Annotated in this window: 104 protein-coding genes, 3 tRNA genes, 3 rRNA genes and 2 pseudogenes (2 of these 112 only partly in view); 42 read left to right on the top strand and 70 right to left on the bottom strand. The window is 64.8% G+C overall.

The annotated features are described in order from the left end of the window. From DTA15_RS12065 to DTA15_RS12055, 4 genes and pseudogenes are all read right to left on the bottom strand, one after another. Positions 1–849: the beginning of a type I restriction endonuclease subunit R gene (locus DTA15_RS12065; protein ID WP_006490994.1), read on the bottom strand. It extends 2247 nt beyond the left edge of the window; the window shows 849 of its 3096 coding nt (coding positions 1–849); its start codon is at positions 847–849; the stop codon falls past the left edge of the window. Further along, complete coding sequence (locus DTA15_RS38255; protein WP_012492322.1) at positions 842–1972, bottom strand: hypothetical protein; 1131 nt, start codon at positions 1970–1972, stop codon at positions 842–844. The genes DTA15_RS12065 and DTA15_RS38255 overlap by 8 nt, the downstream gene beginning before the upstream one ends. After that, a complete protein-coding gene (locus tag DTA15_RS12060; protein WP_006490999.1) occupies positions 1969–3303 on the bottom strand; it encodes a restriction endonuclease subunit S in 1335 nt (444 codons plus the stop codon). The genes DTA15_RS38255 and DTA15_RS12060 overlap by 4 nt, the downstream gene beginning before the upstream one ends. Beyond that, positions 3304–4488, bottom strand: a pseudogene (locus DTA15_RS12055) (N-6 DNA methylase); the annotation flags it as partial. Between the two features lie 70 nt (positions 4489–4558). Between DTA15_RS12055 and DTA15_RS12050 the strand changes: the two are divergent. Further along, positions 4559–5679 (top strand): IS3-like element IS407 family transposase gene (locus DTA15_RS12050; protein ID WP_102896096.1). Its coding sequence is split into 2 segments (ribosomal slippage): positions 4559–4817 and positions 4817–5679, totalling 1122 coding nucleotides; the frame shifts between segments, so codons are not numbered across the junction. A gap of 10 nt (positions 5680–5689) precedes the next feature. Here the strand turns inward: DTA15_RS12050 and DTA15_RS12045 are convergent. From DTA15_RS12045 to DTA15_RS12030, 4 genes are all read right to left on the bottom strand, one after another. Further along, complete coding sequence (locus DTA15_RS12045) at positions 5690–6232, bottom strand: type I restriction-modification system subunit M N-terminal domain-containing protein (RefSeq protein WP_006493928.1); 543 nt, start codon at positions 6230–6232, stop codon at positions 5690–5692. A gap of 931 nt (positions 6233–7163) precedes the next feature. Continuing rightward, a complete protein-coding gene (locus DTA15_RS12040) occupies positions 7164–8534 on the bottom strand; it encodes a hypothetical protein (RefSeq protein WP_012492321.1) in 1371 nt (456 codons plus the stop codon). A 153-nt stretch (positions 8535–8687) separates the two neighbouring features. Further along, entirely contained in the window at positions 8688–9188 is a 501-nt protein-coding gene (locus tag DTA15_RS12035; protein WP_197535352.1) for a DUF8743 domain-containing protein, read from the bottom strand. An 88-nt stretch (positions 9189–9276) separates the two neighbouring features. After that, positions 9277–10397 (bottom strand): IS3-like element IS407 family transposase gene (locus DTA15_RS12030; protein WP_102896096.1). Its coding sequence is split into 2 segments (ribosomal slippage): positions 9277–10139 and positions 10139–10397, totalling 1122 coding nucleotides; the frame shifts between segments, so codons are not numbered across the junction. Between the two features lie 134 nt (positions 10398–10531). On the opposite strand from DTA15_RS12030, the gene DTA15_RS12025 reads away from it, so the two are divergent. Continuing rightward, positions 10532–10864, top strand: a complete 333-nt coding sequence (locus tag DTA15_RS12025) for a hypothetical protein (protein ID WP_012492320.1) — start codon at positions 10532–10534, stop codon at positions 10862–10864. A gap of 242 nt (positions 10865–11106) precedes the next feature. On the opposite strand, the gene rrf is transcribed toward DTA15_RS12025, so the two are convergent. From rrf to DTA15_RS11990, 6 genes are all read right to left on the bottom strand, one after another. Then, positions 11107–11219 (bottom strand): 5S ribosomal RNA (gene rrf, locus DTA15_RS12020). Between the two features lie 153 nt (positions 11220–11372). Then, positions 11373–14253 (bottom strand): 23S ribosomal RNA (locus tag DTA15_RS12015). A gap of 276 nt (positions 14254–14529) precedes the next feature. Next, positions 14530–14605: transfer RNA gene (locus DTA15_RS12005), tRNA-Ala, on the bottom strand. A 38-nt stretch (positions 14606–14643) separates the two neighbouring features. After that, a tRNA-Ile gene (locus DTA15_RS12000) sits at positions 14644–14720 on the bottom strand. A gap of 63 nt (positions 14721–14783) precedes the next feature. Continuing rightward, positions 14784–16316: ribosomal RNA gene (locus DTA15_RS11995) — 16S ribosomal RNA — on the bottom strand. Together the 16S, 23S and 5S rRNA genes with 2 tRNA genes alongside form the textbook arrangement of a ribosomal RNA operon. A gap of 567 nt (positions 16317–16883) precedes the next feature. After that, entirely contained in the window at positions 16884–17660 is a 777-nt protein-coding gene (locus DTA15_RS11990; protein WP_006491102.1) for an enoyl-CoA hydratase, read from the bottom strand. A 129-nt stretch (positions 17661–17789) separates the two neighbouring features. On the opposite strand from DTA15_RS11990, the gene paaN reads away from it, so the two are divergent. From paaN to paaK, 5 genes are all read left to right on the top strand, one after another. Next, positions 17790–19496, top strand: coding sequence for a phenylacetic acid degradation protein PaaN (gene paaN / locus DTA15_RS11985; protein ID WP_006491101.1), 1707 nt, complete (start codon positions 17790–17792; stop codon positions 19494–19496). A gap of 87 nt (positions 19497–19583) precedes the next feature. Continuing rightward, complete coding sequence (pcaF, locus tag DTA15_RS11980) at positions 19584–20786, top strand: 3-oxoadipyl-CoA thiolase (RefSeq protein WP_006491099.1); 1203 nt, start codon at positions 19584–19586, stop codon at positions 20784–20786. A 45-nt stretch (positions 20787–20831) separates the two neighbouring features. Continuing rightward, positions 20832–21623, top strand: coding sequence for a 2-(1,2-epoxy-1,2-dihydrophenyl)acetyl-CoA isomerase PaaG (gene paaG / locus DTA15_RS11975; protein WP_006491103.1), 792 nt, complete (start codon positions 20832–20834; stop codon positions 21621–21623). Position 21624: 1 nt separating this feature from the next. Beyond that, positions 21625–22077 (top strand): hydroxyphenylacetyl-CoA thioesterase PaaI, encoded by a 453-nt coding sequence (gene paaI, locus DTA15_RS11970; RefSeq protein ID WP_006491098.1) that lies wholly within the window; start codon positions 21625–21627, stop codon positions 22075–22077. 38 nt (positions 22078–22115) lie between these two features. Then, on the top strand, positions 22116–23414 hold the full coding sequence (paaK, locus tag DTA15_RS11965) for a phenylacetate--CoA ligase PaaK (RefSeq protein WP_006491104.1): 1299 nt from the start codon (positions 22116–22118) through the stop codon (positions 23412–23414). A gap of 255 nt (positions 23415–23669) precedes the next feature. On the opposite strand, the gene mltA is transcribed toward paaK, so the two are convergent. Further along, a complete protein-coding gene (gene mltA / locus DTA15_RS11960; RefSeq protein WP_049126219.1) occupies positions 23670–24794 on the bottom strand; it encodes a murein transglycosylase A in 1125 nt (374 codons plus the stop codon). Between the two features lie 28 nt (positions 24795–24822). Here mltA and DTA15_RS39010 point away from each other — a divergent pair, with 28 nt between their 5' ends. After that, entirely contained in the window at positions 24823–24966 is a 144-nt protein-coding gene (locus DTA15_RS39010; RefSeq protein WP_006482075.1) for a hypothetical protein, read from the top strand. A gap of 21 nt (positions 24967–24987) precedes the next feature. Here DTA15_RS39010 and apaG read toward each other — a convergent pair whose 3' ends face one another. Then, complete coding sequence (gene apaG, locus DTA15_RS11955; RefSeq protein WP_006477037.1) at positions 24988–25362, bottom strand: Co2+/Mg2+ efflux facilitator ApaG/CorD; 375 nt, start codon at positions 25360–25362, stop codon at positions 24988–24990. A gap of 178 nt (positions 25363–25540) precedes the next feature. Here apaG and rpe point away from each other — a divergent pair, with 178 nt between their 5' ends. From rpe to DTA15_RS11915, 8 genes are all read left to right on the top strand, one after another. Next, positions 25541–26227, top strand: a complete 687-nt coding sequence (rpe, locus tag DTA15_RS11950) for a ribulose-phosphate 3-epimerase (RefSeq protein ID WP_006482066.1) — start codon at positions 25541–25543, stop codon at positions 26225–26227. Between the two features lie 4 nt (positions 26228–26231). After that, positions 26232–26996, top strand: a complete 765-nt coding sequence (locus tag DTA15_RS11945; RefSeq protein WP_006482056.1) for a phosphoglycolate phosphatase — start codon at positions 26232–26234, stop codon at positions 26994–26996. Positions 26997–27353: 357 nt separating this feature from the next. Next, complete coding sequence (gene trpE, locus DTA15_RS11940) at positions 27354–28847, top strand: anthranilate synthase component I (protein ID WP_006482077.1); 1494 nt, start codon at positions 27354–27356, stop codon at positions 28845–28847. Between the two features lie 13 nt (positions 28848–28860). Continuing rightward, a complete protein-coding gene (locus DTA15_RS11935) occupies positions 28861–29460 on the top strand; it encodes an aminodeoxychorismate/anthranilate synthase component II (protein ID WP_006482053.1) in 600 nt (199 codons plus the stop codon). Positions 29461–29473: 13 nt separating this feature from the next. Continuing rightward, a complete protein-coding gene (trpD, locus tag DTA15_RS11930) occupies positions 29474–30505 on the top strand; it encodes an anthranilate phosphoribosyltransferase (protein WP_006482067.1) in 1032 nt (343 codons plus the stop codon). 28 nt (positions 30506–30533) lie between these two features. Next, positions 30534–31319 (top strand): indole-3-glycerol phosphate synthase TrpC, encoded by a 786-nt coding sequence (gene trpC / locus DTA15_RS11925; RefSeq protein ID WP_006482074.1) that lies wholly within the window; start codon positions 30534–30536, stop codon positions 31317–31319. Next, on the top strand, positions 31319–31945 hold the full coding sequence (locus DTA15_RS11920) for a CYTH domain-containing protein (RefSeq protein WP_006482076.1): 627 nt from the start codon (positions 31319–31321) through the stop codon (positions 31943–31945). The genes trpC and DTA15_RS11920 overlap by 1 nt, the downstream gene beginning before the upstream one ends. A gap of 13 nt (positions 31946–31958) precedes the next feature. Then, positions 31959–32876, top strand: a complete 918-nt coding sequence (locus DTA15_RS11915; protein WP_006482048.1) for a uracil-DNA glycosylase — start codon at positions 31959–31961, stop codon at positions 32874–32876. Between the two features lie 93 nt (positions 32877–32969). Here DTA15_RS11915 and DTA15_RS11910 read toward each other — a convergent pair. The 5 genes from DTA15_RS11910 to DTA15_RS11890 all read right to left on the bottom strand — a co-directional run bounded on the left by DTA15_RS11910 (position 32970) and on the right by DTA15_RS11890 (position 39091). Next, a protein-coding gene (locus tag DTA15_RS11910; protein ID WP_085964362.1) for an IS3-like element ISBcen9 family transposase occupies positions 32970–34330 on the bottom strand; the annotation gives its coding sequence in 2 pieces (ribosomal slippage) (positions 32970–33865 and positions 33865–34330; 1362 coding nt in all). A gap of 114 nt (positions 34331–34444) precedes the next feature. After that, positions 34445–35041, bottom strand: coding sequence for an FMN-dependent NADH-azoreductase (locus DTA15_RS11905; protein ID WP_006482079.1), 597 nt, complete (start codon positions 35039–35041; stop codon positions 34445–34447). 147 nt (positions 35042–35188) lie between these two features. After that, positions 35189–36988: a M61 family metallopeptidase gene (locus DTA15_RS11900; protein WP_006482073.1), complete on the bottom strand. Its 1800-nt coding sequence runs from the start codon at positions 36986–36988 to the stop codon at positions 35189–35191. A gap of 105 nt (positions 36989–37093) precedes the next feature. Beyond that, complete coding sequence (locus DTA15_RS11895; protein WP_006482072.1) at positions 37094–37822, bottom strand: DsbC family protein; 729 nt, start codon at positions 37820–37822, stop codon at positions 37094–37096. A 90-nt stretch (positions 37823–37912) separates the two neighbouring features. Next, on the bottom strand, positions 37913–39091 hold the full coding sequence (locus tag DTA15_RS11890) for a UbiH/UbiF family hydroxylase (protein WP_006494124.1): 1179 nt from the start codon (positions 39089–39091) through the stop codon (positions 37913–37915). 246 nt (positions 39092–39337) lie between these two features. Here DTA15_RS11890 and ychF point away from each other — a divergent pair, with 246 nt between their 5' ends. Beyond that, positions 39338–40432 carry a redox-regulated ATPase YchF gene (gene ychF / locus DTA15_RS11885; protein WP_006482062.1) on the top strand — a complete coding sequence of 365 codons (1095 nt, stop codon included), beginning with the start codon at positions 39338–39340 and terminating at the stop codon, positions 40430–40432. A 73-nt stretch (positions 40433–40505) separates the two neighbouring features. Here the strand turns inward: ychF and DTA15_RS11880 are convergent, their stop codons facing one another. The 4 genes from DTA15_RS11880 to DTA15_RS11860 all read right to left on the bottom strand — a co-directional run bounded on the left by DTA15_RS11880 (position 40506) and on the right by DTA15_RS11860 (position 45436). After that, positions 40506–41717 (bottom strand): MBL fold metallo-hydrolase, encoded by a 1212-nt coding sequence (locus DTA15_RS11880; RefSeq protein ID WP_006482081.1) that lies wholly within the window; start codon positions 41715–41717, stop codon positions 40506–40508. A 253-nt stretch (positions 41718–41970) separates the two neighbouring features. After that, a complete protein-coding gene (gene gabP, locus DTA15_RS11875) occupies positions 41971–43362 on the bottom strand; it encodes a GABA permease (RefSeq protein WP_006482059.1) in 1392 nt (463 codons plus the stop codon). 376 nt (positions 43363–43738) lie between these two features. Beyond that, positions 43739–44086, bottom strand: a complete 348-nt coding sequence (locus tag DTA15_RS11865) for an MmcQ/YjbR family DNA-binding protein (RefSeq protein ID WP_006482050.1) — start codon at positions 44084–44086, stop codon at positions 43739–43741. An 81-nt stretch (positions 44087–44167) separates the two neighbouring features. Then, complete coding sequence (locus DTA15_RS11860) at positions 44168–45436, bottom strand: MFS transporter (protein ID WP_006482055.1); 1269 nt, start codon at positions 45434–45436, stop codon at positions 44168–44170. Positions 45437–45629: 193 nt separating this feature from the next. Here DTA15_RS11860 and gcvA point away from each other — a divergent pair, with 193 nt between their 5' ends. From gcvA to ettA, 3 genes are all read left to right on the top strand, one after another. Beyond that, positions 45630–46547: a transcriptional regulator GcvA gene (gene gcvA, locus DTA15_RS11855; protein ID WP_006482065.1), complete on the top strand. Its 918-nt coding sequence runs from the start codon at positions 45630–45632 to the stop codon at positions 46545–46547. 89 nt (positions 46548–46636) lie between these two features. Further along, positions 46637–46945, top strand: a complete 309-nt coding sequence (locus DTA15_RS11850) for a DUF3761 domain-containing protein (protein WP_006482070.1) — start codon at positions 46637–46639, stop codon at positions 46943–46945. A gap of 168 nt (positions 46946–47113) precedes the next feature. Beyond that, on the top strand, positions 47114–48781 hold the full coding sequence (gene ettA, locus DTA15_RS11845) for an energy-dependent translational throttle protein EttA (RefSeq protein ID WP_006482045.1): 1668 nt from the start codon (positions 47114–47116) through the stop codon (positions 48779–48781). Positions 48782–48921: 140 nt separating this feature from the next. Here the strand turns inward: ettA and DTA15_RS11840 are convergent, their stop codons facing one another. The 4 genes from DTA15_RS11840 to DTA15_RS11825 all read right to left on the bottom strand — a co-directional run bounded on the left by DTA15_RS11840 (position 48922) and on the right by DTA15_RS11825 (position 52278). Next, positions 48922–49545, bottom strand: coding sequence for an HAD family hydrolase (locus tag DTA15_RS11840; RefSeq protein WP_006482054.1), 624 nt, complete (start codon positions 49543–49545; stop codon positions 48922–48924). Beyond that, positions 49542–50093, bottom strand: a complete 552-nt coding sequence (locus DTA15_RS11835; protein ID WP_006482082.1) for a cysteine hydrolase family protein — start codon at positions 50091–50093, stop codon at positions 49542–49544. The genes DTA15_RS11840 and DTA15_RS11835 overlap by 4 nt, the downstream gene beginning before the upstream one ends. 97 nt (positions 50094–50190) lie before the next feature. After that, on the bottom strand, positions 50191–52005 hold the full coding sequence (locus DTA15_RS11830; RefSeq protein ID WP_012492316.1) for an aminopeptidase P family protein: 1815 nt from the start codon (positions 52003–52005) through the stop codon (positions 50191–50193). 18 nt (positions 52006–52023) lie between these two features. Beyond that, positions 52024–52278 carry a DUF1129 domain-containing protein gene (locus DTA15_RS11825; RefSeq protein WP_006477062.1) on the bottom strand — a complete coding sequence of 85 codons (255 nt, stop codon included), beginning with the start codon at positions 52276–52278 and terminating at the stop codon, positions 52024–52026. Positions 52279–52449: 171 nt separating this feature from the next. On the opposite strand from DTA15_RS11825, the gene DTA15_RS11820 reads away from it, so the two are divergent. The 7 genes from DTA15_RS11820 (at position 52450) to DTA15_RS11790 (ending at position 58558) form a co-directional block, all read left to right on the top strand. Beyond that, complete coding sequence (locus DTA15_RS11820; RefSeq protein WP_006482057.1) at positions 52450–53214, top strand: response regulator transcription factor; 765 nt, start codon at positions 52450–52452, stop codon at positions 53212–53214. A 26-nt stretch (positions 53215–53240) separates the two neighbouring features. After that, on the top strand, positions 53241–54539 hold the full coding sequence (hemA, locus tag DTA15_RS11815; protein ID WP_006482047.1) for a glutamyl-tRNA reductase: 1299 nt from the start codon (positions 53241–53243) through the stop codon (positions 54537–54539). Positions 54540–54631: 92 nt separating this feature from the next. Continuing rightward, on the top strand, positions 54632–55714 hold the full coding sequence (gene prfA, locus DTA15_RS11810) for a peptide chain release factor 1 (RefSeq protein WP_006494405.1): 1083 nt from the start codon (positions 54632–54634) through the stop codon (positions 55712–55714). Between the two features lie 7 nt (positions 55715–55721). After that, complete coding sequence (gene prmC, locus DTA15_RS11805; protein WP_006482071.1) at positions 55722–56564, top strand: peptide chain release factor N(5)-glutamine methyltransferase; 843 nt, start codon at positions 55722–55724, stop codon at positions 56562–56564. A 67-nt stretch (positions 56565–56631) separates the two neighbouring features. Continuing rightward, on the top strand, positions 56632–56943 hold the full coding sequence (gene grxD / locus DTA15_RS11800) for a Grx4 family monothiol glutaredoxin (protein ID WP_006477066.1): 312 nt from the start codon (positions 56632–56634) through the stop codon (positions 56941–56943). 24 nt (positions 56944–56967) lie between these two features. Beyond that, positions 56968–57564, top strand: a complete 597-nt coding sequence (locus tag DTA15_RS11795) for a UbiX family flavin prenyltransferase (protein ID WP_006482052.1) — start codon at positions 56968–56970, stop codon at positions 57562–57564. A 202-nt stretch (positions 57565–57766) separates the two neighbouring features. Beyond that, positions 57767–58558: a DODA-type extradiol aromatic ring-opening family dioxygenase gene (locus DTA15_RS11790; RefSeq protein ID WP_006494408.1), complete on the top strand. Its 792-nt coding sequence runs from the start codon at positions 57767–57769 to the stop codon at positions 58556–58558. Positions 58559–58669: 111 nt separating this feature from the next. Here the strand turns inward: DTA15_RS11790 and DTA15_RS11785 are convergent, their stop codons facing one another. Next, on the bottom strand, positions 58670–60268 hold the full coding sequence (locus DTA15_RS11785; protein WP_006482046.1) for an APC family permease: 1599 nt from the start codon (positions 60266–60268) through the stop codon (positions 58670–58672). A 420-nt stretch (positions 60269–60688) separates the two neighbouring features. Between DTA15_RS11785 and DTA15_RS11775 the strand changes: the two genes are divergently transcribed. Continuing rightward, positions 60689–60892, top strand: coding sequence for a cold-shock protein (locus tag DTA15_RS11775; protein ID WP_006477070.1), 204 nt, complete (start codon positions 60689–60691; stop codon positions 60890–60892). Between the two features lie 101 nt (positions 60893–60993). Here DTA15_RS11775 and DTA15_RS11770 read toward each other — a convergent pair whose 3' ends face one another. The 3 genes from DTA15_RS11770 to DTA15_RS11760 form a co-directional block, all read right to left on the bottom strand. Then, entirely contained in the window at positions 60994–62244 is a 1251-nt protein-coding gene (locus DTA15_RS11770) for an Hsp70 family protein (protein ID WP_006482049.1), read from the bottom strand. 189 nt (positions 62245–62433) lie between these two features. Beyond that, on the bottom strand, positions 62434–63039 hold the full coding sequence (locus tag DTA15_RS11765; RefSeq protein ID WP_006482064.1) for a nitroreductase family protein: 606 nt from the start codon (positions 63037–63039) through the stop codon (positions 62434–62436). A gap of 155 nt (positions 63040–63194) precedes the next feature. Continuing rightward, positions 63195–64478: an MFS transporter gene (locus DTA15_RS11760; protein WP_012492315.1), complete on the bottom strand. Its 1284-nt coding sequence runs from the start codon at positions 64476–64478 to the stop codon at positions 63195–63197. A 219-nt stretch (positions 64479–64697) separates the two neighbouring features. Between DTA15_RS11760 and DTA15_RS11755 the strand changes: the two genes are divergently transcribed. Continuing rightward, positions 64698–65318 carry a TetR/AcrR family transcriptional regulator gene (locus tag DTA15_RS11755; protein WP_006481919.1) on the top strand — a complete coding sequence of 207 codons (621 nt, stop codon included), beginning with the start codon at positions 64698–64700 and terminating at the stop codon, positions 65316–65318. 76 nt (positions 65319–65394) lie between these two features. Further along, positions 65395–65967: a DUF1415 domain-containing protein gene (locus DTA15_RS11750; protein ID WP_006481922.1), complete on the top strand. Its 573-nt coding sequence runs from the start codon at positions 65395–65397 to the stop codon at positions 65965–65967. A 60-nt stretch (positions 65968–66027) separates the two neighbouring features. Here the strand turns inward: DTA15_RS11750 and DTA15_RS11745 are convergent, their stop codons facing one another. The 4 genes from DTA15_RS11745 to DTA15_RS11730 form a co-directional block, all read right to left on the bottom strand. Further along, positions 66028–66918: a class I SAM-dependent methyltransferase gene (locus tag DTA15_RS11745; protein ID WP_012492314.1), complete on the bottom strand. Its 891-nt coding sequence runs from the start codon at positions 66916–66918 to the stop codon at positions 66028–66030. An 89-nt stretch (positions 66919–67007) separates the two neighbouring features. Beyond that, positions 67008–68141, bottom strand: a complete 1134-nt coding sequence (locus tag DTA15_RS11740; RefSeq protein WP_006481918.1) for a methyltransferase — start codon at positions 68139–68141, stop codon at positions 67008–67010. A 137-nt stretch (positions 68142–68278) separates the two neighbouring features. Next, entirely contained in the window at positions 68279–68611 is a 333-nt protein-coding gene (locus DTA15_RS11735) for a YegP family protein (RefSeq protein WP_006481923.1), read from the bottom strand. Positions 68612–68765: 154 nt separating this feature from the next. Next, positions 68766–69260, bottom strand: coding sequence for an LEA/WHy family protein (locus DTA15_RS11730; RefSeq protein ID WP_006481921.1), 495 nt, complete (start codon positions 69258–69260; stop codon positions 68766–68768). A gap of 642 nt (positions 69261–69902) precedes the next feature. Between DTA15_RS11730 and DTA15_RS11720 the strand changes: the two genes are divergently transcribed. Beyond that, positions 69903–72071, top strand: a complete 2169-nt coding sequence (locus DTA15_RS11720) for a M1 family metallopeptidase (RefSeq protein ID WP_006481916.1) — start codon at positions 69903–69905, stop codon at positions 72069–72071. 122 nt (positions 72072–72193) lie between these two features. On the opposite strand, the gene DTA15_RS11715 is transcribed toward DTA15_RS11720, so the two are convergent. Further along, positions 72194–73114 (bottom strand): LysR family transcriptional regulator, encoded by a 921-nt coding sequence (locus tag DTA15_RS11715; protein WP_006481915.1) that lies wholly within the window; start codon positions 73112–73114, stop codon positions 72194–72196. 161 nt (positions 73115–73275) lie between these two features. On the opposite strand from DTA15_RS11715, the gene DTA15_RS11710 reads away from it, so the two are divergent. Together DTA15_RS11710 and DTA15_RS11705 are read left to right on the top strand one after the other, a co-directional pair. Next, positions 73276–74253 (top strand): quinone oxidoreductase family protein, encoded by a 978-nt coding sequence (locus DTA15_RS11710; protein ID WP_012492312.1) that lies wholly within the window; start codon positions 73276–73278, stop codon positions 74251–74253. A 27-nt stretch (positions 74254–74280) separates the two neighbouring features. Next, positions 74281–74427: pseudogene (locus tag DTA15_RS11705) on the top strand (DUF1427 family protein); the annotation flags it as partial. 30 nt (positions 74428–74457) lie between these two features. On the opposite strand, the gene DTA15_RS11700 reads toward DTA15_RS11705, so the two are convergent. Both DTA15_RS11700 and DTA15_RS11695 read right to left on the bottom strand, forming a co-directional pair. Continuing rightward, the gene (locus tag DTA15_RS11700) at positions 74458–75486 is read right to left on the bottom strand and encodes a transporter (protein WP_006481924.1); all 1029 of its coding nucleotides are present in this window, start codon (positions 75484–75486) and stop codon (positions 74458–74460) included. A gap of 211 nt (positions 75487–75697) precedes the next feature. Then, on the bottom strand, positions 75698–76690 hold the full coding sequence (locus tag DTA15_RS11695) for a hypothetical protein (protein ID WP_012492311.1): 993 nt from the start codon (positions 76688–76690) through the stop codon (positions 75698–75700). A 121-nt stretch (positions 76691–76811) separates the two neighbouring features. Here DTA15_RS11695 and DTA15_RS11690 point away from each other — a divergent pair, with 121 nt between their 5' ends. From DTA15_RS11690 to DTA15_RS11675, 4 genes are all read left to right on the top strand, one after another. Next, positions 76812–77657 carry a M15 family metallopeptidase gene (locus tag DTA15_RS11690; RefSeq protein WP_006488977.1) on the top strand — a complete coding sequence of 282 codons (846 nt, stop codon included), beginning with the start codon at positions 76812–76814 and terminating at the stop codon, positions 77655–77657. A gap of 301 nt (positions 77658–77958) precedes the next feature. Beyond that, positions 77959–81903 (top strand): type VI secretion system membrane subunit TssM, encoded by a 3945-nt coding sequence (gene tssM, locus DTA15_RS11685; RefSeq protein ID WP_012492310.1) that lies wholly within the window; start codon positions 77959–77961, stop codon positions 81901–81903. Next, on the top strand, positions 81900–82889 hold the full coding sequence (tagF, locus tag DTA15_RS11680) for a type VI secretion system-associated protein TagF (RefSeq protein WP_006483243.1): 990 nt from the start codon (positions 81900–81902) through the stop codon (positions 82887–82889). Before tssM ends, tagF begins: the two co-directional genes overlap by 4 nt. Before the next feature lie 4 nt (positions 82890–82893). Continuing rightward, positions 82894–83844 carry an OmpA family protein gene (locus DTA15_RS11675; RefSeq protein WP_006494417.1) on the top strand — a complete coding sequence of 317 codons (951 nt, stop codon included), beginning with the start codon at positions 82894–82896 and terminating at the stop codon, positions 83842–83844. Positions 83845–83937: 93 nt separating this feature from the next. Here DTA15_RS11675 and tssA read toward each other — a convergent pair whose 3' ends face one another. From tssA to DTA15_RS11630, 9 genes are all read right to left on the bottom strand, one after another. Then, positions 83938–85059: a type VI secretion system protein TssA gene (tssA, locus tag DTA15_RS11670; RefSeq protein WP_006484398.1), complete on the bottom strand. Its 1122-nt coding sequence runs from the start codon at positions 85057–85059 to the stop codon at positions 83938–83940. 44 nt (positions 85060–85103) lie between these two features. Continuing rightward, positions 85104–87773, bottom strand: coding sequence for a type VI secretion system ATPase TssH (gene tssH / locus DTA15_RS11665; RefSeq protein WP_006484392.1), 2670 nt, complete (start codon positions 87771–87773; stop codon positions 85104–85106). A gap of 41 nt (positions 87774–87814) precedes the next feature. Beyond that, positions 87815–88915: a type VI secretion system baseplate subunit TssG gene (tssG, locus tag DTA15_RS11660; protein ID WP_006484394.1), complete on the bottom strand. Its 1101-nt coding sequence runs from the start codon at positions 88913–88915 to the stop codon at positions 87815–87817. After that, entirely contained in the window at positions 88879–90714 is a 1836-nt protein-coding gene (gene tssF / locus DTA15_RS11655) for a type VI secretion system baseplate subunit TssF (RefSeq protein WP_006484396.1), read from the bottom strand. Before tssF ends, tssG begins: the two co-directional genes overlap by 37 nt. A 76-nt stretch (positions 90715–90790) precedes the next feature. Continuing rightward, positions 90791–91276, bottom strand: a complete 486-nt coding sequence (tssE, locus tag DTA15_RS11650; protein ID WP_006477092.1) for a type VI secretion system baseplate subunit TssE — start codon at positions 91274–91276, stop codon at positions 90791–90793. A gap of 62 nt (positions 91277–91338) precedes the next feature. Then, a complete protein-coding gene (locus tag DTA15_RS11645; protein WP_006477093.1) occupies positions 91339–91842 on the bottom strand; it encodes an Hcp family type VI secretion system effector in 504 nt (167 codons plus the stop codon). Between the two features lie 70 nt (positions 91843–91912). Further along, on the bottom strand, positions 91913–93403 hold the full coding sequence (gene tssC, locus DTA15_RS11640; protein WP_006484397.1) for a type VI secretion system contractile sheath large subunit: 1491 nt from the start codon (positions 93401–93403) through the stop codon (positions 91913–91915). A 15-nt stretch (positions 93404–93418) separates the two neighbouring features. Then, positions 93419–93934 carry a type VI secretion system contractile sheath small subunit gene (gene tssB, locus DTA15_RS11635; RefSeq protein WP_006484395.1) on the bottom strand — a complete coding sequence of 172 codons (516 nt, stop codon included), beginning with the start codon at positions 93932–93934 and terminating at the stop codon, positions 93419–93421. Between the two features lie 46 nt (positions 93935–93980). Next, positions 93981–94607: a tetratricopeptide repeat protein gene (locus DTA15_RS11630; protein ID WP_012492309.1), complete on the bottom strand. Its 627-nt coding sequence runs from the start codon at positions 94605–94607 to the stop codon at positions 93981–93983. Positions 94608–94993: 386 nt separating this feature from the next. Between DTA15_RS11630 and tssJ the strand changes: the two genes are divergently transcribed. From tssJ to icmH, 3 genes are all read left to right on the top strand, one after another. Further along, positions 94994–95593 (top strand): type VI secretion system lipoprotein TssJ, encoded by a 600-nt coding sequence (tssJ, locus tag DTA15_RS11625; protein WP_006485335.1) that lies wholly within the window; start codon positions 94994–94996, stop codon positions 95591–95593. Between the two features lie 105 nt (positions 95594–95698). Next, positions 95699–97045: a type VI secretion system baseplate subunit TssK gene (gene tssK, locus DTA15_RS11620; RefSeq protein ID WP_006477098.1), complete on the top strand. Its 1347-nt coding sequence runs from the start codon at positions 95699–95701 to the stop codon at positions 97043–97045. Next, positions 97042–97824 (top strand): type IVB secretion system protein IcmH/DotU, encoded by a 783-nt coding sequence (gene icmH, locus DTA15_RS11615; protein ID WP_006491869.1) that lies wholly within the window; start codon positions 97042–97044, stop codon positions 97822–97824. The genes tssK and icmH overlap by 4 nt, the downstream gene beginning before the upstream one ends. A gap of 113 nt (positions 97825–97937) precedes the next feature. On the opposite strand, the gene DTA15_RS11610 is transcribed toward icmH, so the two are convergent. Further along, positions 97938–98273 (bottom strand): immunity protein Imm33 domain-containing protein, encoded by a 336-nt coding sequence (locus DTA15_RS11610; RefSeq protein WP_006485334.1) that lies wholly within the window; start codon positions 98271–98273, stop codon positions 97938–97940. Between the two features lie 81 nt (positions 98274–98354). Next, positions 98355–98672: a DUF7716 domain-containing protein gene (locus DTA15_RS11605; RefSeq protein ID WP_006485338.1), complete on the bottom strand. Its 318-nt coding sequence runs from the start codon at positions 98670–98672 to the stop codon at positions 98355–98357. Between the two features lie 281 nt (positions 98673–98953). On the opposite strand from DTA15_RS11605, the gene DTA15_RS11600 reads away from it, so the two are divergent. Then, positions 98954–99754: a transporter substrate-binding domain-containing protein gene (locus tag DTA15_RS11600; protein ID WP_006485337.1), complete on the top strand. Its 801-nt coding sequence runs from the start codon at positions 98954–98956 to the stop codon at positions 99752–99754. Positions 99755–99863: 109 nt separating this feature from the next. Here DTA15_RS11600 and DTA15_RS11595 read toward each other — a convergent pair whose 3' ends face one another. The 8 genes from DTA15_RS11595 to DTA15_RS11560 form a co-directional block, all read right to left on the bottom strand. Then, positions 99864–100067 carry a hypothetical protein gene (locus tag DTA15_RS11595; RefSeq protein WP_006485326.1) on the bottom strand — a complete coding sequence of 68 codons (204 nt, stop codon included), beginning with the start codon at positions 100065–100067 and terminating at the stop codon, positions 99864–99866. Between the two features lie 354 nt (positions 100068–100421). Beyond that, a tRNA-Thr gene (locus tag DTA15_RS11590) sits at positions 100422–100497 on the bottom strand. A gap of 18 nt (positions 100498–100515) precedes the next feature. Next, positions 100516–101037, bottom strand: coding sequence for a ClpXP protease specificity-enhancing factor (locus DTA15_RS11585; protein WP_006485328.1), 522 nt, complete (start codon positions 101035–101037; stop codon positions 100516–100518). A 71-nt stretch (positions 101038–101108) separates the two neighbouring features. Next, positions 101109–101720, bottom strand: coding sequence for a glutathione S-transferase N-terminal domain-containing protein (locus DTA15_RS11580; RefSeq protein ID WP_006400565.1), 612 nt, complete (start codon positions 101718–101720; stop codon positions 101109–101111). A 94-nt stretch (positions 101721–101814) separates the two neighbouring features. After that, positions 101815–102573 carry a cytochrome c1 gene (locus DTA15_RS11575; RefSeq protein ID WP_006477108.1) on the bottom strand — a complete coding sequence of 253 codons (759 nt, stop codon included), beginning with the start codon at positions 102571–102573 and terminating at the stop codon, positions 101815–101817. Positions 102574–102594: 21 nt separating this feature from the next. Continuing rightward, entirely contained in the window at positions 102595–103977 is a 1383-nt protein-coding gene (locus DTA15_RS11570) for a cytochrome b (RefSeq protein WP_006485333.1), read from the bottom strand. Next, positions 103977–104597, bottom strand: a complete 621-nt coding sequence (petA, locus tag DTA15_RS11565) for a ubiquinol-cytochrome c reductase iron-sulfur subunit (protein WP_006491868.1) — start codon at positions 104595–104597, stop codon at positions 103977–103979. Before petA ends, DTA15_RS11570 begins: the two co-directional genes overlap by 1 nt. Before the next feature lie 218 nt (positions 104598–104815). Next, positions 104816–105562, bottom strand: a complete 747-nt coding sequence (locus DTA15_RS11560; protein WP_006485336.1) for a Nif3-like dinuclear metal center hexameric protein — start codon at positions 105560–105562, stop codon at positions 104816–104818. A gap of 21 nt (positions 105563–105583) precedes the next feature. On the opposite strand from DTA15_RS11560, the gene DTA15_RS11555 reads away from it, so the two are divergent. Continuing rightward, positions 105584–106789, top strand: a complete 1206-nt coding sequence (locus tag DTA15_RS11555; RefSeq protein ID WP_006485345.1) for a S1C family serine protease — start codon at positions 105584–105586, stop codon at positions 106787–106789. Between the two features lie 209 nt (positions 106790–106998). Here the strand turns inward: DTA15_RS11555 and tatC are convergent, their stop codons facing one another. From tatC to DTA15_RS11500, 11 genes are all read right to left on the bottom strand, one after another. Continuing rightward, on the bottom strand, positions 106999–107787 hold the full coding sequence (tatC, locus tag DTA15_RS11550; protein ID WP_006485341.1) for a twin-arginine translocase subunit TatC: 789 nt from the start codon (positions 107785–107787) through the stop codon (positions 106999–107001). A 41-nt stretch (positions 107788–107828) separates the two neighbouring features. Then, the gene (tatB, locus tag DTA15_RS11545; RefSeq protein ID WP_006485331.1) at positions 107829–108368 is read right to left on the bottom strand and encodes a Sec-independent protein translocase protein TatB; all 540 of its coding nucleotides are present in this window, start codon (positions 108366–108368) and stop codon (positions 107829–107831) included. A gap of 26 nt (positions 108369–108394) precedes the next feature. Then, on the bottom strand, positions 108395–108625 hold the full coding sequence (gene tatA / locus DTA15_RS11540; RefSeq protein WP_006477115.1) for a Sec-independent protein translocase subunit TatA: 231 nt from the start codon (positions 108623–108625) through the stop codon (positions 108395–108397). Positions 108626–108718: 93 nt separating this feature from the next. Beyond that, on the bottom strand, positions 108719–109084 hold the full coding sequence (locus DTA15_RS11535) for a histidine triad nucleotide-binding protein (protein WP_006485352.1): 366 nt from the start codon (positions 109082–109084) through the stop codon (positions 108719–108721). Positions 109085–109115: 31 nt separating this feature from the next. Further along, positions 109116–109508, bottom strand: a complete 393-nt coding sequence (locus DTA15_RS11530) for a DUF4870 family protein (RefSeq protein WP_006485332.1) — start codon at positions 109506–109508, stop codon at positions 109116–109118. 70 nt (positions 109509–109578) lie between these two features. Next, on the bottom strand, positions 109579–109944 hold the full coding sequence (locus DTA15_RS11525) for a phosphoribosyl-ATP diphosphatase (RefSeq protein ID WP_006485344.1): 366 nt from the start codon (positions 109942–109944) through the stop codon (positions 109579–109581). Next, the gene (hisI, locus tag DTA15_RS11520) at positions 109941–110357 is read right to left on the bottom strand and encodes a phosphoribosyl-AMP cyclohydrolase (protein ID WP_012492307.1); all 417 of its coding nucleotides are present in this window, start codon (positions 110355–110357) and stop codon (positions 109941–109943) included. The genes DTA15_RS11525 and hisI overlap by 4 nt, the downstream gene beginning before the upstream one ends. Next, positions 110357–111130 carry an imidazole glycerol phosphate synthase subunit HisF gene (gene hisF / locus DTA15_RS11515; RefSeq protein WP_006485327.1) on the bottom strand — a complete coding sequence of 258 codons (774 nt, stop codon included), beginning with the start codon at positions 111128–111130 and terminating at the stop codon, positions 110357–110359. The genes hisI and hisF overlap by 1 nt, the downstream gene beginning before the upstream one ends. A gap of 106 nt (positions 111131–111236) precedes the next feature. Continuing rightward, complete coding sequence (gene hisA / locus DTA15_RS11510; protein ID WP_006477123.1) at positions 111237–111992, bottom strand: 1-(5-phosphoribosyl)-5-[(5-phosphoribosylamino)methylideneamino]imidazole-4-carboxamide isomerase; 756 nt, start codon at positions 111990–111992, stop codon at positions 111237–111239. A gap of 163 nt (positions 111993–112155) precedes the next feature. Beyond that, positions 112156–112797, bottom strand: coding sequence for an imidazole glycerol phosphate synthase subunit HisH (hisH, locus tag DTA15_RS11505; RefSeq protein WP_012492306.1), 642 nt, complete (start codon positions 112795–112797; stop codon positions 112156–112158). Next, on the bottom strand, positions 112794–113007 hold the 3' portion of the coding sequence (locus tag DTA15_RS11500; protein WP_006485349.1) for a YchE family NAAT transporter. 407 nt of this gene lie beyond the right edge of the window; 214 of the gene's 621 nt are visible here — the last part of the coding sequence; its start codon lies off the right edge, out of view — the gene reads right to left on this strand; the stop codon is at positions 112794–112796. Before DTA15_RS11500 ends, hisH begins: the two co-directional genes overlap by 4 nt.

Below are 113007 nucleotides of genomic sequence, written 5' to 3'. Positions count from 1 at the left end.
CGTCTTGATCGCGCTGATTACACTGGCCCTCGCCTTGCGCACCGCCCGGAACTGGTGATATCCCGCCACCTTCTTGACGATATTCCCTCTCTCGTCCTCCTCAAAAGCAACGCAAGATAGTAGATAGTCCAGAAGCGCCGAGGGGTTCAGCAGTTCGCGAATCAACGCCTCCAACGTTGGCTCGCCGCCATGGGCGGGCCGCCATGGCGTGAAGCGCTGCAGGCCGCTGGTGATACTGCCAACTCGCGTCAGCAGCCCGTCACTAGCGACCAGCAGCAGACTCGGCACGAACAAGTCGGGCGCGACGGTCTTATATCGCCCGAGCTGGTCGATTGCGACTTCCAACGTCGCCGACGTGTTGGCCGGGTCCTTCAGCTCGATCACGACCAATGGCAGACCGTTGACGTAGAGAACCAGATCCGGCCGAATGGTCTTGCCGTTCGCTCCCGCGACTGTGAGCTGCCGTACAACGAGAAAGTCGTTGTTTGCCGGGTTGTCAAAGTCGATTAACCGCGCCCGCCCGCCACGCGTCTCTCCGGTGGCTGCGTCCTTGTACTCAACGGGCGCACCATTGATGAGCAAATCGTGGAACCAGCGATTGTTCTCTACGAGCGTCGGGTGGGGCGGTCGGCTAGCTTCCAACGCGACCTCCGCGCTGACTGAGTGCGGCAGGCTTGGATTGATTCCTTGCACGCGTTCAACGAGTCGACGTGGAAGAACTCCACTGCTAATATCCGGTCGCTCACGATTATCGAAGTCGAGGCCTGGCGTCAGTTCGCAGGGAATTCCTACCTCTGCAAACACTCGGGCAGATTCCTCCTCGATGAAACGTTCAGAAATACTACTCATCGCCAGCGCCTCCCTGGCTCCCGACAACTGCGACTTCGCAGCGGGCAAACTCGGGAGCATGTAAATTGGCCGCGGATGTCAATGGAAGAGATTCACCAACAACTTCCAGATGACACGTATCCGCCGCTCGCTTCTTAAAGAATGCGATACGGGTATGGTGTCCCGAGTCGTCATCGCAAGCATAGAAGTAGGGAGACAGATCAAGACACTGTGAACGAATTTTGGCGAGTACGCGGTCATATGATCCAACCTTACCCGACTGCATTACGACTTTCTGCGCATCCGCATCCAATTCGAGGTCTGTGACATGGCGTGCTGTCGAGTGGCCGTTTAATCTGTCCACTTCCGCATAAGGTGGAACTCCCGGCGTCACTTTGATTAGACGAACAAGTTGCGTATCCGCCAGGAAAAGGCAGTCCACGAGAACATCGTGCAATATGGGCCGACTCTCATCAATCAGGTGCGCCGCTTGCACGTCGGAGAGCGTGCCCAGATGCGAAAAACCATTGCGTACCGTATTTAGACGACGCAATTCAGCAGGAAGACCACTCGGAATCAAATCCGCCAAGACCGCACGCACGCCGGTGGCACGCCAGCTTTCGAGAATTCCCTCGATAATGCCAATCCGAACGGAAAGTTTGTCGCTCCGCAAGTCTTTGTGTTTAATGGCGCGCCTAGAGGCAGTTTCGATCACCTGCACGGGTAACTCACCGATTCCAACCAGGCCAGCCTCCGCAATTACCATGGCGAAGAGTAAATTGATTAACCCCTCCCACGTATCGCGCATACGCGTCAGCCGACGATTAGGATCGCGTGGTCCGTAAATGGTTTGTTGATATGGGATGGCGATGGGTGAAGGAAACTGAGCGCAGATCGTCTCGTCGTCCTGATCCAAGAGTTGAGACCTGCACTCAGAAATTGTTTTTTCGACCACATCCGGTTTCAGGCGCAGAACTTCGGCCGGATGAAACTCATGTTCGCCGACCCTGACGTATCCTTCAAACATATCTAAACACCATTGACGGTAACGATCCGCATCGCGCGTCTCACGCCACTGGAGTAAAGCTTCGGCTGGATTCTTGGAATCCAATTCGGCATGGTCCCGTGCGGTCGAATCGCTCATGAACGCACCTTCACCGCGCCGCTCAGCAATCGTGGGAGCAGGTAGTTTCTCATCTCTTCAAGTGAAAAACGCTGTCGTACATTCACTTCAATAAGATCGAACAAACACGCCGCGAAGCTCTCGAATGCTTGCACTACAACTGCAGAAGGCACAATCGCCAGTATCGGGCGGAACGCACCTTTACTTATTTCGGGAAAGGTGGTGCCGCTCGCTCGTGATTTAATTTCCCCGAGCATGGATCGCGTCCAGTGGAGCACATAATGCGGGGGGAGCGGTCCATCGCATGTCATAGCGATGAACCCCTGATTTACCGCCGTCGGCACTTTGGCAAGAGCCGTGTAGCCAACCGGCGCACGCGACGACAACAGCACTGTGTTCTCTTGCAACACACCGGAACTGATGCATTCGGCCCCCGCGTCAGTGATGCACCGGCTGGTTTCGAGGAGCACGGGGTCTTGTAAACCGGAGAGGTCTTTCGGAGTCGCCCAAAAGTGAGTGCCTTCGTCCCAATACTCCGCGACTTTCGTACTTGGCGTACCTCCACCCTTAACTGCAACGAGATCTCCGATCGGTCGTATCTCCCACCCTTGTGGCACTTGCCCGAGCGGTGAATCGGTTAAGCGGTCGGGGAGAGCGGCAAAAGCGGCGGGAGGCATACCGGCGAAGCTAGTTTTCCCAGAGGCCTTGGCCTTGACTGGCTCAAAGTCCACGAACCATGCCTTAAACATCGCCTGCGCCAACCCCTCCAACTCCCGATTCGTCCGGCGGTTCTGCTCGATCTTGTCGTCCAACGCACCGAGCGTTGCGGCTATTAATTCTTGCTGGGGCAGCGGAGGGAGGAGGAATGGAATTGCTTCCATAATGCCGGTGTTGAGGTTGGGCATCGTGGCCCCCACCGCATGGCGGACAATCCATTCCCGCACTTCCGGATGACCAAGATAAAACGCAGCAAACTCAGGCAGGACGACTCCCTGCCCAAGTCGCACTTTCAGACACCCTGTGCCACAGAACCACCCATCCTCTGCATCGCGTACTAACGCACGTCGTTCGACATCACCTCGTCGGCTGTAGATGATGTCACCTTTACGAACGATGTGCTTGGAGAGTCGTTGTGCGTCCACTTCGGTGATACACGCGATCCCATCACGGATCAGGCGGTTGTCGCCAATGTTGACGGGCATGATCGAAGGGATGCCTACGGGCACATAGTCCGACGCATGCAGTTGGCTACCGAACGGACCAGTCTGGACACTCCCTCCTCCACGCGCGACGACTTCGCCGAGCGTGGTTCGCTCCCACGCAGCCGGTGCCGTGTCGAAGATCCCAAGCATTTACTCGCCCTCCGTGATGAAGCTTAGGCGCTCGCGAACTAGTGTGCTCAGCCGCTCCCCTTCCGCCAACTGCTCCTCCAACTCCGCCATCAATCGCGGATACCTCTCGGCGAACGGCTCGGCGTCGTCGACCTGCTCCTCAGCTCCAACATAGCGGCCGGGGGTGAGGACGTGTCCGTGTTTAGCGATCTCATCGATCGTCGCGGGCTTGGCGAAGCCCGGGATGGGCGTAAATGCCCACGGACCGTGCTCGCCTTCGTTCCACCAGTCAGGGGCGGGCTCGCCACGCCAGCGCCGGTAAGCGTAGATGATTCGGCCAACGTCGGAGTTCGGCAAAGGATCGCTCGTACCGGGAACGCATTCGGCATCTTCAGTGCCGGTGAGGACCCGTAAAACGCGTGTCTGCATCGTGCCGAGCTTGCGGGCGTCGATGAAAAGCGTTTCGCCCGCACGGCCGCCGGGGCGGTTTGGCGTTCCGCGACGGATGTTGCGGCCGGTCTTGTCGCGCGTGAGGAACCACAGGCAAACAGGAATGCCAGTGGTGAAGAAGAGTTGCGCGGGCAGGGCGACGATGCAGTCTACGAGGTCTGCTTCAACGATCTTGCGGCGGATGTCGCCCTCGCCGCCAGTATTGCTCGACATGCTGCCGTTCGCCATCACGAATCCGGCCACCCCGCCGCCTTTGCCGTTCGGATAGGCAAGGTGATGGATGAAGTGTTGAATCCACGCATAGTTGGCGTTGCCGACCGGTGGATCACCGTAGGCCCAGCGTTTGTCGCCGCGCAGCAGCTGGCCGGACCAGTCACTTACGTTGAACGGCGGGTTGGCAAGCACGAAGTCGGCCTTGAGATCAGGATGCTGGTCGCGCAGAAAAGTGTCCGCAGGTTGCTCGCCGAGCTTGGCTTCGATGCCGTGGATGGCAAGGTTCATGTGCGCGAGGCGCCATGTCGTGGGATTGCTCTCCTGACCGAAGATCGAGACGTCGGTACGCCGGCCGCCGTGTGCCTCGACGAACTTTTCAGATTGAACGAACATGCCACCGCTGCCGCAGGCAGGGTCGTAGATGCGGCCCTCGTAAGGTTCCAGCATTTCGACCAGCACACGCACCACGCTACGCGGCGTGTAAAATTCACCGCCCAGCTTACCCTCGGCGGCGGCGAACTTGCCCAGAAAGTATTCGTAGACGCTGACCTGCCCCCTGCAAACAGGGCCAGCCGGAGTCTAGTAAAGTTCGTTTTCGGAGAAGAAGACGAACATGAAGAAGCGCTTTACGGAACAGCAAATCATCGGGTTTCTGAAGGAAGCCGAGGCCGGTATGCCGGTCAAGGAACTGTGCAGGAAGCACGGGTTCAGTGATGCGTCGTTCTACACTTGGCGTGCGAAGTTCGGCGGCATGGAGGTCTCGGAAGCCCGCCGGCTCAAGAACCTCGAGGTGGAGAATGCCCGGCTGAAGAAGCTGCTGGCCGAAGCAATGCTCGATATGGAAGCGTTGAAGGTCGTCGTCAAGGGAAAGCCCTGAGCCCGCAAGCCAAACGCGAAGCAGTATCGGCGATTCGGGGGAAGGTCAACATCTCCGAGCGCCGCGCCTGCCGGCTTGTCGGGCTTTCTCGCAGCGTGCTGCATTACGACGCGAAGCCAGACCACGAGAATGAGGTGCTAGCGGCGCGTCTGGTGGAGTTGGCACACGAACGTCGTCGATTCGGCTACCGCCGATTGCACGCCCTAGTGGAACGCGAAGGCACGCACGCCAATCACAAGCGCATCTATCGCCTGTACCGTGAGGCAGGGCTGGCTGTGCGGCGCCGTCGCAAGCGCCACGGCGTAATGATTGAGCGCGAGCAACTGGCATTGCCGGGCGCCCCCAACGAGGTGTGGTCAATCGATTTCGTGATGGATGCGCTTTCCAACGGCCGGCGCGTGAAGTGCCTGACCGTCGTCGACGACTTCACGAAAGAGGCTGTCGACATCGTTGTCGACCATGGCATCTCAGGTTTGTATGTCGCTCGGGCATTGGACCGCGCAGCTCGCTTCCGTGGCTATCCCAAGGCGGTGCGAACAGACCAGGGCCCCGAATTTACGAGCCGCGCGCTTGACCAGTGGGCGTATGCGAACGGCGTCGCTCTGAAGTTGATTCAGGCGGGCAAGCCAACGCAGAATGCGTACATCGAATCGTTCAACGGCAAGTTCCGCGACGAATGCCTTAACGAGCACTGGTTCACGACGCTCGCGCATGCTCGGGCAGTCATCGCGGCATGGCGTCAGGACTACAACGAGCAAAGGCCGCACAGCGCACTGAACTACCTTGCGCCGTCAGAGTTTGCGGCGAAACATCGGGCAACCGCGGATACTCCTGCCGCTTTCCAGGAGTTGGTTTAAAGGGACTTTGCTAGAAGCCCATTGGCCCTATTGATGGGGGCAGGTCAACGCGGCCAAGTATGTCGCGTGCGCGTCCCCGGCTACCTTTGAAGCCGATGCCGGCGATGAGGTCAATCAGCCCCTTCATCTTTACCGGCTCGATGCCGCGGCGAGCGTAGTCGCGTGGCAATTTGCCCTTGAGATTCGCGTTGTCCCTCTCGACGGCAAGGATCGCATCATCGATCAGCGTGGCAATGTCGGGGCGTGTCGCTTGATTCTGCAGGTTCGACCAGCGCGCCTCGGGTGGCACCCAAAACACGCGCTCGGCGGTGTACTCGTCGCGCGATTCGAGCAGGCGTTCGAGCTGTTCGCCCTTGATGCCATCGTTCGTCAGTTCGGCACGCAGGTCGTCGCGGCGGCTCTCGAAACTGTCGGAGATGTATTTGAGAAATAGCAAGCCAAGGACAACATGCTTGTATTCAGCAGCATCCACCTGGCCGCGCAAGGTGTCGGCGGTTTTCCACAGTGTGTCTGCGTAGGTGAGGTCGATGGTGTCTACTTCAGTGCTCGCCATCAGTGCTCCGTTTTGATTTCATTCATAGTGCTGCGTCCGCTCAACCTCCATGAGCGCCGCTCGGAAGGCCTAAAGTTTGGCTAAGGGGCGGCCAATGGCGCATCTTGGGTATGTCCCGAGTGCGCGACGCGAACGACGTGAGCCACCTGCTAGATTGCCCTGCCGAACGCTGGAGATTGTGCCAGCGGCGAGCATAACCCGCCGAGCGCTTGGCGTGTCGTTTTTCGCCCAAAAGGTGACGGTGCTGCGCGTCTGATTTTGAAAGCAAATCCATTGCTGAACACGCGTAACGACCAAATCAAACACTTACTTCCGATTCGTCACGGAAAACGGTTGGTCGACGCGGTCGATGCCACCGATGCCACAAACCTACTGAACATAGAGAATCGGACCACCGCTGAAAAATTGCACCTTGGAACCGTCCGGGCGACCAATCTTACAACGGCTTGAATCACACAAGCTTGTGTGTCGCTTGGGCGAAGAGATCATAGGTCCGGTGCTTCTGCTTCCGATCGGGAAGAGTCACGCGGCCGCGCTATCCGCTTAAGGTCGGGGGTTTTTCTCGCTCGAGCAAACGGCCTCCTTGATCGAGCACGTTATTGATGAGCTTGCGTGCGTAGTAGCGGAGAACAAAGGCATCCGTCCTTTGGGGTCGAGCGGATCCCATACTTCACCGCTTGTCGATGTGTCGACCAGACAACTCAGTAATGCACGAAAGGACACCACTAGTGCTTTAAAAATCTATGCATTCTCGTTCAGCATATGAAACTCGAGTGGCGGGGAGACGGCAATCCAGCACATCCTCCGTATTGTATATTTATCCACCAATAATTAAATTCTACAAAATACATCCTCCCACACACTCCATTCCAGCAAATCAAACCGCACTACACCTTCCAACGCCCCTTCAAATCAGCACCAAGAACATAAATTAATACCAAGGTTTCCTGGTAAATTGAGGCACATCCTTCGTTTCGACGGCAATAAGTATTGCACGGCCCGTTTCATAGAAATTCCGGATCATTTTCTTGAGCGTTTCAGACTGAGCTCCCCGAGTTCCAATCCAGCCATCGTGAACACTGGCAGAAAACTGTGAATTCGTGAGATAGCGAGGAGCATCTTCAAAGGTGATTTGAACCCCACCTCTTGGCCCTTTGGGGCCGCTTGGACTCAATAAGTAATGCACATATTTACGCGGAAGATACATCCCCTTTACCAACTCACCAGAGGCTGGCTGAAGTCCTCTGTTTGGCACCATTTTCATCATAAAGCCATCGTCACTCAGTCGATAGTCAGCATGAGATCTGATGGCATCGTCGGAATGAATTTCCTTATAGAAATTATCCATTCTTTCCAACTCACTCGCAAACTGAGCATCTGGACGATATACAAAACCCCCACCCTCTTCAGACATCAATTTATATTGCACAAGAACAAACAATCCATAGAACTCGTTATAGTAAATTAAATCCACCCCTAGTGTGTGCTCAAGATCGTTTCTATTTGCATAGAGAACGTTGAGCGAACGATTACCTTGCTTGAAGACGGATACTCCAGACTCATGAATCGAAGTCATACCCGGCCAATTAAATAAATCATGCTGAATCGCAGATTCTTCTTGCAAGTAGCGCTTTGGTATCCCCATCAAAAATGATGACTGCCCCTTTGGCAAGTTAGCCAACTTCGCTGATGAGTCATCCTCATTTATTTCTTCAACAAAACCCTCGCTAGGCGCCCACTCGGTTAGCACATGCTCGCGAAGCTGGTTACTACCGGAGAAGATATCTAGTGAGATGCCCAAAGCCTCCCTCTCCTGGATCAATATCTCGGCTGATTGACCGCTCAGACGGAGACCGGAATAGCGTCGGAGTGCAAGAAGTCGATCGATCTCGCCAGCTAATCCTGGACGTTCCAACTTTATAGCATCAACTAAAACAGACCATGTGGTATCTGGGATAGCTCCGCCAATACCTTGTGACGCTTTAATGAAGTACTGTTTTAAGCGATTTGTAAGCCTTGACTCAATGGCTGGGAGAGGAACCTGTGATAAATTCACGAGGCTGGAGAATTCGACTTTAGACTTCGAAGTCGCGACACGCCTCCCTTTTTTCGCTATAGCTATATAGTCAATCGTGACTTCTGAAAAACACAGAAGCGCAATATTAAGTTGCCCGATATCCCAATCATAGACACTTAGCGCATCCGAGAATGGTTCATAACTCCCCTCAACCTTTTGTCGAATCAAGTCGCGTCGCCTATTTTCATCGAAATAAATAAGCAGCCCCGTGTTTTTTGACGTCATATGCCGAACCTAAAATAGTATCCCAAACGTTCACCACACGCCAACATCAATTATTTCCAGAAAATTATGACAAAGATAGCGCTCAAAATTAATTTTAATCCTCCAGAAAATCATATTGAAGCAGTTATCCCAATTTCACCGTCGCTGATTCATTTATTCAGACGACGCCCATACCTGGTCCAAGTTCTCCGCGGCGATCACCTTGTCTCTCAACGCGTAGCGTGGCGACTGCATATTGATATCACTATCGACAGAGCGTGGAATTGGACCAATCTGCTTTGCCTTCCCCTTGAAGTGAATCATGTATTTTCCCGTATCGTTGTACGGGATAATTGATTCAATCTCTGCAATGTGAGTTATTGCGGCCACCGGCGCAACCTGATACGCAGCAATATATTTTAGCTTCGGGATATGCTTCGCATTGATCCTAATCGCAAACCAGCAGTTTTCGCCTAAATAGCGTCGATTAAATCCATCTTCTCTAGCTGGCACAACGACTGTGTCGAACTTCTCGCTACCTGTAGCAACTGCCTGTATTTGATCAGAGGTATCGCCCTGCTTTGGCGCATTGAATGCATTGATTCCAAGCATCGGTAAGATCAACAACATGTCAGCAAAAAATGCTTGCGCAGTCGCCCTCGCAGCGGGTGCCATCGTTGGCGTTGTCGGATTGTTTTTGTTCAGTAAGATTGCACTGACCTGCCCCCATCAATAGGGCCAATGGGCTTCTAGCAAAGTCCCTTTAAACCAACTCCTGGAAAGCGGCAGGAGTATCCGCGGTTGCCCGATGTTTCGCCGCAAACTCTGACGGCGCAAGGTAGTTCAGTGCGCTGTGCGGCCTTTGCTCGTTGTAGTCCTGACGCCATGCCGCGATGACTGCCCGAGCATGCGCGAGCGTCGTGAACCAGTGCTCGTTAAGGCATTCGTCGCGGAACTTGCCGTTGAACGATTCGATGTACGCATTCTGCGTTGGCTTGCCCGCCTGAATCAACTTCAGAGCGACGCCGTTCGCATACGCCCACTGGTCAAGCGCGCGGCTCGTAAATTCGGGGCCCTGGTCTGTTCGCACCGCCTTGGGATAGCCACGGAAGCGAGCTGCGCGGTCCAATGCCCGAGCGACATACAAACCTGAGATGCCATGGTCGACAACGATGTCGACAGCCTCTTTCGTGAAGTCGTCGACGACGGTCAGGCACTTCACGCGCCGGCCGTTGGAAAGCGCATCCATCACGAAATCGATTGACCACACCTCGTTGGGGGCGCCCGGCAATGCCAGTTGCTCGCGCTCAATCATTACGCCGTGGCGCTTGCGACGGCGCCGCACAGCCAGCCCTGCCTCACGGTACAGGCGATAGATGCGCTTGTGATTGGCGTGCGTGCCTTCGCGTTCCACTAGGGCGTGCAATCGGCGGTAGCCGAATCGACGACGTTCGTGTGCCAACTCCACCAGACGCGCCGCTAGCACCTCATTCTCGTGGTCTGGCTTCGCGTCGTAATGCAGCACGCTGCGAGAAAGCCCGACAAGCCGGCAGGCGCGGCGCTCGGAGATGTTGACCTTCCCCCGAATCGCCGATACTGCTTCGCGTTTGGCTTGCGGGCTCAGGGCTTTCCCTTGACGACGACCTTCAACGCTTCCATATCGAGCATTGCTTCGGCCAGCAGCTTCTTCAGCCGGGCATTCTCCACCTCGAGGTTCTTGAGCCGGCGGGCTTCCGAGACCTCCATGCCGCCGAACTTCGCACGCCAAGTGTAGAACGACGCATCACTGAACCCGTGCTTCCTGCACAGTTCCTTGACCGGCATACCGGCCTCGGCTTCCTTCAGAAACCCGATGATTTGCTGTTCCGTAAAGCGCTTCTTCATGTTCGTCTTCTTCTCCGAAAACGAACTTTACTAGACTCCGGCTGGCCCTGTTTGCAGGGGGCAGGTCACGGGCCGCATGGGCTGCCACCCATACGACCCGCTGACCACCACCAACTCGGACAAGGAGTCGGAAGATGGCTAACGCCTATAGTAAGTCACGTCCCAAGAAGCTCAAACAGTATCCCGAGGTTGAGCTGACCCTCGGCAACAAGCCGGACCTTCCCCAGGATGGCCAACCGTACATGCCATGGATGCGCGCCATCGACGCGCATTTCGAGATGTTCGGATTCAAGCCGGGTGATCGCGTCTATCTCCGGTTCAGCTTTGCTTCCCGAAGAGTCATCATCACGCCCGACTACAGCGCGCTGAACTGGCGAGAGCAGCCCTATGGTGCAGCTGCCCAAGAAGAGGATGAGGCTGAGGACTACGCAGCGCTGGCCGCTTTGCGCGGCTCTACTGCCTGGTGATGGCTCGGCGTGAAGCACTTCGGCACACGCGTTGACGCAAATGGTCCGCGGTGAGGCTGCAGGCAACTTCAACAATCGTCACAACAGACGAAAAGTTGCGTTCCGTCCTCTCCGCACCCGGCAGCATTACAAGCCTCAGTGCGTGCAGCACGACATGCAGCCATGCCAAACACTCCACGCACATTTCTGCCGCTGAAATGCAAAAACCCCCGCCTTTCGGGCGGGGGTTCTTGGCTTAGGGAGCCTGACGATTACCTACTTTCACACGGGAATCCGCACTATCATCGGCGTAGAGTCGTTTCACGGTCCTGTTCGGGATGGGAAGGGGTGGGACCGACTCGCTATGGTCATCAGGCAAAGAGGGTTGTTCTGCTGGCGTGGCCAACAGAACCAATCTGGGAAGAAGCAGTAATTAGGTTGTGTGTATCACACACGAGAATTCAACATGTCGCTTTGGATCGCGACCGGTGCTTTCGCACGGCGCCGATCTACAAGGCAGACTTGTTATAGGATCAAGCCTTACGGGCAATTAGTATCAGTTAGCTGAACGCATTACTGCGCTTACACACCTGACCTATCAACGTCCTGGTCTCGAACGACCCTTCAAGGGGATCTAGTCCCCAGGGATATCTCATCTTAAGGCGAGTTTCCCGCTTAGATGCTTTCAGCGGTTATCTCTTCCGAACATAGCTACCCGGCGATGCCACTGGCGTGACAACCGGTACACCAGAGGTTCGTCCACTCCGGTCCTCTCGTACTAGGAGCAGCCCCCTTCAAATATCCAACGCCCACGGCAGATAGGGACCAAACTGTCTCACGACGTTTTAAACCCAGCTCACGTACCTCTTTAAATGGCGAACAGCCATACCCTTGGGACCGGCTACAGCCCCAGGATGAGATGAGCCGACATCGAGGTGCCAAACACCGCCGTCGATATGAACTCTTGGGCGGTATCAGCCTGTTATCCCCAGAGTACCTTTTATCCGTTGAGCGATGGCCCTTCCATACAGAACCACCGGATCACTATGACCTGCTTTCGCACCTGCTCGACTTGTCGGTCTCGCAGTTAAGCACGCTTATGCCATTGCACTATCAGCACGATTTCCGACCGTACCTAGCGTACCTTCGTACTCCTCCGTTACGCTTTGGGAGGAGACCGCCCCAGTCAAACTGCCTACCATGCACTGTCCCCGACCCGGATCACGGGCCAAGGTTAGAACCTCAAACAAACCAGGGTGGTATTTCAAGGACGGCTCCACCGAAACTAGCGTTCCGGTTTCATAGCCTCCCACCTATCCTACACAGATCGGTTCAAAGTCCAATGCAAAGCTACAGTAAAGGTTCATGGGGTCTTTCCGTCTAGCCGCGGGTAGATTGCATCATCACAAACACTTCAACTTCGCTGAGTCTCGGGAGGAGACAGTGTGGCCATCGTTACGCCATTCGTGCAGGTCGGAACTTACCCGACAAGGAATTTCGCTACCTTAGGACCGTTATAGTTACGGCCGCCGTTTACCGGGACTTCAATCAAGAGCTTGCACCCCATCATTTAATCTTCCGGCACCGGGCAGGCGTCACACCCTATACGTCCACTTTCGTGTTTGCAGAGTGCTGTGTTTTTATTAAACAGTCGCAGCCACCAGTTTATTGCAACCCCTTCACCCTCCTGGCGCAGGCCAGTCAAGCTACAAGGGCGTACCTTATCCCGAAGTTACGGTACCAATTTGCCGAGTTCCTTCTCCCGAGTTCTCTCAAGCGCCTTAGAATACTCATCTCGCCCACCTGTGTCGGTTTGCGGTACGGTCATCGTTAGACTGAAGCTTAGAGGCTTTTCTTGGAACCACTTCCAATTGCTTCGCTCCCGAAGGAGCTCGCGCCACACCCTTGAATTACGCGCCCGGATTTGCCTAAGCGCCTTCTCCAATGCAGCGACCGGGACTTCCAACACCCGGACAACCTTCCGCGATCCGTCCCCCCATCGCATCTAACAATGGTGCAGGAATATTGACCTGCTTCCCATCAGCTACGCATTTCTGCCTCGCCTTAGGGGCCGACTCACCCTACGCCGATGAACGTTGCGTAGGAAACCTTGGGCTTACGGCGAGGGGGCCTTTCACCCCCTTTATCGCTACTCATGTCAGCATTCGCACTTCCGATACCTCCAGCACCCTTTACAAGGCACCTTCGCAGGCTTACGGAACGCTCTCCTACCATGCGAGCAAGCTCGCATCCGCAGCTTCGGTATATAGCTTAGCCCCGTTACATCTTCCGCGCAGGACGACTCGATCAGTGAGCTATTACGCTTTCTTTAAAGGGTGGCTGCTTCTAAGCCAACCTCCTGACTGTTTTAGCCTTCCCACTTCGTTTCCCACTTAGCTATATTTGGGGACCTTAGCTGGCGGTCTGGGTTGTTTCCCTCTTGACACCGGACGTTAGCACCCGATGTCTGTCTCCCGTGATTGCACTCTTCGGTATTCGGAGTTTGCTATGGCGGGGTAATCTGCAATAGACCCCCCAACCATGACAGTGCTCTACCCCCGAAGGTGAGACACGAGGCACTACCTAAATAGTTTTCGGAGAGAACCAGCTATTTCCAGGTTTGTTTAGCCTTTCACCCCTATCCACAGCTCATCCCCTAACTTTTCAACGTTAGTGGGTTCGGACCTCCAGTACGTGTTACCGCACCTTCATCCTGGCCATGGATAGATCACCTGGTTTCGGGTCTACGCCCAGCAACTGAACGCCCTATTCGGACTCGCTTTCGCTACGCCTGCCCTATACGGTTAAGCTTGCTACTGAACGTAAGTCGCTGACCCATTATACAAAAGGTACGCCGTCACCCCTTACGAGGCTCCGACTGTTTGTATGCATGCGGTTTCAGGATCTATTTCACTCCCCTCCCGGGGTTCTTTTCGCCTTTCCCTCACGGTACTGGTTCACTATCGGTCGATCACGAGTATTTAGCCTTGGAGGATGGTCCCCCCATCTTCAGACAGGATTTCACGTGTCCCGCCCTACTTGTCGCACACCTAGTTCTTTCATACTGTTTTCGCCTACAGGGCTATCACCTGCTATGGCCGCACTTTCCAGAGCGTTCGGCTAACAATACAAATAAAGAGTGCAAGGCTCATCCCATTTCGCTCGCCACTACTTTGGGAATCTCGGTTGATTTCTTTTCCTGCGGTTACTTAGATGTTTCAGTTCACCGCGTTCGCTTCGCATGGCCTATGTATTCAGCCATGGATACTCCAAAAGGAGTGGGTTTCCCCATTCGGACATCTACGGATCAAAGCTTGTTTGCCAGCTCCCCGTAGCTTTTCGCAGGCTACCGCGTCCTTCATCGCCTGTGATCGCCAAGGCATCCACCACATGCACTTGTTCGCTTGACCCTATAACGAGTCTGTCTCGTTACAGGTTGAGTTCTCGCGTTGTGCCGTATTCCAATTGAGTCGAACATAGAGTTCGAATCATCTTGAGATACATCGATACAATCACAACCCGGATAGTTTCCACGTCCATCTCAAGACGCTTCCGCTATCCAAATTACTTACTTCTTCCAGATTGTTAAAGAACGACAGCCGATATCTGTTGATATCCTCTGACTGGCTCAATCGCCAATGACAAAGACTCGAACAATCGTCATTCGAATGTTTGTCATTGAGGATTGGTGGAGGCAGACGGGATCGAACCGACGACCCCCTGCTTGCAAAGCAGGTGCTCTCCCAGCTGAGCTATGCCCCCATGTACAGATTTGCCTCAGGTGTGTTACCGCCAGACAATGGTGGGTCTGGTTGGATTCGAACCAACGACCCCCGCCTTATCAAGACGGTGCTCTAACCGACTGAGCTACAGACCCCTGAGTCTGTCTTTAATTTACAGCCGATAAGCGTGAGCGCTCAACTTCGCGAGATAGCTCTGGAAAGGAGGTGATCCAGCCGCACCTTCCGATACGGCTACCTTGTTACGACTTCACCCCAGTCATGAATCCTACCGTGGTGACCGTCCTCCTTGCGGTTAGACTAGCCACTTCTGGTAAAACCCACTCCCATGGTGTGACGGGCGGTGTGTACAAGACCCGGGAACGTATTCACCGCGGCATGCTGATCCGCGATTACTAGCGATTCCAGCTTCATGCACTCGAGTTGCAGAGTGCAATCCGGACTACGATCGGTTTTCTGGGATTAGCTCCCCCTCGCGGGTTGGCAACCCTCTGTTCCGACCATTGTATGACGTGTGAAGCCCTACCCATAAGGGCCATGAGGACTTGACGTCATCCCCACCTTCCTCCGGTTTGTCACCGGCAGTCTCCTTAGAGTGCTCTTGCGTAGCAACTAAGGACAAGGGTTGCGCTCGTTGCGGGACTTAACCCAACATCTCACGACACGAGCTGACGACAGCCATGCAGCACCTGTGCGCCGGTTCTCTTTCGAGCACTCCCACCTCTCAGCGGGATTCCGACCATGTCAAGGGTAGGTAAGGTTTTTCGCGTTGCATCGAATTAATCCACATCATCCACCGCTTGTGCGGGTCCCCGTCAATTCCTTTGAGTTTTAATCTTGCGACCGTACTCCCCAGGCGGTCAACTTCACGCGTTAGCTACGTTACTAAGGAAATGAATCCCCAACAACTAGTTGACATCGTTTAGGGCGTGGACTACCAGGGTATCTAATCCTGTTTGCTCCCCACGCTTTCGTGCATGAGCGTCAGTATTGGCCCAGGGGGCTGCCTTCGCCATCGGTATTCCTCCACATCTCTACGCATTTCACTGCTACACGTGGAATTCTACCCCCCTCTGCCATACTCTAGCCTGCCAGTCACCAATGCAGTTCCCAGGTTGAGCCCGGGGATTTCACATCGGTCTTAGCAAACCGCCTGCGCACGCTTTACGCCCAGTAATTCCGATTAACGCTTGCACCCTACGTATTACCGCGGCTGCTGGCACGTAGTTAGCCGGTGCTTATTCTTCCGGTACCGTCATCCCCCGACTGTATTAGAGCCAAGGATTTCTTTCCGGACAAAAGTGCTTTACAACCCGAAGGCCTTCTTCACACACGCGGCATTGCTGGATCAGGCTTTCGCCCATTGTCCAAAATTCCCCACTGCTGCCTCCCGTAGGAGTCTGGGCCGTGTCTCAGTCCCAGTGTGGCTGGTCGTCCTCTCAGACCAGCTACTGATCGTCGCCTTGGTAGGCCTTTACCCCACCAACTAGCTAATCAGCCATCGGCCAACCCTATAGCGCGAGGCCCGAAGGTCCCCCGCTTTCATCCGTGGATCGTATGCGGTATTAATCCGGCTTTCGCCGGGCTATCCCCCACTACAGGACATGTTCCGATGTATTACTCACCCGTTCGCCACTCGCCACCAGGTGCAAGCACCCGTGCTGCCGTTCGACTTGCATGTGTAAGGCATGCCGCCAGCGTTCAATCTGAGCCAGGATCAAACTCTTCAGTTCAAACCTGTTACTGTTTTCGGTTCTTTCGAACCGGTCGCTCACTCAAAGCTGACAGGAATATGAATCACTTCATAAACCTGACTTACTTTAGTGTGAGACTCTTGATACTTTTGCTATCTGATCCGAGGATCAGCTCGCTGTCATCAAGCGCCCACACTTATCGGCTGTTAATTTTTAAAGAGCATGTCTGCGAGGGATCTTGAACCCCTCAGCAGCGCTGCGTTTTCAGCAGCAGAGAAGCGAGATTATGAACCGTGTTTCGCAGTTCGTCAACAACTTTCTGAACGACTTCGTTGCGACTGCGGGGCTCAACTTCCGTACCGCCGAGGCTCGCTACCTTCCGAACTCCAACGGCACTGCTTCCCTTCCCTCCGCGCCGCGTTTCCGTTAGCGCGAAAGAGGCGTGATTCTAAGCACCTGTCCCCATCCATGCAAGCGCTTTGTGAAGAAAGTTTGAAAAAGCCTCCGTGCGCTACCGCGCACGGAGGCTTTTGATGAACGGGGCAAGGCGATCACGCCGATAACCGGTGCAGGCCAGCCACCGGACACCCGACCGACGCCAGTCGATCAGCGGTGCTTGAAGACCGGCTTCCGCTTCTCGACGAATGCCGCCATCCCTTCCTTCTGATCTTCGGTTGCGAACAGCGAATGGAACAGCCGGCGCTCGAAGTGAACGCCTTCAGCCAGCGTCGTCTCGTACGCGCGGTTCACCGACTCCTTGACCATCATGACTGCCGGCAACGAAAACTCGGCGATCGTGGTGGCGGCGGCAATCGCCTCGTCGAGCAGCTTGTCGGCGGGCAGCACGCGTGACACGAGCCCGGCACGCTCCGCTTCGACAGCGTCCATGAAGCGCGCGGTCAGGCACATGTCCATCGCCTTCGCCTTCGATACCGCGCGCGGCAAACGCTGCGTGCCACCCGCCCCCGGCATGACGCCCAGCTTGATTTCCGGCTGACCGAACTTGGCCGTGTCCGCCGCGAAAATGATGTCGCACATCATTGCCAGCTCGCAGCCACCGCCCAGCGCAAAGCCCGAAACCGCGGCAATGATCGGCTTGCGGATCTCGCGGACCGTCTCCCAGTTGCGCGTGATGTAGTCGCCCCGATAGACATCCATATAGGAGTAGGTCGCCATCATGCCGATGTCCGCACCGGCCGCGAACGCCTTTTCGCTCCCGGTCACGACGATCGCGCCGATGTCGTCGTCCGCATCGAACGCCTTCAGCGCGGCGCCCAGCTCATCCATCAGCGCATCGTTCAGCGCATTCAGCGCCTTCGGACGGTTCAGCGTCACCAGACCGACACGCCCCCGGGTCTCCACCAGGATGTTCTCGTAAGCCATCTATTTCTCCTCGATCAATGAAATGAGAAACGCCTCGCACATGCGAATAGTTTGATGCTACCATTCTCCGACCAACCGGTCGGTTAATTAATCGATCCAATCCCTCTCAACGTTCATCAGGCCGCCGCCATGACCCATGCCCTGTTCACGAAGCACGAAGACACGCTGAAACACGCACTCGCCGCCATCGAGAGCCGCGGGTACTGGAGCCCGTTCGCCGAAATGCCGAGCCCCAAAGTGTACGGGGAAAGCGCAAGCGCGGACGGTGAGGCCGCGTTCAAGTCGCACCTCGACACGACCTTCGTACTCGACCAGCCGGCGACCGGTGAAACGGTCGGCGCCGAGCGCTCGCCGTACGGCATCGCGCTGGGCGTCCGGTACCCGAAATCGACGCCCGACGCACTGATCGCCGCCGCCGCCGCCGCGCAACGCACGTGGCGCGAAGCTGGCCCGAGCGCGTGGGTCGGCGTCAGCCTCGAAATCCTGGCGCGCCTGAACCGCGCAAGCTTCGAAATTGCCTACAGCGTGATGCACACCACCGGGCAAGCCTTCATGATGGCGTTCCAGGCCGGCGGCCCACACGCGCAGGACCGCGCCCTCGAAGCGGTCGCCTATGCGTGGGACGAGCTGCGCCGCATCCCGGCCGATGCGCACTGGGAAAAGCCGCAAGGCAAGAACCCGCCGCTCGCGATGCACAAGCGCTATACGATCGTGCCGCGCGGCACGGGCCTCGTGCTCGGCTGCTGCACGTTCCCGACCTGGAACGGCTACCCCGGCCTGTTCGCCGACCTGGCAACCGGTAATACGGTGATCGTCAAACCGCACCCGGGCGCGATCCTGCCGCTCGCCATCACGGTGCGGATCGCCCGCGACGTGCTGCGCGAAGCCGGGTTCGATCCGAACGTCGTCACGCTGCTGGCGACCGAGCCCAACGACGGCGCGCTGGTCCAGGAGCTCGCGCTGCGCCCCGAGATCAAGCTGATCGACTTCACCGGCAGCACGCAGAACGGCACGTGGCTCGAACGCCATGCCCATCAGGCACAGGTCTACACCGAAAAAGCCGGCGTCAACCAGATCGTGATCGATTCGACCGACGATCTGAAGGCCGCCGCCAAGAACATCGCGTTCTCGCTGGCGCTGTACTCCGGCCAGATGTGCACCGCACCGCAGAACATCTACGTGCCGCGCGACGGCATCCGGACGGCCGACGGCCACGCGAGCTTCGACGAAGTCGCGCAAGCCATCGCGGTTGCCGTGCAGAAACTCACCGGCGACCCGGCACGCTCGGTCGAACTGATCGGCGCGATCCAGAACGACGGCGTGACCGCGCGCATCGACGACGCACGCAAGCTCGGCCGCGTGCTCGCCGACAGCCAGACCCTCCAGCACCCCGCGTTCCCCGATGCGCGCGTGCGCACGCCGCTCGTGCTGCAACTCGACGTGGCCGACCGCGAGAAATTCACGCAGGAGTGGTTCGGCCCGATCTCGTTCGTGATCTCGACCGACTCGACTGCCCAGTCGCTCGACCTGGCCGGTGAAATCGCCGCCGAGCATGGCGCACTGACCCTCTCCGTCTACAGCACCGACGACGCGATCGTCGATGCCGCGCACGACGCGGCGGTGCGTGGCGGCGTCGCGCTGTCGATCAACCTCACGGGCGGCGTATTCGTCAACCAGTCGGCCGCGTTCTCCGACTTCCACGGCACGGGCGCGAACCCGGCGGCCAACGCCGCGCTGGCCGATCCGGCATTCGTCGCCAACCGGTTCCGCGTGGTGCAAAGCCGCGTCCATGTTGCCCCGAAGGCGGTACCTGCGGAAGCCGGCCAGACGGCATAACCCGATTGGCCGACGTGCAAACGCCGCCATGTTCTCTACCATGAACGAATCCGCCACCCGGCGGGTTCGTCACTCATCGATACGCCCATGACAGACGCCTACATCTGCGATGCGATTCGCACCCCCATCGGCCGCTACGGCGGCGCCCTGAAAGATGTCCGTGCCGACGACCTCGGCGCGGTGCCGCTCAAGGCGCTGATCGAGCGCAACCGCGACGTTGACTGGGCGGCGATCGACGACGTGGTCTACGGTTGTGCGAACCAGGCCGGCGAGGACAACCGCAACGTGGCACGCATGTCGGCGCTGCTGGCGGGCCTGCCCACTGCCGTGCCCGGCACGACGCTGAACCGGCTGTGCGGCTCCGGGATGGACGCGGTCGGCACGGCCGCGCGCGCGATCAAGGCAGGTGAAGCACGTCTGATGATTGCTGGCGGCGTCGAGAGCATGACGCGCGCACCGTTCGTGATGGGCAAGGCCGCGAGCGCGTTCGCGCGCCAGGCCAACATCTTCGACACGACGATCGGCTGGCGCTTCGTCAATCCGCTGATGAAGCAGCTGTATGGCGTCGATTCGATGCCGGAGACGGCCGAGAACGTCGCGCTCGACTACGACATCAGCCGCGCGGATCAGGACCTGTTCGCACTGCGCAGCCAGCAGAAAGCCGCGCGGGCGCAGCAGGACGGCACGCTCGCCGAAGAAATCGTCGCGGTCACGATTCCGCAGAAGAAAGGCGATGCCATCGTCGTGTCGCGTGACGAGCATCCGCGCGAAACGTCGCTCGAGGCGCTTGCGAAGCTGAAGGGCGTCGTGCGCCCGGACGGCTCGGTGACGGCCGGCAACGCGTCGGGCGTGAACGACGGCGCCTGCGCGCTGCTGCTCGCCAATGCGCAGGCGGCCGACCAGTATGGCCTGCGCCGCCGCGCGCGCGTCGTCGGCATGGCGACCGCCGGCGTCGAGCCGCGCGTGATGGGCATCGGTCCCGCGCCGGCCACGCAGAAACTCCTGCACCAGCTCGGGATGCGCATCGACCAGTTCGACGTGATCGAACTGAACGAGGCGTTCGCGTCGCAAGGTCTCGCCGTGCTGCGCATGCTCGGCGTCGCCGACGACGATCCGCGCGTGAACCCGAACGGCGGTGCGATCGCGCTCGGCCACCCGCTCGGCGCATCGGGCGCCCGGCTCGTCACCACGGCGCTCCATCAACTCGAGCGCACCGGCGGCCGGTTCGCGCTCTGTACGATGTGCATCGGCGTCGGCCAGGGCATCGCGATCGCGATCGAACGCGTGTAACCCACGCACCGTCCGCCTATAACGAAGTCATGAAGGAGACACTGCATGTCCTATCAGGCGATCCAGCTGGATATCGATCAGGCCGCGGGCGTGGCCACGATCACGCTCAACCGGCCCGACAAGCTGAACAGCTTCACGCGGGCGATGCATCGCGAACTGCAGTCGGCGCTCGATGAAGTCGAGGCGGCCGGCGCGCGTGCGCTGATTCTGACGGGTGCGGGCCGCGGCTTTTGCGCGGGCCAGGATCTGGCCGACCTCGACTTCACGCCGGGCGCGTCCACCGATCTCGGCACGCTGATCGACGAGCATTTCAATCCGCTGATCCGCCGCCTGCAGCGTCTGCCGATTCCGGTGATCGCGGCCGTCAACGGCACGGCCGCCGGCGCCGGCGCGAATCTCGCACTTGCGTGCGATCTGGTGTTTGCCGCCCGTTCGAGCAGTTTCATCCAGGCCTTCGTCAAGATCGGGCTCGTGCCCGATTCGGGCGGCACGTGGTTCCTGCCGCAACGCGTCGGCATGGCACGCGCGCTGGGGCTCGCACTGACCGGCGACAAGCTCGGCGCCGAACAGGCCGAACAGTGGGGCCTGATCTGGCGTGCGGTCGACGACGAAGCGCTCGTCGCGACAACCCGCCAGCTCGCCACCCAGCTCGCGCAGCAGCCGACGCTCGCCATCGCATCGATCAAGCAGTCGATGCGGGACAGCGTCACGAACACGCTCGATCAGCAGCTCGACCTGGAACGCGACCTGCAGCGCAAGCTCGGCCAGTCGCACGACTATGCGGAAGGCGTGCAGGCCTTCATCGGGAAGCGCGCACCGCGCTTCGAGGGACGTTGACATGACGAACGCCACCGCCACGCTCGCCCCCGATGCGCTCGCCCGCGCGACCGCGCAGGCCATGTACGACGCCGACGCCTGCAGCCGCGCGTTCGGCATGGAGATCGCCGAAGTACGCGCGGGCTACGCCCGCCTGCAGATGCGCGTGCGACCCGAATTCCTGAATGGGCACCAGACCTGCCACGGCGGGATCATCTTCACGCTCGCCGATTCGACGTTCGCGTTCGCGTGCAACTCGTACAACCTGAGTGCGGTCGCGGCCGGCTGCTCGATCGAATTCCTGCGCCCCGTGCACGGCGGCGACGTGCTGACGGCCGAGGCGATCGAGCAGGCGCGCGCCGGCCGCCACGGCATCTACGACATCCGCGTCACGAACCAGACAGGCGACACGGTCGCGATGTTTCGCGGCAAATCCGCCCAGATCAAGGGCACGGTCATCCCGGAAGACCGCTGACGTCGACGGCTCGCCCATAACAAACACTGGAGACATGCATGACTACCCCGCTACCGCTCGAGCCGATCGAGACCGCCTCACGCGACGAGCTGACCGCGCTGCAGCTCGAGCGCCTCAAGTGGTCGCTCCGGCATGCGTATGATCACTCGCCCGTCTATCGCCGCAAGTTCGACGAAGCCGGCGTGCATCCGGACGACCTGAAGACGCTCGCCGACCTGTCGCGCTTCCCGTTCACGACCAAGGGCGACCTGCGCGACAGCTATCCGTTCGGGATGTTCGCGGTGCCGCAGGACCGGATCTCGCGCATCCACGCGTCGTCGGGCACGACCGGCAAGCCGACGGTCGTCGGCTATACGGCTGCCGACATCGATACGTGGGCGAATCTCGTCGCCCGCTCGATCCGCGCCGCCGGCGCACGCCGCGGCGACAAGGTGCACGTCAGCTACGGCTACGGGCTGTTCACGGGCGGGCTCGGCGCGCACTACGGCGCAGAACGCGCGGGCCTCACCGTGATCCCGTTCGGCGGCGGCCAGACCGAAAAGCAGGTACAGCTGATCCAGGATTTCCGGCCCGACATCATCATGGTCACGCCGAGCTACATGCTGTCGATCGCCGACGAGATCGAGCGCCAGGGCCTCGATCCCGTGCAAAGCTCGCTGCGCATCGGCATCTTCGGCGCGGAGCCGTGGACCAACGACATGCGCGTCGCCATCGAACAGCGGATGGGCATCGACGCAGTCGACATCTACGGACTGTCCGAAGTGATGGGCCCCGGCGTGGCGTCCGAATGCGTCGAGACCAAGGACGGCCCGACCATCTGGGAAGATCACTTCTATCCGGAAATCATCGATCCGGAAACCGGCGAAGTGCTCCCGGACGGCGAACTCGGCGAGCTCGTGTTCACGTCGCTGACGAAGGAAGCGCTGCCGATCATCCGCTATCGCACGCGCGACCTCACGCGCCTGCTGCCGGGCACCGCCCGGACGATGCGCCGGATGGAGAAGATCACCGGCCGGTCGGACGACATGATGATCGTGCGCGGCGTCAACGTGTTCCCGACGCAAATCGAGGAACAGTTGCTCAAGCAGCGCGCGCTCGCGCCGCACTATCAGATCGTGCTGACGAAGGAAGGCCCGCTCGACGTGCTGACGCTCAACGTCGAACCCTGCCCGGAAACCGCGCCCGACACCGCGGCGATCCAGGTGGCAAAACAGGCGCTCGCGTACGACATCAAGTCGCTGATCGGCGTGACGGCCGTGATCAACGTGCTGCCCGTGAACGGCATCGAGCGGTCGGTCGGCAAGGCGCGCCGGGTCGTCGACAAGCGCAAGGGCTGAGGGTCGCTCGCCACCTGTACGTCGCCCAACGGCGAATCCGTGCCGGCAAATGAAACAGCCCGATCGGCCAACACCGATCGGGCTGTTTCAATTCCAAAGCGTCGTTCGACGTGACATCGCTGCATCACGCGAACCTAAATCACAGGGCCGCACCCGCGATCAGACCGTCGGCATGCGCCACGCACCCGAGACACGCCACGAACCCCGCGGCTCAAGCACAGACCGCCTCCTCCGTGCAGCCCGCGTCATCCCGAATCACGAATTCGGGAACAGCAGCCACATCCGGCCGACCTGCTTCATCCGGCCAGCCTGATCACCCGCGTCGTCGCCGAGCCCCCAGAAATAGTCGGCCCGCACGCCACCCTTGATCGCCGAGCCCGTATCCTGCGCGAACACGAGCCGGTTCATCGGCGTATTCGTCAGCGGACGCGTGGTCTGCAGAAACACCGGCGTGCCGAGCGGGATCGACGACGGATCGACCGCGATCGAGCGCTCCGGCGTCAGCGGCACGCCGAGCGCGCCGATCGGACCGTCCGCGCCGCCATGCGGCGCATCTTCCTTGGTCGGCATGTCGCGGAAGAACACGAAGCGCGGATTCGTGTCGAGCAGCGCGTCGACGCGCGTCGGGTTCGCCTTCGCCCACGCCTTGATGCCCTGCATCGTTGCCTGCGCGGGCGTCAGCTCGCCGCGATCGAGCAGCCACTTGCCGATCGAACGGTACGGCTGGTTGTTGGTGCCGCCGAAGCCGACCCGCATCACCGAACCGTCGTCGAGCAGCACGCGACCCGAGCCCTGCACCTGCAGGAAGAACGCCTCGATCGGATCGTCGACCCACACGAGTTCGTTGCCGTTCAGGATGCCGGCGCGCTCAAGCTGCGCGCGTGCCGGCAGCGGGGCGCCCGCGCGATAGCCGGCCGGCCAGCGATAGAGCGCGTACTGATACGGGCCGCGGCGCACGCGCGAACCGTGCAGCAGCGGCTCGTAATAGCCGGTCACGAGCCCGTCGAGCGTACCGTCGGTATTCGCGAGCTGGAACGGCGTGAAATACGTTTCGAAGAAAGTGCGGGCGCTGCTGACGTCGAGTTCGTCGAGCCGGTCGGCGGCCGCGCAAGCGCGCGCCCAGGCCGGCTGGCGCGCGAGCCGCGCGCAGTTCTGCCGCAGCGCGGCCGTCGCGCCGATCAACGAATCGTCCTGCCAGCCCGGCACCTGCTGCCACGCGACCGGCGTGAGCCGCTTCGCGGCGACCTGCCCCGGCACGATCGCCGCGCCGGTCGGCGGCTTCAGCGCGGAGGTCCGCGTCGGCGCGCCACCGCACGCCGCGAGCAGCGCCGCCGCCGCGGCGGCGGCCATCCACCCGGCCAGCCGGGGCCCAAACCACATACAATGTCCGTTCTTGATGGAAACCGCCATGTCAGATTTTCTCGACCAATATCCGATGCTCATCTTCGCGCTCGAAGCCTTCGTAGCGCTTGCCCTGCTGATCTTCATCGTCGTGTGGACGTCGTCGGGCAGAAAGAAGCAGGCCCGCCACAACGACCGCCAGCCGCGCTGACGCCCGTCGCACACTGCACGCTCAATGCAGCGTGCGCGGCATGTGCAGGGCGAACTCGTCGACCGGCGCCTCGAAACGCTCGCCGTCTTCCGCCACGCAGAAGTACGCACCGCGCATCGTGCCGACCGGCGTCGCGATCACGGCCCAGCTCGTGTATTCGAAATGCTCGCCCGGCTGCAGCAGCGGCTGGTGCCCGACGACGCCGAGTCCCTTCACTTCCTGCACGTGGCTCTCGCTGTCCGTGATGATCCAGTGACGGGCGATCAGTTGCGCCGCGACCTGTCCGGTATTGCGGATCGTCAGCGTGTACGCGAATGCGTATTGACGGTGATCGGGGTCGGATTGTTCCGGCAAGTAGCTGGTTTTCACCGAAACGGTGAACTGATACTGACTCATGGTGTGTCCGCTCTAGGTAACCGCGCGCGCCGACTCGAGCGGCCGGGCCGCGGGCGCGCCGCATTGGTTCGGCATTCTATGCGCAATCGGGCCGCAACCGCACGGCCTGCCGCCGCGCGCCGGGTCGCCGGACGGTAGAATGACGGTTTTGCGCCGCAACGTCCCCCGCTCCCCTGTCATGACTCAATTCCGCATCGCTCCCAGCATCCTGTCGGCCGACTTTGCACGGCTCGGCGAAGAAGTCCGCAACGTGGTCGCCGCCGGCGCCGACTGGATTCACTTCGACGTGATGGACAACCATTATGTGCCGAACCTGACGATCGGCCCGCTCGTCTGCGAGGCGATCCGCCCGCACGTGCAGGTGCCGATCGACGTGCACCTGATGGTGCGCCCGGTCGACCGGATCGTGCCCGATTTCGCGAAGGCCGGCGCGAACCTGATCAGCTTCCACCCGGAAGGCTCCGATCACATCGACCGCACGCTGTCGCTGATCCGCGACCACGGCTGCAAGGCCGGTCTCGTGTTCAATCCGGCCACGCCGCTGAACTACCTCGACCACGTGATGGATCGCCTCGACTTCGTGCTGCTGATGTCGGTGAACCCCGGCTTCGGCGGCCAGTCGTTCATTCCGGAAACGCTGAACAAGCTGCGCGAGGCGCGTGCGCGCATCGACGCGTACACCGAGCGCACGGGCCGCGAGATCCTGCTCGAAGTCGACGGCGGCGTGAAGGCCGACAACATCGCGGAAATCGCGGCGGCCGGCGCGGACACGTTCGTCGCGGGTTCGGCGATCTTCGGCAAGCCCGACTACCGCAAGGTGATCGACGAGATGCGCGCGGCGCTCGCGACCGTCGAACGGAGCTGACGCCGTGGCCGACTCGTCGTTCGCCGGCCGCGCGCCGGCCGAGGCCGCCACGGACGCGGCCCCGATCCGCTTTGCCGCGCCGCGCATCGACGCCGCGCTGATCGACCTCGACGGCACGATGGTCGATACCGCCGACGATTTCACGGCCGGCCTGAACGGGATGCTCGCGCAGCTCGGCGCGCCGGCCACGTCGCGCGACGAAGTGATCGGCTACGTCGGCAAGGGCTCCGAACACCTGATCCAGAGCGTGCTGAAGCCGCGCTTCCCGGCCGACGAAGCGCACGCGCGCTTCGACGACGCACTGGCGATCTATCAGAGCGAATACGCGAAGATCAACGGCCGCCACACGCGCCTCTATCCGGACGTGGCAGCCGGCCTCGATGCACTGCGCGCGGCCGGCATCCGGCTCGCGTGCGTGACGAACAAGCCGCACCGCTTCGCGGTCGAGCTGCTCGAACAATACGGGCTGGCCGGCTGCTTCGGCATCGTGCTGGGCGGCGACAGCGTCGCGCGCAAGAAGCCCGACCCGCTGCCGATGCTGACGGCCTGCGACGCGCTCGGCGTCGCGCCGGACGCCGCGGTCGCGATCGGCGACTCGGAAAACGATGCGCTGGCGGGCCGCGCGGCCGGGATGGCGACGCTGACGGTGCCGTACGGCTACAACCACGGCAAAGCTATACAAACGATAAATTCGGATGGTATAGTCGATTCGTTGCTGGTCGCGGCTCGCGCAATTTCCGCGCACAACGCCGGCCGGCCAACCATCTGATTATTTCTTCCATCCGCATGTTTCTGAATAAAAAACGGAGTCTGAGCAGCATCGACCGGGGAGCCTGGCCCTGGCGTCGCTGGTCGCGCTAACCTCTTCGATGAGGTACGCTGAAGCACGTCTTCAGCGCCGTTTTTTATCTCGCTGCGCATCCGCGCGCCGACCGTCGCACCACCTCGAGTTCCACCGCGTCCGAACGCTCGCGTTCAGGACCGGCCGCAGGCTCGCGACGTTCACGCCCGGAGTGCCGGCCGGCAACAGGCACTTCTCGATCGACCGCCCTTTCGCCGACGGCCACCCGCGCAGCGTCAAGTGATCCCTGGCGCACGCGCCGCTCGTCCCGAACAGGACCGGAACATGACCGAACTCGAATTCCAATCGCTCGCGAACGAAGGCTACAACCGCATCCCGCTGATCGCGGAAGCCCTCGCCGATCTCGAAACGCCGCTGTCCCTCTACCTGAAGCTGGCCCAGCCCGAACGCGCGGGCGCCAACTCGTTCCTGCTCGAATCGGTGGTCGGCGGCGAACGCTTCGGCCGCTATTCGTTCATCGGCCTGCCCGCCCGCACGCTGGTGCGCACCCGCAACGGCGTGTCGGAAGTCGTGCGCGACGGCCAGGTCGTCGAGACGCACGACGGCGACCCGTTCCAGTTCATCGAATCGTTCCAGGCGCGCTTCAAGGTCGCGCAGCGCCCGGGCCTGCCGCGCTTCTGCGGCGGCCTCGCCGGCTACTTCGGCTACGACGCGGTGCGCTACATCGAGAAGAAGCTCGCGAACACCGCGCCGCGCGACGATCTCGGCCTGCCCGACATCCAGTTGCTGCTGACCGAGGAAGTCGCGGTGATCGACAACCTCGCCGGCAAGCTCTACCTGATCATCTACGCGGACCCGGGCCAGCCCGAAGCGTATGCGAAGGCGAAACAGCGCCTGCGCGAACTGAAGCAGCGCCTGCGCACGACCGTGCAGCCGCCCGTCACGTCGGCGAGCGTGCGCACCGAGACGTTCCGTGAATTCAAGAAGGACGACTATCTGGCCGCCGTGCGCCAGGCCAAGGAATACATCGCCGCCGGCGAGCTGATGCAGATCCAGGTCGGCCAGCGGCTGACGAAGCCGTACCGCGACAATCCGCTATCGCTGTACCGCGCGCTGCGTTCGCTGAATCCGTCGCCGTACATGTATTACTACAACTTCGGCGATTTCCACGTGGTCGGCGCATCGCCGGAAATCCTGGTGCGCCAGGAAAAGCGCGGCGAAGACCAGATCGTCACGATCCGCCCGCTCGCCGGCACGCGCCCGCGCGGCAACACGCCCGAGCGCGACGCGGAACTCGCGACCGAGCTGCTCAACGACCCGAAGGAGATCGCCGAGCACGTGATGCTGATCGACCTCGCGCGCAACGACGTCGGCCGCATCGCGGAAATCGGCTCGGTGCAGGTGACCGACCAGATGGTCATCGAGAAGTACTCGCACGTGCAGCACATCGTCAGCTCGGTCGAAGGCAAGCTGAAGCCCGGCATGACGAACTACGACGTGCTGCGCGCGACCTTCCCGGCCGGCACGCTGTCCGGCGCGCCGAAGGTGCGCGCGATGGAACTGATCGACGAGCTCGAGCCGGTCAAGCGCGGGCTGTACGGCGGTGCGGTCGGCTATCTGTCGTTCTCGGGCGAGATGGATCTCGCGATCGCGATCCGCACGGGCCTGATCCACAACGGCAACCTGTACGTGCAAGCGGCGGCCGGCGTCGTCGCGGATTCGGTGCCCGAATCCGAATGGCAAGAGACCGAGAACAAGGCGCGCGCGGTGCTGCGTGCGGCCGAACAGGTCCAGGACGGCCTCGATAGCGACTTCTGACCGGAGACTGACCATGCTGCTCATGATCGACAACTACGACTCGTTTACCTACAACCTGGTCCAGTACTTCGGCGAACTCGGCGAGGACGTGCGTACCTACCGCAACGACGAAATCACGCTCGACGACATCGCGCGCCTGAACCCCGACGCGATCTGCCTGTCGCCCGGCCCGAGCAATCCGCAGCACGCGGGCATCACGCTCGACGTGCTGCGCGAATTCGCGGGCAAGAAGCCGATCCTCGGCGTCTGCCTCGGCCACCAGGCGATCGGCGAGGCATTCGGCGGCCGCGTGGTGCGCGCGAAGACCATCATGCACGGCAAGGTAAGCCGGATCGAAACCGACTGCCGCGGCGTGTTCGCCGACCTGCCGAAGCATTTCGACGTGACGCGCTACCACTCGCTCGCGATCGAGCGCGAATCGCTGCCCGACTGCCTCGAGGTGTCCGCGTGGACCGACGACGGCGAAATCATGGGCGTACGCCACAAGACGCTGCCGGTCGAAGGCGTGCAGTTCCACCCGGAATCGATCCTGTCCGAGCACGGCCATGCGCTGCTCGAGAATTTCTTGAAGCAGACGCGCGGAGCGGCCCGCGCGGCCGCGCCCACCGCCTGACGGGAGCCTCACGATGACGATTACCCCGCAGGAAGCGCTGCAACGCACGATCGAGCACCGCGAGATCTTCCACGACGAAATGCTGCACCTGATGCGGCTGATCATGCGCGGCGACCTGTCGCCCGTGATGGCGGCCGCGATCATCACCGGGCTGCGCGTGAAGAAGGAGACGATCGGCGAGATCGCCGCCGCCGCGACCGTGATGCGCGAATTCGCGAACCACGTCGAGGTGCAGGACAACTCGAACTTCGTCGACATCGTCGGCACCGGCGGCGACGGCTCGCACACGTTCAACATCTCGACCGCGTCGATGTTCGTCACGGCCGCCGCGGGCGCGAAGGTCGCGAAGCACGGCAACCGCGGCGTATCGAGCAAGTCCGGCAGCGCCGACGTGCTCGAGGCGCTCGGCGTGAACATCGACCTGCAGTCGGACCAGGTCGCCGCGTCGATCGCCGAAACCGGCATGGGCTTCATGTTCGCGCCGAACCATCACCCGGCGATGAAGAACATCGCGGCCGTGCGCCGCGAGCTCGGCGTGCGCACGATCTTCAACATCCTCGGCCCGCTGACCAATCCGGCCGGCGCGCCGAACCAGCTGATGGGCGTGTTCCACGCCGACCTCGTCGGCATCCAGGTGCGCGTGATGCAGCGCCTCGGCGCGCAGCACGTGCTCGTCGTGTACGGCAAGGACGGGATGGACGAGGTATCGCTCGGCGCCGCGACGCTCGTCGGCGAATTGCGCGACGGCAAGGTGCACGAATACGAGATCCATCCGGAGGACTTCGGCCTGCAGATGGTGTCGAACCGCACGCTGAAGGTGGAAAATGCCGACGAATCCCGCACGATGCTGCTCGGCGCGCTGGACAACCAGCCGGGCGTCGCGCGCGAGATCGTCACGCTGAACGCGGGCACCGCGCTCTATGCGGCGAACGTCGCCGAATCGATCGCGGACGGCATCCAGCTCGCCCGCGAAGCGATCGCGAGCGGCAAGGCCCGCGCGAAAGTCGACGAACTCGTGCGCTTCACGCAGCAGTTCAAGCGCTGACCCTCTTACGAATCCAGCAGGAACCCACATGAGCGACATTCTCGACCGAATCATCGCCGTCAAGCGCGAAGAAGTCGCGACGGCCATGCGCAGCACGCCGCTCGAGGCACTGAAACTCGACGCATCGGCGCGCGACCTGCGCGACTTCGTCGGCGCGCTGCGGGCGAAGCATGCGGCCGGCAACGCCGCCGTGATCGCCGAAATCAAGAAGGCGAGCCCGTCGAAAGGCGTGCTGCGCGAGCATTTCGTGCCGGCCGACATCGCGCGTTCGTATGCGGCGCACGGCGCCGCGTGCCTGTCGGTGCTGACCGACGAGCAGTTCTTCCAGGGCGGCGTGCGCTATCTCGAGGAAGCGCGCGCGGCCTGCTCGCTGCCGGTGCTGCGCAAGGACTTCATCGTCGACGCATACCAGATCGTCGAAGCCCGCGCGATGGGCGCCGACGCGATCCTGCTGATCGCCGCCGCGCTCGACACGCCGCTGATGCAGGATCTCGAAGCGTATGCGCATTCGCTCGGGCTCGCGGTGCTGGTCGAAGTACACGACCGCCACGAGATGGAACAGGCGCTGACGCTGAAGACGCCGCTGCTCGGCATCAACAACCGCAACCTGCGCACGTTCGAGACGTCGATCCAGACCACGCTCGACATGCTCGACATGATTCCGGCGGACCGCATCGTCGTGACCGAATCCGGCATCCTGTCGCGCACCGACGTCGACACGATGCGCGCGGCGAACGTGAACACGTTCCTCGTCGGCGAAGCGTTCATGCGCGCCGACCAGCCGGGCGAGGAACTCGCACGGATGTTCTTCTGATGGCGATCGAAAAGGAAATCAAGCTCGCGCTGCCGGCCGGCCAGGCCGACGCCGCGCGCCGCTTCTTCGAGACGCTGACCGGCGAACCCGGCCACGCGATCACGCTCGCGAACGTCTATTACGACACGCCCGATCTCGCGCTGGCGCGCTCGAAGAGCGCCGTGCGCGTGCGCCGCACGCCGGACGGCTGGCTGCAGACGTTCAAGACCGTCGGCAGTGCGGAAGGCGGCCTGCACCGCCGCCACGAATGGGAACTGCCGGTCGCCGGCGACGCGCTCGAAATCGACGCGCTCGTCGCGGCTTGCGACGTGCCGGAAGCCGCCGCCGCGCTGAATGACGCGGCCGGCGCCCTGTACGCGCTGTTCCGCACGGATTTTTCGCGTACGCTGTGGCGCATCGCAATCGGCGGCGCAACGGTCGAAGCCGCGGTGGACCTCGGCGAGATCGTCGTCCAGGCGGAGCGCGACACGCGCCGCGAACCGATCAGCGAAATCGAACTCGAACTGATCGACGGCCCGGAAACGGCGCTCGCGACGCTCGCCGCCGAACTGCAGCAGGCGCTGCCGGGCCTCGTTCCCGAAAACATCAGCAAGGCGCAGCGCGGCTACCGGCTGCGCGCGCAATAAACACGCATCACGCATGGCAACCCGCAAGACTTCCCGCGCGCCGCAACAGGCGTCGCTGTTCGACGATCCCGTGCCGGAAACGGCACCGGCCGACCTTCCGTCCCCGGCTTCCGAGCCGCCCGCGGCCGCGCGCAAAGCCGCGAAGAAAACCGCCCCACCGGCGTCCGCGCCGACCCCGGCCGCCGCGGCACCGCAGTCCGTTGCCGCCGACGTACCGCATCTCGCCGCGCAATTCGACGCGCTGCCGGCCGTCTGGCGCGACGTGCTGAAGCCGTTCATCGACAGCGACGCGTACGCGCCGCTGTGCCGCTTCGTCGACGACGAGCGCGCGGCCGGCAAGACGGTCTACCCGACCGACGTGTTCCGCGCGCTGCGCCTGACGCATCCCGACGACGTGAAGGTCGTGATCCTCGGCCAGGACCCGTACCATGGCGACGATCGCGGCACGCCGCAGGCGCACGGCCTCGCGTTCTCGGTGCCGCCGGCCGTGCGCACGCCGCCGTCGCTGCGCAACATCTTCAAGGAAATCGCCGCGAACTTCGGTCACGACACGCCGCGCCACGGCTGCCTCGATACGTGGGCGCGGCAGGGCGTGCTGCTGCTCAACACCGTGCTGACGGTCGAGCGCGGCGCGGCCGCGAGCCACGCGAAGCGCGGCTGGGAACAATGCACGGACACGCTGATCCGCGAACTCGCCAACCGCCATCGCGGGCTCGTGTTCATGCTGTGGGGCGCACATGCGCAGGCCAAGCGCGCGCTGTTCGATCCGAGCGAACACTGCGTGCTGGAGGCGCCGCACCCGTCGCCGCTGTCCGCGCACCGCGGCTTCCTCGGCTGCCGCCATTTCGCGCTCGCGAACGACTATCTGGTCGACGCGGGCCGCGCACCGATCGACTGGCGCCTGCCGGACGTGGCCGAAACGTTCGCGTAACGGCCTCGGCGGCCGGTTCGCCAGCCACCCCACCGCATGCAAAAACGCCGCGTCCCTTTCTGAACTGAACCCACGAAGTTGGACGGTTACCGGCTAGGCCGGATGAGGCTGAGTCCTGTATTGCACAGGACTCAGCCCTTTCAGTTTGAGCTTGATGCGCTCGTGATTGTAGTACCGGATGTAGCGCTTCAAGCCGATGCGTAGCTGTTCAATGCTGCTGAAGTGGTTCAAGTAGAAGAACTCGGATTTCAGCGTGCCGAAGAAGCTTTCCATGGCAGCGTTGTCCAGGCAATTGCCTTTACGCGACATGCTTTGCGCCAACGAGCGTTGCTCGAGCATGAGCCGCCAGCCGGGCATTTGATAATGCCAGCCTTGATCAGAGTGCAACATGGGTCTTTCGTCGGGTTGCAGGCGACGCAAAGCCTTGCGCAACATGTCAGTAACCATCTGGAAGGCTGGCCGAGTATGCGTCTGGTACGCGATGATCTCCCCGTTGTACAGATCCAGCACTGGTGACAGATACAGCTTTTGGCCACCTACGCTGAACTCGGTGATGTCGGTAACCCACTTCTCGTTCGGACGGGCGGCATGGAACTGGCGCTGGAGCAGATGCGGGGCCGTCTTGCACGTGTTGCCCCTATACGCACGGTACTTCTTGACCCGCACGCAGGACTTCAACTGCATCTTGCGCATCAGGCGTGCAACCGTCTTGTGGTTAATCATCTGCCCCAGACGGCGCAGCGCCAGCGTGATGCGTCGATAGCCATAGCGCCCCTTGTGCTGCTCGAACAGTGCTCGAATTTTCGCTTTCACACTCGCATGCCGATCGGGAGCGGCCAGCGCCTTGCACTGGTAATAAAACGTGCTGCGAGCCAGTCCGGCCACCCGGAGCAAGCCAGCCAGCGGGAATTGTTGCCTTAGCTCAAGCACTATTTGCGCTTTTTGCGCGGTACAGCCTGCGCCTGAACCAAGGCCCTCAGCTTTTTTAGATACGCGTTCTCCATGCGCAGGTAGTTCAGTTCCTGAAGCAGGTCCTCGCGGGTACGGGTATCCGTGCCATCGGTAGGGTTCAGAGGCTGAGCAGGCGGTGTTTTTGGCATTGCGGTTGGGCGGCGGCCTTTGGGCCTCGGCGCGAGGGCAGTCAAACCACCATCATCATAGCGGCGAGCCCATTCGAGCACCGCGCTCGGATTGCGAATATTGAACCGCGCCGCCGCTTCCTTGCTCGACACGCCATGCTCGCGCATGTGCTGAACAACTTTGAGCCTGAACGCCACATCGTATGAGTTGTACTTCCTACGCACGCCGTCCTTACCATGAGCCTGGTATGTGGCGTACCACTGGGAAACCGTCGAGTGACTCAAGCCATGCGTTCGCGCCACCGCGCGTATGGCTTCCCCCCCGATGCACCGCTTCACTACCGATAGCTTGAACTGCTCGGTATATCTCGCCATGAAAAAACCCCAAAAGTTGGCGTCCAACTTTTGGGGTTCAGTTCATTTCGGGGCGCGGCGTTTTTTTTATCGGGCGACGCAGCGGGTGCGTCGCACCCGCGTCGAGCTTGCGCGTTACGCGGCGGCGATCGCTTCGCGTGCGCTGGCCAGTGCGGCGCTTTGCGCATCCGGACCGAGGTTCAGGCCTTCCGCATGGATGAAATTCACGTCGGTCAGGCCGATGAAGCCGAGGAACGAACGCAGGTACGGCGTGTGGCTGTCGTTCGGCGTACCCAGGTACTTGCCGCCGCGGGCCGTCACGACGTGAACCTTCTTGCCCTTGATCAGGCCTTCCGGACCGTTCTCGGTGTAACGGAACGTGACGCCTGCGCGGGCGATCCAGTCGAAATACGTCTTCAGTTGCGACGAGACGCCGAAGTTGTACATCGGCGCGCCGATCACGATGATGTCGGCAGCCTGCAGTTCGGCGATCAGTGCATCGCTCTTCGCGACGATCGCATTCTGTTCCGCGGTGCGCTTGTCGGCCGGCGTGAAGAACGCGCCGAGCACCGATTCGTCGAGGTGCGGCAGCGCATCGGCCAGCAGGTCACGAACCACGACGTTCGCGCCGGGATTCGATTGTTGCAGCTTTGCCGTCAGTTCGTTGGCCAGCAGCGTGGATTGCGCACCTTGCGAACGCGCGGCGGAATTGATTTGCAGAATGGTCGTCATGTCAGGCTCCAGTGGGGTTGCGCTTCGGTAGCGCGAGTGACGCCATTGTGCGTGGCCATATGACCGCGAAAAAGCGGGTTCAGGGCGACGGATTGTTGCAACAACGGAACAATCCTTGATCGCGCCCCGATACCCGCGTGCGTCCGCTTACCCCTTCAGCCAGGCTTCGCGGGCCTTCGTGGCCGCAGCCGGCTTCGCGGCCGCCGTCAGCCGGTAGCGGGTGACTTCCGGGCCGTCGAGCTTCAGCTTCGCGGTACGCAGCTCGTCGCGGCGGAACGCGTGAACCTCGACCTTGTCGCCCGGCCGGTAGCGGGCCAGCAGCGCATCGAGGTTCGTACCCGTCACGCGCAGGCCGTCGACCGCGATCAGCGTGTCGCCGGCCGACAACCCCGCGCGATGCGCGGCGCCGCCTTCGTAGACCGCCGCCAACGTGCAGTCCGCGCCGCCGCGCGGGCGCGCGCCGATCGTCGGCTTCGCGGCCGCGCCGGTCGCGACATCGGGCGTCAGCGTCACACCGAACGGCGCGAGCAGTTCGGCGAGCGGCAGGTCGCGCGTGCCGTGCACGGCGTCGGCGAACAGGCGGCCGAGCGCGACGCCCGTCGCCTCTTCGATCAGCGTCTCGACTTCGTTTTCCTCGACGCCCGCCTGCTTGCCGCGATAGAAGTCGCGGCCGTAGCGTTGCCACAGCAGGCGCATCACGTCGTCGAGCGACTTGCGGTTGCGCGTCTGCGCGCGGATCGCGAGATCGAACGCCAGCGCGACGAGCGAGCCCTTCGTGTAATAGCTGACGATCGCGTTGGTCGCGTTCTCGTCCTGACGGTAGTACTTGATCCACGCGTCGAACGAGCTTTCCGCGACGCTCTGCTTGAGCCGGCCCGTGCCGCGCAGCACGCCGCCCACGGTGCGGCCGAGCGCCGCGAAATAGTCGTCCTGCGACATCAGCCCGCTGCGGACCAGCATCAGGTCGTCGTAATACGACGTGAAGCCCTCGAACAGCCACAGCAGCGACGTGTAGTTCTCGCGGGTGAGGTCGTACGGCACGAACGCCGCCGGCTTGATGCGCTTCACGTTCCATGTGTGGAAATACTCGTGGCTGCAGAGGCCGAGATACGTGCGATAGCCTTCCGTCGTTTCCGGTCGCCCCTTCACCGGCAGGTCGGTACGGTTGCAGATCAACGCGGTCGACGCACGATGCTCGAGGCCGCCGTAGCCGTCGCTGACCGCGAGCGTCATGAACACGTAGCGGTCCATCGGCGCCTTCTTCGACTTCGGCTCGAACAACGCGATCTGCGCCTCGCACACCCGTTTCAGGTCGTTGCGCAGCCGCTCCAGGTCGAGCTGCGTCACGCGCCCCGCGATCACGATGTCGTGCGGCACGCCGTGCGCGTCGAACGTCGCGAGCGCGAATTCGCCGATCGTCACCGGATGGTCGGACAGCTCGTCGTAGTTCGCCGCGCGATATGCGCCGAAACCGTAGCGCCGGGTGCCGCCCGCTTCGGGCAGTGCGGTGCCGACGCGCCAGGTGCGGAACGCCGCGCCGGCCGGTTTCGCGATATCGACTTCGCACGGCGCGTCCTCGCGACCGGCGACGCTCAGGAACACGGCCGTCGCGTTGAAGAAGCCGCCCGATTCGTCGAGATACGCGGAGCGCACCGACAGGTCCCATGCATACACGTCGTAACGCAGCGTCAACGCGCCGGTCACGGGCGCGGCCTGCCACGTGTGCTTGTCGGTCTTCGCGATGCGCACCTTGCGGCCCGCGTCGTTGAACGCACGCAGCGTCACGATGTTGCGCGCGAACTCGCGCACGAGATAGCTGCCCGGAATCCATACCGGCAGCGAGAAACGCTGGCCTTCGGGATCGGGATCGGCAACCGTCACCGTCACTTCGAACAGGTGCGCGGCAAGATCTTTCGGGACAATCGAATAGCGGATCGGCTGGGTCATCGTGGCAATCGGTCGGTCGAATACGGCGGCGAAAACGAAGAGAGGCGCCGGCAGATCATGCGGGCGCCCCTCGCTGGCCGGGCCATGCGCCCGGCGTGCAGTCGGTTACTTGCTCGAGGCGAGCGCCTGGTTGAGCTGGTCGGCCGATACCGCGCCCGGCAGGCGGCGGCCGTCCGGCAGGAAGATCGTCGGCGTACCTGTGACGTTCATCCCGCGGCCGAGCGCGAGGTTCTTGTCCAGCGCGCTGGTATCGCAGGTACCGGCGCCGGACGGCGCGCGGTGGTCGAGCATCCAGCTTTCCCACGTCTTCGCGCGGTCGGTCGCACACCAGATCGCCTTCGACTTCGCGGTCGAATCCGGCGACAGCACCGGATACAGGAACGTGTAGACGGTCACGTTGTCGACCGACTGCAGCGTCGTCTCGAGCTTCTTGCAGTACGGACAGTTCGGATCGGAGAACACCGCGATCTTGCGGGCGCCGTTGCCCTTGACGACCTTGATCGCATTCGCGAACGGCAGGCTCGCGAAGTCGATCTTGTTGATTTCGGACAGGCGGGCGTCGGTCAGGTTCTTGTGCGTCTTCGCGTCGACGAGATCGCCGAGCAGCACGTAGTCGCCCGCCGCGTCGCTATAGATGATCTGCGAGCCGAGGTTCACTTCGTAAAGGCCTGCAACCGGCGATTTCGACACGCTCTTGATCGGCGCGTCGTTGCCCAGCCGGGCCTGCAGCGTAGCCTTCAGCTTGTCGGTGGTCTGGTCGGCCTGCGCGGTGCAGCCAAGCGTCGCCATCGTGACGGCCAGCGCCAGCGATGCGATGCGGATCGTTTTTTTCATTGAAATCTTCCTTCAGCTCAATCGGAGTGCACGGCACAGTGTACGCCGTAACGGAACCGTCTCCGACCGGCGCGGTGGCGGAAGGTTCGCTCAGCCGAGCGCGGCCGACACGAGCCAGCGCTTCACGAGCGGCTGCGCGCCGACGAACGCCATGCCCGCATTGCGCACCGCCTTCGCGAGCGAGCCCGGCACCGCGAACAGCCGCTGCAGGCCGTCGGTCGCGACCATCAGCGCGCGGATGTCCTCCCGACGCGAACGCTCGTAGCGGCGCAGCAGCACCGTATCGCCGAGGTTGCGGAAGCTTTCCTTGCCCGCGATCGCATCGGCGAGCGCGGCGACGTCGCGCAATCCCAGGTTCATCCCCTGCCCCGCGAGCGGGTGGATCAGGTGCGCGGCATCGCCGACCAGCGCGACGCGCGGCGCGATCAGCTTGTCGACCGTCTGCAGCGCCAGCGGGAAGCCGGCGGCCGGCGTCACGCATTCGAGCGCGCCGACCTGGCCGTGCGACACGCGCTCCACCTCGGCCGCGAGCTGCGCCGGATCGAGTGCGAGCAGTGCGTCCGCGTGCGCGGTGTGCGCGGACCACACGAGCGACACGTGGCCGTCCGGCAGCGGCAGCAGCGCGATGATCTCGCCTTCGTGAAACCATTGGTACGCGGTCTCGCGGTGCGGCAAAGATGCCTTGAAATTCGCGACGACGCCCGTTTGCCGGTAGTCGCGCCGCTCTACCCTGGCCCCCATTTGGGAGCGCACCCACGAATGCGCGCCGTCGGCGCCGACGACGAGATCGGCTTCGAGCACCTGTCCCGACGACAGTGTGAGCACGGCCGCGTCGTCGCGCACGTCGAAGCCCTGCGCACGCGCGTCGAACCACGTCAGGTTCGGCTGGAAGCGCAGCGCGGCGTCGAGCGACGCCTCGACCAGCGACGATTCGGCGATCCATGCGAGCTGCGGCACGGACGCCTGGTACGCGGAGAAATGCAGTTCGGCATGCGCATCGCCATACACGCGCATGTCGTAGACGGGCGCGAGCCGGCTGTGGTCGAGCGCCTGCCAGACCCGCAGCCGCTCGAGCAACGCCTGCGAGCTGGACGACAGCGCGTAGACGCGCGTGTCGAACGCGAGATCCGCGGCGCGCGGCGTGGCCGGCTGGGCGAGCAACGCGGTCTTGTAGCCGGACTGGGTCAGCGCGAGCGCGGCCGTCTTGCCGACGAGCCCGCCGCCGACCACGGCGACGTCGAAGGAGTGGTGGGCAGTCATGGCGGGCATTATAGCCGCGGGGCCAAACCCTTACGCGGCCGGACTTTGCGGGAAATCAGCAGAATCGCAGCCCGGTGCGCCGGCGCGGCGGCCCGCCGCATCGGCCGTTCGGCGCCAGCCCGGAATCCGGGCCGCCGGCACGGTACAATAGCGTCTTTGACCGTCGGCCCGCCGCGCTCCACGCGCCGGCCGCCCTTTTTTCCCGCGCCGCCGTGCCTTGTCCGGCCGCGCCGCCTCACCCGTCCGAAGGATTCCATGAGTCTCAAATGCGGCATCGTCGGCTTGCCCAACGTCGGCAAGTCCACCCTGTTCAATGCGCTGACCAAGGCCGGCATCGCCGCCGAGAACTACCCGTTCTGCACGATCGAGCCGAACGTCGGCATCGTCGAAGTGCCGGATACGCGCCTGAAAGCGCTCTCCGAGATCGTCAAGCCGGAGCGTGTCGTGCCGGCCGTCGTCGAGTTCGTCGACATCGCGGGCCTCGTCGCGGGCGCGAGCAAGGGTGAAGGCCTCGGCAACCAGTTCCTCGCGAACATCCGCGAAACCGACGCGATCACGCACGTCGTGCGCTGCTTCGAGGACGAGAACGTCATTCACGTCGCCGGCAAGGTCAGCCCGATCGACGACATCGAAGTGATCAACACCGAACTCGCGCTCGCCGACCTCGGCACCATCGAGAAGGCGCTCACGCGCTATTCGAAGGCGGCGAAGTCGGGCAACGACAAGGAAGCGGCGAAGCTCGTCGCGGTGCTCGAAAAGGTGCGCGCGCAGCTCGACCAGGGCAAGGCCGTGCGCGGCCTCGCGCTGTCGGACGACGAACAGGCGCTGATCAAGCCGTTCTGCCTGATCACCGCGAAGCCGGCGATGTACGTCGCCAACGTGAAGGACGACGGCTTCGAGAACAACCCGCACCTCGAGGCGGTGCGCAAGTACGCGGAAAGCGAAAACGCGCCGGTGGTCGCCGTATGCGCGGCGATCGAGGCGGAAATCGCCGATCTCGACGACGCGGACAAGGAAGCCTTCCTTGCCGACATGGGCATGGAAGAGCCGGGCCTCGACCGCGTGATCCGCGCAGGCTTCAAGCTGCTCGGCCTGCAGACCTACTTCACCGCGGGCGTGAAGGAAGTGCGCGCGTGGACGATCCACATCGGCGATACCGCGCCGCAAGCGGCGGGCGTGATCCACACCGACTTCGAGCGCGGCTTCATCCGCGCGCAGACGATCGCGTTCGACGACTTCGTCACGTACAAGGGCGAGCAAGGCGCGAAGGAAGCCGGCAAGATGCGCGCGGAAGGGAAGGAATATGTCGTGCACGACGGCGACGTGATGAACTTCCTGTTCAACGTCTGAGCGTTGCTGTCGCATCGAGCGTAAAAAAGCCCGCTGAATGCGGGCTTTTTCTTTTCGACGGCGGAAGACCGACTCATTCGCGACCGACGACCTTCAGCGTCCCGGACAGATGCAGGAACTGTCCATCCTTCATCGCGATGTTCGTATCCACCGCGCCGCGTTCGAAATCCTCGACGTGCACGACGTTCGAGCCGGTGGACGGCTCATGCCAGTACACCATGTACACCTGCGGACGGACCTCGCGCGCCGTGTACTGCACCGTATCCGTCACGCCCTTGAATTGGCCGGCCGTGCCGACGAACGACATCGTCCTGTCGTCCTTGAAGTTCAGGTCGAACGCGGTAGCGCCGAACTGCACGCGCACCGTCTTGCCCGCCGCGGGGAACGGCGCCGGCGCGGGCCACTGCATCTCGCCCTTGGCAACTTTCGCGCTCAGCTCGAGCGACGGCTTCTCGCCGAGATCCGGGTAGCGCGCCTCCATCGCCGCGATGAGCGTCGTCGAATCCTTCGCGCGCGCCGCTTCCTGGTCGAACGCCTTCACGTAATTCCGCGTGAACGCGACGCCCGTGGTGAACGGCTGGCTGCCGTCGCGGTTCGGCAGGAAGTGGCCGGGCACGACGCGCGCCGGCTTCAGTGCATCGATCCGGTCGAGCGTTGCCAGCCAGTTCGCGTGCGACAGCGGCGTCTGCGTGTCGGCCATCCAGACATGAATGTTCGCGGCGACCGGGATGCCACCGACCACGGTCCGCGCGGAAGGAATCCACACGAACGTGCGATCGGGCGTCGGGCCGTCGAGCCCGACGATGCGCAACGGCTCGCCGTCGACGCGCAGCGTATTGCCGTCGAGCGGCTGCGGCACGATCACCGAAGCCGGCGCGTTGTCCTTCAGGATCGGGCCCCAGTAGGCGAGCTTGCCGTCCTTGCTGGCCGCGATCGCGGCGACGGTCTGCGGCGTCGCGACGATCTTCGCATCCGGGAACGCCGCGTGAATGGTTTCCAGCCCGAAGTAATAGTCGGGGTCGCTGTGGCTCACGTAGACGGCCTTGAGCGTCTTGCCGCTCGCCTTGATCCGGCTCACCAGCGCCTGAGCGTCGTTGCGCTGGAACTGGGCGTCGATCAGGATCGCCTCGGTCTTGCCCGAAACGATTTCGGACGAAACCGGGAAGATCGCATGCGCGCCCGGATTGTAGACATCGACGGTCAGCGGGGCAGCGATGCTTGCGGATGCGGCGCCGAGCAGCGCAGTCGCCGCGAGTGCGGAAGAAAACAGATGACGGATCGACATGGTCGGACTCTTGATTGGTGGTGAGCCCGTAGAATAAATGAAACTGTCTCGGTAACAAATATCCCGCTTGTCGATGATTTATCTCCCAACAGGAATGAATCGACCGCGACGCGGCCGTCTGAGCGGACGCCGGCCGGGCCGTTACCCGGTAATCCTTGATGAACAAAAAAAGCCCGGCCGGCACACGCCGGTCGGGCCACGATACTTCCGGGCCGTATCACTCAGGTGCTATCGCATCCGGCCGCTCGCGCGCTCACGTCGCCGACACCCGCCGCCCGGCGTTCGCCTGCGCATCGCGCCCACGCTTGTTCAGCCACGACGCGAACAGCACGATCAACGCGAGCACGGCCGTCGCGCCGACTTCCATCCGATGCTCCTCGCTGACGAACATCACGGTCAGCGTGCCGCAGATGAACAGGATCACGGCCCACGTGAGCCACGGGAACAGCCACATCCGCAGCGTCAGGTCGGCGCCGCCCGCTTCGAGCGTCTTGCGCATCCGCAGTTGCGAGATCGCGATCACGAGATACACGAGCAACGCGATCGCGCCCGACGTCGCGAGCAGGAAGCCGAACACCTGCTCCGGCATCAGGTAGTTCGCGATCACGGTCAGGAAACCGAACGCGGTCGACGCGAGCACGGCCGCGCGCGGCGTGCCGGTCGAATCGGTGCGATGCAGGAAGGCCGGCGCGTCCTTGCGCCGGGACAGCGAGAACAGCATCCGCGACGCGGTGTACAGCGCCGAATTCAGGCAGCTCGCGACCGACACGAGCACGATCACGTCGATGATCGCCTTCGCGTTCGGGATGCCGATCAGCTCCATCGCGCGCTGATACGAGCCATGCTTCGGCAGCAGCGGGTCGTTCCACGGCACGATGGCCGCGACGACGAGGATCGAGCCGAGATAGAACAGCGTGATACGCCAGATGACCGAGTTCGTCGCGCGCACGATCTGGCGTTGCGGGTTGTCCGATTCGGCGGCCGCGATCGTCACGATCTCGGTGCCGAGGAACGAGAACATCGTCGTGAGCATCGCCGCGAGCACCGCGCTCGCGCCGTGCGGCATGAAGCCGTCGTGCACGAACAGGTTCGACACGCCCGACACGGACGGCGCAGGAATGATGCCGACGATCGCCGCACCGCCGATGCACAGGAACACGACGATCGCGACGACCTTGATCAGCGCGAACCAGAATTCGAATTCGCCGTAGTTCTTGACGGAAAAGAGGTTGGTGATGGTGAGCAGCAGCGTGATGCCGAGCGCGAAGATCCACGTCGCGATGCCCGGGAACCACGCATTGAGAATGGTCGCGGCGGCGGTCGCCTCGATCGGGATCACCAGCACCCAGAACCACCAGTACAGCCAGCCGATCGTGAAGCCGGCCCAGTGGCCGATCGCGCGATCGGCATAGGTCGAGAACGACCCGCTGTCCGGATGCGCGACGGCCATTTCGCCGAGCATGCGCATCACCAGCACGACCAGCACGCCCGCGATCGCATACGCGAGTATCGATGCCGGCCCGGCTTCCGCGATCGCGTGGCCGGAGCCGACGAACAAGCCCGCGCCGATGACGCCGGCAATCGACATCATCGTCACGTGACGCTGCTTCAGGCCGGTGCCGAGGCCTGTGTTGCTTCCACTCATCTGTCTCTCTCCAAAAAACGGTTCCGATACGACCGGGTGTCGCGTGAAGGCGGCGCGGGGAGTTGTCGTTCTTGAATCCGGCTGCGACCGCGCGTGCGTCGCACGCGGGCATGGGCCGGATGGGGCCGTTCCGGCCGGGTCGTCCGCGCAGTCTGCGAAGCTGCGGGTGCGATGCGGCGCACCGGGCGCCGGCGCATCGCGTACGCCCGTTCCGTCGGCTGTCGTCAGCCGCCTTCGAAGCGAAGGAGTGTAAGCATCAAACGGTTCTTCACTAAGAACCAATTGAAGCATTTCGATGGAACCACTCGTTGCATCGATGCGAACCGATGCAACGCTTGCTCCGGTTCGGCCGCGCCTCGCGCGCCGGGCGCGCCGTTCAGTTCGCGTCGCGGGCGGCGGCTTCGTTCCGCCACTGCGCCGGCACGATTGCGTGCCATTCTCGCAGAAGCAGGTTTTTCACGGCGTCCGGATGCGCAGCCGACAGGCGCACCAGCACGATCGGCCAGCCGACATAGTGATCGGTCACGTAATACACGTCGGGCGCCGATTCGATCAGCCACGCGCGCTCGTCGGGGCCAACGCCCTTCACGACGAGCGTGTCGCCGTCCTCGCGCAGCCGCGCGAGCAGCTTGCCCTTCACCTTGAGAGCGGGCGTGCCGTACGACGTACCTTCCTCGACGCCGCGCCACGCCAGTGCGATCTGCCGGACTTCGTCGAATGTCACGATGCCTCCCCGACCATGCGTCGATGGTTGACGATCCGGCCACCCTACCGGAAATCGCGCGACGCACCCAGCCTCGCGGCGCTATCCGCCGGCCGCGCGGGCGGCGGCCGGCGCACGCCCGGTGGTCGCGACGATCGCGAACGCGATCGCATTCGCGGCGGCGCTCGCGAGGATCGGCACGAGATAGCCGCCGCCCGCATCGTAGATGAAGCCGGCGGCGGCCGGCCCGACCAGCGTGCCGAACGCGACGCTCGTGTACAGGATGCCGATGATCGCGCTCACGTTGCGCCCGCCGAAATAGTCCATCACGACCGCCGGCAGCACGGCGACCCAGCCGCCGTAGAACACGCCGAACACGAGCGCGAACGCAGCGAGCGTCGCGACGGTGCCGGCGCCCGCCCACGCGACCAGCGCGACGGCCATGCCCGCGAACATCGCGAGCAGCGACGCGCGGCGGCCGAAGCGGTCGGCGAGGCCGCCGAGGAAGAAGCGGCCGGCCGTGCTGCCGACGCCGATCGCGCCGAGCAGCAGCACGGCCGTCGATGGCGCGACGCCATGATCGAGCGCGTACGGCACGAGGTGAACGAACGGGACGAACACGCCGAACGAGCAGACGAGGCAGGCCGCGTAGAGGCTCGCGAACGGCCGCGACGTGACGGCTTCGCGCACCGTCGCGCCGGCTGGCGCGTTCGCGGCGGCCGGCGAAGCACCGGCATGCCGGCCGCCGCCGTCACGGGCGACCTCGCCGTCCGGCAGCAATCCGCGCCCGCGCGGGTCGTTCTCGATCAGCAGCGACATGCCGGCCCCCAGCACGAGCGCGATCGCGGCCAGCGTGAAATACGCGCCGCGCCAGCCAACCTGCGCGATCAGCGCGGAAGCGAGCGGCGGCATCACCAGCGTGCCGACGCCGATCCCCGCGACCGCGAGCCCCGACGCGAACCCGCGCCGACGCACGAACCAGCGCTGCACCGCGCCGACGGCCGGCACGTACGCGCAGCCGACGCCGAACCCCACCCCGAGCCCGTACGCGACGTAGACCTGCAGCAGCGTGCGCGCCGCGCCGGCGGCCGCGAGCCCCGCGCCGGTCAGCAACATCCCGACCACGGCGAGGCGCCGCGAGCCGAAACGATCGGCCAGCGGCCCACTGACGATGCCGAAGCCGAAGTAGAGGAAGCCGGCGAGCGAGAACACGAGCGAGATCTGGCCACGCGACGCGGCGAAATCCCGCTGCAGCGACTCGACGAACGCGCTGAACGTGTACGCGCTGCCGAATCCGACGAACGTGACGGCGAACGCAGCCGCCACCACGTACCAGCCGTAGAAAAGGCGCGATGCGCTCGGGCGGTTCATGACGATGCTCCTTTCGGGTTCCACCGGCTGCCGGGCGGCGTCCGGATTGCCTCGTGGATATAGTTGAACTATGTTGATCGCATCGGCCGCCGGCGGGCAGCCGTGAAACGGGCGATCCGATGCGTCAACGGTACTCGCGCGTACGCGTCGTCTCAAACGATATTTCGTCGATCTTTCGCTTTAGAAAAACTGAATGAACCGTTCGCGCCTGCCGCCGCTCAATGCGTTGCGCGCCTTCGAAGCCGCCGCCCGCCACCTGTCGGTGAAGTCGGCGGCCGAGGAGCTGTCGGTCACGCCCGGTGCGGTGAGCCAGATGATCCGCACGCTCGAGACGCATCTCGGCGTGCAGCTGTTCGAGCGCGTGAACCGCGGCATCCTGCTGACGGCCGCCGGCCGCGACTACCTGCCGCCCGTGCGCAACGCGTTCCGGCAGATCGCCGACGCGTCGCAGCGCGTGTCGGGCGCCGCCGACAGCGGCGTGCTGACCGTGAGCGTGACGCCGTTCTTCGCATCCGCGTGGCTCGTCCCGCGCCTCGCGCAGTTCCGGCAGGCTTGCCCGGACGTCGACCTGCAGGTCGTCACGAGCCACGCGCTCGCGGATTTCGCGCGCGACGGCGTCGACGTCGCGATCCGTCACGGCCTCGGGCGCTACATCGGGCTCTGCAGCGAACGGCTGCTGACGGTGGAAATCGTCGCGCTCGCGTCGCCCGACCTCGTCGCGCGGCTCGGCATGCCGGCGACGCCGGCCGAGCTCGTCGGCTGGCCGCAACTGCACGACGCCGAACGCAAGGGCTGGCACATCTGGTTCGGCGCGCAGCGAATCGACGATTTCGGCCCGCCGCGCGGCCCCGCGTTCGACGACTCGGGCCTGCTGCTGCAGGCGATCGTCGCCGGCCAGGGCGCCGGGCTGCTGCCGGCGGCGATGGTGCGCGGCGAACTGGCGAGCGGCCGGCTCGTGCAGCTTGCCGACGTCGCATGGCTCGACGATTTCGCGTACTACCTCGTCTATCCGCCGCATCACGCGGAACGGCCGAAGGTTGCCGCGTTCCGCCGCTGGATTCTCGATGCCGCGCAGGCCGACGGCGCGGCGTCGATGGCCGGCGCGGCGTAGCGTCGCGCGGCGCCCCGGCGCCGATCCGCTAACATGCGGCGCGGGCCGTCGGCCCGACATCGACAACAACGAACAGAACGAGAGAGACCATGCGTGCCCTGCTTCGCCGCGCGACCCACGTCGCGACCCTGTCCGCCGCGCTTTTCGTCGCGTGCACCGCGTTGCCGCCTGCCGCGCACGCCTATCGCGCGTCGCCCGGCTACGGCGACGAAGCCGATCTCGACCGTCACGACACCTATCGCAACCGCGACGGCGAAACCGTGCATGCGCCCGCGCATTCGAAATCGGGCCGCGTGCCGGACGGCGCGAGCGCGCGCTGCCGAGACGGCACGTACAGCTTCAGCCGCCACCGGCGCGGCACCTGCTCCGGGCATGGCGGCGTCGCCGCGTGGCTGTGAGCGCGGGTCGGCCGAATGGCCTGCGCGGTGCCAGCGGCAGCCGGCGGCGAAGTACAATACGCGCTCGCACCGCCGCGCCCCGCGCGGCACGCTCCGTACCGAATCACCCGACGCCGCCAGCCCGCGCGCTGCGCGGCCGTCTCAACCACTTCTGACTTTCACACCGAAATGGCCCAATACGTTTTCACGATGAACCGGGTCGGCAAGATCGTGCCGCCCAAGCGCCAGATCCTGAAGGACATCTCGCTGTCGTTCTTTCCCGGCGCGAAGATCGGCGTGCTCGGCCTGAACGGCTCGGGCAAGTCGACGCTGATCCGCATCATGGCGGGCGTCGACAAGGACATCGAGGGCGAAGCCACGCCGATGCCGAACCTGAACATCGGCTACCTGCCGCAGGAGCCGCAGCTCGACCCGACGAAGACCGTGCGCGAAGCCGTCGAGGAAGGCCTCGGCGACCTGTTCCAGGCGAACAAGAAGCTGGAAGAAATCTACGCGGCCTACGCCGAACCGGACGCCGACTTCGACGCGCTCGCGGCCGAACAGGCGAAATACGAAGCGATCCTCGCGTCGAGCGACGGCGGCAGCCCCGAGCAGCAGCTCGAAGTGGCCGCCGACGCGCTGCGCCTGCCGCCGTGGGACGCAAAGATCGAGCACCTGTCGGGCGGTGAGAAGCGCCGCGTCGCGCTGTGCAAGCTGCTGCTCGAGAAGCCCGACATGCTGCTGCTCGACGAACCGACCAACCACCTCGACGCCGAATCGGTCGACTGGCTCGAGCAGTTCCTGGTGCGGTTCCCGGGCACCGTGGTCGCCGTCACGCACGATCGCTACTTCCTCGACAACGCGGCCGAGTGGATTCTCGAACTCGACCGCGGCCACGGCATTCCGTGGAAGGGCAACTACAGCAGCTGGCTCGACCAGAAGGAAGAGCGCCTGAAGCAGGAAGAAGCGTCGGAATCGGCACGCCAGAAGGCGATCAAGAAGGAACTGGAGTGGGTGCGCCAGAACCCGAAGGGGCGTCAGGCGAAGTCGAAGGCGCGTATCGCGCGCTTCGAGGAACTGAGCAGCCAGGAATACCAGAAGCGCAACGAAACGCAGGAAATCTTCATTCCGGCCGGCGAACGCCTCGGTAACGAAGTGATCGAGTTCAAGAACGTCAGCAAGTCGTTCGGCGATCGCCTGCTGATCGACAACCTGAGCTTCAAGATCCCGGCCGGCGCGATCGTCGGCATCATCGGCCCGAAGGGCGCCGGCAAGTCGACGCTGTTCAAGATGCTGACCGGCAAGGAACAGCCGGATTCGGGCGAAGTCGTAATGGGCCCGACGGTGAAGCTCGCGTACGTCGACCAGAGCCGCGACGCGCTCGACGGTTCGAAGACGGTGTTCGAGGAAATCTCGGGCGGCGCCGACGTGCTGACGGTCGGCAAGTACGAAACGCCGTCGCGTGCATACATCGGCCGCTTCAACTTCAAGGGCGGCGACCAGCAGAAGATCGTCGGCAACCTGTCCGGCGGTGAGCGCGGCCGCCTGCACCTCGCGAAGACGCTGATCTCGGGCGGCAACGTGCTGCTGCTCGACGAACCGTCGAACGACCTCGACGTCGAAACGCTGCGCGCGCTGGAAGACGCGCTGCTCGAATTCGCGGGCTCGGTGATGGTGATCTCGCACGATCGCTGGTTCCTCGACCGGATCGCGACGCACATCCTCGCGTTCGAAGGCGATTCGCAGGTCACGTTCTTCGACGGCAACTACCAGGAGTACGAAGCCGACAAGCGCGCGCGCCTCGGCGAGGAAGCCGCGAAGCCGAAGCGTCTGCGCTACAAGCCGATCAGCCGCTGACCGGTGCGGCCCGGGCATCCGGCCTCGCGCTCACGCGGGGCTGGACGCCGAAGGTGATCGAAGGAGGCCGCATCCGGAACGGCACAACGAAAAAGCGGGCCCATGGCCCGCTTTTTTTCGCCTGGCGCTCGTCCCGCCGCTTACACCAGCGCGCCCAGCTCGCGCAGCCGCGCCTCGGTCGCCGCCGCGCTCGTGTGATGAATGCCGTGCCAGCCGAGCGCCGTGGCGGCCGCCGCGTTCTTCGCGTTGTCATCGATGAACACGAGTTCGTGCGACGCGATGCCGGGCAGGTGCGGCTCGATCCGCGCATGCATCTCGCGGTAGATCGCCGGATCGGGTTTCACGAGCTTCACGCGGCCCGATACGACGATGTCCTTGAACCGGCGCAGCACCGGGAAGTTGTCCCATGCATACGGAAACGTCTGCGCGGACCAGTTCGTCAGCCCGAACAGCGGCATTCCCTGCGCGTCCAGCCGGTCGACGAGGTCCGCGCCTTCTTCGAGCACGCCGCCGATCATCTCGTGCCAGCGCGCATAGAACACGCGGATCAGCGCTTCGTGCTCGGGAAACTTCGCGACGAGTTCGGCCGTGCCTTCCTCGATCGTCTGCCCGCCGTCCTGACGGACCACCCAGTCCATCGCGCACACGTGCGTGAGGAACCAGCGGCGCTCGGCGTCGTCGGGAATCAGTTCACGGTAAAGGTACTCGGGGCTCCAGTCGATCAGCACGCCGCCGAAATCGAACACCACTGCCTTGATCGTCATGCGAACTCCGTAGCAAGCACGTCCGCGAGCGGACGCGGCGTCACCGCGTTGCCCGACAGCGAATTGTTGTTCCAGATGAAGTGATGGTGCGCGACGATCTGCGCCGCCGACAGGTGGACGCGCTCGTTCGTCGTGTGCAGGTCGGACACGACGGTCGTCCGGTAGCCGAGCAACGCGGCGCGGCGTGCGGCCGAATCGACGCAGAACTCGGTCGCATAGCCGCAGATCAGCACCGAGCGGATGCCGTGGCGATCGAGCTGCGCCGCGAGCGGCGTGTCGTGAAACGCGTCGCTCGCCTGCTTGCGCACGCGCCAGTCGTCGCGACCGACGACCAGCCCCGCATGCAGTTCCCAGCCCGGCGTGCCGGGCACGACGTCGTCGTCCGCGTCGCCGTCGTGCTGCACGAAGCACACCGGCGCGTTCGCCGCGCGCGCCGCCGCCGTCAACCGGTTGATGCCCGACACCACGTCGTCGAGCCGGTACGCGGGCCGCGCCCGCTCCACCAGCCCGCGCTGCATGTCGACCACGATCACTGCAGTGTCCGCCATTGCCTGCCCTCGCTGTTATTGTCCGGCCGTCGTTCGATCGCTATCCGATCGCTGTCCGATCGCGATCAGCCGCTATCCGGCCCTGCCGCGCGTTGCGTCAGATCGGCTGCGTGCGCGCGTCGAGCCACGCCTTCGCGTCGCCGCTCACATGCCGGCCGACGCGCTCGCGCACCGTCGCGTGATACGTGTTCAGCCACGCGCGCTCTTCGTCGTGCAGCATCTCGATCAGCACGCAGCGCGTGTCGATCGGGCACAGCGTCAGTGTCTCGAACGCGAGGAAATCGCCGAATTCCGTCTGACCGGCCGCGCGGTTCACGACCAGGTTCTCGATCCGGATGCCCCACTGGCCCGGACGGTACACACCCGGCTCGATCGACGTGATCATCCCCTCTTCCATCGCCGTGTACGGCTCGGCCGGCGCGTAGTGCGAGATCACCTGCGGGCCTTCGTGCACGTTCAGGAAGTAACCGACGCCATGCCCGGTGCCGTGGCCGTAGTCGAGCCCGGCCGCCCACATCGGCGCACGCGCGATCGCGTCGAGCATCGGCGAGCGGATGCCGCGCGGGAAGCGGGCGCGCGACAACGCCATCATCGACTTCAGCACGATCGTGAAATCGCGCCGCTGCAGGTCGCTGACGGTGCCGACCGGCACGACGCGCGTGATGTCGGTCGTGCCCGTCACGTACTGGCCGCCCGAATCGATCAGCAGCAGGCCGTCGCCGGCGATCGTCGCGTGCGACTCGCGCGTCGCGTGGTAGTGCGGCATCGCGCCGTTCGCGTTGAAGCCGGCGATCGTCGCGAAGCTCGCCGACACATAGCCGGGGCGCCGCGCGCGCGCGGCCGTGAGCTTCTCCTCGATCGTCAGCTCGGTGATCGTTTCGCGATTGACGGCCTGTTCGAACCACGCGAAGAATTCGGCGAGCGCGGCGCCGTCATGCTCCATCGTCACGCGCACGTGCTCGATCTCGGCGGTCGTCTTGCGCGACTTCGCGAACGTCGACGGATTCACGGCCTCGACGAGCTTCACGCCGGCCGGCACGGCCTCGAGCGTGCCGAACGTCACGCGGCGCGGGTCGATCAGCAGCGTCGCGCCGTCCGGCAGCGCCGCGAGCGACGCACGCGCGGCGTCGTAGGCGCGGACGTCGACGCCATCCTGCGCGAGCGACGCAGCCAGCGCCGGCGGTACCTTGCCGTCGGCGACGAACAGCGTCGCGCGATCGGTGCCGATCATTGCGTGCGCAACGAATACCGGATTGAAGTTGACGTCGGCGCCGCGCAGGTTGAACAGCCACGCGAGATCGTCGAGCGTCGACACGAAATGCCACTGCGCGCCTTGCGCGTGCATCGCGCGGCGGACGTCGGCCAGCTTGCTCGCGCGCGTCGTGTCGGCCTGCGGCGCCACGTGCTCGAACACCGCATCGCCGGGCAGCCCCGGCCGCTCGGGCCAGATCGCATCGAGCAGGTCGACGTCGGTACGCAGCGCGATGCCGCGCGCACTCAACGCGGCCGTCAGCCCGCGCGCGGCCGTGACGCCGAGCACGGCGCCGTCGACCCCGACCGTCGCGCCCGCCGCCACGTTCTGCGCGAGCCAGTCGACGTGCGGCGCGCTCTGCTGCCCGCCCGTCATCTTCATCAGTTGCACGCCCGTGCCCGCCAGTTCGGCGTCGGCCTGCACCCAGTAGCGGCTGTCGACCCACAACCCCGCGAAGTCCGCGGTGACGACCAGCGTGCCGACCGAACCCGTGAAGCCGGACAGCCAGCGGCGCGCCTGCCAGCGTTCGGGCAGGTATTCGGACAGGTGGGGATCGGCGGACGGCACGAGATAGGCGGCCAGGTTCTCGCGGACCATGGCGTCGCGCAATAGCGCGAGACGGGCCGGCACCGGCGAGACTTCGGGGAGACGGGCATTCATGATTTCACCTGAGAGCATTCAGCGACGGGCCGACAGCGCGACCGTCACGGCTACGGCGAGGAACGCGACGCCGGTGCAGACCGGCCATTCGAGCGTCTCGCCATCGTAAAACAGTCCCGAGAGATTGCCGACCATGCGGGCGGCGGCCGCGCCCACGATGCCGACGAGCACCGCGATCCACCACGCCGGCCGGCCCGTGCGCCGCATCGGATGCAGCCAGCGGCCGAACAACCCGACGGCCGCTCCCAGGACAAGGATTCCAAACCAGTTCATTCGACGCCTTCTATAAATTCAGATTCGTCCCATAGGCGTGAACGTTGCCAGCGGCTAGCATCGATTCATCCATCGAACCCGAGACCAGCCGGGCGCCGCGAACATTCGAGTGTAGGGGCCGACTCGACGTTATGGCAAGCGCACACCGGCTGCCGTATTGAAGAAATTCTCATGCGAATCGCGCTGATCGATCCGGAGTCGCGTCACACCGCACTCCTGAACCGCCTGCTCTTTGCCGGCGGTCACGTGTGCCATGCTTTTCCATCCAGCGCCGCTTTCTTCGAGTGGCTCGCCGCCGACAACACCTGCGACATGCTGGTCACCGGCCACTGGGCCGGCGATCAGCCGGCGCAGGAAGTCATTCCGCGCGCGCAGGCGGTCCTGCCGGGATTGCCGGCCATCGCCGTGATGCAGTCGGCACGCGAAAGCGAAATCGTCTCGTGCCTGCACGCGGGCGCCGACGATTGCCTCGTGCGCCCCGTGAGCGGGCCCGAGCTGCCCGCGCGCGTCAACGCGCTGAGCCGGCGCGCCGGCGTTCGCCGGCCGCCCACCCGCTCGCGCGAAATGTACGGCGAATACGCGTTCGACGCCACGCACTGCCTCGTGCGTTTCGGCGACGCAATCGTTTCACTCACGCCGAAGGAGTTCCGTTTCGCGCAGTTGCTGTTCACGAACCTGTCGCGGCCCGTGTCGCGCGCCCATATCCTCGAAACGGTATGGGCGCGCCGCCGCGACATGAAGTCGCGCACGCTCGATACCCACGCGTCGCGGCTGCGCAGCAAATTGCAGTTGCTTCCGGAGCGCGGCTACCGGCTGCTGCCGCTCTACGGCTTCGGCTACCAGCTTGACCGCGTACCGATCGAGCCCCCAAATTCGCGCCCCCGCCACGCTGATGCCCGGTATGCGGCGAGTGAGGAAATCGCTGAAACGCTATAATATGGGGCTAAACGATAGCCCTCGATATGCAACTCCTCACGATCGGAATCAACCACCACACTGCGCCTGTCGCCCTGCGCGAACGCGTGGCGTTTCCGCTCGAGCAAATCAAACCGGCTCTCGTCACGTTCAAGAACGTGTTTCTCGGCCCGCAGGCGCCCAATACGCCCGAAGCGGCGATCCTCTCGACCTGCAACCGCACTGAACTGTATTGCGCGACCGACGATCGCGCGGCCCGCGAAGGCGCGCTCCGCTGGCTGTCGGAGTATCACCGGATTCCGGTCGACGAACTCGCGCCGCACGTCTACGCGCTGCCGCAGTCGGAAGCGGTCCGGCACGCGTTCCGCGTCGCCTCCGGCCTCGATTCGATGGTGCTCGGCGAAACCCAGATCCTGGGCCAGATGAAGGATGCCGTTCGCACCGCGACGGAAGCCGGCGCGCTCGGCACCTATCTGAACCAGCTGTTCCAGCGCACGTTCGCGGTGGCGAAGGAAGTGCGCGGCACGACCGAAATCGGCACGCAGTCGGTGTCGATGGCCGCGGCCGCGGTGCGCCTCGCGCAGCGCATCTTCGAAAAGGTGTCGGATCAGCGCGTGCTGTTCATCGGCGCGGGCGAAATGATCGAGCTGTGCGCGACGCATTTCGCCGCGCAGGGCCCGCGCGAACTCGTCGTCGCGAACCGCACGGCCGAACGCGGCCAGCGGCTCGCCGAACGCTTCAACGGCCGCGCGATGCCGCTGGCCGACCTGCCCACCCGCATGCACGAATTCGACATCATCGTGTCGTGCACCGCGTCGACGCTGCCGATCATCGGCCTCGGCGCGGTCGAGCGTGCGGTGAAGGCGCGTCGTCACCGGCCGATCTTCATGGTCGACCTCGCGGTGCCGCGCGACATCGAGCCCGAAGTCGGCAAGCTGAAGGACGTGTTCCTGTACACCGTCGACGATCTCGGCGCGATCGTGCGCGAAGGCAACGCGTCGCGTCAGGCCGCGGTCGCGCAGGCCGAAGCGATCATCGAAACCCGCGTGCAGAATTTCATGCAATGGCTCGACACGCGCAGCGTCGTGCCGGTGATCCGTCACATGCATACGCAGGCCGACGCGCTGCGCCGCGCCGAAGTCGAGAAGGCACAGAAGCTGCTCGCACGCGGTGACGATCCGGCCGCCGTGCTCGAAGCCCTGTCGCAGGCGCTGACCAACAAGCTGATCCACGGCCCGACGAGCGCGCTCAACCGCGTCAACGGCGCCGATCGCGATTCGCTGATCGACCTGATGCGCGGCTTCTACCAGCACGCGCCGCGCTCGAACGACCAGTCCGGCCACTAGCGCCGGCCGGTCGCCCTGCCGCCGGCCGCGCATTGCCCTGCCGCCGGCCTATCCTTTCCGAATACCCTTGCCCGGGAGCGCCGCTCCACACCATGAAGACGAGCATGCAACGCAAGCTCGACCAGCTGTCCACACGGCTGGCCGAACTGAACGACCTGCTGAGCCGCGAAAACGTCACGGCCGACCTCGACCAGTACCGCAAGCTGACGCGCGAACATGCGGAACTCGGCCCGGTCGTCGAGCAATACGCGTTATGGCGCCAATCGCGCAGCGACGAGGCGGCCGCGCAGGAACTGCTCGCCGATCCGTCGATGCGCGATTTCGCGGAAGACGAAATCCGCAGCGCACGCGAGGGCATGGCGCGCCTCGAGACCGAGCTGCAGAAGATGCTGCTGCCGAAGGATCCGAACGACGACCGCAACATCTTCCTCGAAATCCGCGCGGGCACGGGCGGCGACGAATCGGCGCTGTTCGCGGGCGACCTGCTGCGCATGTACCTGCGCTTCGCGGAACGCCAGCGCTGGCAGGTCGAAATGATGTCGGAGAGCGCGTCGGATCTCGGCGGCTACAAGGAAGTGATCGTGCGGATCGCGGGCCAGGGTGCGTATTCGCGGCTGAAGTTCGAATCGGGCGGCCATCGCGTGCAGCGCGTGCCGGCCACCGAGACGCAGGGGCGCATCCATACGTCCGCGTGCACGGTCGCGGTGATGCCGGAAGCCGACGAGATCGGCGAGGTCGAGATCAATCCGGCCGACCTGCGCATCGACACGTTCCGCGCGTCCGGCGCGGGCGGCCAGCACATCAACAAGACCGATTCGGCGGTGCGCGTCACGCACATCCCGACCGGGATCGTCGTCGAATGCCAGGACGATCGCTCGCAGCACAAGAACAAGGATCGCGCGCTGAAGGTGCTCGCCGCGCGCATCAAGGACAAGCAGTATCACGAGCAGCATGCGAAGGAAGCCGCGACGCGCAAGAGCCTGATCGGCTCCGGCGACCGTTCGGAACGCATCCGCACGTACAACTTCCCGCAGGGCCGGATGACCGACCACCGGATCAACCTGACGCTGTACCGGCTCGAGGCGATCATGGACGGCGATCTCGACGAACTGATCGGCGCGCTCGTCACCGAGCACCAGGCCGAGCTGCTCGCGTCGCTCGGCGAAGCCGACTGAGGCCACGATGCCCGACACCACCGCCGACGCCCTGCTGCGCACCTCGCCGCTCGACGCGGTCGATGCACGCGTGCTGCTCGCGCACGCGCTCGGCTGGACCCGCACGCAACTGATCACGCGCGGCGACGCGCCGCTCGACGCGGCCGCGGTCGAACGCTACCGCGCGCTCGAAGCGCGCCGCGTCGCCGGCGAACCCGTCGCGCAACTGGTCGGGATGCGCGAGTTCTTCGGCCGCCCGTTCGACGTGACGCCCGACGTGCTGATCCCGCGCCCCGAAACCGAGCTGCTCGTGGAAGCCGCGCTCGATGCGATCGACGGGCTGCCGCACGCGGCCGTGCTCGACCTCGGCACCGGCAGCGGCGCGATCGCCGTGTCGATCGCGGCCGAGCGCCCCGATGCGCGCGTGTGGGCGCTCGACCGTTCGCCGGCCGCGCTCGCGGTCGCGCAACGCAACGCCGACAAGCTGCTCGACGCACAGCGCCCCGGCGGCCCGCTGCACTGGCTGCAGAGCGACTGGTACGCGGCGCTCGATCCCGCGCTCGCGTTCGATGCGATCGTCAGCAACCCGCCGTACATCGCGCAGCACGATCCGCATCTCGCCCAGGGCGACCTGCGTTTCGAGCCGCGCGGCGCGCTCACCGACGACGCCGACGGCCTCAGCGCGATCCGCACGATCGTCGCGGGCGCCGGCGCCCATCTGAAGCCGGGCGGCACGCTCTGGATCGAGCACGGCTACGACCAGGCCGAAGCCGTGCGCGCGATCCTGGTGTCGCACGGCTTCGTCGCGGTCGAATCGCTGACCGATCTCGCCGCCATCGAACGCACGACCGGCGGCCGCCTGCCGGGCTGATGCCCGGCCCGCCCGGTTGAAATCCGCTATCATTTCGATCTAACGCCCCGCAAACGCAAGGTCAGTCATGGACACCCAACAACGTATCAAGCAAATCGTCGACGAAAACCAGGTCGTGCTCTTCATGAAGGGCAACGCGCAATTCCCGATGTGCGGCTTCTCGGGCCGCGCCGTGCAGGTGCTGAAGGCCTGCGGCGTCGACCAGTTCAAGACCGTCAACGTGCTCGAGGACGACGAAATCCGCCAGGGCATCAAGGCCTTCTCGAACTGGCCGACCATCCCGCAGCTCTACGTGAAGGGCGAATTCATCGGCGGCTCGGACATCATGATGGAGATGTACCAGTCGGGCGAACTGCAGCAACTGTTCGCCGCCGCGTAACACGCGGCACCCGTCCCCCTTTCGATGGCATCTTCCAGCGCGCCGCCACGCCGGCTGATCGTCGCGATCACCGGTGCCACCGGCGCGATCTACGGTGTGCGGCTGCTCGACCTGCTGCGCGCCGCCGGCGGCGTCGAAACACACCTGCTGATTTCGAACGCCGGCTGGCTCAACATCCAGCATGAACTGAAGCTGCCGAAGGCCGACGTCGAAAGCCGTGCGGACGTCGTGCATTCGGTGCGCGACGTCGGCGCGACGATTGCGTCGGGCTCGTTCGCGACCGATGGCATGGTGATCGCGCCCTGCTCGATGAAGACGCTCGCGAGCGTTGCGCACGGGCTGTCCGACAACCTGATCACGCGCGCGGCCGACGTCACGCTGAAGGAGCGCCGCCGTCTCGTGCTGATGGTGCGCGAAACGCCGTTCAACCTCGCGCATCTGCGCAACATGACCGCCGTCACCGAAATGGGCGGCATCGTCTTTCCGCCGCTGCCGGCGTTCTATGCGATGCCGAAGACGATCGAGGAACTCGTCGATCAGACCGTCACGCGCGTGCTCGACCTGTTCGCGCTCAGCGCGCCGCTCACGACACCGTGGGCCGGCATCCGGCACGCGCAGTAAGCCACGCCTCTTCTGCGCGCATCTCCGCCGATCCACACCACAACTCCGTCGATTCCATGCCTTCCGATGCCAGTCGGCAGTCGGAAGCCCGCTATCGCCACGATTATCAACAAGCAGGCGCCAATCAAATTCCAGCGCGCCGATTTATCAATGCGCGGTGCGCGCCTATAGTCACAGGCAAACTCTTTCGCAGGTCACCACCATGAACCGCTTGCCTTCGCTGTACCTGTCCCACGGCGCGCCGACGCTGCCGATCGACCCGGCGCTGCCGTCCGGCGCGTTCACGCACCTCGGTGCCGAATTGCCGCGCCCACGCGCGGTACTGATGCTGTCCGCGCACTGGGGCACGCAGCGGCCGGTCGCGAGCGTCGCCGCGCATCCGGACACGATTCACGACTTCTACGGTTTCCCGCAGGCGCTGTACGACATCCGCTATCCAGCGCCGGGCGCGCCCGACGTGGCCGAACGCGCGGCCGCGCTGCTCAACGCAGCCGGCATCGCGACCGCGACGACCGAACACGGCCTCGATCACGGCGCGTGGGTGCCGATGCTGCTGATGTTTCCGGAAGCCGACGTGCCGGTCGCGCAACTGTCGATCCAGCCGCGCGCGGACGCCGCGCATCACTTCGCGCTCGGCCGCGCGCTGCGGCCGCTGCGCGACGAAGGCGTGATGGTGATCGGTTCGGGGCAGATCACGCACAACCTGCGCGCCGCCGATTTCGGCGCCGCGCCCGAGGATGCGGACCCGCGCGTCGCGGAATTCACCGACTGGTTCGAGGCGAAACTGGCCGCACGCGACGTCGACGCGCTGCTCGACTACCGCCGGCAGGCGCCGCACGCGGCGCTGATGCATCCGACCGACGAACATCTGCTGCCGGTCTTCACGGCGCTCGGCGCGGCGGACGACGACTACCGGCTCGGCATCCAGTCGCTCGGCACTTACCAGCGCGTGCTCGCGATGACGAACTACGTGTTCGCGAGCGCCGGCGCCTGAACCTGAACGGGGGCGCCACCGCCGGGCCAGTAAAAAGCCCGCCCGAGCATCGCTCGGGCGGGCTTTTTTCGCTGCATCCTGCCGCCGCCGAATCCGGCGGCAGGTCAGGCGTCAGGCACCGACCCCTTCGAGGATCTCGTCGTGCGACTCGCGCTCGTCGAGATACTGGGTCCGGTAACCGGTATTCACGCCCCAGAAGTAGAACACCAGCGAGATCGCCGCGACGACCAGCATGTCCCAGCCGTACGGCAGCAAGCCATAACCGCCGAATTCCTTGCTGCCGATCAGCGACAGCACGGCCATCGTCGGCAGGTACGCGACCAGCCACCATGCGGCCTTCAGGTCGGCGCCCCAGCCGGTCCAGCCCGACTTCGCCTGGAAGAAGAAGTACACCGGCAGCGCAACGATCATCAGCAGGATGATTTCACCCGTCAGCGGCCACTTCGCCCAGTACAGGATCAGCGACGCGCACACGAACGCGAACGGGGCGATCAGCTTCATCAGCGGAATCGACAGCGGGCGCTCGATGTCGGTCGCCGAGCGGCGCAGCGCCATCAGGCTGATCGGGCCGGTCAGGTACGAGATCACCGTCGCCACCGAGATCACTGCCGCGAGCGAGCTCCAACCGCGGAAGAAGAACAGGAAGATGAACGACACGAGCAGGTTGAACCACATCGCCTGGCGCGGCACGCCGTAGATCGGGTGCACGTTGCCGAACATCTTCGGCATCGTGTTGTTGCGCTCCATCGCGTAGATCATGCGGGTGGTCGTCGCCATGTAGGTCGTACCGGTGCCGCTCGGGCTGATGAACGCGTCGACGTACAGCAGGATCGCGAGCCAGTTCAGGTTCAGCGCGATCGCGAGTTCCGCGAACGGCGACGAGAAGTTGAAGTGCGCCCAACCCTTCGCGACGTCGGCCGGGTTCACCGAGCCGATATAGGCCATTTGCAGCAGCACGTAGATCACGAGTGCGAGCAGGATCGACGTGATCACCGCGAACGGCACGCTGCGCGCCGGATTGCGCGCTTCACCGGCCAGGTTCACCGGGCTCTGGAAGCCGTTGAACGCGAACACGATGCCGCTCGTCGCGACCGCGGTCAGCACGGCCGACCAGCCATACGGCGCGAAGCTCGTATTCGACGCGGTGCCGAGGTTCTCCGCGTGGAAGCTCGTCAGCATCAGGCCGAGGATCGTGAGGCCCGGAATCAGAAACTTGAAGATCGTGATCGCGGTGTTCGCCCGCGCGAAAGCCTTCACGCCCCAGTAGTTCAGCAGGAAGTAGACGACGACCAGCACGGCCGACAGCAGCAGACCGAGAGTCTGCAATTCGCCGTTCACGAACAACGCATGCGCCCACGGATACGGCCACGTGCTCATGTACTGGATCGACGCTTCCGCCTCGATCGGGATCACGGATACGATCGCGATCCAGTTGGCCCACGCGCTGATGAAGCCCACCAGCGAACCGTGCGAGTAGCGCGCGTAACGCACCATGCCGCCCGACTCGGGGAACATCGCGCCCAGTTCCGCATACGTCAGCGCAATCGCCAGAATCACGACCGCGCCGATGATCCATGCGCAGATCGCCGCCGGACCGGCGATCTTCGCGGCTTTCCAGGCACCGAACAGCCAGCCCGAGCCGATAATCGAACCCAGCCCCGTCAGCATCAATGCAAACGGGCCGATGTTCCGTTGAATAGAACTCTTCACATCCTCTCCTGTGTCTCAAAAAGCATGGTCGGCCTGCGGTCCGGGATCGGCTCGGACAGCATCGCGCACGCATTCTTGGGGGGACGGTCAACCCGATCGGGGCAACCCGTCCACGCGGCGCGTAGTTTAACGGTTGCACCTCGAACGTGGCGCCAAAATCGATCGGCCCCTACAAAAAATTCGCATCGCTTGCAAGCTTTGTAAACCCGATCTCCGCAATAACCCTGAGAGCATGGGAATACGGTTGACCACCAGACCGATTAGCCGTATAAAGGACTTCGCAGGATTTCAAGTGGCGAGTGAATTGGTTCTTTCGTAGTTCGCCCATCAACGGTACTCCGGTTGGTCCTATTACCCCTTCCTTGATTTTCCGCACCCCATGGGCTTCGGCCCCGTTTTATCTTTTTAGGAACAAGTAACATGGCAACCGGTACCGTCAAGTGGTTCAATGACGCAAAGGGCTTCGGCTTCATCACCCCGGAAGGCGGCGGCGACGATCTGTTCGCGCACTTCTCGGAAATCCGCGTCGAAGGCTTCAAGACGCTGCAAGAAAACCAGAAGGTTGAATTCGAAGTGAAGACGGGCCCGAAGGGTCTGCAAGCTGCGAACATCCGTCCGGTCTAAGCTTGGCGCGATAATTCGTGTAAAAAAGCCCCGCTTCGGCGGGGCTTTTTGTTTTTGTGCGCCGGTCGTCCGGCATGGCGGCTTATAGCCGCCCGCGCCGCTCAGCCGAACAGGCGCTGCGCGTGAATGCCGAGCCCCGTCGCGACACTCGCCAAGCGATCGCCGAACACCGGCTGCGCATCCGGAAACGCGCCGGCGAGCGCACCCGACAGGAACGCGAGCCCCGTCGAACCGCCGGTGAAATACAGCGCACCGACGTCACGCGGCGCGACGCCCGCGAGCCGCACCGTTTCGCGTGCGGCATCGACGATGCGCGCGGTATCGTCCTGGCTCGCGTCGACGAGGCGATCCGCGTCGAACGCGATCAGCAGATCCTCTTCCACGTCGTTCAGGTCGATCATCGTCTCCCCGCCCGCCGCGACACCGATCTTCGCCTCTTCCGCGCGCGCCATCAGCGCATGCCCGAGCCGCTGCTCGACCACGCTCGTGAGCCGGTCGTACTGCCGCACATCCTGGTACAGGTGCTTCATCAGCTTCAGCTCGCCGACGCGCTTGGGCGTGTAGACGGTATTGATCAGGTGCCAGGTCGCGAGATCGAGGTAGATCTTGTTCGGCAGCTCGCGCCCTTCCGGGTCGAGCGAACGGTAGCCGAACGCGGGCAGGATCGCCGCCAGCTCGACCCGCCGGTCGTAGTCGGTGCCCGCGACGTGCACGCCGTGGTGCGCCAGCACGTCGTCCTTGCGTTCGAGCCGCGCCATCCGCTGCGGGCCGACGCGCACCAGCGAGAAGTCGGACGTGCCGCCGCCGATGTCGGCGACGAGCACGAGACGCTCGGCCTGCTGGCGCGACTCGTAGTCGAACGCGGCGGCGATCGGTTCGTACTGGAAGTGAACGTCCGCGAAGCCGACCGAGCGCGCAGCCGCCTCGAGCTGATCCTGCGCGAGCCGGTCGGCGCGCGGATCGTCGTCGACGAAGAACACCGGCCGGCCGAGCACCGCGCGGCCGATCGGCGCGCCCGCGCGCGCTTCGGCCTTGCGCTTCAGGTGCGTCAGGAAGCGCGCGATGATGTCGGTGTAGGCGATCGCGCTGCCGTCACCGAGATCGGTCGTCGTTTCCGCGAGCGGCGAGCCGAGGATGCTCTTCATCGAGCGCATCAGCCGGCCGTCGAAACCGTCGATATAGGAGGCCAGCGCCGCCCGGCCGTATTCGACCGTCTCTTCGTCGTTGTTGAAGAAGATCGCGGTGGGCAGCGTCAGGTGGTCGCCCTCGACGGGCGCGAGGCGCATGCCATCGCCGTCGGGCAGCGCCACGGCGGAATTGGACGTGCCGAAATCGATCGCGCAGTAAGTCATGGGAAATTGCCGCAGCAGGGCCGGCGCGAAAACGGAAAGGACGGGCTTTTTAACATGAAGCCCGCGGGATCACAACCGGGGCCGGCCAGCGGCGCCGCGCAACGGGCGCCCGGTGGCGACGGCGCGCGCCGTGGCGCGCCGCGAACATGCGCGGACAGGATGCGCGACGCAGCCTGCCCGCCCGCGGGATCAGGCTGCCGCGTCGAAGCTCTTCTTCCACGCACCCGCGTAGACGACTTCGCCGATCGCATGGCGCGTACGCGGCGCCTTCTCGCGATCGCGCAGCACGGGATCGAGCTTGTCGACGTTGCCGTAGTGGCCGAGCGAGATGATCGACACGATCGCGACGTCCGCCGGAATCGCGAACGCGTCGCGGAATGCCTTCGGGTCGAAACCGCTCATCTGGTGCGCGGCGAGGCCCAGCGCGTGCGCCTGCAGCACCAGCGACATCGCGGCAGCGCCGGCGTCGTACAGCGCGGTCGGCGCCGGCTCGCCCTTCGGCGTGAGCGTGTGCGCGGTGACCGCGATCAGCACCGGCGCCGGTGCATTCCAGCCCTGGTTGAACGGCACCAGCGTCGCGAATGCGCGCTTGAACGCGTCTTCGTCCTGGGTGCGATCGAATACGATGAAACGCCACGGTTGCGCGTTGTACGCGGACGGGGCCCAGCGTGCCGCTTCGAGCACCGCGTGGAGATCGCCGGCGCTGACGGGCTCATCCGAATACGCGCGCGGGCTCCAGCGGCCCGCGATCAGATCGTGAATCGAAACAGTGGTGGGAGCAGGTTTGACGGACATGCGGTTCCTCGCTGACATCGATGAAGGGGCGCGAACGCCCGGCGAACCGCAAGCATACCCGCTTGAGCGACAGCGCGCCCGATCCCGCCGCGCTATGCAAATCTGCGTGCGTGCAATGGCCGGCCGCGGCGGTGCGGCCGGCCGGTCCGCCGCGATCAGGCCGCCTGCGCGGCCGCGCGCGACGGGCCGCGGTTGATCCGCAGCACGATCAGCGCGCCGACGATGCACAACCCGCCCGAGATCATCGACGCGATCGTGTAGGTGCCGAGGCTCGCGCGCAGCAGCCCGGCACCGAGCGCCGCGAATGCCGCGCCGAGCTGGTGGCCGGCGACGATCCAGCCGAACACGACCGGCGCCGCGGCCTTGCCGAACACGTCGGTCGCGAGCCGCACGGTGGGCGGCACGGTCGCGATCCAGTCGAGCCCGTAGAACATCGCGAACAACGGCAGCCCGAAGAAATCGATCCCGAACGCATGCGGCAGGTAGATCAGCGACAGCCCGCGCAGCCCGTAGTACCAGAACAGCAGCACGCGATTGTCGTAACGGTCCGACAACCATCCCGACAACGTCGTGCCGAACAGGTCGAACACGCCCATCGCCGCGAGCAGCGACGCGCCCTGCACCTCGGTCATCCCGTAGTCGCTGCACATCGCGATCAGGTGCGTGCCGACATAGCCGTTGGTGCTCGCACCGCAGATGAAGAAGCTGAAGAACAGCAGCCAGAAATCGCGCGAGCGGCTCGCCATCAGCAGCGTGCGGAACGCGACCGCGAGCGGATTCTCCTTCGTCGCGTCCGGCGCGGGCGGCGCATCGGCCGGCTCGCCGTACGGGCGCAGCCGCACGTCGGCCGGCCGCTCGGGCAGCAGAAACGCGACGAGCGGAATCACGATCGCGGCCGCCACCGCGACGACCAGCACGACCGGCCGCCAGCCGTGGCGCTGCGCGATCGCCGCGAGCATCGGCAGGAACACGAGCTGGCCGGTGGCCGTGCTCGCGGTCAGAATCCCCATCACGAGGCCGCGCCGCGCGTGGAACCAGCGCGTGACGAAGGTTGCGGACAGCGTCAGCGCGACGACGCCCGTCGAACAGCCGACCATCAGCCCCCAGATCACGACCATCTGCCAGCTCTGCGTCATCATCGACGACAGCGCGACGCCCGCGCTCATCGTCACGAGCGCGGTGAGGATCGTCGGGCGCAGCCCGAAGCGCTGCATCGCGGCGGCCGCGAACGGGCCCGTCAGGCCGTACAGTGCGATGTTCACCGAAATCGCCAGCGAGATCGCCGCGCGGCTCCAGCCGAGCTCGCGTTCGAGCGGCACCATCAGCACGCTCGGCGTCGCGCGCGTGCCGGCTGCCGCCAGCAGGATCAGGAATACCACCGCCGCCGCGAGCCATCCGTAATGGAAGCGCCCGCCGATTCGTGTCACTGCCCAGTTCATCTTCATGTTCTCCAGTTGACGGTTCCGGTGTCGTCGCACCCGCTCCGTCCCAACCAGGCCACCTCCGCCGCGCATTTCAACATCGGCTGACCCGGGCCGACGCTTGGCATTCGTCTGTTGATCCGGCCGCGATTGTTACCGACCGGTCACAATTGTGTTGCGATCGTAGTGACCAGTCGGTAACATGTCAAGCAATTCACCACGAAGTCGAGGGTCATCATGTCGGGCATCGAGGTCGCCAAACCGCCGGCACGGCGCACGCGCCGGCCGATCGACGGCGCCACCGCGCAGGAGCACCTGCTGCGCGCTGCCGAGGAGCTGTTTTACAAGGAAGGCGTGCGAACGGTCGGCGTCGAGGCGGTGGTGGAGCGCGCGGGCGTCAACAAGATGAGCCTGTACCGCCAGTTCTCATCGAAGGACGAACTGATCCTCGCGTATCTGGAACGGATGGACGCGTGCTTCTTCGAGCGGCTCGACACGAGCGCCGCGAAGCATCCGGGGCAGCCGAAGGCGCAGTTGATCCAGTACTTCGTCGATCTCGCCGAACGCGCGACGCAAAAGGACTATCGCGGCTGCCCGTTCGTCAACGTGGCCGCCGAATTCCCGGACGCGTCGCATCCGGCGCGCGAACGCGTCGCGCAGAACAAGGAACAGCTGATGAAACGGCTCGTCGCGCTGTGCGAAGGCGCCGGCGCGCGGCAGCCGAAGGCGCTCGCCGATGCGCTCGCGCTGGTGGTCGAGGGCATTTATGCGGCGAGCCAGACCTACCGGCACGGCGAAACGCCGATCGGCACCGCGCCCGCGCTCGTCACGCAGCTGATCGAAGCCGCCTGCGCATGACGGGCCGCGCGCGTTCGTCGCCGGCGTGCCCGCTACAATGCGGCCCTCGCCGCCCCTCCGCCCGACTGGTATCACGATGACCGACACCCACCCCGACTCGCACGACGACATTCTCGCCGCCACGCGGCACTGGCTCGCGCGCGCGGTGATCGGGCTCAACCTGTGCCCGTTCGCGAAAAGCGTCTACGTGAAGGAACAGGTGCGCTACGCGATCAGCGAAGCGACGACCCTGGAGGATGCGCTCGCCGAACTCGAAACCGAGCTGCGCTTGCTCGACGCGGCGGACCCGCAGCAGGTCGATACGACGCTCGTGATCTACCCGCATGCGTTCGCCGATTTCGTCGACTACAACGATGCGCTGTTCTTCGCCGAGCGGCTCGTTCAGCAATTGCGGCTCGACGGCGTGCTGCAGATCGCGAGCTTCCATCCGCAATACCGGTTCGACGGCACCGAACCCGACGACATCGAGAACTACACGAACCGCGCGCCGTATCCGATCCTGCACCTGCTGCGCGAGGACAGCATCGCGCGCGCGGTCGACGCGTTTCCGGACGCGTCCGCGATCTACGAAAAGAATCAGGAAACGCTGCGCCGCCTCGGCCACGAAGGCTGGCGCGAATGGATGCGCCGGCCGGGCGACGACGTGTGACGCGGCGTGTCACGTGCGGCGTGCAACGTGCGGCGCGAGCGCCATGCCCGCGCGGCCGCGTCAGCCTTCGGCCGGCTCGACGGCGGCGTCGCTCGCCGGAGCGGCTTGCGCGACGAAGAAGCGCTCGTTGAGTTCGGCGAGCCCGAACATCCCGAGGATCTCGTTCAGCCGCTCGCCGGGGCGCCGGCGCGGCAGGTTCTTGTACTGCGCGATGATCAGCTCGTTCTTCATCGAATGCTCCCAGCCGACCAGTTCGGTCACGCTGACCTGGTAGCCGTGCGCTTCGAGCTGCAGGCAGCGCAGCACGTTGGTGATCTGGCTGCCGAATTCGCGCGTATGCAGCGGATGGCGCCACACCTCGGTCAGCGCATTCGCGAGCGACTTGCCCTTGTTCTTGCGCAGCACGCCCGCGACTTCCGCCTGGCAGCACGGCACCAGCACGATGTGCTGCGCGCGCTTCGCGAGCGCGAAGCGGATCGCGTCGTCGGTCGCCGTGTCGCACGCGTGCAGCGCGGTGACGACGTCGACCGTGTCGGGCAGTTGCGGCGACGTGATCGAATCGGCGACCGACAGGTTCAGGAACGACATGCCGCCGAACCCGAGCCGGGCGGCGAGCTCGGTCGAGCGCGTGACGAGTTCTTCGCGCGTCTCGATGCCGTACACGTGCGACGCGAACGCCGGCGTGCCGTGCCCCGGCTGCTGCTTGAAGAACAGGTCGTACAGGATGAAGCCGAGATACGACTTGCCGGCGCCGTGATCGACGAGCGTCACGTGGCCTTTGTCGGCCTGCACGCCGGCGAGCAGCGGCTCGATGAACTGGAACAGGTGATAGACCTGCTTCAGCCTGCGGCGGCTGTCCTGGTTCAGCTTCCCGTCGCGGGTGAGGATGTGCAGTTCCTTCAGCAGCTCGACGGACTGCTCCGGGCGGATTTCGTGGGTCTTGTTCGACATCGTGAAGCGCCGCCGGGCCACGGTCGATCGACCACGGCCCGGCGGCGGAAATTCGTGAGGAATGGCGACAGTTTACCGAAAATACGCGGTCAGGCCCGGGCGCCGAGCCGCCACAGCGACGTGATCTCGGCACGACGCGCCGCATGCAGCGGATCGTCGGCGTCCGTCGACTTCGGATGCGCGGGACGGATATCGTCGCGGCCGAGCACGACGAGGCCGGCTTCGTCGATCCATTGCAGCAGGGTTTCACGCGGCCGCAGGCCGAGATGCTCGGCGAAATCGGACAGGATCAGCCAGCCCTCGCCGCCCGGCTCCAGATGCGCGGCCAGCCCCGCGAGGAAACCGCGCAGCATGCGGCTGTCCGGATCGTAGACCGCGTATTCGATCGGCGCGCTCGGCCGGGCCGGCACCCATGGCGGGTTGCAGACCACGAGCGGCGCACGGCCGGGGGGAAACAGGTTGGCCTCGACGATCTCGACCTGGCCCGCATGACCGAGCCGCGCGACGTTCTCGCGCGCGCAAGCGAGCGCACGCAGGTCCTGATCGGTCGCGACGATATGCTCGACGCCGCGTGAGGCAAGTACCGCGGCCAGCACGCCGGTACCCGTGCCGATGTCGAACGCGAGCGACGTCGCCGGCAGCGGCGCGCGTGCGACGAGCTCGACGTATTCGCCGCGCACCGGCGAGAACACGCCGTAATGCGGGTGGATCGGCGCGCCGCCGAGCGCCGGGATCGGCACGCCCTTCTTGCGCCACTCATGCGCACCGACGAGCCCGAGCAGTTCGCGCAGCGACACCACCGACGGCGCGCCGCCGGGGCCGTACGCTTCCTCGCAGGCCGCGCGCACGTCGGGCGCGCGGCGCAGCGGGATCGTGTAATCGGCGTCGAGCGGGATCAGCAGCATGCCGAGCGTGCGGGCGCGCTGCGATTGCGCGAGACGATGCAGGTTGAACGCATCGACGCCGGCCGCGGCTTTCGCCTTCTTCGGCTTGCGTTCGACACGGCGCGCCATCGCCTGCACGAGCTGGCGTGCGTTCTGGAAGTCGCCCTGCCAGACGAGCGCGGTGCCCTCGCACGCGAGGCGGTAGGCCGCGTCGGCGGTCAGGCGGTCGTCGGCGGGCACCGCGCGCTTCGGCGGTTGCACGCCGGCTTCGGAGCGCCAGCGCACGACATGATCGACGCCGTCGGCGTCGGTCCAGTGGAAAACGGGGGAATCGGTCACGCGAACTCGGTTACGGTTGGCTCAGCGGCAGCGAGAATTCGCCGCGCGGACCACACCATACCGCGCTTTGCCCGACCCGGCAAAACAGGCGCCGCGACAATCGCCCGGAAGCGTTCATCGCGGCGCAATCTCGTCAATCAGGCGAGATCGACGGTTTCCGCAATGGGTGCATCGCGCTTGACGGCCGCGATGCCGTTCTCGCGAGCCTGCACGCTGCTGTACGTCTCGCTCGTGCCGATGACCTGGTGGTTGGCCGCCTTCAGATTGAACATGGGCTCACCGTTGTGGGCGAGCTTCCGTTCGTAACGCTCGTCGAGCGGCGCGTTGTCCCGCACGGACGCGATCCCGTTTCTCGCCCCGCTTTTCTCCTCGTACCGCTCGCTCGCGAGGATGATTTCCCCGTTCGCCGACTTCAGGTGGAAATAGTACTGGCCGTTCGTGGCCTTCTTGAGTTCGAATTTTGCCGCCATGGCGTTCCCCTAAAAAGAATGTCCGACCCTCGGACATCGGCAAGTGTAAGGGGCATGCCGACAAAAATCGACATTTCGCGGAGATAAGCATTAAAGACTGTCAAATGGTGAATTTTCAGACACATTTGACCGACGTTGAATCCGGCCGAACGATCTAGCCGCCCCATCCCGGCATGGTCGGCAGGCGCAGCGTGCCCGCGTCGTTGAAGCGCACCGTGCCCAGCACGCTGCCGGCGAGCCGGCCACGCAACGCATACGGCAGCTCGCCGTTCGCGGCCGCGCCGGGCAGGTTCCACGCCTGCCGTGCGGCAGCGAAAGCCGACACCGACACGGGCACGTCGAGCACGGCCTCGCCGAACCGCGGCACGGTGCCCGCCCGGTCGCTGACCCCGCTCGCGAACGGCGCGCCGTTCAGGTCGAGCGCGACCGAGATGCCGTCGTAGTCGATCGGCGCGTCGTTCGGATTCTGCACGCGCAACTTCAGGCTGAAGCGCATCTCGAGACCCTGCCCGACCAGCGGGTCGAGTCCGGCGACCGACACGCGCACGGGCTCGCGCGTGAGCGCCGCGCAACCGCCCAGCAGGAACACGGTCGCGAACAGCAGCAGCACGGCGCGCAGCGGCGCGATACGGAACAGGGCGCGTGGCATGGGGAGGCCTCCTCGTGGCGATCGGTGAACGGGTCGTCGACGCATTGTACCGACCATGCAGCCTCTCGCCGGACTTCGTAGTTTTCGTGGCGCCGGCAGATCGTTAATAGATTAAAACTACGAAATTTCCGGCTAAACGGAAAGCGCATTAATGACTTTCAGCATTCAATGAAGCGCTCGGAATTCAATAGATGCTCTTTCTAAATTTTTCGTTTCCTTTACCCAAAACCATCAAGTATATTTACGCATCCTTGGAGCAAGCCGACAAACCTTGAAGCCGCATGACGGCGAATTTACGGGACGGCGACACGCTGTCCTTCCGTCCTGCGGACTGGCCCGGCCAGCCCCGTAGGTCGTCGGTTCAAAGGGATTGCGCGCCTGCGCCGGGCGTGCTGCCCCGTGTCGTGCGCGCGAAATCAATTCAGTACAACACGCGCCCGGCCATTTTGAACCGGCAAGTTAACCGACATCCGGAAATCCAGAGGGGGCAGTAAACCATGATTACCTTCACGTAGTCGGCCGCCGTCTTTTCGAATAATCCGTCATTGGCATTTTTTCGCTGTTGATTAAACGGCGAGGGGGTTGCTTTTGCCGGCGTTTTCGCAGCACTGAACGATTCTTTCAACAATCGAGGTTTCAGTCATGTCGATCCATATTCGCAAGATGCGTTATCTGCCGCTCGTCGCCGCACTCGCGCTCGCCGGGTGCGGCGGCGACGACGGCGGTGCGGGCTCCGCTTCCGCGCTCAGCTCCGCCGGCGCGCCGCATACGGGCTCGTCGCCCACCGTCGCCGCGCCGCCGAGCGCATCGAACGTCGACAAGAGCGTCTCGCCCGTCGAATTGCCGGACACCGTGGTGCCCGTGAACTACCGGCTGTGGTTCCGCCCGAACGAAGCGCTGAACGCGTTCGACGGCCGCGCCGACGTCGAGATCAAGGTGCTCAAGCCGGTCAACAACATCGTGATCGCCGGCCACCGGATCAAGTTCACCAACGGCCGCATCACGCTGCAGCCGGGCAACATCCAGCTGATCGCGACGCCGCAGGACAAGGGCGACTTCTATCAGCTGCGCCCCGTGAGCGGCTCGATCTCGCCGGGCAACTATTCGCTGCACATGGAGTGGTCGGGCATCATCAACTTCAAGTCGTATGACGATCCGGTCAACCACACGGGCGGCAGCTGCGGCGACGATCCGTATCCGGGCTGCTCGGCCGCGGAAGGCGTGTTCCGCGTCGACCTGAAGGGCACCGACGGCAAGACGAGCGGCGCGATCCTGACGCAGGGCGAAACCAACCTGTCGCGCCAGTGGTTCCCCGGCTGGGACGAGCCGGCGTTCCGCCCGACCTATGAAGTGACGGCCGAAGTGCCGCAAAGCTGGCGCGTCGTGTCGAACGCGGCCGAGAAGCCGTCGACCAACGTCGGCGGCGGCTACAAGCTCGTGCAGTTCGAGAAGACCCCGCCGATGCCGTCGTACCTGCTGTTCTTCGGCGGCGGCATGTTCGACACCTACGAGGACGACTTCACGAGCCCGCTGCCGGGCGGCAAGGGCGGCCTGCACCTGCGCGTGTTCACGCCGCCGGGCATGAGCGAGTGGGCGAAGCCGGCGATGGACCGCACCAAGCAGGCGCTCGACTACTACTACCGCTACACGGGCATCCCGCTGCCGCTCACGAAGTTCGACACGGTGGCCGCGAACGATGCGTTCAAGGAGCAGAAGGACCTGAACTTCGGCGGGATGGAGAACTGGGGCTCGATCCTCGAGTTCGCCGACGACATCCTGCCGCAGCCGGGTCAGCCGATGTCGCACTACGGCAACGAAGTGCTGACGCACGAAGTGGCGCACCAGTGGTTCGGCGATCTCGTGACCACCGACTGGTGGGACAACGTGTGGCTCAACGAATCGTTCGCGACGTTCTTCGAGACGAAGACGACGATCCAGTTCTTCCCCGACGAGTTCAGCTGGCTCGACCAGGTGAAGAACAAGTATCGCGTGATCAATCGTGACATCGGCCCGAACGCATTCCCGGTCGCGCCGAACTTCAACGACTGGGCATCGAACGACTTCGTGCTGAGCGCCAGCGCGTTCACGTACGACAAGGGCGGCCACGTGCTGAAGACGCTCGAGAACTATCTCGGCGAGCAGACGCTGCGTAAGGGCCTGCAGCAGTACCTGGTCGACTACTCGTTCGGCAACGGGACGCCGAAGCGTCTGTGGGATGCGCTGTCGAAGGAAAGCGGCCAGGCGGTCGGCCCGATCGGCGACAGCTACGTGCGCCAGACCGGCGTGCCGCTGATCTCGCTCGACACGCAATGCGACCTGACGAAGAACCAGACGGTCGTCACGCTGAAACAGCAGCCGTTCCCGAACAAGAACGCGTATCCGGGCCTGCAGTGGACGGTGCCGCTCACGCTCGCGTACGGCCAGGGTCTCGCGAAACGCACGACACTCGCGCTGAAGGACACGCAGACGCAGACGCGGATCGACGGCTGCACGGGCGTGGTCGCCGACCCGAGCGGTCTCGACTACTACGTCGTGAACTACAGCGACGCGGCCTGGAGCGGGCTGCTCACGCAGATCAACAGCTCCACCGATCCGGTGCTGCTGGCGAACCTGAAGAGCGAAGCGGCGCTGCTCGTCGCGAACAACCTCGCGCCGGCTTCGCGCTCGACGTCGATCGGTTCGGTCGCTTCGCCGGCCGCGATGAAGCTGCGCCAGACGCCGAGCTTCGGCGGCATCGAACCGGTGACGAAGCAACGCCCGGCCCTGCAATACCAGGGCATCTTCAAGCCGCGCAAGGTAGTCACGCAGTAACGGTGCGCGTCCGGCCGGTGCCGCGCGACCCGCGGCGCCGGCCGGCGTACCGGTTTCTCCGACCTGTTGACGGGCCTCGCATGCGAGGCCCTTTTTTCATGGGGCGCGGCGTTCGCCCGTCGTCACGCCCACGCGGCGTCCCACGCCGGCTGCGCGAACCACGTGGCGAGGAACGCGACGAGCCGCGACGTGCGCGCACTGCCACGCGCCTGCTGACGCAGCACGTGGATCGTCGCCGGCTCGGGCGCCGCCGCGTACTGCGGCAGCAGCGCGCGCAACCGTCCGTCGCGCAGCGCGTCCGCCGCGAGCCAGGTCGGCAGGTGCGCGAGACCAAGCCCGTCGATGGCCGCCTCGAGCAACGCTTCCGAATGATTGCTGCGAAACCGCGGCTGCGCCGGCACGTGACGGCGCTCGCCGAAGCGCCACGCGCCGGGCGGCGGCGCGCCATGCCATGCGAGACAGTCGTGGCCGGCGAGCGCGTCGGGCGATGCGGGCTCGCCGCGCCGGGCGAGGTAGGCCGCGCTCGCGCACAGCACGCGCCGCTGCGGCGCCAGCACCGTCGCGACGAAACGCGTGTCCTCGAGCGGGCCGATGCGCACCGCGAGATCGACGTCGGAGCCGAGCCGCGCGCCCTGCAGGTCGACCATGCTGTCGGTCAGCACGAGGTCGACCTGCAGCGCCGGATAGCGCTGCATGAACGCGGCCAGCGCGGCCATCAGGTGCCGCCGGCCGAAGGGCGCCGGACAGTCGACGCGCAGCAGCCCGCCCGGTTCGTCGTGCTGGCTGTGCAGGTCTTCCTGCAATCCGCGCAGCTCGGCCAGCATCCGGGTCGCGCGCCCGTACAGCAGTTGCCCGGCCTCGGTCGGCCGCAGCGCGTGCGTGGTGCGATGCAGGAGACGGATGCCGAGCTGCGTCTCGAGCCGGTCGATGCGCCGCGTGACCGACGACGCGGCGACGCCGAGCCGGCGCGCGGCCGCCGAGAAGCTCTGCTGGTCGACCACGTCGACGAACAGCGCGAGGTGCGGGGAAAGGAAGTCGTCCATTCGTGAGCCTGTGGATGGGCTATGCGGAATACGCAAAACAATCATCCGCCTTTGCACGTTTCCGCGTCAAACCGGGCCCACTAGACTGCATTCACCGGTTTCATCCGCCGCACGCGCCGGCCCGCCGGGCCGGGCAGCCGCCATCGTTCACGGAGATCATCATGCGCAGCATCCGCTTCGACAGCCCCGCCGCCGACATCGAGTCGCTCGACGCGCGGGTCCGGGACATCGCCCCGCCCGTACCGGCCGACGGCCAGATGCTGATCGAGGTGCGCGCGGCCGGCGTGAACCCGAGCGACGTGAAGGCCGCGCTCGGCCGCATGCCGCATGCGGTGTGGCCGCGCACGCCGGGGCGCGACTGGGCCGGCATCGTGCGCAGCGGCCCCGACAACTGGATCGGCGCGCCGGTGTGGGGCTCGGGTGGCGATCTCGGCGTCGGGCGAGACGGTTCGCATGCGGAATGGCTCGTACTGGACGCCGCGCACGTGCGCCGCAAGCCGGGCGTGCTGACGCTCGACGAGGCGGCCGGCGTGGGCGTGCCGTTCGTCACCGCGTACGAAGGCCTGCGCCGAGCCGGCATGCCGACGGCCGACGACGTCGTGCTCGTGTTCGGCGCGAACGGCAAGGTCGGTCAGGCCGCGATCCAGCTCGCCACCGCACGCGGCGCGACCGTGATCGGCGTCGAGCGCGGGCCCGGCGCCTATCGCGGCCATGCGTCGGGCGACGTCCCCATGATCGACGCATCGAGCCGGACGGTGGCCGACGCGGTACGCAAGTTAACCGGCGGCCACGGCGCGGACATCGTCTACAACACGGTCGGTAGCCCGTATTTCGAAGCGGCGAACGCGTCGATGGCGATCGGCGCGCGACAGATCTTCATCTCGACGATCGAGCGCAGCGTGCCGTTCGACATCTTCGCGTTCTATCGCGGCCAGCACACGTTCGTGGGCATCGATTCGCTGCAGCTCGGCGCGGCCGCGGTCGCGCAGATCCTCGATACGCTCGCGCCCGGCTTCGGCAACGGCACGCTGCGCCCGTTCCCGATCGGCGACGACTACGTGTACCCGCTCGAGCGTGCGCACGACGCGTATCGCGCGGTGCTGGCCGGCGCGCGCGAGCGCGTCATCCTCAAGCCCTGACACCGGCCCCCACGGGAGACCGCCATGATGGATTACGTGACCTCGCTCGTGGTGGGCGTCGGTGTCGGCGTGTTGTACGCGCTGCTGCACGTGCGCTCGCCGGCCCCGCCGCTCGTTGCGCTCGTCGGCCTGCTCGGGATGGTGATCGGCGAACGCGCGATCGCGCTGCTGCGTTGATGCGTCGATGCAACGCCCGATGCCGCGCTAACGATCGTCGCGGCGCCGGAACGCCCACCACGCGGCCAGCGCGGTGAAGCCGGCAACGAGCAGCACCATCAGCCAGAAGCCGTGCTTGTTCTCCGAGAACGGCACGCCGCCGACGTTCATCCCGAAGAAGCCGGCGACGATGTTGATCGGCAGCGCGATCACGGTGACGAGCGTCAGCGTGAACAGCGTCCGGTTGTTCTGCTCGTCGAGGCGCGAACCGATCTCTTCCTGCAGCAGCTTGATGCGCTCGTTGAGCCCCGCCAGATCGGCGAGCACCAGCGAGAACTCTTCGGTCGACTCGCGCAGCTCCTGAACGTCTTCCGTGTGCAGCCACGCGGGCGGCTTCGCGAGCAGCCGGAAGATCGACCCGGGCTCCGGCGCGAGCATGCGCTGCAGGCGCGTCAGCGTGCGGCGCATCGCACCGAGTTCGATGCGGCTCGACGTGAGCCGCTGCGACAGGAAGCGATCCTCGATGCGGTCGACGTCGATGCTCGTGCGCCGCATGATCTGGATCAGCAGGTCGGCCTGGTCGCGCAGCAGGTGCACGAGCAGTTCCGCGGGCGAGCGGAACTGCTCGCCGTCGCGCACGCACGCGCGCAGCGTGTCGACCGAGCGCAGCGGCTTGAGCCGCGCGGTCACCATGATGCGCCGCTCGACGTGGACGAACAGCGTCGCGATCTCCGACGGCGTCAGTTCGAGGTTGAACATCACGTCGTTGACGATCGCGCGCAACGCGCCGTCTTCCTGCTCGATGCGCGTCGAGCGCGAACCTTCGTGCAGGAATTCGAAGAAGCTGTCGGGCAACCCGAGATGCGTGCGCATCCAGCGCTCGCTCGCGCCGTGCGCGAGATTGAAATGCAGCCAGACGAAATCGCCCGATGCGGCCGCGCCGTGCTCGCGGCACGTGCGCAGCCATGCGGCGGCCGCGTCGGCATCGAGCAGCGCGCCAGCGCCGCCCGGATCGAAGCGGAATCCGCACACCATGCCGGAGGTATCGGCGCCGTAAGTCTGTACGATCAGGTCCATCGTGTCGAAGGGGGTGCGGCACGCGGCGCGCCGCACATCGCGGGTCGCGGGCCCGCGCCGGGTAAGGAAAGGAGACGTATGCCCGACGGGCGTGACGCGCGCGTGACAGTGTCACGCGACATCATACCGGCAGCTTCTCCTGCCCCAAAAACAACGCGCCGCCCAATGGGCGGCGCTGACCGGAAAGACCTCGTGACGGGCGCGGCACGCGTTACTGCCGCGTCTCCGACTGCGCGGCGCTCGGGCACGCGGGGTCCTTGCCCCAGTGGCCGTCGCACACGCGCCAGCGGCACAGCTGATCCTCGAAGAAACCGCGCTCCGAACACTCCTTCACGCGCGACGCCAGCGAGCCGCCGGTGGTTGCCGCCGTCTTGGTCGGCACGGCCTGCCCCTTCTGCGCGGCGAGTTTCTTGTCGGCCGGCTTCGTGCGCGCGACGAGCGCCGCGAGCAGATCGGCATCCGGATCGTCCTTCCCGGCCGCCTTTGCGGTTCGGGTGGACGTCGCTTCGCGGCGCTTCTTCGCCTGCGCGAGCTCGGCCTGCTGTTCCTTGCGATGCTTGCGGGCTTCGGCCTTCGTGTCGACCTTCGCCTCGGTTTTCGTGTCGGTCTTGCCGTGAGCCGCGACCTTCGTGCTCTTCGACGCGTCGGCCTTCGCGGTCTTGGACGTCGCCGCTGCGGCGGCCGCAGTGGCGGCGACGCCGGCCGCGGCCGCCCCGCCCGAGCCCTCTTCGGCGCCGTTGGCGAGCGCGCGCGACAGCCGGCTGTTGTCCGCCGCGGAGGCGGCGGAAGCCGATGCGGATGCAACGGCCTGGGACGCCGAATCGTCGTTGACGATCGTGGCCGGTTGCACGGCCGACGCAGCGGACGCGCCGTTCTGCGCGACCTGCGCGGCGGCGCCGCTGGCCGGCGCGGCCTTGTCCGGCGCAGCCGCCGCGGGTGCCGTCGCGGCCGCGACGACCGCGGGCTGCTCGCCCGACGACTGCTGCATGCGCCACGCGCCCCAGCCGCCGACGGCCACGACCAACGCCACGACCGCGGCGATCGGCGCCTTCAGCGAACGGCGCGGCGGCTCGGCGGGCGGCGTGACACGCCCTTCCAGATCCGCGAGAATGCGCGACTGCCGTGGCCCTCCCTCGCCCGCCGGTTTAGTATCGGACAGCAGGCTGGGCGGAGTTTTCGAATTTGAATTTTCCGGCGCACTCATTCAGCGTCTCATTGAATCCTGGTTTAATTCACCGCGATAATATAGCCCGGCCTCTCGAAGCAGCCTGATTCTAAGAGCAAGCATTGCAAAACACAATCAATTCCAATTTCCGGGGATATCGTTGATTGCCGTCGCACTCGTCGCCTATTTCGCCCTTGCCGTCGCCGTTGCGGCACTGTTGCTTTTACCGGGTATCCGCGCGACCGTTTTCGAATCCGTTGCCCAGTTTCACGGCCGTCTTACCCGCCGTGCGAACGATCGCGCCGCGCGCACGCGGAGTCAGATTGTTAAATCGGCAAGCGTTACGCGCGGCGCATTAAACGATGTGCAAAATTTACTGGTTCGGCGGCGCTTGATGATTATGGTATCGGCAGGTATTCTTGCGACGCCGCCATTGGTCGCCATTGCGTTACGCGGCCGGCAATTGTTCCAGTACGACGACACGGCGCGCGTGCCCGACGAGAAGATCGCCGCGCTGCTGCAGGGCGAGCAACTCGTGCCGCCCCCGCCGCTGCCGCCGGAAGTCTTCGCCACCAAGGAAGTCGAACAGGTCCGCCCGGCGCTGAAGGATGCGAGCCGCGACTGGAACCTGCTGGATCCGGATTTCCGTACGCGTTTGCTGCTGGTCTACAAGATCATGCACGAACAGCACGGTTATGAAATGGCGTTGCTGGAAGGTTACCGGAGCCCGGAACGGCAGAACCGGCTGGCGCAGATGGGCAGCAACGTGACCAACGCGGCAGCCTTCCAGAGTTATCACCAATTCGGGCTGGCGGCCGATAACGCATTCCTGCGCGACGGCAAGCTGGTCATTTCCGAGAAAGATCCGTGGGCGATGCGCGGCTACCAGTTGTACGGCCAGGTCGCCGAACAAGTCGGCCTGACCTGGGGCGGCCGATGGAAAATGATGGATCTCGGGCACGTGGAATACCATAAACCCGGTTTTAAACTGGGACGCGGCAGCTAGCCAGGGCTGCCGGACAGGAAATAATGAGGGCGGCATGGGGCTTTTTAATATCCCGGCAGGAAACGATATGGGCGACGCAGAAAATCGGGCATTCCGGTGCGCGATTTTTTCCGGCCGCCGCTTCCGTTTTAAATCTCACAGCGTCCTTTCGTTAATGCGCGCGCCTTCTCCGATGCCGCGGGCGCATTGATGCCAGCCCCCTTCATCCCGTTTGACAGCATGGCGACACATCGCGGCGCCACCCTTGCCGCTCGACGCGCCTGCGTCGCCTCACCGAATCGCACCGGAACCTGAACGTCCTATGCAACGCATCCTCAACGTGCTGACTCATCCGCGTACGCTCTCGATCGTCGGGATCGTCGCGCTAGCGGCCATTCTGTTCATCGTCGCCGACATGTTGCAGCTGCCGCTCCTGTGGGCGGCGACCGCGTTCGCGGCGATCCTCGCGCTGTGGCTCGTGGTCGCGCTGTGGCGCCGCTGGCGCGTGAAGCGTGCGAACCAGCAGCTCGGCCAGGTGCTGGAAGAGCAGGCGGAAACCGGCAAAATCGCCGCGCCGGCCGCTGCCGCGCTCGCACCGGACGCGAAGACGGCCGACCTCGACGTGCTGCGCACGCGCCTGTCGGATGCGGTGAAGACGATCAAGACGTCGAAGATCGGCCAGGTGTCGGGCGGCTCCGCGCTGTACGAACTGCCGTGGTACATCGTGATCGGCAACCCGGCCGCGGGCAAGAGCAGCGCCGTGCTCAATTCCGGCCTGCAGTTCCCGTTCGCGGACAAGAACAGCGCCGTGATCCACGGCATCGGCGGCACGCGTAACTGCGACTGGTTCTTCACGACCGAAGGGATCCTGCTCGACACGGCCGGCCGCTATTCGGTGCACGAGGAAGACCGCAGCGAATGGCTCGGCTTCCTCGGGCTGCTCAAGCGCTACCGTCCGAAGGCGCCGATCAACGGCATCATCGTCACGGCCAGCATCGCCGAACTCACCGGCAATCGCCCCGAATTCGCGATCAACCTCGCGAAGAACCTCCGTCAGCGCGTTCAGGAGCTGACGGAAAAGCTGGAAGTGTTCGCGCCGGTCTACGTGATGTTCACGAAGGCCGACCTGATCACCGGCTTCACCGAATTCTTCAGCAGCAGCGACAAGCACGAGTACGACCGCGTGTGGGGCGCCACCCTGCCCTACGAGCCCGACGACAAGCGCGACGTCGTCGCGCAGTTCGACACGCACTTCGAGGAACTCTACGAAGGGCTGAAGGAAATCAGCGTCGCGCAGCTGTCGCTGTCGCGCGGCAACCAGCTGTCGCCGGGCCAGTTGAGCTTCCCGCTCGAATTCTCGACGATCAAGCCGTCGCTGCGCGCGTTCCTCGCGACGCTGTTCGAGAACAACCCGTTCCAGTACAAGCCGATCTTCCGCGGCTTCTACTTCACCAGCGCGCTGCAGGAAGGCGAAACCAACAGCGCGGCCGCGCAGCGCATCGCGCACCGCTTCGGCCTCGACGGGAATGCGCTGCCGAAACCGCACAGCGCGTTCTCGAAGAACGGCTTCTTCCTGCGCGACCTGTTCTCGAAGGTGATCTTCGCGGACCGCCAGACGGTGCGCCAGTTCGCGAGCCCGACCAAGACGCGGCTGCGCTACGCGACCTTCTTCGGCTTCGTCGCGGCGCTCGCGCTCGCGCTGGGCGGCTGGACCTGGTCGACGATCGGCAACCAGCAGCTGGTCGCGAACGTGCAGGCCGACCTCGACAACGTCACGCGCCTGCAGCAGGGCCGCAACGACCTGCAGTCGCGCCTGCAGGCGATGGACATCCTCGAGGACCGGATCGAGCAGCTCGAACAGTTCCGCCGCGACAAGCCGATGTCGGTGTCGCTCGGCCTGTACCAGGGCGACCGGCTCGAGCAGCATCTGCTGACCGAGTACTACAACGGCGTGCGCCAGATCCTGCTCGCGCCGGTCTCGCAAAACCTCGCGTCGTTCATGAAAGACGTGAACGCGCACCCCGAGCAGCTCGTGCCGATGACGCGCCCGCCCGAATCGGGCGCCGTGCCGGGCGGCACGATACCGGTCTCGACGAACGCGGCAGGCGCCGCCCCGCAGGCGGGCGCCGCGCTGGCCGCGTCCGGCACCGCGCCGGCCACCGCGCCGCAACAGGCGGCGGCCCCGCAAGGCGGCCTCTACAGCGACGCGTCGCCAACCAACGTGCAGGATGCGTACAACGCGCTCAAGACGTACCTGATGCTGTCCGACAAGCGTCACGTCGAACAGGCGCACCTGACCGATCAACTCGCCCGCTTCTGGCGCGGCTGGCTCGAGACGAATCGCGGCAACATGCCGCGCGACGAGATGATCCGGAGCGCCGAGCGGATGATCTCGTTCTACCTGTCCCGCGTGAACGACAACGACTGGCCGATGATCGACGCGAACCTCGCGCTCGTCGACCAGACCCGCGAGAACCTGCGCCGCGTGGTGCGCGGCATGCCGGCCCGCCAGCGCGTCTACGAGGAAATCAAGGCCCGCGCGTCGACCCGCTTCGCGCCGATGACCATCGCGCGCATCGTCGGCGACGGCAACCAGGGGCTCGTGGCAGGCAGCTACGCGATTCCGGGCACGTTCACGCGTGAAGCGTGGTTCGACTACGTGCAGCCGGCGATCCGCGATGCGGCGACCAAGGAGCTGCAGGCGAAGGACTGGGTGCTCAACACGTCGACGCAGGACGACCTGACGCTCGAGGGCAGCCCCGAGCAGATCCAGAAGACGCTCGTCGGCATGTACAAGACCGAGTACGCGCAGCACTGGCAGAAGTTCATGCAGGGCATCGCGGTACAGGGCTTCACCAGCTTCGGCCAGGCCGTCGACGGGATGAACCGCCTCGGCGACCCGCAGGATTCGCCGATCCGCAAGATCCTCGAGACCGCGTACGACCAGACGTCGTGGGACAACCCGTCGCTCGCGAACGTGACAATCAAGAAGGCGCAGACGGGCGTCGTGAACTGGGTCAAGCAGCTGTTCTCGCGCTCGCAGGCCGGCCAGGTGGCGGCAGCCAACATCGACATCAACGGCAATCCGGCCGAGGTGCCGATGGGTCCGATCGGCCAGGAGTTCGTCGGGCTCGCGCGGATCGTCGCGACGCACGACGGCACGTCGATGCTGAAGGGCTACATGGAGTCGCTGTCGAAGGTCCGCACGCGCTTCAACGTGATCAAGAACCAGGGCGACCCGGGGCCGGGCGCGCGCCAGCTGATGCAGCAGACGCTCGACGGCAGCGGTTCGGAACTTGCCGATTCGCTGAAGCTCGTCGACGAGCAGATGCTGACGGGCCTGACCGATTCGCAACGCAAGTCGCTGCGTCCGCTGCTGGTGCGGCCGCTGATGCAGGCGTTCGCGGTCGTGATCCAGCCGGCCAGCGCCGAAGTCAACAAGGTGTGGAACGCGCAGGTCTACCAGCCGTTCCAGAGCTCGCTCGCGACGAAGTACCCGTTCGCCGCGAACGCGAAGGTCGAGGCCGGCGCCGGCGAGATCGCGCAGGTGTTCGGTCCGGACGGCTCGATCGCGAAGTTCGTCGGGACGACGCTCGGGCCGCTCGCGGTGCGCCGCGGCGACACGCTCGCCGCCCGCACGTGGGGCGACATGGGCATCGGACTCACGCCGGACTTCACCAACGGCTTCGCCCGCTGGGTCGCGCCGCTCGCGGGCGGCGCGGCCGGCAGCGCAGCCGCGTCGGCCGAGCCGCAGACCGTGTTCCAGATCCTGCCGCAACCGAGCACGGGCACGACGGAATACACGATCGCGATCGACGGCCAGCAGCTGCGCTACCGCAACACGCCGCCGCAGTGGACCAACTTCGTGTGGCCGAACCCGCAGGGTTCGCCGGGCGCGACGCTGTCCGCGACGACCTTCGACGGCCGCACGGTGCAGCTCGTCAACGAGCCGGGCCGCTACGGTCTCGAGAAGCTGATCAACTCGGCGCAGCGCAAGCGCCGTCCGGATGGCACCTTCGACCTGACGTGGGCACAGGGCAGCGTGAACGTGTCGGTGACGATGCGCATCATCAGCACGTCGCAACCGTCGGCCGGTGGCGGCGACCAGCCGCAGCAGCAAAGCCTGCGCGGCCTGCAGCTGCCGTCGTCGGTCGCCGACGCGAGCGCGGGCGCCGCGCAGAACGCGACGCAAGCCGGCACCGGCACGCCGGGCGCCGCGCCGGCGGTCGCGGCCGCCAACGCAACGAATGCACAGAGGGCGCAATGACGCAAACCGTACAGGCGCAAATCGCCTACTTCGGCAAGATTCCGTCGCGCGGCGACTTCGTGAAGAGCGCGCACAATCCGCAACTGCTGCAGACGCTCGATCGCTGGATCGCGCAGGCGCTGGAGCTGCTCGCGGAAGATCCGCGCTGGAAGATCGTCTACGAGGATGCGAAGCCGATGCATTTCGCGTTTCTCGGCTCGCGCAGCAAGCTCGCGATCGCGGGCCACATGGTCGCGAGCCACGACGTGTCGATGCGCCGCTTCCCGTTCCTCGGCGCCACCGCGCTGGAGGTCGACCGGCCGGTCGCCTTCCTCGCGCGCAGCCCGCTCGCGTTCGCGCGGCTGTGGTCGCGCGTCGCCGCGCAGATCCCGCCGCTGCTCGGCAAGGACGAGCCGCCCGGCGCGCTGCAAGCGCTCGGCGACACGCAGGTGCCGATCGACATCGGCGGCCCCGGCACGTCGCATGACGGCACCTTCAACGATTTCGTCGAACACCAGACGCTGCACGGCCTGCAGGAGATGCTGCTCGAAAGCGGTCATCCGGTGCGGCTGCGCGGCGCGATGCTCGCGCTCGGCTCGCTGCTGCGGCCGGTGATGCAGAGCGGTTCGTCGCACATCGAACGCGGCCTCACGCTGCCGCTGCCGGTCGATCCGTTCTACCGCAGCCTCGTCGCCGCGTTCTGGCTCGAGCTGATCGCGCCGTTCGTCGCGCAGGCCGACTTCGAGCTCGCGATCTTCATCGGCACGATCGCCGAACGCGAACGGCTCGTCATTGGCTTCAACGGCGCGTCGGCGAAGACGCTGCTGAGCGTCGTCGACCCGCAGACCTACGCCGCCCACAACATCGACATCGACGATCCCGAGTGGATCGACGCCCATGCGCAAAACGATCACCAGATCAGCAAGCTCGTCAGCTACCTCGACCAACCGCAACTCTCGCTGCGCGTCGCCATCGACGCGTTCCGCGAAGCGTTCATCGGAGGCTGACCGCATGCATCGCACGATTCAGGTCCGGCGCGCGCGCTTGTCGGCCGCCGTCTCGCCCGCCCTCGCCGCGCTGTTCGCGGCCGGCCTCGTCGCGAGCGGCGCGGCCTTCGCGCAGAACACCGGCGCGACCGTCACGCCGGTCGGCAACGGCACGGTCGCGACGACCGCGCTGCCGCAGGCCAACCCCAACGCCGGCGGCGCGTCCGGCACGGTGGTGCACGGCACCGCCGGCACGCTCACGCCGCCGCCCGCGAACGCGGCGCCCGGCCAGGTGGTGGTCGGCGGCAAGGTGCCCGACGAGGCGACCAAGGCCGCCGTGCTGCAGAAGCTGCGCGACACCTACGGCGCGACGAACGTCGTCGACCAGATCGAGGTGGGCGACGTCGCGACGCCGCCGAACTGGAGCGCGAACGTGCAGAAACTGCTCGGCGCGCAGCTCAAGCAGATCAGCAAGGGCCAGTTGAAGATCAACGGCACGCAGATCGAGATGAAGGGCGAGGTGCACAACGAGGCGCAGCGCCAGCAGCTCGCGAGCGACATGGCGAACACGCTGAACCCGACGTACACGATCAAGAACGGGCTGCGCGTGTCGGCGTCCGAGCAGGGCGTGCTCGACCAGACGCTCGCGAACCGGACGATCGAGTTCGAGACCGGCAGCGCGACGCTGACGCCGCAGGGCAAGTTGATCCTCGACCAGATGGCGGCCGCGCTCGCGAAGATGCAGAACCGCACGGTCGACATCATCGGCCACACCGACAACTCGGGGAACCGGACGTCGAACATCGCGCTGAGCCAGGCGCGCGCGGATGCGGTGAAGGGCTACCTGATCACGAAGAGCATTCCGCCGCAGCAGATGACGACGACGGGCGTCGGGCCGGATCAGCCGATCGCGCCGAACGATACGGCCGACGGGCGGGCGCGGAACCGGCGGATCGAATTCCGCGTCGGGCAGTAACGGGACCTCGACCGGCCGCCGTCTCCATGACGGAGCGCGGCGGCGGCACGGCATACGACGGGCGGCGGCAGCGATGCACCGCCCGTCTTGCGTTTACGACTGCTCGTCGGGCCGCACGCCCAGCAGTTCGCGAATATGCGACAGCGAGCCGTCGTCCTTCACGACGCTCTCGAGCCACTTGTGCAGCGGCATGTCGGCCCATTCGGCCGCTTTGTCGGCGAGATACGCGACTGGGCTGTGCGGCTCGGTCTGACGGAAATAGCGCGCCACCGCACGCAACTGGTCGACGGCCTGCGCACGGTTCTGGATGCCGGCGATCGTCTGCGTCACCGGAGGACGCGAAGCGGTCTGCTGCTGCACGTGGGTCTCCTCGGTCTGGATCGGTTGGCCGAACACCGGCTCGATGCGCTCGGGCTGGGCCTGCTGCACCGCCTGCGTGTGCGGCGCGCTGCCGGTATAGCCCTGTTCGCGCGCGAAGCGCTCGGCGAGCCGGTACACGGTCTCGAACGCGTCGCGCGCCTGCCGGAAGCTCGGCGCCGAATCGCCCGCGCGCTCGACGAGCCGCTCCTCGAACGCATCGAGCGCGAATTCGAACGCCTTCAGGTTCGCCAGCAGCGCCGTGTAGAACGCGATCGACGTCACGCGCCGCGACGCGTCGATCTGCTCGATCGACGGCTTGCCGCGCGCGATGTCGTCCGCATGCTCGGGGTCGCGCTTGATCGACTGCGCGACGTGCTGCGCGACTTCCCAGTCGAGCGTGCTGAACGCATTCGATGCACCGTCGGTCAGCGGCACCGCGCGCAGCAGCTCGGCCGTGCGACCGGACAGCCATGCGACGTTGCCGAGCCGGTGCTCGATGTCGTCGTCCTCGGGCAGCGGGTGGAAGGTGTCCCAGAACTCGCGGCACAGACCCTCGAGCAGCGCATAGCCTTCGGTGAGGCCGGTGATGCCGTCCTCGAGCGCGAGCGCCTCGGTCAGCCACACGGCGAGCCGCAGGTCCTTCGTGCGCGTGCGCAGCAGCTCGCCCGCATGGTCGACGACGAAGCCCCAGTCGGCCTCCTTGATCTCGGTCACCCATTCGCCCTGGTCGAGCGTCGGGTCGTCGTAGCGCCGCGCGTCCTGGATCGCGTCGAATTCGTTCGAGAACAGCAGGTCGTCGCCGCTGGGCGACGCCTCGCTGATCGGCGTCAGCAGCTCGGGGAGATTGATCGGCATGGTTCAGTGAATCCGTTGATGCATGAGATGTCGCGTGCGGGGACTCATTCGACGGTGTACGCGAATTCGCCGGCCTCGTCCGCGCGCACCGCGATGCGCGCGATGGCCGCGCCGTCGGCGATCCGGCCCAGCACGTGGCCCGCGATCTCCGGCAGCAGCGTGCCGTTCAGGATGTGGTCGACGTTGCGGGCGCCCGAATCGACCTCGGTGCAGCGCGCGAGCACCGCGTCGACGAGCGACTCGTCCCACTCGAACGCGGCCTTGTGGTTCGCTTCGATCCGGCGGCGGATGCGTTCGAGCTTCAGCTCGATGATCTCGGCCAGCACGTCGTCGGAAATCGGGTAGTACGGCACGACCTTCATCCGGCCGAGGAACGCCGGCTTGAAGGTCTTGTACAACTGCGGACGCAGCGTCTCGGCGAGCGTGTCCGGGTCGGGCAGTTCCTCGGCCGGCTTGTTCAGGCACGCCTGCATCACCGCGGCCGAGCCGACGTTCGAGGTCAGGATGATCAGCGTGTTGCGAAAGTCGATCTCGCGCCCTTCCGCATCGTCCATCGTGCCCTTGTCGAACACCTGGAAGAACATTTCGAGCACGTCGGGGTGCGCCTTCTCGACTTCGTCGAGCAGCACGACGGAATACGGGTTGCGGCGCACGGCCTCGGTCAGCACGCCGCCTTCGCCGTACCCGACGTAGCCCGGCGGCGAGCCCTTCAGGCCCGACACGCTGTGCGCTTCCTGGTACTCGCTCATGTTGATCGTGACCATCTTGCGCTCGCCGCCGTACAGGATGTCGGCCAGCGCCAGCGCCGTCTCGGTCTTGCCGACGCCCGACGGCCCGACGAACATGAACACGCCGCGCGGCTTGTTCGGATCCTCGAGGTTCGCGGTCGCGGTGCGCACGCGCTGCGCGATCGCCTCCAGCGCATGGTCCTGGCCGATCACGCGCGCGCTCAGCAGCGGCTGCAGGTTCAGCACGGTGTCGATCTCGTCCTTCACCATCCGGCCGAGCGGAATGCCGGTCCACGCGGCGACGATCTCGGCGACCACGTGGCCGTCGACCTGCAGCGGCACCATCGGCTCGCTCCCTTGCAGCGCGTGCAGCGCCGCGACGCGCTCCGCGAGCTTGTCGCGGGTGGCCTGCACGTCGACCGGCTGGCCGTCTTCCGACGGGCCGCGTGCGCGGTCGAGCGCATCGCGCAGCTCGGTGATCTCGGCGACGATCACGCGCTCGGCTTCGTAGCGTTCCTCGTCCTTTGCCAGTTGTTCGAGCGCCGTGTCGCGCGCGCCGCGCAGCTCGCCGAGCCGCTCGTCGTGCGCCGCGCCGCCCGCCACCTCGCGCTCGAGCGACGCGATTTCCGCATCGATGCGCTCGATGCGCTTCTTGGTGTCGTCGATCGCCGCCGGTGTCGCGCTGTGCGCGAGCGCGACCTTCGCGCAGGCGGTGTCGAGCACGCTGATCGCCTTGTCCGGCAGCTGACGGCCGCTGATGTAGCGATGCGACAGGCGCACGGCCTCGGTGATCGCATCGTCGAGGATCCGCACGTTGAAGTGCTTCTCCATCAGGCCCGACATCCCGCGCAGCATCGCGGCCGCGAGCGGCTCGCTCGGCTCCTCGACCTTCACGACCTGGAAGCGCCGCGCGAGCGCCGCATCCTTCTCGAAATACTTCTTGTATTCGCTCCACGTCGTCGCGGCGATCGTGCGCAGCTCGCCGCGCGCGAGCGCCGGCTTCAGCAGGTTCGCCGCGTCGTTCTGGCCGGCCTGGCCGCCCGCGCCGATGATCGTGTGCGCCTCGTCGATGAACAGGATGATCGGATGCGCGCTCTTCTTCACCTCGTCGATCACGCTCTTCAGCCGGTTCTCGAACTCGCCCTTCACGCTCGCGCCGGCCTGCAGCAGCCCCATGTCGAGCACGTGCAGCGCGACGCCGCGCAACGGCGGCGGCACGTCGTCGGCCGCGATCCGCAGCGCGAGCCCTTCGACGACCGCCGTTTTGCCGACGCCGGCCTCGCCGGTCATGATCGGGTTGTTCTGGCGACGGCGCATCAGGATGTCGATCGCCTGGCGGATCTCCGCTTCGCGGCCGATCACCGGATCGATCTTGCCGTCGCGGGCGCGCTGCGTGAGGTTGGTCGTGTACGTGTCGAGCGCGGGCGTCTTCGACGGGCCGGCCGCGGGTGCCATGCCGTCGGCGGCGGGCGCGACGTCGCTGCCCTCGTCGTCCGTCTGGCGCGGCTCGGCTTCGCTCGAACCGGCCATGATTTCGTCGAACTTGTGCTTCAGGTCCGTCACGTTCATTTCCGCGAAGCGCGACGACATCCGTTGCGCGAACTGCGCGAGATCCGGCGCGGTCAGCAGCGCGAGCAGCAGGTGCCCCGACCGGATGCGGCCGAGCTGCGAATCGAGCGACGCGATCAGCCATGCTTGCTCGAACAGCGCGATCAGGTGCACGGAGAACACCGGCGTGCGCGTGTTGCCGGTCTTCAGGCGCGTGAGCTCGCGTTCGAGATCGGCGTGCAGCGCATGCGGATCGACGCGGCTCGCGCGCAACGCGAGCGGCAGGTCGCCCGTCGCCTCGTCGAGCAACGCGAGGAACAGGTGTTCCAGATCGACCTCGTAGTGGCCGCGCGCCAGGCACGCGCTCGCCGCCCGCTCGGTCGCGTGGCGGCACAGCGGGTTCAGTTTCGTGATCAGGGTCTTCAGAGGCGTGCTCATGGCGTCGATCTCAGGTTCGATTGCGTGTTGTTGTTAGGGTCTCAGTGAATCACGTGCAGTTCGTAGCGGGCGTCCGAACGGTCCTCGGCCGCGTCGCGCGTGCACAGGAACGCATCCCAGCCGAGCCGCGAGCCCGCGCCGAGCACGCTCGCGCCGACCTCGGTGCGCTTCAGCACGAGCTTCACCTCGTATTCGAGCGTGACGCCGGCGAGCAGCGTCAGCATCCGCTCGAGCGCGACGGCCTGCGCGCCGCCGGGCAGGAACGCCTCGTAGTCGCGCTTGGACAGCGGGCCGACGACGATTCGCGCGCGCATGTCGCGCTGCCACACGCGCTCGCCGACGAGCGCCGTCGCGCCGAGCACCGCGTTGACTTCACCGAGCACGCTCAGCTGATCGGGCGGCACGTCGTACCACTTGCCGACGAACTGGTCGATCTTCACCGGCACGCGGAAGTAATCGGACAGCGTGCGCTGCAGGTAGGCGGCCGACATCGGCCGGTGCCGCGCGGCGAGCGCGTAGCCGGCCACGGCCTCGTCGAGCACACCGCCCGCGCCGGCCGCGAGGCTGTCGCGCACCTCGTCGCTCGGCACGCCCGCGATCGCGAGCAACAGCGGCAGGTAGCGCTCGTCGCGGTCGAGCTCGTAGTGGAACGGCAGCCGGTATTTCTTCCACGCCGCGTAGAACAGCGCGGTCGCGCGGTTCGAGAACACGTCGAAGAACGCGCGCGCCGCATGGTCGCGCCGCAGATGCTCGCGCGCGACGATCTGCTCGGTGTAGTGCAGCGGCAGCGCGCCTTGCCCGCCGAGCAGCCCGAAGAACGCGGGCGTCAGCTCGACGCGGCCGAGCTCGCCGGCGGCCAGCGCGGCGCCGCGCTGCTCGTCCGAACTCAGCGACGCGCCGTCGTCGTCGAACGAGCGCGCGCCTTCGATCTCGCTCGGCGGAAAGCCGAGCGACAGCGTGTTGCGGAATGCGATGCGCTGCGCGACCACGTCGCCCTGCCGCCATGCGCCGGGCGCATCCGACGCCTGCCGCGCGAACAGCCCCTCGAGCACGCGCACCGCCTGGAAGAACTCGAAGCGGTGCGGCTCGTCGAGCAGCGCGTCGACTACGCCAGGATCGATTCGCCGGTTCGGGGCTTGCATCGAATGATCTCCTCGCCGGTGCGCTTCGACACGACGACCAATTGAACGAAACTGTTGAGGTGGACGTACAGCCCGAAGAAGCTGTCGAGCACGCGCACGAAGGACGCGAGGCTCGCGCCGACGAAGTGTTCCTCGTCGATCGTCAGCCGGATCTCGATGCCGCGCACGAAGGTCGCGAACGGCTTGCCGGGCAGCCACTGCACGGCGCCGCGCTGCTCGACGCCGACCAGGCCGTCGATCTGGCGCATCGACACCGCCGTGCGTCGCAGGTCGTACAGCGTCAGCATTTCCTTCAGCGGTGCGAGGCCGTGCGCGACGAGCGATACGTGGTTGAGCGCGAGGTGCGACACGAGCCGCCAGTGCGCGGCGCGGCCGCGCTCGAAGCGCACGCTCTGCGTCGGGCGACGCAGCAGCGAAATGCCGCTCGTCTGCGCGCCGCCTTCCTGGAACAGGTCGCCGCCTTCGAGGCCGAACGCCAGCATGGCAGGCAGGTCGCGGTTCGTGCAGGTGAGATCGAGGCTCAGCGTGTCGGTCTGCGGCGACGTCGGCTCGAAGTCGATGTCGACGATCGAGATCTCGGTTTCGTAGCCGGGGCTCTTCTGTGCGACCCAGTCGTTGCGCCGCGCGAACCAGTAGTGGCCGATCCGCGCCGCTTCGCCGTGATGCAGCGAATAGAACGGCCGGAACTCGATCACCGATTCCTCGTGCGCCTGCTGCCGGACGAGCTTCACCGAGTCGATCGAGTACACCTCGTACGCGAACGCGCGCCGCGCCTCGGCGATCACCGGATACGACACCGCGCGGTGCGTGATGCGGATCGGCTCGCCGTGCTGGCGGAACAGGTTCACGATCGGCGTGCAGAACAGCCGGAAATGGCTCGCCATCAGCAATTCGAGCAGGCGCGCGACGTGCGAATCGCTGCGCACGTCCTGCAGCACCAGATGCAGCGTCGCGCGCTGGCAGCGGCCCGACGCGCGCGCGATCGCCGCGAGGTCGAAGTCGACGAAATCGAACTTGTCGGGGAACGCGAAGTATTCGGTGAGCAGCCGGTATGCGGGATGCGATTTCGCCGGATAGTCGATCAGCGCGTCGTCCTCGGCGAAGCCGGCCTGCGCGATCGGCAGCTTGCGCAGCGCGGTCCAGCGGCCGTTGCGTTCGGGCTCGACGTACGCGCCGAGCACGTTGACGAACAGGCAGTCGGTGAGCGCGGCGACGAACGACTGCTCGCCGTGCAGGTGCGCGCGCAGCGTCGACAGCTTCAGCGCGCCGAGATCGAGCTGCGCGGCGAGCGATTCGAACGTGATCGAGATCACGCCCGTCGCGTTCGACGGCAGCACCGTCGCGCTCGGCGCGAGCGCGACCGGCGTATAGCGTGCTTCCGAGATGCGGATCGGCGCGAGCGTCACGTCGTAGGCGGTACGGAACCGGCATTGCACGCCGCGGATCGGACGGCTCTTCAGCTCGGTGCCGCGCTCGATCACGACCGGTTCGGTCTGCTGGCCGGGCGAAGCCGGCGTGAACTGCGCGATCGAACACGACGGGAACGGCCGCAGGTAGTGCGGATACAGCACTTCCAGCAGCGCTTCGGTGAATTCGGGGTAGTCGTCGTCGAGCTTCTTGTTGATGCGCGCGCCGAGCAGCGCGAACGACTCGATCATCCGCTCGACGTGCGGATCCTCGCAATGCTCGCCGGACAGCGCGAGGCGCGCGGCGATCTTCGGATAGCGTTCGGCGAAATCTCGCGAATAGCGCCGCAAAAACGATAATTCGCGTTCGTAATACGGCAGCAATTCTTCCATCGACGACCCCGAACCTCAATATTTCCTGCCGGACCTGATTCACCACCGGGCGGTCCGGCCCGCTCGGCGGCTTGATTTACTGCATGCGTGCCGCGCGTGCGCGCGTGACCGAATACTGCAGCGTCGACGGTTGCAGCATCGCGTCGAAACTCACCGGCTCCTCGGCCGGGTGCACGACGAGCAGCGCCTGGATCGCGAAGTACAGCGCGTTGGTGGCCTGCTCGTTCAGCTCGAACGTCACCTGCACCTGCTGCAGGCGCGGCTCGTGGCGCGCGATGGCCTGCTGGATCGACTTGCAGATGAATGCGCGGTCGTAGTGGCTCGCGAGGCTCAGCCCCGCGAAATCGTTCAGCCCGTAGGTCAGCACCGATTTCTGGCATTCCGGCAGCGCGGCCAGCTCGTTCTCGGTATGCGCGATACGGGTGTTGAGGATCGCCTCGACGTCGCGGGCGACCGTGTTCTTGAGCTCGTCCAGCGACAATTGCCGCATCGCGGCCGAGGCCGGCAGATGCGGTTCGTCGTCGAACAGCTTGTCGAGAAAACTGGGTTCGAATCGTTTCATCGGCCGGTGTTGACAGCGAAAACGGCAACGGGACGCCGAGCGCCCCGTTGCCGCAACCGACCTTAGACCGCGTAGGTCTTGTCGTTCTTCGTCAGGCTCCAGGCGCCTTGCGTGTTGCCGCCCTGGTTGCCGCCGATCTTCTGCTGGGTTTGCTTCCACTGCACGGCTGCGTACTTCAGCGAGAACGTCTCGAGGGGCAGACCTTCCTCGCGGACGCTCGGGGCGATGCTCGAGATGATCACGTATTTGAGCTTGACTTCCAGATACTGCACGCGCTTGCCTTCACCGTCCGCGCGCGAGAAATGGACCGTCACTTCGTCGAACGTGGTACCGCCCGAAGCGTGCTGGTACAGCAGCGGGCTCGACGAATCGATTTCCTTCGTGAAGATCATGTCGCCGTGCTCGCAACGCGTCATCGTGTGACCGCCAGCGGTCGATGCGGTTGCCGAACGCGGCTGAACGATCGAGTGATCCCACGATTTCAGTTCGATCCAGCCCTGATGGTCCTTGTCCGCGGATTCGCCCTTCACCGCGGGACTACCAAACTGCAAGTGCATATGTAACATGGCCCTTCGACTCCCCAAAGAGGTGGTTTTAACGTCCTACCCAGGCGGCCCGCCCGGGCGATTTACTCGCTTATGAATTTGCCGGTTTGGGCAGATCAGCGACAAGTCGCAGAGAAATCGAGAGTTCGTCGAGCTGAAAGTGCGGACGCAGGAACGCGACCGAACGATACGAGCCCGGCTTGCCCGGAATCTCCGACACTTGTATGGATGCCTCGCGCAGCGGGAATTGCGCTTTCTGTTCCTGCGAGGCGTTGTCGTCGAGCAGGACGTACTGCGAAATCCACCGGTTGAGGAAAGTCTCCACGTTCTGCGCCGATGCGAAGCTGCCGATCTTGTCCCGCATCATCGCCTTCAGGTAGTGCGCGACGCGCGATACCGAGAAGATGTACTGAAGCTGGGCGGACAGGACGGCGTTCGCATTCGCGCTGTCGGTGCTGTACTTTTTCGGCTTCTGCACCGACTGCGCAGCGAAGAACGCGGCGTAATCTGAGTTCTTGCAATGGACGAGCGGGATGAAGCCGAGGTCGCTCAGCTCCTTCTCGCGGCGATCGGTGATCGCGATTTCGGTCGGGCACTTCAGCGCGACTTCACCGTCGTCGGTCTTGAACGTGTGGGTCGGCAGATCCTCGACGAGGCCACCGCCTTCGACGCCGCGGATCGCCGCGCACCAGCCGAAGTCGTCGAACGCGGCCGTCAGGCGTGCCGCGAAGGCCCATGCCGCGTTGCACCACAGGTACTTGTCGTGGTCGGTGCCGTCGACGTCCTCGACGAAGTTGAAGTTCTCCGCGGTCTGGCCGTCCTTCGGATTGAACGGCAGGCGGCCGAGGAAGCGCGGCAGCGTCAGGCCGACGTAGCGGGAATCCTCGGCGTCGCGGAACGATTTCCACTTCGCGTATTCGACGGTGTCGAACACCTTGCCGAGGTCGCGCGGCTTGCCGAGGTCGGAGAACGACTCGAGGCCGAGCAGCTCCGGCGACGCCGACGCGATGAACGGCGCATGCGCGGCCGCCGCGACGTGCGACATCTGCTCGATGAAATACATGTCTTCCGGCTGGCGCGAGATCTCGTAATCGCCGATCAGCGCACCGAACGGCGAACCGCCGAACGTGCCGAATTCCTCTTCGTAGACCTTCTTGAACAGCGCGCTCTGGTCGAACTCGCTCGCGCCCTTGAAATCGCGCACGAGGTCGCGCTTCGGTGCGTGCAGCGCCTTGATCTTGATCGTCTGGCCCGTGTTGCTTTCCTTGACCAGATAGTCCAGCCCGCGCCACGTGCTTTCGAGGCGCTGGAATTCCGGCGCGTGCATCACCGCGGAAAGCTGCGTGGAAATCAGGCGGTCGAGTTCCGCGACGCGCGCATCGATCGTGGCCGACAGGTTGTCCGACACGATCACCGTGCCGTCGAGCACCTGGTGCACGAGTTCGCCGATCAGGTCCTTCGCGCGCGCATGCTCGGAATCGGATTTCGCGACCTTGCTCTTCTCGACGATGTCGTCGAGCAACGAAGTCCCGGCGGCGTATTCCGCGCCGCTCGCTTGGGCCGCAGCCGTTTGCTGGTTCATCTCAACACTCCGTCGTCATTCGCCGTCTTTGTCGCCGCCGGTGCCCTTCGCGAGCTCCTGCAGCTGCTGCGTGTTCTTCAGCACCTCGGACAGCAGATCCTCGAGCTTGTCGTTGCCGGCGAGCTTGTTGCGCAGGTCGGCGAGCTTCGAGCGCGCCTCGAGCAGGCGGCGCAGCGGCTCGACCTGTTCGACGACTTCGTCCGGGCTGAAATCCGACAGCGAGCGGAACTTCAGGTCGACCGCGAACTTGCCGCCTTCCGGGCTCAGGCGGTTTTCCACCTGGAACGCGGCGCGCGGCTCGATCGCCTTCATCACGTCGTCGAAATTGTCGCGGTCGATATTGACGAACTTGCGGTCGCGCAGCTTCGGCTGCTCGATTTCGGACTGGCCCGCCAGATCGCCGACGACCCCGACGACGAACGGCAGTTCCTTCACCTCGATCGCATCGCCCTTCTCGACCTCGTAGGTCAGCTGGACGCGCGGCGGCCGTATTTTCTGCAAGCTTTTCTGAATGCTTTCTTTCTTGGCCATCTCGACGGCTCCCAGGTTAGTTGTGGTTATCGCGTCAGTTGCGGTTTCAGTTGCGCAGTGCGCCGAACGGATCCGCGCTGCCCTTTTGCGCCGCGGGCGGCGTCGGGGCGGCGCTCGCGGCCGCTTCGGCCGCCGGCGCGGCCGCGGCCTTCGCACGATGGACGACGCGGCGCGGCGGGCGCGGTTTCGCGATCTTGGTTTCTGGCGGAAACAGCGCCGATTCGCCGAGCGTGTCGCGCAACTGCTTCGCGAGCGCCTGCGCGTCGGACTTCGCATCGCCCGCGAGCGATGCATCCTGGCGCAGCTCGCCGAGCGACTGCGTCGCGATCCGCAGGCCGGCGACGGCCAGCACGCTCTTCGCCTGACGATCGGTCGCGTCGCGCTGCAGCGCTTCCTGGGCGGCGACGATCGCCTGCCCGTAATGGTTTTGTGCGAACTGGATTTGCGCGATGCGCGACCACGGTTCCTCGCGCGTCGGGTCCGACTTCGCGAGTTGCTGGTACAGGCCGAGCGCCTTGTCCTGGCCCCCCGCCTTCGCGACGGCGTCTGCATCGGCCAGCGACTTGTTGAACACTTCCGCAGTCGGCGGCGCGGGAGGCTGGCTCGCACAACCGGCGATCACGCCGCAAGCCACCACTACCCCAGACAGTTTTGCGAAGAGACGGTCTTTCATCGTTATATCCACCGGCGCGTGAGTTTTAAATCGTTGAGAATCTGGTTCTTTTGCTTTGCAAGAAGCGCGCGGGTATAGTACCGATCAATTTTTCATAATTCAATCGTCGTGTGAAGAGTAATTCCTTTTAAAACCGGGCGCTACCCCCTCGAATGGCCGCTCGCTGCGGGCTCGCAGCGGTTTTTCTTTCGACCGGAATGCGCAAGTTTTACTGGTTGCACGACGCGCCGCCCGGATGGCGGAAAAAATTTCCGGATGCTCGCCTGACGCGGGCGTGCTTAATAGTTGAACGGTGCAATGTCGGGGATACGCAGCGAACGCGGCAATATCCCGGCAGTTTTGACAGGGATAAAGGCGGCACGCCGGAAAAAACGATGAGATCGTCCATGATTCGCTACGCGCTGCCGCTGCTTGCGTGCGCCCTTCTGGCCGGATGCGCGGCCGCTCCGCTGCTCGGCTCGGCCGCGAGCGCCGTGATGTCCGCGGCCGGCATCGGCAAGCCCGAGGTGCCCGACGCGCAGAAGCCGCCGCGCAACATAGGCCTCACGCTGGCCGCCGCACCGAACCTGAATGCCGCGACCGACAACAAGCCGCTTGCGCTCGTCGTGCGCCTCTATGCGCTGAAAGACCCGACCTCGTTCCAGCAAGCGCCGTTCGACGCATTTACCGACCCGGCCAAGGAAAAAACCGCACTCGGCGCCGATCTGCTGAACGTGCGTGAAATCACGCTGATTCCGGGCCAGCGCTATACGGCAACCGAGAAGGTATCGCGCGAAGCGCAGGCATTCGGCATTGTCGCGCTGTTCCGCGATCCCGCACTGCAACGCTGGAAACTGACGTTCGATCCGGTGAAGTCGGAGAAATCCGGCATAATCATCGGCCTGCATAATTGCGCGATGACGGTCACCGACGGCACGGTCATCGCACCGCAACAGGGTGCGCCTTCGCAACCGCTGAATATGCTGTCTTCGGTCTCCTGCGGTTAAACATGACGCACGAATGTCAATTAACAAGAGTTAACACACTTGGCGATTTAATTCGGGCACGACCAAATCGATTACATCGCAAACGCCACATTAACCGGATTTGACATGAGTTATTCGGCCAAGGTGCTGTGGGGGGAAGGGCTGTTCCTCCGGCCTCAACACTTTCAGCGGCAGGACGCGTACCACGAGGCGCGCCTGTTCGAGTCCATCCAGGCGATCCAGCCATACAACTGGGGCGTGCGCTCGGTGCGCATCGACCGCGACGCGCTCGGCAGCAACGTGCTGCGGGTGGCCGAACTCGCGCTCGTGTTCCCGGACGGCGCGCTGTATGCCGCGCCGCAGGCCGACGACCTGCCGCCGCCGATCGCACTGGATACGTTGCCCGACGGCATCAACGAATTCGTGTTCTATCTCGCGCTGCACCCGCTGCGCGAGAACGGCACCAACTACAGCGACGATCCGGCCGCCGGCTTCATGACGCGGTTCGTCAGCGAGCAGACGAGCGTCGCCGACAACTTCACCGACGCCGCCGAAGCCGACATCACGTTCCTGAAGACGCAGGTCAAGCTGATCGCGCACAGCGAGCCGCGCGACCAGCTGCTGTCGGTGCCGCTCGTACGCGTGCGCCGCACCGCGACGTCCGGCTTCGAGATCGACGACAGCTTCGTGCCGCCGTGCCTCGCGATCGAAGCGTCGCCGATCCTGCACCAGCGGCTGCGCCAGCTGGTCGACGCGCTGCAGGCGAAGGTGAACGCGCTGTACGGCTTTCACCGCGAGCCGTCGAAGAACATCATCGAGTTCCGCTCGGGCGACATCGCGTCGTTCTGGCTGCTGCACACGGCGAACGCCGCATTCGCGACGCTCGCGCACCTGCACCAGCATGCGGCGCTGCATCCGGAGCGGCTGTTCCAGGAGCTGCTGCGCCTCGCCGGCCAGTTGATGACGTTCTCGAAGGGCTATACGCTCGCCGACCTGCCCGTGTACCGCCACGACGATCCGGGCCCGAGCTTCGCGCGTCTCGACCTGATGCTGCGCGAACTGCTCGACACCGTGATCTCGACGCGCTATTTCGCGATCACGCTCGACGAGGTGCGCCCGTCGTTCCACCTCGGCCGCCTCGATTCCGGCAAGATCGACGACAAGACCGAGTTCTACCTCGCAGTGTCCGCGGACATGCCGAGCGTCGAGCTCGTCGATGCGGTGCCGGCCCGCTTCAAGGTCGGCGCGCCGGACGACGTCGACAAGCTCGTGCTGTCGGCGATGCCCGGCGTGCGGCTGTCGTACACGCCGCAGGTGCCGCCCGCGATTCCGGTGCGCCCCGGCGCGTGCTACTTCGCGCTCGATTCGCGCAGCCCGCTGTACGAGCGCATGCTGCAGGCCCAGTCCGCGATGATCTACGCGCCGACTGGCATCAATGACCTGAAATTCGAACTGATCGCGGTCACATCATGAGCTACGCGCCTTCCTTGTTCGGCGACAACGCGCCGGCACCGCTGCATACCCCGGCGTCGACGGACTCCGCGTTCCAGGCCCGTTCGCTGCTCGATTTGCTGTACGACGGGTTCTTCATGCTGTTCCTGCTCAAGAACGGACGGGAGCCGGACAGCGCCAGCGAGTTCAGCACGCGGATCCAGGAATTCCTGTCGGATTTCGAGCGCGGCGCGAAGAAGCTGAATATCGCCGCCGAGGACGTGTACGGCGCGAAGTTCGCGTTCTGCGCGGCCATCGACGAGATGGTGCTGTCGTCGCAGTTCAAGATCCGCGCGGACTGGGAACGCCGGCCGCTGCAGCTCGTGTTGTTCGGCGAGCAGCTCGCCGGCGAGAAGTTCTTCCAGTATCTCGAGGAAGGTCGTGCGCAGGGTGCGGCACGGCTGCAGTCGCTCGAGGTGTTCCATATGTGCCTGCTGCTCGGGTTCCAGGGCAAGTACCTGCTCGAAGGGCCGGAAAAGCTCGCGTACCTGACCGCGCGGCTGGGCGACGAGATCGCGCACATGAAGGGCAAGCGCGCGCCGTTCGCGCCGCACTGGCCGCTGCCGGACCAGATCGCGCACCGCTTGAAGCGCGAGGTGCCGGTGTGGGCGATCGGGACCGTGTTCGCGCTGGTGGCGCTGCTCGGGTACCTCGGGCTCAACACGTACCTGAAGGACAAGACGCTGCAAGCGCTCGCGCCGTATTCGCAGGTGATCAAGGTCGGGCCGGAGTCGGCCAACCTGACGATCTCGTTGCCGTAACCGGCACACGATTTTCGATCGCCGCTTCATGAGAAAAGGACCGCCTGGCGGTCCTTTTTTGTTTTGCCCGCTTTATCTGGACAACTGAAAAAGATCGATCGCGTGCCGATGCGTCACGCCATCCAGATGTCTTCGTAGCCGGCGGCGTCGATGATGAAACGCGCGCCGGGCGGCAGCCGCAGATAAGGGAGAACCGACGGCAAATAGGTCGACAGGTGCGCCGCATGCAGCGGCTGATAGAAATCGTCGGCGTCCGAGTATTCGCCGCAGTGGAAGAACCAGCTGACGTTGTCGCCTTCGGATAGCGCGATACGCGTGCCGTAGATCGGCATGCGCCCGAGCGTCGACATCGCGACGGCAACCATCTCTTCGGGTTCGACGGCCTGCAGGCCGTGGCGTGCGCAAAGCGCTTCCTGTTGCGTGCGCAATGCTGCCGGATCGTCGGCCATGTTCATTTCCTTTCTGCCGTGCAGCGAGTCAGCCAGGTTGCCAGCATAACCGTGGATCGGCGCCGTGCCGGCGGCGCAGCATCAGAACAGGATAAACGCGTCGTTCTCGACGTAGAAGACAAACGCGTCCAGCAATTGTGCGACGCTCGGCTCGTCGACCTGATCGTGTGCGTTGATCACGATGTCCTCGATCGTCGCGCTGTCGAGCGTGGCTTTCCAGCCGGGTTGGGCCGCGATGGCGGGCGCAACGTCGGCTTCCGCGTCATCGGCGTCTTCGAGGAACGCCCCCTCGGTGTCGAGCGTCCACGGCATCGGCGGCAGGTAAAGCCACCCGGAGAAATCGCCGGGACGTTCGAGAATATGGTGGAGCGACGCTGCGGTCGGGGAGTCGGTCGACATGAGTATTGCGGTGGGATCCGGATTGATGATTGCGTTGCATCGGCCGCGAGCCACCCGCGGCAGGCCGTGATTATGCCAATTCCTCGCCCGCCCGCCTCCCGGCGCGCGTCAGATGACGCATCGCGTCACTCGTTCGCGGTGAAATCGATTGCAATCAGGGCCAATTCGACTTCCGGCGCGGCGCGGTTGCGAGTAGTGTCTACGTGCCCGCATTCCGGCCGGCCCCGGGTCCGACCGATACCCGGCGCTCACCCCACGATACTGAACCCTGGAGATCTGCGATGAAACGTTCGAAGTTCCTGCTGTCGGGCCTCCTGCTCGCGTCGGCCCTCGGCTTCACGGCCGTCGCCGCCCATGCGGAAGACCTGCTCGATTCCGTGAAGAAAGCCGGCGTGCTGCGCGTCGGCCTCGAAGGCACGTATCCGCCGTTCAACTCCCGCGGCACGTCCGGCCAGCTCGAGGGCTTCGACGTCGACGTCGCGAACGCCGTTGCCGGCAAGCTCGGCGTGAAGACGCAGTTCATCCCGACCGAATGGAGCGGCATCATCGCCGGGCTGCAGGCCGGCAAGTTCGACGTGATCGTCAACCAGGTCACGATCACGCCGCAGCGCAAGGAAGCGCTCGACTTCAGCGAGCCGTACACGTACTCGGCCGCGCAACTGATTCAGCGCAAGGACGACACGCGCAACTTCAAGTCGCTCGACGATTTCAAGGGCAAGAAGCTCGGCGTGACGCTCGGCACCAACTACGACCAGATGGCGCGCACCGTGCCCGGCATCGAGGTGCAGACGTATCCGGGCGCACCGGAGAAGTTGCGCGACCTCGCCGCGGGCCGGATCGAGGCGACGCTCGACGACCGCCTGATGCTGCCGTACATGATCAAGACGTCGAACCTGCCGCTGCGCGCGGGGGCGGTGCTGAACGGCGGCAAGCAGGAAATGGCGATCCCGTTCCGCAAGGGTAATCCGAAGTTCGAGAAGGCGATCAACGACGCACTCGAGTCGCTGCGCAAGGACGGCACGCTGAAGAAGATCTCGACGCACTGGTTCGGCAGCGACGTGACGGTGCCGGTCGCGCAGTAAGCGGTTCGGCGCGTGTTCAATGCGTCACGTTTTCGCTGCGGCGAAGGCGTGACGCGCAGTTGCAGCGTTCTCCTCGCCTTCTTCCCTTCTTCCCCTTTTCCTTTTTCCTTCAGGCCGCCTCGTCGAAGCGGGCGAGCAGCAACTGGCCGATCGGCGTCAGCGCCGGGCGCGCCGCTATCGCATTCATGCGCACCTGCGCGTCGTCGACCAGCCGCTTTTCGACGAGCACGGCAAAGGCAGGGTTCGCGAGGTCGACACTGTCGGGCGCACGCGCAATGCGCAACAGCATCGAGAATTCATGCGGGCTCAGCATGGTTCGTGTCTCCTGACCGTACGCGATGCAGTTTGATCGACGTCGATCGCGTTTTCGAATGGAATGGATGCGAGGCAGCAGCCAATGCGCTGACGGGAGCGAGATCCCGGGTGAGCCTGCGCGACGCGGGCACGGCGTCGGACGCGGTCACGTACACCCCGATCGCGACAATACTGCCGCGACGGGAGCGTGCAACGTTAGCGGTGCAGCGTGACGCGGGTGTGACGAGAAAAGGGGGATGGGGATGGGGATGGGGATGGGGATGGGGATGGCGATGGCGCCCGCGCCATCGCGGCGCGCGACTCCATGAACGAAAAAAGGGTTACGGAAAACTCCGTAACCCTTTTTCGGATTTGGTGCCGGCTGCAGGACTCGAACCCGCCACCTGATGATTACAAATCAACTGCTCTACCAGATGAGCTAAGCCGGCGTAGCGCGAGATTCTACCTCATTTCACGATCTTGAGGCGAGGTCTGCTGCCGCCTTTCGAGCCGTCGCCGTCGGTTTTCGGCGGTTCGTCGGCCCCTTCGGACGGCTCCTCGTTCGCACCGCTATCGGCGACCGGCGCCAACGGCGAGACGGACTCGTCGCGCTGCGCGTCATCGGCTTGCGCGGCATCATCGTCGAACGCGCCCGAATCCTCGCCTTCGCCCGCGACCGCATCGACCTGGAACGCCATGCCCTGCCCGTTCTCGCGCGCATAGATCGCGAGCACGTTGGCCACCGGAATCTCGATCTTGTGCGCCTTCCCGGAGAACCGGGCCGTGAACTCGATCCACTCGTTGCCCATCTGCAACTGGCTCGTCGCCTCGAAGCTGATGTTGAGCACGATCTCGCCGTCACGCACGAACTGACGCGGCACGCGCGTCGAGTTGTCGACCCTCACCGCGATATGCGGCGTGTAACCGTTATCGGTGCACCACTCGTACAACGCGCGCAGCAGATAAGGCTTCGTTGAAATCTCTTGCATCACAATCCTCGAACCCGGAACGGGCGCGCGGCACGCCGCGCCACCCGCTCCGTCATGCCTTCATTGCAACATTAACGACGCATGACCTTTTCGGACGGCGTCAGTGCTTCGATGTAGGCCGGACGGCTGAAGATCCGTTCGGCGTACTTCATCAGCGGCGCGGCGTTCTTCGACAGCTCGATGCCGTAGTGATCCAGGCGCCACAGCAGCGGTGCGATCGCGACGTCGAGCATCGAGAACTCTTCGCCGAGCATGTACTTGTTCTTCACGAAGATCGGCGCGAGTTGCGTCAGGCGATCGCGGATCGCGAGGCGGGCCTTCTCGTGATTCTTCTCCGCCGCCTTGCCCTTCTCGTTCTCGAGCGTGCTGACGTGGACGAACAGTTCCTTCTCGAAGTTGAGCAGGAACAGGCGCGCACGGGCGCGCTGCACCGGGTCGGCCGGCATCAGTTGCGGATGCGGGAAGCGCTCGTCGATGTACTCGTTGATGATGTTCGATTCGTACAGGATCAGGTCGCGCTCGACCAGGATCGGCACCTGACCGTACGGGTTCATCACCGAAATGTCTTCCGGCTTGTTGAACAGGTCGACGTCGCGGATTTCGAAGTCCATGCCCTTCTCGAACAGCACCAGCCGGCAACGCTGGGAGAACGGGCAAGTTGTGCCGGAATACAGAACCATCATATTTGCGTTTCCTCAAAAAAGCCGAGGGCCGGCACGCGGCGCAACCCCTTTCACGGGTTCCGCCTTGCGCCGGCCCCACGCCGGTCAGGCGTGTTTACTTGATATCTTTCCAGTACGCGGCATTCAGCCGCCAGGCCAGGAAAGTCAGGACACCGAGAAAGATCAGCACCCACACGCCGAGGCGCTTGCGGGTCTGCTGGGCCGGCTCGGACATCCATGTCATATAGGCCACCAGGTCGGCGACCGCAGCATCGTAGTCGGGCGACGAGAGCGTGCCCGGCGTGACCTGCTGGAAGCCGACGAGCACGTGGGCCTTCTCGCCCGTCTCCTCGTCCGTCTTGTCTTCGAATTTGGCAACGCGCTGCCCCTGCAGCTGCCACAACACATGGGGCATGCCGACGTTCTCGAACACCGCGTTGTTCCAGCCGGTCGGCCGCGTATCGTCGCGGTAGAAGCTCCGCAGATACGTGTACAGCCAGTCGCGGCCGCGCGCGCGCTCCTCGACCGACAGGTCGGGCGGCGTGGTGCCGAGCCAGTTCTTCGCGTCGTCGGGCCGCATCGCAACGGACATCGTGTTCCCGACCTTGTCGGTCGTGAACAGGAGATTCGTTTCGATCTCCTTCTGGGATATGCCCAGATCCGTCAGACGGTTGTAGCGCATCAGGTTCGCGCTGTGGCAGTTCAGGCAATAGTTTACAAACAATTGCGCGCCGTGCTGAAGCGAAACGAGATTTTCCGTGTTATCGGGCGCCCGGTCGAGCGGAAAATTACCCTCCGCCCGCACGGCCGGCGCCGCCAGCAGCGCACAGGCGGTCGCCCCGATCAGCGCGAGTGTCGAAAGCAGTTTCTTCATGTCGTTCTCTCCTCGCTCACGTTAATGGGGCTTGAAGCGCACCCGCTCCGGCGGCTGCTTGAACGTGCCAAGCGGCGTCCAGACGGGCATGCCGAGGAAGAACGCGAAGTAGATCAACGCGCAGAACTGCGCGATCAGCGTCGCCGCCGGCGAGGGCGGCCGCGTGCCGAGGAACGCGAGGGTCAGGAACGCCGCGACGAAGATCCCGAGGAACACCTTGTGGAACAGCGGCCGGTAGCGGATCGACTTCACCGGGCTGCGGTCGAGCCACGGCAGGAAGAACAGCGAGATCACCGCCGAGCCCATTACGACGACGCCCCAGAACTTCGACTCCGTCAGGTACATGAACACGACGATCGCCGCCGCCAGCACCGGCAGCCCGACCTTCCACTTGCCGCGCGCGCGGATCAGCGCGAGCACGCCGAGCAGCGCGATCACGATCATCAGCACGATCTTGAACGGGTCGGTGGTCGCGCGCAGCATCGCGTAGAACGCGGTGAAGTACCAGACCGGCGCGATCTCGGGCGGCGTCTGCAGCGGGTTCGCCGGGACGAAGTTGTTCGCCTCGAGGAAGTAGCCGCCCATCTCCGGCGAGAAGAACACGATCAGCGCGAACACCATCAGGAACACGCACACGCCGAGGAAATCGTGGACCGAGTAGTACGGGTGGAACGGGATGCCGTCGAGCGGAATGCCGTTCTCGTCCTTCTTCGCCTTGATCTCGATGCCGTCGGGGTTATTCGACCCCACTTCGTGCAGCGCGACCAGGTGGGCGACGACGAGGCCGACCAGCACCAGCGGAATCGCGATCACGTGGAACGCGAAGAAGCGGTTCAGCGTGACGTCGGACACGACGTAGTCGCCGCGAATCCACAGCGACAGGTCCGGGCCGACGAACGGGATCGCCGAGAACAGGTTCACGATCACCTGCGCGCCCCAGAACGACATCTGGCCCCACGGCAACAGGTAGCCGAAGAACGCTTCGGCCATCAGGCACAGGAAGATCGCGCAGCCGAAGATCCACACGAGCTCGCGCGGCTTGCGGTACGAACCGTACAGCAGCCCGCGGAACATGTGCAGGTAGACGACCACGAAGAACATCGATGCACCGGTCGAGTGCATGTATCGGATCAGCCAGCCCCACGGCACCTCGCGCATGATGTACTCGACCGACGCGAACGCGAGCATCGAGTCGGGCTTGTAGTTCATCGTCAGGAAGATGCCCGTGACGATCTGGTTGACGAGCACCAGCAGCGCGAGGGAGCCGAAGAAGTACCAGAAGTTGAAGTTCTTCGGCGCGTAATACTCGGATACGTGCTTCTTCCAGGTGGACGTGAGCGGGAAGCGCTGGTCGATCCAGCCGGTGAAACCTGTGGTGGAGACTTCCTTGTTGTCGGCGGCCATCACGCTTCTCCTTTCTCGTCCTTGCCGATCACGAGGGTCGTCGCCGACGTGAACATGTAGGGCGGGATGTCGAGATTCTGAGGCGCCGGCTTGTTCTTGAACACACGGCCGGCGAGGTCGTAGGTCGAACCGTGGCACGGGCACAGGAAACCGCCCGGCCAGTCGTCCGGCAGGTTCGGCTGCGGACCCGGCGTGAAGCGTTGGCTAGGCGTGCAGCCGAGGTGCGTACACACGGCCATCACGACGAGAATGTTCTTGCGATCGGCCCGCGACCGATATTCGTTGGCGCAATACGCGGGCAACGGCATCGAATACGGGGATTTCGTGGCCGGATCGGCCACTTCCTTGTCGGCCTTGACCACGTCGGCCAGCATCGAATCGGTGCGATTCAGGATCCAGACCGGCTTGCCGCGCCACGGCACGGTGACCATTTCGCCGGGCTTCAGGCCGCTGATGTCGACCTCGACCGGCGCACCGGCCGCTTTCGCTTTCGCGGACGGCGCAAGCGACGCCGCGAAAGGTATGACGGTGGCTACGCCTCCTACGCCACCTGCTACGGATGTCGCAATCAGCCAGGTACGGCGGCCGCTGTCGACGCGTTTCTCTTCCTTGTCTCGCATCACACGCCCCACTTCTGAGTTGGATTTTCCGTCACGACTTTCCATTCCGCCGCTAGTTTGCTCGAATGGAGTCGCCATTTACAAGGCCCGGAGATGAAAATCCCTTCGAAGTGATTGATAGTTAAGGGTTATCCCCCACTATCGGAGCGATTAAATCATTTCACTTTTAAGCGGATGCTACATTGTGAAATTTCGATGCACTGCCGCAAATCCGGTGCTCAGACCGGATTATGAATATCGATAAAAAGGTGTTCGAGATCGAATTCTTCGGACAAGTGGCGCCCAAGCGCCTGGATCCCGTAGCGCTCGGTCGCATGGTGCCCCGCCGCAACGAACGCGACGCCGCTCTCCGCCGCCGCGTGGGTGGTCGACTCGGACACCTCGCCGGTCAGGAACACGTCCGCGCCGGCGTCGATCGCCGCGTCGAAATAGCTCTGCGCGGCGCCCGTGCACCACGCGATGCGGCGCAACTGCGTGTCCGGATCGCCGAGCACGAGCGGCGTGCGGCCCAGCGTGTTCTCGACCTTCGCGACGAAGTGCTCGAGCGTGACGGGCATCGGCAGCGTCGCCATCCAGCCGAGATCGCCTTCGCCGAACCGCTGCTCGCCGATCAGGCCGAGCTTTTCGCCGAGCTGCGCGTTGTTGCCGAATTCGGGATGCGCGTCGAGCGGCAGGTGGAACGCGAACAGGTTCAGGTCGTTCGCGAGCAGCAGCTTCAGGCGCTGATACTTGCGGCCGGTGATCTGCGGCGCCTCGTTGCGCCAGAAATAGCCGTGATGGACGAGCACGGCATCCGCACCCCATTCGAGCGCGGCTTCGAGGAAGGCGACCGACGCCGTCACGCCGGTGGCGATCTTCTCGATCTTGCGGCGCCCCTCGACCTGCAGGCCGTTCGGGCAATAGTCCTTGAAGCGCGCGGTTTCAAGGGTATTGTTCAAGTACAATTCAAGTTCGATCCGATCCATATAAACCTCTAATCCATTCAGATGCTTAGACGCTTCTGGCTGTTCTTCGCGCAGGCGGTGACCGTACTGCTCGCGCTGATGTTCATCGTCGTGACGCTCAAGCCGCAATGGCTGCAACGGCAAGGACAGCTCGGCAAGCAGCTTGCCACGCCGATCGTCGCGCTGCGGGAAGTCGCGCCAGGCATCGGCGGCGCACCGGCGACCACGTCGTATGCCGAAGCCGCGCAGAAGGCGATGCCGGCCGTCGTCAACGTGTTCTCCAGCAAGGACGGCTCGCTGCCGCCCGACCCGCGCGCGAAGGATCCGCTGTTCCGTTACTTCTTCGGCGACCGCAACGCCCGCAAGCAGCAGGACGAGCCGGCCGCCAACCTCGGCTCGGGCGTTATCGTGAGCCCGGAAGGTTACATTCTAACGAACCAGCACGTCGTGGACGGCGCCGACCAGATCGAAGTCGCGCTCGCCGACGGCCGCACGGCCACCGCGAAGGTGATCGGCAGCGATCCCGAAACCGATCTCGCCGTGCTCAAGATCAACATGACGAACCTGCCGACGATCACGCTCGGCCGCTCCGACCAGTCGCGCGTCGGCGACGTCGTGCTTGCGATCGGCAACCCGTTCGGCGTCGGCCAGACGGTCACGATGGGGATCATCAGCGCGCTCGGCCGCAACCACCTCGGCATCAACACGTTCGAGAACTTCATCCAGACCGACGCGCCGATCAACCCCGGCAACTCCGGCGGCGCGCTGGTCGACGTGAACGGCAACCTGCTCGGCATCAACACGGCGATCTACTCGCGCTCCGGCGGCTCGCTCGGCATCGGTTTCGCGATTCCGGTTTCGACCGCGCGCACGGTGCTCGAAAGCATCATCACGACGGGCTCGGTCACGCGCGGCTGGATCGGCGTCGAGCCGCAGGACGTCACGCCGGAGATCGCCGAGTCGTTCGGGCTCCAGCAGAAATCGGGCGCGATCGTCGCGGGCGTGCTGCAGGGCGGCCCGGCCGACAAGGCCGGCATCAAGCCGGGCGACATCCTGGTGAGCGTCAACGGCGAGGACATCACCGACACCACGAAGCTGCTGAACGTCGTCGCGCAGATCAAGCCGGGCACACCGACCAAGGTGCACGTCGTACGCAAGGGCAAGCAGTTCGACGTGAACATCGTGATCGGCAAGCGCCCGCCGCCGCCGAAGCAGACGCTCGACGAGCAGGACAGCGATAGCGAATGAGGCTGGGCAGGCGGCGCGCCGCCTGCCGGTTGCGACGCGTCGTGATGCGCCGCGGAAATGGAAAAGGGCAGCCGGCTGGCTGCCCTTTTGCTTTGCTTCAAAACGATGTCGGGTGCCGCGAAGGCGGCGTGGGCACGCGCTGGCCGGAGCCAACCGCAGCAGGTACCGGCCCCTCCAGCTTGACCGGAAAGCCGCCCGGCGCCGCGCCGTCAACCCGCGGCTTCGCCGTTCCCCGCCTCGCCCTCTTCGGCCGGCTTCTTCGGCACGAAGAACCGTGCGGCCAGCAGCCCGATCTCGAACAGCACGACGAGCGGCAGCGCCAGCATCAGTTGCGAAAACACGTCCGGCGGCGTGACGACCGCCGCGACCACGAATGCGCCGACGATCACGTACGGCCGCATCTCCTTCAGCTTCTTCAGGGACAGCACGCCCATCCGGACGAGCAGCACGACGACGATCGGCACCTCGAACGTGACCCCGAACGCGATGAACATCCCGAGCACGAAGCTCAGGTAGTTGTCGATGTCGGTCGTCATCTCGGCCCCGAGCGGCGCGTTGTAGTGCGCCATCACGCGGAAGATCGTCGGGAACACGAGGAAGTACGCGAACGCCATCCCGCACAGGAACAGGAAGTAGCTGCTGCCGACGAGCGGCGCGACGAGCTTCTTCTCGTGCTGGTACAGCCCCGGCGCGACGAACGCCCAGATCTGGTACAGCACGATCGGCAGCGCGATCACGAGCGCGACGAGCATCGTGACCTTCATCGGCACGAAGAACGAGCCGGTGACGTCGGTGACGATCATCTTGCCGTCTTTCGGCAGGTTGTCCATCAGCGGCCGCGCGAGCAGCTTGAAGATGTCCGGCGCCCAGTAGACGAGCCCGAGGAACACGACGATCACGGCCAACCCCGCGCGAATGATGCGATCGCGAAGCTCGACGAGATGGGAAATGAAGGTTTCTTCCGGGGCGTCGCCCGGGTTCTGCTGGGGGTCGCTCACACCGGCCCTCGGTAGGATTGACGAGCGAGCATGCGCTCGACTCAGAAGAAGCGCGTCGGCCGGCGCAGGCTGGCCGGCTGATGACGCGCGACACGCGCGGCGCCCGACTGCACGTGCGTGCGACGGGTCGTCGCGCGCTTGTACCAGACGGGCGTCGCCGCCTGCTTGATGCGCCAGTTGCGACGCTTCGGCGCAAGCGCGGCCGAACTGCCGCGCCACGACGGCGCCGCGGGCGTATCGGAACCGGGGGAACCGACGGACCCGGCGTCGCCGGCAGCCCCGTCAAGACCGCCGACCGCGGAATGCCACGTGTCGTTCAGTGCCTTCTCGTGCTCGCGCAAGTTGTCGTGAATCGTCGTCTCGACATTGCGCGCGGCCGATTCGAAATCGGTCTTCATCGTCCGCAGCGCGTCGAGTTCGATTTCGCGCGAGACCTCGGCCTTCACGTCGTTGATGTACCGCTGCGCGCGGCCGAACAGCGCGCCTGCCGTGCGCGCGACGCGCGGCAGGCGCTCGGGGCCGAGCACCACGAGCGCGACGACGCCGATCAGCGCCATCTTCGAAAGACCGAGATCCAGCATCGCGAATGCCTGTCAGCGTGCCGGCGTTACGCCTTGTTCGAATCGGAACGCGTCGTTTCCTTCGCGTTGACGTCGACCGCACCCGAACGCGGCAGTTGCTGCGCATCCGCCGGCGTTTCGCCTTCCTTCATGCCGTCCTTGAAACCCTTCACGGCGCTGCCGAGGTCGTTGCCGATGTTGCGCAGCTTCTTCGTACCGAAAACCAGCGCGACGATCAGCAGCACGATCAGCCAGTGCCAAATGCTCAATCCACCCATGATGAAACCTCTCCTCAACCACGCCGCGTCGCGGCGCAAATCGCCGGCGGCACGCCGGCTTCGACTATCGATGCGGGGAAACGCCCCGCTGCGTCAACCCATTCGCTGCCACGGGCGCGGGCCGGCCAGGATATGCGCGTGCAGGTGGTAGACCTCCTGCCCGCCGCCCGGGCCCGTGTTGATCACCGTACGGAAACCGGTTTCGCCGCCCGTATACGCGACGCCGAGCTGGTCGGCCAGACGCGCGACGAGCAGCATCAGCCGGCCGAGCATCGGCGCATCGGCGTCGCTCGCCGCCGACAGCGTCGGCAGGTGCTGGCGCGGAATCACGAGCACGTGCGTGTCGGCCGCCGGGCGGATGTCGCGGAACGCGACGAATTCGTCGTCCTCGTGCACCTTCGTGCTCGGGATCTCGCCTGCCGCGATCTTGCAGAACAGGCAATTCGGATCGTGACTCATGTTGCTCCTGCAGACGCCCGCGCGCGGCCGGTCAGAACCATGCCTGCGGATCGAGCGCCTTGTTGTCGTTCAGGTACAGCCAACCCTTGATGATACGGTACAGCGTCCAAATCCATGTGACAAACATGATCACGAATCCCACCCCCACGAACAGCAGCGCGATGCCGATCACGTATGCGATCAGCGCGCGCCAGAACGTGCGGATCTGCCACTCGAAGTGATCGGCGTACGGCGTGCCGGCCACGTCGCCGCGCTTCACGTAGTTGATGATGATCGCGATGATGCCCGTGACGCCCCCCGTCAGCCAGTGAATCGCATAGAGGCCGTACAGCACGTGGGTCAGCGTGCGCAGCCCGTTCAGGCGTTCGGCATCCGCGGCTCCCGGCACCGCCGGCGTCGGAAACTGGTTCGACGTATCGTTCATGATGCTACCCCCGTTAGATGACAATTCTTACAGCTTACCGCACTGTTGCCACCGCGGCGGGGCGTGCCCGTCACCCGCCGTTTTCCTCGCGCTCGCGACGCTTGCGCAGCGCCTTTTCCTCGATGCCCGACAAGCCTTCGCGACGCTCGAGTTCGGCGATCACGTCGGCCGGGCTCAGGTCGAAATGCGACAGCATCACGAGGCAGTGGAACCACAGGTCGGCCACCTCGCCGACGAGCGCGGTCGGCGCGCCGCCCTGGCGCACGTCCTTCGCGGCCAGCACGACTTCCGTCGCCTCTTCGCCGATCTTCTTCAGCACCGCGTCGTCGCCCTTGTGGAACAGGCGCGACACGTACGATTGGTCGGGGTCGCCGCCCTTGCGGCTATCGATCACGGCCGCGAGGCGCAGCAGCGTGTCTTCGGTCGATTGCGTCATTTGTAGATGTGTTCGGGGTCTTTCAGCACCGGTTCGACCGCGACCCAGTCGCCGCTGTCCACGTTGCCTTCGAATTTCTGGAAGAAGCACGAATGCCGGCCGGTGTGGCATGCGATGCCCGACACCTGCTCGACCTTCAGCAGCACGACGTCTTCGTCGCAGTCGAGCCGCACTTCGTGCAGGTGCTGCACGTGGCCCGACTCCTCGCCCTTGAACCACAGGCGCTTGCGCGAACGCGAATAGTAGACCGCGCGCCGCGTCTCGACCGTCTTCGCGAGCGCCTCGCGATTCATCCACGCGAACATCAGCACGTCGTTGGTCGACGCTTCCTGCGCGATCACCGGCACGAGGCCGTTGTCGTCCCAGCGGACCTTGTCGAGCCACGCGGGCAGGGATTTCGTTTCCGTATTCATCACAGCCTCACCGCGATGCCCTGGTCGGACATGAAGCGCTTCGCCTCGCCGACCGTGTGCTCGCCGTAGTGGAAGATGCTCGCGGCCAGCACCGCGTCGGCGCGGCCGTCCTTGATGCCGTCGGCCAGGTGCTGCAGCGAACCGACGCCGCCCGACGCGATCACCGGCACCGGCACCGCGTCCGACACGCCGCGCGTGAGCGCGAGATCGAAGCCCGACTTCGTGCCGTCGCGGTCCATGCTCGTGAGCAGGATCTCGCCGGCGCCGAGTTCGGCCATCTTGCGCGCCCATTCGATCGCGTCGAGGCCCGTGTTCTTGCGGCCGCCGTGCGTGAACACTTCCCAGCGCGGCGCCTCGCCGTCGGCCGACACGCGCTTCGCATCGATCGCGACGACGATGCACTGCGAGCCGTACTTGTCGGCCGCGTCGCGCACGAGCTGCGGGTTCGCGACCGCCGACGAATTCATGCTGACCTTGTCCGCGCCCGCGTTCAGCAGGCGCCGCACGTCCTCGACGGCGCGCACGCCACCGCCGACGGTCAGCGGAATGAACACCTGCGACGCAACGGCTTCGATGATCGGCAGGATCAGGTCGCGCTGGTCGGACGTCGCGGTGATGTCGAGGAAGGTCAGTTCGTCGGCACCCTGGTCGTCGTAGCGGCGGGCGATTTCGACGGGGTCGCCGGCGTCGCGCAGCTCGACGAAATTGACGCCCTTGACGACACGCCCGGCGGTCACGTCCAGGCAGGGGATGATGCGTTTAGCTAGAGCCATGATGTTGCGCCAAATGCCGCGCTGGGACGGCCGGTTGCGGAAGCCTCGCGCGAGGCTTCCGGTCGGGGCCGCCTGCGGGCAGCCCCGGCGAACGGGACAACCGCGGTTACGCGTTGTCGAGTTCGCCGTTCAGTTCGTCCGCGCGCTTTTGCGCGGCCGCGAAATCGAGATCGCCGGAGTAGATCGCACGGCCGCAGATCACGCCTTCGACGCCGTGCTCTTCCACTTCGCACAGGCTCTCGATGTCCGTGAGGTTCGACAGGCCACCGCTGGCGATCACCGGGATGCCGACCGCCTGCGCGAGCTTCACCGTCGCGTCGATGTTGATGCCCTGCAGCATCCCGTCGCGGCCGATGTCCGTGTAGACGATCGATTCGACGCCGTAATCCTCGAACTTCTTCGCGAGATCGATCACCTCGTGACCGGTCAGCTTGCTCCAGCCGTCGGTCGCGACCTTGCCGTCCTTCGCGTCCAGCCCGACGATGATGCTGCCGGAGAACGCGGTGCACGCGTCCTGCAGGAAGCCCGGGTTCTTCACGGCTGCCGTGCCGATGATCACGTAGGACAGGCCGGCGTCGAGATACTTCTCGATCGTCTCGAGGCTGCGGATGCCGCCGCCGAGCTGGACGGGAATTTCGTCGCCGACTTCGTCGAGGATCGCTTCGATCGCCTCGAGATTCTTCGGCTTGCCGGCGAATGCGCCGTTCAGGTCGACGAGATGGAGCCGCCGGGCGCCGAGATCGACCCACTTGCGGGCCATCGCCGCCGGGTCCTCGGAAAAAATCGTGGCCTGGTCCATATCGCCCTGTTTGAGGCGCACACACTGACCGTCTTTGAGGTCGATGGCCGGAATCAGCAACATAGCAATCGGGTGTCGTCGTGGAAAAAGAAAAGAATCCGGCGCGTACCGGCCAAACCGGTGCCGCGCCGTCTCGCTAGTTTAGTACAACTCTTTCGGCGCTTAGGCGGGCAAGCCCCGTGCGACAGGCCTTTCGGCCAGGGCGACTGTGGCTCGCGCACCACGTTTACGGTTTCCAGTGTACGAAGTTGCGATACAGACGCAACCCGACCTCCGCGCTTTTCTCCGGGTGGAATTGGGTCGCGAAGAGGTTGTCCCGCGCGACCGCGGACGTAAACGGCGCGCCGTAGGCCGTTTCGCCGACCGTGTGCGCCGGGTTGTCCGGCGTCACGTAATAGCTGTGCACGAAGTAGAAATACGCGTCGTCGGGCACGCCGTCCCACAGCGGGTGCGGCTGCGCCTGGCGCACGCGGTTCCAGCCCATCTGCGGCACCTTGAAGCGCGAGCCGTCGTCCTGCACGCGGCCGTCGAGCTCGAAACGCACGACCTTGCCGGGCAGGAGGCCGAGGCCCTTCGTGTCGCCTTCCGCGCTCCAGTCGAACAGCATCTGCTCGCCGACGCATACGCCGAGCAGCGGCTTCGTGCGCGACGCCTCGATCACGGCCTCCTGCAGGCCCGATTCGCCGAGGCAGCGCATGCAGTCCGGCATCGCACCCTGGCCGGGCAGCACGACGCGGTCGGCCGCGCGAATCGCGGCCGGCGTGTCGACGATCGCCACGTCGGCGGCCGGTTCGGCCTTCTTGAGCGCCTGCGCGACCGAGCGCAGGTTGCCCATCCCATAATCCACAATCGCAATCGAAGTTTTCATCTCAGTGCAGGCAGTAGCGCCCTCAGTCCATTGACGATGAATTCCACCGCCAGCGCCGACAGCATCAGACCCATCAGCCGCGTGGCGATGTTGATGCCGGTGCGGCCGATCCAGTTCGCGATCGGCTCGGCGAGCCGCATCGCGACGAAACACAGAAAAGCCAGGACCGCGCCGATCGCGACCAGTCCGGCCCGCTCATACCAGTGATGC

The organism is Burkholderia cenocepacia (genome assembly GCF_900446215.1).
GTDB classification, from domain to species: domain Bacteria; phylum Pseudomonadota; class Gammaproteobacteria; order Burkholderiales; family Burkholderiaceae; genus Burkholderia; species Burkholderia cenocepacia.
Note: the sequence above shows the minus strand (reverse complement) of the source record. Positions and strands in the feature narration are given on the sequence as shown.

Excerpts from the sequence above, each read along its gene's own strand:
- DTA15_RS38255 (WP_012492322.1), bottom strand. The coding sequence starts at position 1,972 with ATGAGCGATTCGACCGCACGGGACCATGCCGAATTGGATTCCAAGAAT.
- DTA15_RS12060 (WP_006490999.1), bottom strand. The coding sequence starts at position 3,303 with ATGCTTGGGATCTTCGACACGGCACCGGCTGCGTGGGAGCGAACCACG.
- DTA15_RS12045 (WP_006493928.1), bottom strand. The coding sequence starts at position 6,232 with ATGGCGAGCACTGAAGTAGACACCATCGACCTCACCTACGCAGACACA.
- DTA15_RS12040 (WP_012492321.1), bottom strand. The coding sequence starts at position 8,534 with ATGACGTCAAAAAACACGGGGCTGCTTATTTATTTCGATGAAAATAGG.
- DTA15_RS12035 (WP_197535352.1), bottom strand. The coding sequence starts at position 9,188 with ATGGCACCCGCTGCGAGGGCGACTGCGCAAGCATTTTTTGCTGACATG.
- DTA15_RS12025 (WP_012492320.1), top strand. The coding sequence starts at position 10,532 with ATGGCTAACGCCTATAGTAAGTCACGTCCCAAGAAGCTCAAACAGTAT.
- DTA15_RS11990 (WP_006491102.1), bottom strand. The coding sequence starts at position 17,660 with ATGGCTTACGAGAACATCCTGGTGGAGACCCGGGGGCGTGTCGGTCTG.
- paaN (WP_006491101.1), top strand. The coding sequence starts at position 17,790 with ATGACCCATGCCCTGTTCACGAAGCACGAAGACACGCTGAAACACGCA.
- pcaF (WP_006491099.1), top strand. The coding sequence starts at position 19,584 with ATGACAGACGCCTACATCTGCGATGCGATTCGCACCCCCATCGGCCGC.
- paaG (WP_006491103.1), top strand. The coding sequence starts at position 20,832 with ATGTCCTATCAGGCGATCCAGCTGGATATCGATCAGGCCGCGGGCGTG.
- paaI (WP_006491098.1), top strand. The coding sequence starts at position 21,625 with ATGACGAACGCCACCGCCACGCTCGCCCCCGATGCGCTCGCCCGCGCG.
- paaK (WP_006491104.1), top strand. The coding sequence starts at position 22,116 with ATGACTACCCCGCTACCGCTCGAGCCGATCGAGACCGCCTCACGCGAC.
- mltA (WP_049126219.1), bottom strand. The coding sequence starts at position 24,794 with ATGTGGTTTGGGCCCCGGCTGGCCGGGTGGATGGCCGCCGCCGCGGCG.
- DTA15_RS39010 (WP_006482075.1), top strand. The coding sequence starts at position 24,823 with ATGTCAGATTTTCTCGACCAATATCCGATGCTCATCTTCGCGCTCGAA.
- apaG (WP_006477037.1), bottom strand. The coding sequence starts at position 25,362 with ATGAGTCAGTATCAGTTCACCGTTTCGGTGAAAACCAGCTACTTGCCG.
- rpe (WP_006482066.1), top strand. The coding sequence starts at position 25,541 with ATGACTCAATTCCGCATCGCTCCCAGCATCCTGTCGGCCGACTTTGCA.
- trpE (WP_006482077.1), top strand. The coding sequence starts at position 27,354 with ATGACCGAACTCGAATTCCAATCGCTCGCGAACGAAGGCTACAACCGC.
- DTA15_RS11935 (WP_006482053.1), top strand. The coding sequence starts at position 28,861 with ATGCTGCTCATGATCGACAACTACGACTCGTTTACCTACAACCTGGTC.
- trpD (WP_006482067.1), top strand. The coding sequence starts at position 29,474 with ATGACGATTACCCCGCAGGAAGCGCTGCAACGCACGATCGAGCACCGC.
- trpC (WP_006482074.1), top strand. The coding sequence starts at position 30,534 with ATGAGCGACATTCTCGACCGAATCATCGCCGTCAAGCGCGAAGAAGTC.
- DTA15_RS11920 (WP_006482076.1), top strand. The coding sequence starts at position 31,319 with ATGGCGATCGAAAAGGAAATCAAGCTCGCGCTGCCGGCCGGCCAGGCC.
- DTA15_RS11915 (WP_006482048.1), top strand. The coding sequence starts at position 31,959 with ATGGCAACCCGCAAGACTTCCCGCGCGCCGCAACAGGCGTCGCTGTTC.
- DTA15_RS11905 (WP_006482079.1), bottom strand. The coding sequence starts at position 35,041 with ATGACGACCATTCTGCAAATCAATTCCGCCGCGCGTTCGCAAGGTGCG.
- DTA15_RS11900 (WP_006482073.1), bottom strand. The coding sequence starts at position 36,988 with ATGACCCAGCCGATCCGCTATTCGATTGTCCCGAAAGATCTTGCCGCG.
- DTA15_RS11895 (WP_006482072.1), bottom strand. The coding sequence starts at position 37,822 with ATGAAAAAAACGATCCGCATCGCATCGCTGGCGCTGGCCGTCACGATG.
- DTA15_RS11890 (WP_006494124.1), bottom strand. The coding sequence starts at position 39,091 with ATGCCCGCCATGACTGCCCACCACTCCTTCGACGTCGCCGTGGTCGGC.
- ychF (WP_006482062.1), top strand. The coding sequence starts at position 39,338 with ATGAGTCTCAAATGCGGCATCGTCGGCTTGCCCAACGTCGGCAAGTCC.
- DTA15_RS11880 (WP_006482081.1), bottom strand. The coding sequence starts at position 41,717 with ATGTCGATCCGTCATCTGTTTTCTTCCGCACTCGCGGCGACTGCGCTG.
- gabP (WP_006482059.1), bottom strand. The coding sequence starts at position 43,362 with ATGAGTGGAAGCAACACAGGCCTCGGCACCGGCCTGAAGCAGCGTCAC.
- DTA15_RS11860 (WP_006482055.1), bottom strand. The coding sequence starts at position 45,436 with ATGAACCGCCCGAGCGCATCGCGCCTTTTCTACGGCTGGTACGTGGTG.
- gcvA (WP_006482065.1), top strand. The coding sequence starts at position 45,630 with ATGAACCGTTCGCGCCTGCCGCCGCTCAATGCGTTGCGCGCCTTCGAA.
- DTA15_RS11850 (WP_006482070.1), top strand. The coding sequence starts at position 46,637 with ATGCGTGCCCTGCTTCGCCGCGCGACCCACGTCGCGACCCTGTCCGCC.
- ettA (WP_006482045.1), top strand. The coding sequence starts at position 47,114 with ATGGCCCAATACGTTTTCACGATGAACCGGGTCGGCAAGATCGTGCCG.
- DTA15_RS11840 (WP_006482054.1), bottom strand. The coding sequence starts at position 49,545 with ATGACGATCAAGGCAGTGGTGTTCGATTTCGGCGGCGTGCTGATCGAC.
- DTA15_RS11835 (WP_006482082.1), bottom strand. The coding sequence starts at position 50,093 with ATGGCGGACACTGCAGTGATCGTGGTCGACATGCAGCGCGGGCTGGTG.
- DTA15_RS11830 (WP_012492316.1), bottom strand. The coding sequence starts at position 52,005 with ATGAATGCCCGTCTCCCCGAAGTCTCGCCGGTGCCGGCCCGTCTCGCG.
- DTA15_RS11825 (WP_006477062.1), bottom strand. The coding sequence starts at position 52,278 with ATGAACTGGTTTGGAATCCTTGTCCTGGGAGCGGCCGTCGGGTTGTTC.
- DTA15_RS11820 (WP_006482057.1), top strand. The coding sequence starts at position 52,450 with ATGCGAATCGCGCTGATCGATCCGGAGTCGCGTCACACCGCACTCCTG.
- hemA (WP_006482047.1), top strand. The coding sequence starts at position 53,241 with ATGCAACTCCTCACGATCGGAATCAACCACCACACTGCGCCTGTCGCC.
- prfA (WP_006494405.1), top strand. The coding sequence starts at position 54,632 with ATGAAGACGAGCATGCAACGCAAGCTCGACCAGCTGTCCACACGGCTG.
- prmC (WP_006482071.1), top strand. The coding sequence starts at position 55,722 with ATGCCCGACACCACCGCCGACGCCCTGCTGCGCACCTCGCCGCTCGAC.
- grxD (WP_006477066.1), top strand. The coding sequence starts at position 56,632 with ATGGACACCCAACAACGTATCAAGCAAATCGTCGACGAAAACCAGGTC.
- DTA15_RS11795 (WP_006482052.1), top strand. The coding sequence starts at position 56,968 with ATGGCATCTTCCAGCGCGCCGCCACGCCGGCTGATCGTCGCGATCACC.
- DTA15_RS11790 (WP_006494408.1), top strand. The coding sequence starts at position 57,767 with ATGAACCGCTTGCCTTCGCTGTACCTGTCCCACGGCGCGCCGACGCTG.
- DTA15_RS11775 (WP_006477070.1), top strand. The coding sequence starts at position 60,689 with ATGGCAACCGGTACCGTCAAGTGGTTCAATGACGCAAAGGGCTTCGGC.
- DTA15_RS11770 (WP_006482049.1), bottom strand. The coding sequence starts at position 62,244 with ATGACTTACTGCGCGATCGATTTCGGCACGTCCAATTCCGCCGTGGCG.
- DTA15_RS11765 (WP_006482064.1), bottom strand. The coding sequence starts at position 63,039 with ATGTCCGTCAAACCTGCTCCCACCACTGTTTCGATTCACGATCTGATC.
- DTA15_RS11760 (WP_012492315.1), bottom strand. The coding sequence starts at position 64,478 with ATGAACTGGGCAGTGACACGAATCGGCGGGCGCTTCCATTACGGATGG.
- DTA15_RS11755 (WP_006481919.1), top strand. The coding sequence starts at position 64,698 with ATGTCGGGCATCGAGGTCGCCAAACCGCCGGCACGGCGCACGCGCCGG.
- DTA15_RS11750 (WP_006481922.1), top strand. The coding sequence starts at position 65,395 with ATGACCGACACCCACCCCGACTCGCACGACGACATTCTCGCCGCCACG.
- DTA15_RS11745 (WP_012492314.1), bottom strand. The coding sequence starts at position 66,918 with ATGTCGAACAAGACCCACGAAATCCGCCCGGAGCAGTCCGTCGAGCTG.
- DTA15_RS11735 (WP_006481923.1), bottom strand. The coding sequence starts at position 68,611 with ATGGCGGCAAAATTCGAACTCAAGAAGGCCACGAACGGCCAGTACTAT.
- DTA15_RS11730 (WP_006481921.1), bottom strand. The coding sequence starts at position 69,260 with ATGCCACGCGCCCTGTTCCGTATCGCGCCGCTGCGCGCCGTGCTGCTG.
- DTA15_RS11720 (WP_006481916.1), top strand. The coding sequence starts at position 69,903 with ATGTCGATCCATATTCGCAAGATGCGTTATCTGCCGCTCGTCGCCGCA.
- DTA15_RS11715 (WP_006481915.1), bottom strand. The coding sequence starts at position 73,114 with ATGGACGACTTCCTTTCCCCGCACCTCGCGCTGTTCGTCGACGTGGTC.
- DTA15_RS11710 (WP_012492312.1), top strand. The coding sequence starts at position 73,276 with ATGCGCAGCATCCGCTTCGACAGCCCCGCCGCCGACATCGAGTCGCTC.
- DTA15_RS11700 (WP_006481924.1), bottom strand. The coding sequence starts at position 75,486 with ATGGACCTGATCGTACAGACTTACGGCGCCGATACCTCCGGCATGGTG.
- DTA15_RS11695 (WP_012492311.1), bottom strand. The coding sequence starts at position 76,690 with ATGAGTGCGCCGGAAAATTCAAATTCGAAAACTCCGCCCAGCCTGCTG.
- tssM (WP_012492310.1), top strand. The coding sequence starts at position 77,959 with ATGCAACGCATCCTCAACGTGCTGACTCATCCGCGTACGCTCTCGATC.
- tagF (WP_006483243.1), top strand. The coding sequence starts at position 81,900 with ATGACGCAAACCGTACAGGCGCAAATCGCCTACTTCGGCAAGATTCCG.
- DTA15_RS11675 (WP_006494417.1), top strand. The coding sequence starts at position 82,894 with ATGCATCGCACGATTCAGGTCCGGCGCGCGCGCTTGTCGGCCGCCGTC.
- tssA (WP_006484398.1), bottom strand. The coding sequence starts at position 85,059 with ATGCCGATCAATCTCCCCGAGCTGCTGACGCCGATCAGCGAGGCGTCG.
- tssH (WP_006484392.1), bottom strand. The coding sequence starts at position 87,773 with ATGAGCACGCCTCTGAAGACCCTGATCACGAAACTGAACCCGCTGTGC.
- tssG (WP_006484394.1), bottom strand. The coding sequence starts at position 88,915 with ATGCAAGCCCCGAACCGGCGAATCGATCCTGGCGTAGTCGACGCGCTG.
- tssF (WP_006484396.1), bottom strand. The coding sequence starts at position 90,714 with ATGGAAGAATTGCTGCCGTATTACGAACGCGAATTATCGTTTTTGCGG.
- tssE (WP_006477092.1), bottom strand. The coding sequence starts at position 91,276 with ATGAAACGATTCGAACCCAGTTTTCTCGACAAGCTGTTCGACGACGAA.
- DTA15_RS11645 (WP_006477093.1), bottom strand. The coding sequence starts at position 91,842 with ATGTTACATATGCACTTGCAGTTTGGTAGTCCCGCGGTGAAGGGCGAA.
- tssC (WP_006484397.1), bottom strand. The coding sequence starts at position 93,403 with ATGAACCAGCAAACGGCTGCGGCCCAAGCGAGCGGCGCGGAATACGCC.
- tssB (WP_006484395.1), bottom strand. The coding sequence starts at position 93,934 with ATGGCCAAGAAAGAAAGCATTCAGAAAAGCTTGCAGAAAATACGGCCG.
- DTA15_RS11630 (WP_012492309.1), bottom strand. The coding sequence starts at position 94,607 with ATGAAAGACCGTCTCTTCGCAAAACTGTCTGGGGTAGTGGTGGCTTGC.
- tssJ (WP_006485335.1), top strand. The coding sequence starts at position 94,994 with ATGATTCGCTACGCGCTGCCGCTGCTTGCGTGCGCCCTTCTGGCCGGA.
- tssK (WP_006477098.1), top strand. The coding sequence starts at position 95,699 with ATGAGTTATTCGGCCAAGGTGCTGTGGGGGGAAGGGCTGTTCCTCCGG.
- icmH (WP_006491869.1), top strand. The coding sequence starts at position 97,042 with ATGAGCTACGCGCCTTCCTTGTTCGGCGACAACGCGCCGGCACCGCTG.
- DTA15_RS11610 (WP_006485334.1), bottom strand. The coding sequence starts at position 98,273 with ATGGCCGACGATCCGGCAGCATTGCGCACGCAACAGGAAGCGCTTTGC.
- DTA15_RS11605 (WP_006485338.1), bottom strand. The coding sequence starts at position 98,672 with ATGTCGACCGACTCCCCGACCGCAGCGTCGCTCCACCATATTCTCGAA.
- DTA15_RS11600 (WP_006485337.1), top strand. The coding sequence starts at position 98,954 with ATGAAACGTTCGAAGTTCCTGCTGTCGGGCCTCCTGCTCGCGTCGGCC.
- DTA15_RS11595 (WP_006485326.1), bottom strand. The coding sequence starts at position 100,067 with ATGCTGAGCCCGCATGAATTCTCGATGCTGTTGCGCATTGCGCGTGCG.
- DTA15_RS11585 (WP_006485328.1), bottom strand. The coding sequence starts at position 101,037 with ATGCAAGAGATTTCAACGAAGCCTTATCTGCTGCGCGCGTTGTACGAG.
- DTA15_RS11580 (WP_006400565.1), bottom strand. The coding sequence starts at position 101,720 with ATGATGGTTCTGTATTCCGGCACAACTTGCCCGTTCTCCCAGCGTTGC.
- DTA15_RS11575 (WP_006477108.1), bottom strand. The coding sequence starts at position 102,573 with ATGAAGAAACTGCTTTCGACACTCGCGCTGATCGGGGCGACCGCCTGT.
- DTA15_RS11570 (WP_006485333.1), bottom strand. The coding sequence starts at position 103,977 with ATGGCCGCCGACAACAAGGAAGTCTCCACCACAGGTTTCACCGGCTGG.
- petA (WP_006491868.1), bottom strand. The coding sequence starts at position 104,597 with ATGCGAGACAAGGAAGAGAAACGCGTCGACAGCGGCCGCCGTACCTGG.
- DTA15_RS11560 (WP_006485336.1), bottom strand. The coding sequence starts at position 105,562 with ATGGATCGGATCGAACTTGAATTGTACTTGAACAATACCCTTGAAACC.
- DTA15_RS11555 (WP_006485345.1), top strand. The coding sequence starts at position 105,584 with ATGCTTAGACGCTTCTGGCTGTTCTTCGCGCAGGCGGTGACCGTACTG.
- tatB (WP_006485331.1), bottom strand. The coding sequence starts at position 108,368 with ATGCTGGATCTCGGTCTTTCGAAGATGGCGCTGATCGGCGTCGTCGCG.
- tatA (WP_006477115.1), bottom strand. The coding sequence starts at position 108,625 with ATGGGTGGATTGAGCATTTGGCACTGGCTGATCGTGCTGCTGATCGTC.
- DTA15_RS11535 (WP_006485352.1), bottom strand. The coding sequence starts at position 109,084 with ATGAGTCACGATCCGAATTGCCTGTTCTGCAAGATCGCGGCAGGCGAG.
- DTA15_RS11530 (WP_006485332.1), bottom strand. The coding sequence starts at position 109,508 with ATGAACGATACGTCGAACCAGTTTCCGACGCCGGCGGTGCCGGGAGCC.
- DTA15_RS11525 (WP_006485344.1), bottom strand. The coding sequence starts at position 109,944 with ATGACGCAATCGACCGAAGACACGCTGCTGCGCCTCGCGGCCGTGATC.
- hisI (WP_012492307.1), bottom strand. The coding sequence starts at position 110,357 with ATGAATACGGAAACGAAATCCCTGCCCGCGTGGCTCGACAAGGTCCGC.
- hisF (WP_006485327.1), bottom strand. The coding sequence starts at position 111,130 with ATGGCTCTAGCTAAACGCATCATCCCCTGCCTGGACGTGACCGCCGGG.
- hisA (WP_006477123.1), bottom strand. The coding sequence starts at position 111,992 with ATGTTGCTGATTCCGGCCATCGACCTCAAAGACGGTCAGTGTGTGCGC.
- hisH (WP_012492306.1), bottom strand. The coding sequence starts at position 112,797 with ATGAAAACTTCGATTGCGATTGTGGATTATGGGATGGGCAACCTGCGC.